99 protein-coding genes, 3 pseudogenes and 1 riboswitch (2 of these 103 running past the window's edge) are annotated in these 113540 nt (G+C 73.7%); of the genes and pseudogenes, 52 read left to right on the top strand and 50 right to left on the bottom strand.

Features of this window, described 5'->3' with window-relative positions; genetic code table 11:
* Positions 1-680, top strand: partial view of an enoyl-CoA hydratase-related protein gene (locus DMB38_RS23200; RefSeq protein WP_125936786.1) — the 3' portion only. 100 nt of this gene lie to the left of the window's left edge; only the last 680 of its 780 coding nucleotides appear in the window; its start codon lies beyond the left edge, outside the window; the stop codon is at positions 678-680.
* 81 nt (positions 681-761) lie between these two features.
* Positions 762-1865, top strand: coding sequence for a GGDEF domain-containing protein (locus DMB38_RS23195; protein WP_125936785.1), 1104 nt, complete (start codon positions 762-764; stop codon positions 1863-1865).
* A 6-nt stretch (positions 1866-1871) separates the two neighbouring features.
* Here DMB38_RS23195 and DMB38_RS23190 read toward each other — a convergent pair whose 3' ends face one another.
* Together DMB38_RS23190 and DMB38_RS23185 are read right to left on the bottom strand one after the other, a co-directional pair.
* Positions 1872-3119 carry an adenylate/guanylate cyclase domain-containing protein gene (locus DMB38_RS23190; protein WP_125936784.1) on the bottom strand — a complete coding sequence of 416 codons (1248 nt, stop codon included), beginning with the start codon at positions 3117-3119 and terminating at the stop codon, positions 1872-1874.
* Positions 3120-3194: 75 nt separating this feature from the next.
* On the bottom strand, positions 3195-4061 hold the full coding sequence (locus DMB38_RS23185) for a biotin--[acetyl-CoA-carboxylase] ligase (protein WP_047017722.1): 867 nt from the start codon (positions 4059-4061) through the stop codon (positions 3195-3197).
* Positions 4062-4295: 234 nt separating this feature from the next.
* Here DMB38_RS23185 and DMB38_RS23180 point away from each other — a divergent pair, with 234 nt between their 5' ends.
* The 4 genes from DMB38_RS23180 (at position 4296) to DMB38_RS23170 (ending at position 7087) form a co-directional block, all read left to right on the top strand.
* Positions 4296-5897 carry an acyl-CoA carboxylase subunit beta gene (locus DMB38_RS23180; protein WP_125939211.1) on the top strand — a complete coding sequence of 534 codons (1602 nt, stop codon included), beginning with the start codon at positions 4296-4298 and terminating at the stop codon, positions 5895-5897.
* Positions 5898-5921: 24 nt separating this feature from the next.
* A complete protein-coding gene (locus DMB38_RS23175; RefSeq protein ID WP_125936783.1) occupies positions 5922-6134 on the top strand; it encodes an acyl-CoA carboxylase epsilon subunit in 213 nt (70 codons plus the stop codon).
* 72 nt (positions 6135-6206) lie between these two features.
* Entirely contained in the window at positions 6207-6353 is a 147-nt protein-coding gene (locus tag DMB38_RS36230) for a hypothetical protein (RefSeq protein WP_164492577.1), read from the top strand.
* Positions 6354-6478: 125 nt separating this feature from the next.
* Positions 6479-7087 carry a nucleoside triphosphate pyrophosphatase gene (locus DMB38_RS23170; protein ID WP_125936782.1) on the top strand — a complete coding sequence of 203 codons (609 nt, stop codon included), beginning with the start codon at positions 6479-6481 and terminating at the stop codon, positions 7085-7087.
* 43 nt (positions 7088-7130) lie between these two features.
* Here DMB38_RS23170 and DMB38_RS23165 read toward each other — a convergent pair whose 3' ends face one another.
* Complete coding sequence (locus DMB38_RS23165; RefSeq protein WP_240662426.1) at positions 7131-7562, bottom strand: hypothetical protein; 432 nt, start codon at positions 7560-7562, stop codon at positions 7131-7133.
* A gap of 408 nt (positions 7563-7970) precedes the next feature.
* Between DMB38_RS23165 and DMB38_RS23160 the strand changes: the two genes are divergently transcribed.
* Complete coding sequence (locus tag DMB38_RS23160; RefSeq protein ID WP_125936781.1) at positions 7971-9728, top strand: biotin carboxylase N-terminal domain-containing protein; 1758 nt, start codon at positions 7971-7973, stop codon at positions 9726-9728.
* Positions 9729-9790: 62 nt separating this feature from the next.
* Here DMB38_RS23160 and DMB38_RS23155 read toward each other — a convergent pair whose 3' ends face one another.
* A complete protein-coding gene (locus DMB38_RS23155) occupies positions 9791-11221 on the bottom strand; it encodes an MFS transporter (RefSeq protein WP_125936780.1) in 1431 nt (476 codons plus the stop codon).
* A gap of 117 nt (positions 11222-11338) precedes the next feature.
* Between DMB38_RS23155 and DMB38_RS23150 the strand changes: the two genes are divergently transcribed.
* Positions 11339-11917 carry a TetR/AcrR family transcriptional regulator gene (locus DMB38_RS23150; RefSeq protein WP_125936779.1) on the top strand — a complete coding sequence of 193 codons (579 nt, stop codon included), beginning with the start codon at positions 11339-11341 and terminating at the stop codon, positions 11915-11917.
* A 404-nt stretch (positions 11918-12321) separates the two neighbouring features.
* On the opposite strand, the gene DMB38_RS23145 is transcribed toward DMB38_RS23150, so the two are convergent.
* Together DMB38_RS23145 and DMB38_RS23140 are read right to left on the bottom strand one after the other, a co-directional pair.
* Positions 12322-13302 (bottom strand): DeoR family transcriptional regulator, encoded by a 981-nt coding sequence (locus DMB38_RS23145; protein WP_276314967.1) that lies wholly within the window; start codon positions 13300-13302, stop codon positions 12322-12324.
* Positions 13303-13475: 173 nt separating this feature from the next.
* The gene (locus tag DMB38_RS23140) at positions 13476-14927 is read right to left on the bottom strand and encodes an NAD(P)H-quinone dehydrogenase (protein WP_125936778.1); all 1452 of its coding nucleotides are present in this window, start codon (positions 14925-14927) and stop codon (positions 13476-13478) included.
* Positions 14928-15026: 99 nt separating this feature from the next.
* Here DMB38_RS23140 and DMB38_RS23135 point away from each other — a divergent pair, with 99 nt between their 5' ends.
* The 3 genes from DMB38_RS23135 to DMB38_RS23125 all read left to right on the top strand — a co-directional run bounded on the left by DMB38_RS23135 (position 15027) and on the right by DMB38_RS23125 (position 19052).
* The gene (locus tag DMB38_RS23135) at positions 15027-15833 is read left to right on the top strand and encodes a purine-nucleoside phosphorylase (protein WP_125936777.1); all 807 of its coding nucleotides are present in this window, start codon (positions 15027-15029) and stop codon (positions 15831-15833) included.
* 103 nt (positions 15834-15936) lie between these two features.
* Entirely contained in the window at positions 15937-17649 is a 1713-nt protein-coding gene (locus DMB38_RS23130; protein WP_125936776.1) for a phospho-sugar mutase, read from the top strand.
* A gap of 227 nt (positions 17650-17876) precedes the next feature.
* Complete coding sequence (locus DMB38_RS23125; protein WP_125936775.1) at positions 17877-19052, top strand: C40 family peptidase; 1176 nt, start codon at positions 17877-17879, stop codon at positions 19050-19052.
* Between the two features lie 35 nt (positions 19053-19087).
* On the opposite strand, the gene DMB38_RS23120 is transcribed toward DMB38_RS23125, so the two are convergent.
* The gene (locus DMB38_RS23120) at positions 19088-19771 is read right to left on the bottom strand and encodes a PH domain-containing protein (RefSeq protein WP_125936774.1); all 684 of its coding nucleotides are present in this window, start codon (positions 19769-19771) and stop codon (positions 19088-19090) included.
* Positions 19772-19900: 129 nt separating this feature from the next.
* Here DMB38_RS23120 and deoC point away from each other — a divergent pair, with 129 nt between their 5' ends.
* The 3 genes from deoC to DMB38_RS23105 are packed head-to-tail and all read left to right on the top strand — an operon-like array spanning position 19901 to position 23221.
* Positions 19901-20869 (top strand): deoxyribose-phosphate aldolase, encoded by a 969-nt coding sequence (gene deoC / locus DMB38_RS23115; RefSeq protein WP_047017708.1) that lies wholly within the window; start codon positions 19901-19903, stop codon positions 20867-20869.
* A 16-nt stretch (positions 20870-20885) separates the two neighbouring features.
* Positions 20886-22328: an aldehyde dehydrogenase family protein gene (locus DMB38_RS23110; RefSeq protein ID WP_125936773.1), complete on the top strand. Its 1443-nt coding sequence runs from the start codon at positions 20886-20888 to the stop codon at positions 22326-22328.
* Entirely contained in the window at positions 22325-23221 is an 897-nt protein-coding gene (locus DMB38_RS23105; RefSeq protein ID WP_101421997.1) for an aldehyde dehydrogenase family protein, read from the top strand. The genes DMB38_RS23110 and DMB38_RS23105 overlap by 4 nt, the downstream gene beginning before the upstream one ends.
* Positions 23222-23483: 262 nt before the next feature.
* Here DMB38_RS23105 and DMB38_RS23100 read toward each other — a convergent pair whose 3' ends face one another.
* Positions 23484-24056: a SigE family RNA polymerase sigma factor gene (locus DMB38_RS23100; RefSeq protein WP_240662425.1), complete on the bottom strand. Its 573-nt coding sequence runs from the start codon at positions 24054-24056 to the stop codon at positions 23484-23486.
* Positions 24057-24575: 519 nt separating this feature from the next.
* On the opposite strand from DMB38_RS23100, the gene DMB38_RS23095 reads away from it, so the two are divergent.
* From DMB38_RS23095 to DMB38_RS23070, 6 genes are all read left to right on the top strand, one after another.
* Positions 24576-25253, top strand: a complete 678-nt coding sequence (locus tag DMB38_RS23095) for a response regulator transcription factor (protein ID WP_027771656.1) — start codon at positions 24576-24578, stop codon at positions 25251-25253.
* The gene (locus tag DMB38_RS23090; RefSeq protein ID WP_125936772.1) at positions 25250-26797 is read left to right on the top strand and encodes a HAMP domain-containing sensor histidine kinase; all 1548 of its coding nucleotides are present in this window, start codon (positions 25250-25252) and stop codon (positions 26795-26797) included. The genes DMB38_RS23095 and DMB38_RS23090 overlap by 4 nt, the downstream gene beginning before the upstream one ends.
* Positions 26794-27387, top strand: a complete 594-nt coding sequence (locus DMB38_RS23085; protein ID WP_240662424.1) for a hypothetical protein — start codon at positions 26794-26796, stop codon at positions 27385-27387. The genes DMB38_RS23090 and DMB38_RS23085 overlap by 4 nt, the downstream gene beginning before the upstream one ends.
* A 49-nt stretch (positions 27388-27436) precedes the next feature.
* Positions 27437-28354, top strand: coding sequence for a hypothetical protein (locus DMB38_RS23080; protein ID WP_125936771.1), 918 nt, complete (start codon positions 27437-27439; stop codon positions 28352-28354).
* Positions 28355-28433: 79 nt separating this feature from the next.
* Positions 28434-29036 carry a VanZ family protein gene (locus tag DMB38_RS23075; RefSeq protein ID WP_125936770.1) on the top strand — a complete coding sequence of 201 codons (603 nt, stop codon included), beginning with the start codon at positions 28434-28436 and terminating at the stop codon, positions 29034-29036.
* Between the two features lie 91 nt (positions 29037-29127).
* Positions 29128-29331: a PspC domain-containing protein gene (locus tag DMB38_RS23070; protein ID WP_125936769.1), complete on the top strand. Its 204-nt coding sequence runs from the start codon at positions 29128-29130 to the stop codon at positions 29329-29331.
* A gap of 76 nt (positions 29332-29407) precedes the next feature.
* On the opposite strand, the gene DMB38_RS23065 is transcribed toward DMB38_RS23070, so the two are convergent.
* Positions 29408-29668, bottom strand: coding sequence for a hypothetical protein (locus DMB38_RS23065; RefSeq protein ID WP_125936768.1), 261 nt, complete (start codon positions 29666-29668; stop codon positions 29408-29410).
* A 180-nt stretch (positions 29669-29848) separates the two neighbouring features.
* Positions 29849-30979 (bottom strand): adenosine deaminase, encoded by a 1131-nt coding sequence (locus DMB38_RS23060; RefSeq protein WP_125936767.1) that lies wholly within the window; start codon positions 30977-30979, stop codon positions 29849-29851.
* 547 nt (positions 30980-31526) lie between these two features.
* On the opposite strand from DMB38_RS23060, the gene DMB38_RS23055 reads away from it, so the two are divergent.
* Complete coding sequence (locus DMB38_RS23055; protein ID WP_125936766.1) at positions 31527-32267, top strand: alpha/beta hydrolase; 741 nt, start codon at positions 31527-31529, stop codon at positions 32265-32267.
* A 21-nt stretch (positions 32268-32288) separates the two neighbouring features.
* On the opposite strand, the gene DMB38_RS23050 is transcribed toward DMB38_RS23055, so the two are convergent.
* Complete coding sequence (locus tag DMB38_RS23050) at positions 32289-33290, bottom strand: LysR family transcriptional regulator (RefSeq protein WP_240662423.1); 1002 nt, start codon at positions 33288-33290, stop codon at positions 32289-32291.
* Between the two features lie 62 nt (positions 33291-33352).
* Here DMB38_RS23050 and DMB38_RS23045 point away from each other — a divergent pair, with 62 nt between their 5' ends.
* From DMB38_RS23045 to DMB38_RS23015, 7 genes are all read left to right on the top strand, one after another.
* A complete protein-coding gene (locus tag DMB38_RS23045) occupies positions 33353-34753 on the top strand; it encodes an MFS transporter (RefSeq protein ID WP_125936765.1) in 1401 nt (466 codons plus the stop codon).
* Positions 34754-34853: 100 nt separating this feature from the next.
* Complete coding sequence (locus DMB38_RS23040; protein WP_125936764.1) at positions 34854-35873, top strand: BMP family ABC transporter substrate-binding protein; 1020 nt, start codon at positions 34854-34856, stop codon at positions 35871-35873.
* A 190-nt stretch (positions 35874-36063) separates the two neighbouring features.
* Entirely contained in the window at positions 36064-37722 is a 1659-nt protein-coding gene (locus DMB38_RS23035; RefSeq protein WP_206337835.1) for an ABC transporter ATP-binding protein, read from the top strand.
* Entirely contained in the window at positions 37719-38822 is a 1104-nt protein-coding gene (locus tag DMB38_RS23030; RefSeq protein WP_047017694.1) for an ABC transporter permease, read from the top strand. Before DMB38_RS23035 ends, DMB38_RS23030 begins: the two co-directional genes overlap by 4 nt.
* Positions 38819-40102 carry an ABC transporter permease gene (locus DMB38_RS23025; RefSeq protein ID WP_125936762.1) on the top strand — a complete coding sequence of 428 codons (1284 nt, stop codon included), beginning with the start codon at positions 38819-38821 and terminating at the stop codon, positions 40100-40102. Before DMB38_RS23030 ends, DMB38_RS23025 begins: the two co-directional genes overlap by 4 nt.
* Positions 40099-40539 carry a cytidine deaminase gene (locus tag DMB38_RS23020; protein WP_125936761.1) on the top strand — a complete coding sequence of 147 codons (441 nt, stop codon included), beginning with the start codon at positions 40099-40101 and terminating at the stop codon, positions 40537-40539. Before DMB38_RS23025 ends, DMB38_RS23020 begins: the two co-directional genes overlap by 4 nt.
* The gene (locus DMB38_RS23015; protein WP_125936760.1) at positions 40539-41816 is read left to right on the top strand and encodes a thymidine phosphorylase; all 1278 of its coding nucleotides are present in this window, start codon (positions 40539-40541) and stop codon (positions 41814-41816) included. The genes DMB38_RS23020 and DMB38_RS23015 overlap by 1 nt, the downstream gene beginning before the upstream one ends.
* A gap of 42 nt (positions 41817-41858) precedes the next feature.
* On the opposite strand, the gene DMB38_RS23010 is transcribed toward DMB38_RS23015, so the two are convergent.
* From DMB38_RS23010 to DMB38_RS22985, 6 genes are all read right to left on the bottom strand, one after another.
* Positions 41859-43031, bottom strand: a complete 1173-nt coding sequence (locus DMB38_RS23010) for an epoxide hydrolase (RefSeq protein WP_125936759.1) — start codon at positions 43029-43031, stop codon at positions 41859-41861.
* 94 nt (positions 43032-43125) lie between these two features.
* A complete protein-coding gene (locus DMB38_RS23005) occupies positions 43126-43893 on the bottom strand; it encodes a succinate dehydrogenase iron-sulfur subunit (RefSeq protein ID WP_125936758.1) in 768 nt (255 codons plus the stop codon).
* The gene (gene sdhA, locus DMB38_RS23000) at positions 43893-45653 is read right to left on the bottom strand and encodes a succinate dehydrogenase flavoprotein subunit (protein WP_125936757.1); all 1761 of its coding nucleotides are present in this window, start codon (positions 45651-45653) and stop codon (positions 43893-43895) included. Before sdhA ends, DMB38_RS23005 begins: the two co-directional genes overlap by 1 nt.
* 21 nt (positions 45654-45674) lie before the next feature.
* Positions 45675-46157, bottom strand: coding sequence for a succinate dehydrogenase hydrophobic membrane anchor subunit (locus DMB38_RS22995; protein WP_125936756.1), 483 nt, complete (start codon positions 46155-46157; stop codon positions 45675-45677).
* On the bottom strand, positions 46157-46537 hold the full coding sequence (gene sdhC / locus DMB38_RS22990) for a succinate dehydrogenase, cytochrome b556 subunit (protein ID WP_078898415.1): 381 nt from the start codon (positions 46535-46537) through the stop codon (positions 46157-46159). Before sdhC ends, DMB38_RS22995 begins: the two co-directional genes overlap by 1 nt.
* Positions 46538-46795: 258 nt before the next feature.
* Entirely contained in the window at positions 46796-47323 is a 528-nt protein-coding gene (locus tag DMB38_RS22985) for a 2-oxo-4-hydroxy-4-carboxy-5-ureidoimidazoline decarboxylase (protein WP_125939206.1), read from the bottom strand.
* Positions 47324-47533: 210 nt separating this feature from the next.
* Here DMB38_RS22985 and DMB38_RS22980 point away from each other — a divergent pair, with 210 nt between their 5' ends.
* Positions 47534-49303 (top strand): glycoside hydrolase family 20 protein, encoded by a 1770-nt coding sequence (locus tag DMB38_RS22980; protein WP_125936755.1) that lies wholly within the window; start codon positions 47534-47536, stop codon positions 49301-49303.
* Between the two features lie 101 nt (positions 49304-49404).
* Here DMB38_RS22980 and DMB38_RS22975 read toward each other — a convergent pair whose 3' ends face one another.
* Positions 49405-52110: an N-acetylmuramoyl-L-alanine amidase gene (locus DMB38_RS22975; RefSeq protein WP_125936754.1), complete on the bottom strand. Its 2706-nt coding sequence runs from the start codon at positions 52108-52110 to the stop codon at positions 49405-49407.
* A 573-nt stretch (positions 52111-52683) separates the two neighbouring features.
* Here DMB38_RS22975 and DMB38_RS22970 point away from each other — a divergent pair.
* From DMB38_RS22970 to DMB38_RS22960, 3 genes are all read left to right on the top strand, one after another.
* The gene (locus DMB38_RS22970; RefSeq protein ID WP_047017683.1) at positions 52684-53328 is read left to right on the top strand and encodes an RNA polymerase sigma factor; all 645 of its coding nucleotides are present in this window, start codon (positions 52684-52686) and stop codon (positions 53326-53328) included.
* Entirely contained in the window at positions 53328-54617 is a 1290-nt protein-coding gene (locus DMB38_RS22965) for a hypothetical protein (protein WP_240662422.1), read from the top strand. The genes DMB38_RS22970 and DMB38_RS22965 overlap by 1 nt, the downstream gene beginning before the upstream one ends.
* Positions 54618-54773: 156 nt before the next feature.
* Positions 54774-55481 (top strand): sigma-70 family RNA polymerase sigma factor, encoded by a 708-nt coding sequence (locus DMB38_RS22960; protein ID WP_240662421.1) that lies wholly within the window; start codon positions 54774-54776, stop codon positions 55479-55481.
* Between the two features lie 276 nt (positions 55482-55757).
* Here the strand turns inward: DMB38_RS22960 and DMB38_RS22955 are convergent, their stop codons facing one another.
* Positions 55758-56636 carry a L,D-transpeptidase family protein gene (locus DMB38_RS22955; RefSeq protein ID WP_346429516.1) on the bottom strand — a complete coding sequence of 293 codons (879 nt, stop codon included), beginning with the start codon at positions 56634-56636 and terminating at the stop codon, positions 55758-55760.
* Between the two features lie 241 nt (positions 56637-56877).
* Here DMB38_RS22955 and DMB38_RS22945 point away from each other — a divergent pair, with 241 nt between their 5' ends.
* The gene (locus tag DMB38_RS22945) at positions 56878-57750 is read left to right on the top strand and encodes a sulfotransferase (protein WP_125939205.1); all 873 of its coding nucleotides are present in this window, start codon (positions 56878-56880) and stop codon (positions 57748-57750) included.
* 111 nt (positions 57751-57861) lie between these two features.
* Positions 57862-59441 (top strand): annotated as a pseudogene (locus tag DMB38_RS22940) (methylmalonyl-CoA mutase family protein).
* 43 nt (positions 59442-59484) lie between these two features.
* Here DMB38_RS22940 and DMB38_RS22935 read toward each other — a convergent pair.
* Positions 59485-59937 carry a MarR family transcriptional regulator gene (locus DMB38_RS22935; protein ID WP_125936751.1) on the bottom strand — a complete coding sequence of 151 codons (453 nt, stop codon included), beginning with the start codon at positions 59935-59937 and terminating at the stop codon, positions 59485-59487.
* Positions 59934-60428: a MarR family transcriptional regulator gene (locus DMB38_RS22930; protein WP_125936750.1), complete on the bottom strand. Its 495-nt coding sequence runs from the start codon at positions 60426-60428 to the stop codon at positions 59934-59936. Before DMB38_RS22930 ends, DMB38_RS22935 begins: the two co-directional genes overlap by 4 nt.
* 124 nt (positions 60429-60552) lie before the next feature.
* Between DMB38_RS22930 and DMB38_RS22925 the strand changes: the two genes are divergently transcribed.
* Positions 60553-61233, top strand: coding sequence for an HAD-IA family hydrolase (locus DMB38_RS22925; RefSeq protein ID WP_125936749.1), 681 nt, complete (start codon positions 60553-60555; stop codon positions 61231-61233).
* A gap of 18 nt (positions 61234-61251) precedes the next feature.
* On the opposite strand, the gene DMB38_RS22920 is transcribed toward DMB38_RS22925, so the two are convergent.
* The gene (locus DMB38_RS22920) at positions 61252-61890 is read right to left on the bottom strand and encodes a CatB-related O-acetyltransferase (protein WP_125936748.1); all 639 of its coding nucleotides are present in this window, start codon (positions 61888-61890) and stop codon (positions 61252-61254) included.
* Between the two features lie 108 nt (positions 61891-61998).
* On the opposite strand from DMB38_RS22920, the gene DMB38_RS22915 reads away from it, so the two are divergent.
* On the top strand, positions 61999-62619 hold the full coding sequence (locus tag DMB38_RS22915; protein ID WP_125936747.1) for a TetR/AcrR family transcriptional regulator: 621 nt from the start codon (positions 61999-62001) through the stop codon (positions 62617-62619).
* A gap of 1292 nt (positions 62620-63911) precedes the next feature.
* On the opposite strand, the gene DMB38_RS22910 is transcribed toward DMB38_RS22915, so the two are convergent.
* The 5 genes from DMB38_RS22910 to DMB38_RS22890 all read right to left on the bottom strand — a co-directional run bounded on the left by DMB38_RS22910 (position 63912) and on the right by DMB38_RS22890 (position 70338).
* Positions 63912-65147 (bottom strand): amidohydrolase, encoded by a 1236-nt coding sequence (locus DMB38_RS22910; RefSeq protein WP_125936746.1) that lies wholly within the window; start codon positions 65145-65147, stop codon positions 63912-63914.
* 268 nt (positions 65148-65415) lie between these two features.
* The gene (locus DMB38_RS22905; RefSeq protein WP_125936745.1) at positions 65416-66537 is read right to left on the bottom strand and encodes a hypothetical protein; all 1122 of its coding nucleotides are present in this window, start codon (positions 66535-66537) and stop codon (positions 65416-65418) included.
* Positions 66534-67484: an N-acetylneuraminate synthase family protein gene (locus tag DMB38_RS22900; RefSeq protein WP_125936744.1), complete on the bottom strand. Its 951-nt coding sequence runs from the start codon at positions 67482-67484 to the stop codon at positions 66534-66536. The genes DMB38_RS22905 and DMB38_RS22900 overlap by 4 nt, the downstream gene beginning before the upstream one ends.
* Before the next feature lie 47 nt (positions 67485-67531).
* Complete coding sequence (locus DMB38_RS22895) at positions 67532-68875, bottom strand: acylneuraminate cytidylyltransferase (protein ID WP_125936743.1); 1344 nt, start codon at positions 68873-68875, stop codon at positions 67532-67534.
* Positions 68876-69000: 125 nt separating this feature from the next.
* On the bottom strand, positions 69001-70338 hold the full coding sequence (locus tag DMB38_RS22890; protein WP_346429515.1) for a DUF6716 putative glycosyltransferase: 1338 nt from the start codon (positions 70336-70338) through the stop codon (positions 69001-69003).
* Positions 70339-70525: 187 nt separating this feature from the next.
* Between DMB38_RS22890 and DMB38_RS22885 the strand changes: the two genes are divergently transcribed.
* On the top strand, positions 70526-71506 hold the full coding sequence (locus DMB38_RS22885) for a glycosyltransferase family 2 protein (RefSeq protein WP_125936742.1): 981 nt from the start codon (positions 70526-70528) through the stop codon (positions 71504-71506).
* Positions 71503-72948 (top strand): polysialyltransferase family glycosyltransferase, encoded by a 1446-nt coding sequence (locus DMB38_RS22880; RefSeq protein ID WP_125936741.1) that lies wholly within the window; start codon positions 71503-71505, stop codon positions 72946-72948. Before DMB38_RS22885 ends, DMB38_RS22880 begins: the two co-directional genes overlap by 4 nt.
* A 61-nt stretch (positions 72949-73009) precedes the next feature.
* On the opposite strand, the gene DMB38_RS22875 is transcribed toward DMB38_RS22880, so the two are convergent.
* Positions 73010-73993: a YafY family protein gene (locus DMB38_RS22875; RefSeq protein ID WP_125936740.1), complete on the bottom strand. Its 984-nt coding sequence runs from the start codon at positions 73991-73993 to the stop codon at positions 73010-73012.
* A gap of 62 nt (positions 73994-74055) precedes the next feature.
* Between DMB38_RS22875 and DMB38_RS22870 the strand changes: the two genes are divergently transcribed.
* Together DMB38_RS22870 and DMB38_RS37070 are read left to right on the top strand one after the other, a co-directional pair.
* Entirely contained in the window at positions 74056-75558 is a 1503-nt protein-coding gene (locus DMB38_RS22870) for an MFS transporter (protein ID WP_125936739.1), read from the top strand.
* A 135-nt stretch (positions 75559-75693) separates the two neighbouring features.
* Positions 75694-76161, top strand: coding sequence for a formyltransferase family protein (locus tag DMB38_RS37070; RefSeq protein WP_240662419.1), 468 nt, complete (start codon positions 75694-75696; stop codon positions 76159-76161).
* A 401-nt stretch (positions 76162-76562) separates the two neighbouring features.
* Here DMB38_RS37070 and DMB38_RS22860 read toward each other — a convergent pair whose 3' ends face one another.
* The 8 genes and pseudogenes from DMB38_RS22860 to rocD all read right to left on the bottom strand — a co-directional run bounded on the left by DMB38_RS22860 (position 76563) and on the right by rocD (position 87663).
* Entirely contained in the window at positions 76563-78962 is a 2400-nt protein-coding gene (locus DMB38_RS22860; RefSeq protein ID WP_125936738.1) for a tetratricopeptide repeat protein, read from the bottom strand.
* 2 nt (positions 78963-78964) lie between these two features.
* A complete protein-coding gene (locus DMB38_RS22855; RefSeq protein ID WP_125936737.1) occupies positions 78965-79579 on the bottom strand; it encodes a DUF6879 family protein in 615 nt (204 codons plus the stop codon).
* Entirely contained in the window at positions 79572-79841 is a 270-nt protein-coding gene (locus tag DMB38_RS22850) for a hypothetical protein (protein ID WP_125936736.1), read from the bottom strand. The genes DMB38_RS22855 and DMB38_RS22850 overlap by 8 nt, the downstream gene beginning before the upstream one ends.
* A 91-nt stretch (positions 79842-79932) precedes the next feature.
* A pseudogene (locus DMB38_RS22845) lies at positions 79933-82202 on the bottom strand (MMPL family transporter).
* A gap of 96 nt (positions 82203-82298) precedes the next feature.
* Positions 82299-83759, bottom strand: coding sequence for a HAMP domain-containing sensor histidine kinase (locus tag DMB38_RS22840; protein ID WP_125936735.1), 1461 nt, complete (start codon positions 83757-83759; stop codon positions 82299-82301).
* On the bottom strand, positions 83756-84574 hold the full coding sequence (locus DMB38_RS22835) for a response regulator (protein WP_346429514.1): 819 nt from the start codon (positions 84572-84574) through the stop codon (positions 83756-83758). The genes DMB38_RS22840 and DMB38_RS22835 overlap by 4 nt, the downstream gene beginning before the upstream one ends.
* A 464-nt stretch (positions 84575-85038) precedes the next feature.
* Positions 85039-86301, bottom strand: coding sequence for an FUSC family protein (locus tag DMB38_RS22830; protein ID WP_240662418.1), 1263 nt, complete (start codon positions 86299-86301; stop codon positions 85039-85041).
* 156 nt (positions 86302-86457) lie between these two features.
* Positions 86458-87663: an ornithine--oxo-acid transaminase gene (rocD, locus tag DMB38_RS22825; RefSeq protein WP_125936734.1), complete on the bottom strand. Its 1206-nt coding sequence runs from the start codon at positions 87661-87663 to the stop codon at positions 86458-86460.
* A gap of 126 nt (positions 87664-87789) precedes the next feature.
* Positions 87790-87880: riboswitch (ZMP/ZTP riboswitch) on the top strand.
* A 33-nt stretch (positions 87881-87913) separates the two neighbouring features.
* Here rocD and glyA point away from each other — a divergent pair.
* On the top strand, positions 87914-89188 hold the full coding sequence (glyA, locus tag DMB38_RS22820) for a serine hydroxymethyltransferase (RefSeq protein WP_125936733.1): 1275 nt from the start codon (positions 87914-87916) through the stop codon (positions 89186-89188).
* Positions 89189-89243: 55 nt separating this feature from the next.
* Here the strand turns inward: glyA and DMB38_RS22815 are convergent, their stop codons facing one another.
* The 3 genes from DMB38_RS22815 to DMB38_RS22805 all read right to left on the bottom strand — a co-directional run bounded on the left by DMB38_RS22815 (position 89244) and on the right by DMB38_RS22805 (position 91819).
* Complete coding sequence (locus DMB38_RS22815) at positions 89244-90044, bottom strand: hypothetical protein (RefSeq protein ID WP_125936732.1); 801 nt, start codon at positions 90042-90044, stop codon at positions 89244-89246.
* 130 nt (positions 90045-90174) lie between these two features.
* Positions 90175-91026: a hypothetical protein gene (locus DMB38_RS22810; RefSeq protein WP_240662417.1), complete on the bottom strand. Its 852-nt coding sequence runs from the start codon at positions 91024-91026 to the stop codon at positions 90175-90177.
* A complete protein-coding gene (locus DMB38_RS22805; RefSeq protein ID WP_125936731.1) occupies positions 91016-91819 on the bottom strand; it encodes a sigma-70 family RNA polymerase sigma factor in 804 nt (267 codons plus the stop codon). The genes DMB38_RS22810 and DMB38_RS22805 overlap by 11 nt, the downstream gene beginning before the upstream one ends.
* Between DMB38_RS22805 and trpS the strand changes: the two genes are divergently transcribed.
* The 3 genes and pseudogenes from trpS to DMB38_RS37060 form a co-directional block, all read left to right on the top strand.
* On the top strand, positions 91818-92837 hold the full coding sequence (gene trpS, locus DMB38_RS22800; RefSeq protein ID WP_125936730.1) for a tryptophan--tRNA ligase: 1020 nt from the start codon (positions 91818-91820) through the stop codon (positions 92835-92837). The genes DMB38_RS22805 and trpS overlap by 2 nt on opposite strands.
* 20 nt (positions 92838-92857) lie before the next feature.
* Positions 92858-93439, top strand: a complete 582-nt coding sequence (locus DMB38_RS22795; RefSeq protein WP_125936729.1) for a 2'-5' RNA ligase family protein — start codon at positions 92858-92860, stop codon at positions 93437-93439.
* A 194-nt stretch (positions 93440-93633) separates the two neighbouring features.
* Positions 93634-94359: pseudogene (locus DMB38_RS37060) on the top strand (YihY/virulence factor BrkB family protein); the annotation flags it as partial.
* Here DMB38_RS37060 and DMB38_RS22785 read toward each other — a convergent pair.
* Positions 94276-95655 carry a serine hydrolase gene (locus DMB38_RS22785; protein WP_125939201.1) on the bottom strand — a complete coding sequence of 460 codons (1380 nt, stop codon included), beginning with the start codon at positions 95653-95655 and terminating at the stop codon, positions 94276-94278. The pseudogene DMB38_RS37060 and the gene DMB38_RS22785 sit on opposite strands and share 84 nt — an antisense overlap.
* Before the next feature lie 173 nt (positions 95656-95828).
* On the opposite strand from DMB38_RS22785, the gene DMB38_RS22780 reads away from it, so the two are divergent.
* Both DMB38_RS22780 and DMB38_RS22775 read left to right on the top strand, forming a co-directional pair.
* Positions 95829-96617: a hypothetical protein gene (locus DMB38_RS22780; protein WP_125936727.1), complete on the top strand. Its 789-nt coding sequence runs from the start codon at positions 95829-95831 to the stop codon at positions 96615-96617.
* A gap of 14 nt (positions 96618-96631) precedes the next feature.
* The gene (locus tag DMB38_RS22775; RefSeq protein WP_125936726.1) at positions 96632-97408 is read left to right on the top strand and encodes a class I SAM-dependent methyltransferase; all 777 of its coding nucleotides are present in this window, start codon (positions 96632-96634) and stop codon (positions 97406-97408) included.
* Here the strand turns inward: DMB38_RS22775 and DMB38_RS22770 are convergent.
* Complete coding sequence (locus tag DMB38_RS22770; RefSeq protein ID WP_125936725.1) at positions 97353-97934, bottom strand: GNAT family N-acetyltransferase; 582 nt, start codon at positions 97932-97934, stop codon at positions 97353-97355. The two genes, DMB38_RS22775 and DMB38_RS22770, sit on opposite strands and share 56 nt — an antisense overlap.
* A gap of 138 nt (positions 97935-98072) precedes the next feature.
* Between DMB38_RS22770 and DMB38_RS22765 the strand changes: the two genes are divergently transcribed.
* The gene (locus DMB38_RS22765) at positions 98073-98948 is read left to right on the top strand and encodes a glycosyltransferase (RefSeq protein WP_125936724.1); all 876 of its coding nucleotides are present in this window, start codon (positions 98073-98075) and stop codon (positions 98946-98948) included.
* Positions 98949-99407: 459 nt separating this feature from the next.
* On the top strand, positions 99408-100868 hold the full coding sequence (locus DMB38_RS22755; protein ID WP_125936723.1) for a metallophosphoesterase: 1461 nt from the start codon (positions 99408-99410) through the stop codon (positions 100866-100868).
* A 58-nt stretch (positions 100869-100926) separates the two neighbouring features.
* Here DMB38_RS22755 and DMB38_RS22750 read toward each other — a convergent pair whose 3' ends face one another.
* Positions 100927-102435 carry a PLP-dependent aminotransferase family protein gene (locus DMB38_RS22750; RefSeq protein WP_125936722.1) on the bottom strand — a complete coding sequence of 503 codons (1509 nt, stop codon included), beginning with the start codon at positions 102433-102435 and terminating at the stop codon, positions 100927-100929.
* Positions 102436-102481: 46 nt separating this feature from the next.
* Here DMB38_RS22750 and DMB38_RS22745 point away from each other — a divergent pair, with 46 nt between their 5' ends.
* Positions 102482-102952, top strand: coding sequence for a carboxymuconolactone decarboxylase family protein (locus tag DMB38_RS22745; protein ID WP_125936721.1), 471 nt, complete (start codon positions 102482-102484; stop codon positions 102950-102952).
* Positions 102953-102957: 5 nt separating this feature from the next.
* Positions 102958-103695 (top strand): isocitrate lyase/phosphoenolpyruvate mutase family protein, encoded by a 738-nt coding sequence (locus DMB38_RS22740; protein WP_125936720.1) that lies wholly within the window; start codon positions 102958-102960, stop codon positions 103693-103695.
* A gap of 25 nt (positions 103696-103720) precedes the next feature.
* On the opposite strand, the gene DMB38_RS22735 is transcribed toward DMB38_RS22740, so the two are convergent.
* The 6 genes from DMB38_RS22735 to DMB38_RS22710 form a co-directional block, all read right to left on the bottom strand.
* Positions 103721-105157: a hypothetical protein gene (locus DMB38_RS22735; RefSeq protein WP_125936719.1), complete on the bottom strand. Its 1437-nt coding sequence runs from the start codon at positions 105155-105157 to the stop codon at positions 103721-103723.
* Positions 105158-105360: 203 nt separating this feature from the next.
* Positions 105361-105537 (bottom strand): 50S ribosomal protein L32, encoded by a 177-nt coding sequence (rpmF, locus tag DMB38_RS22730; protein WP_101426339.1) that lies wholly within the window; start codon positions 105535-105537, stop codon positions 105361-105363.
* 436 nt (positions 105538-105973) lie between these two features.
* Positions 105974-106972 (bottom strand): malate dehydrogenase, encoded by a 999-nt coding sequence (locus tag DMB38_RS22725; RefSeq protein ID WP_125936718.1) that lies wholly within the window; start codon positions 106970-106972, stop codon positions 105974-105976.
* A gap of 188 nt (positions 106973-107160) precedes the next feature.
* Positions 107161-108597 (bottom strand): DUF2690 domain-containing protein, encoded by a 1437-nt coding sequence (locus DMB38_RS37525; RefSeq protein ID WP_125936717.1) that lies wholly within the window; start codon positions 108595-108597, stop codon positions 107161-107163.
* A 195-nt stretch (positions 108598-108792) separates the two neighbouring features.
* Positions 108793-109176, bottom strand: a complete 384-nt coding sequence (locus DMB38_RS22715) for a DUF3017 domain-containing protein (RefSeq protein WP_047017646.1) — start codon at positions 109174-109176, stop codon at positions 108793-108795.
* Positions 109176-110120: a bifunctional methylenetetrahydrofolate dehydrogenase/methenyltetrahydrofolate cyclohydrolase gene (locus DMB38_RS22710; protein ID WP_125936716.1), complete on the bottom strand. Its 945-nt coding sequence runs from the start codon at positions 110118-110120 to the stop codon at positions 109176-109178. The genes DMB38_RS22715 and DMB38_RS22710 overlap by 1 nt, the downstream gene beginning before the upstream one ends.
* A gap of 111 nt (positions 110121-110231) precedes the next feature.
* On the opposite strand from DMB38_RS22710, the gene DMB38_RS22705 reads away from it, so the two are divergent.
* On the top strand, positions 110232-110819 hold the full coding sequence (locus DMB38_RS22705; RefSeq protein ID WP_125936715.1) for a hypothetical protein: 588 nt from the start codon (positions 110232-110234) through the stop codon (positions 110817-110819).
* 78 nt (positions 110820-110897) lie between these two features.
* On the opposite strand, the gene purH is transcribed toward DMB38_RS22705, so the two are convergent.
* Together purH and purN are read right to left on the bottom strand one after the other, a co-directional pair.
* Positions 110898-112508 (bottom strand): bifunctional phosphoribosylaminoimidazolecarboxamide formyltransferase/IMP cyclohydrolase, encoded by a 1611-nt coding sequence (gene purH / locus DMB38_RS22700; protein ID WP_125936714.1) that lies wholly within the window; start codon positions 112506-112508, stop codon positions 110898-110900.
* Complete coding sequence (gene purN / locus DMB38_RS22695; protein ID WP_125936713.1) at positions 112501-113148, bottom strand: phosphoribosylglycinamide formyltransferase; 648 nt, start codon at positions 113146-113148, stop codon at positions 112501-112503. The genes purH and purN overlap by 8 nt, the downstream gene beginning before the upstream one ends.
* Positions 113149-113475: 327 nt before the next feature.
* Here purN and DMB38_RS22690 point away from each other — a divergent pair, with 327 nt between their 5' ends.
* Positions 113476-113540, top strand: the start of a protein-coding gene (locus DMB38_RS22690) for a hypothetical protein (protein WP_240662416.1). It continues 961 nt past the right edge of the window; the window shows 65 of its 1026 coding nt (coding positions 1-65); its start codon is at positions 113476-113478; its stop codon lies off the right edge, out of view.

Here is a 113540-nt window from a genome sequence, read left to right as displayed (position 1 = left end):
CGCTCACCGAGACCACCGCGCGGCTGGCCGCCGACACCTCGGTGCGGGCCGTGGTCCTCACCTCCAGCCACGAGCGCGCGTTCTGCGTCGGCGCGGACCTCAAGGAGCGCAACGCCTTCACCGACGCCGACATGCACCGCCACCGCCCCACGTCGCGGGCCGCGTACACGGGGGTGCTGGAGCTGCCGATGCCGGCCATCGCGGCGGTGCACGGCTTCGCGCTCGGCGGGGGGTACGAGCTGGCGCTGTCCTGCGACTTCATCGTCGCCGACGAGACCGCGGTAGTCGGGCTGCCGGAGGTGTCGGTCGGGGTGGTGCCGGGCGGCGGCGGGACGCAGTTGCTCCCCCGCCGGGTGGGCTCCGCGCGCGCCGCCGAGCTGATCTTCACCGCACGCCGGGTGGAGGCGGCGGAGGCCCACGAGCTGGGCCTGGTCGACCGGCTGGTGCCGGCGGGCGAGGCGCGTACGACGGCGCTGGACCTGGCCCGGCGGATCGCGGGCAACTCGCCGGTGGGCGTACGGGCCGCGAAGCGGGCGCTGCGGCTGGGCTACGGGCGGGAGCTGCGGGCGGGGCTGGAGATCGAGGACGCGGCCTGGCACCGCACGGCACTGTCGGCGGACCGGAAGGAAGGCGTGGCCGCGTTCAACGAGAAGCGCAAGCCGGAGTGGCCGGGGGCATGAGGGGCGAAGGGGGTCGCTTCCCTCATAGTGGGCAATCGGCCTAAATCCTGCAAACGGGGATTGATTGCCTACTCTGGAGCCGTGACGGGCAACGACCGGCTCCCGGACCAACCGCTGCGCGCCGTGGTCGAGCTGGCCCTGGCGCTGGCGGAGGCGGTCACGCCCCGCGACACGATGCGTGCGGCGGCGGCGGGTGCCAGGCGCGCGCTGGCCGGATCGTTCGCTGCGGTCTCCGTCTGGGAGCGGGAGAGCGGGCGGCTGCGGGTGCTCGTGAACGACGGCGAGCGGACACCCGGCGAGGAGGAGTTCCCGCCGGACGAGTCGTACCCCCTGCGCGACTTCCCCGACCTGGCCGCGCGCGGCGGCCCCTGGAGGGCGACGTCCGGCTCTCCGGGACCGCGGGGGGAGATGCTGCGGCGGCGCGGGCGGGGCAGTGGCCTGTTCGTGCCGATCCTGGTGCACGGGCAGGCGTGGGGCGAGCTGTACGTGGCCCGCCCGCGCGGCGCGGCCGCCTTCAGCCCGTACGACGAGAGCGTCGCGGCGGCGCTGAGCGCGGTGGTGGCGGCAGGGCTGGCGCAGTCGGAACGGCTGGAGGAGGCGCGGCGGCTGGCGTTCACGGACCCGCTGACGGGGCTGGCCAACCGCCGGGCGCTGGACCTGCGGCTGGACGAGGCGGTGGAGCGGCACCGGGCGGAGGGCACGGTGGTCAGCCTGGTGGTCTGCGATGTCAACGGCCTCAAGGAGGTCAACGACTCCCTCGGCCACGCGGGCGGCGACCGTCTGCTGGAACGATTCGGCTCGCTGCTGTCGCGGCACGGGGCGGCGCTGCCGGGCACGCTGGCCGCCCGGCTGGGCGGCGACGAGTTCTGCCTGCTGTCGGCGGGCCCCCCGGCGGACGACGTGGTGCGGACGGCGACGGAGCTGTGCGCGCAGGCGGCGACCCTGGACCCGGGCCGGGGGGTCGCGTGCGGGGTGGCGTCGACGGGGGACCCGATCGGCCCGGTGCCGTCGGGGCGGCGGCTGCTGCGCCTGGCGGACGCGGCGCAGTACGCGGCGAAGGCGGCGGGCTCGGAGGGCCCGGTGGTGGCGGGCCGGGACCGGGAGGTGACGAGGCTGGCGGACGACCCACCGCGGGGGCGGAGCCGGAGGGCGTTCAGGGGAAGGCAGGCGGGGAGCCGGGGCTAGGGTCTGTCAGCCGCGGCGGCTCAGCAGCCAGGGCTCCACCACGCCGAGACCCCGCACCGGGCGCTGCCACATCGGCTGGAGTGCGAAGCGGTACGACGGGGCCTCCCCCGTGCCGCCCTCCGCCGCCGCCTTCTCCGCCGCCGTGGCCGCCGCCTCCGACTCCGGGGCGGCGCCGTCCCGTATCAGCTCCGCGGCGAAGTCGCCGTGGACCAGCACCGTGTCCTTCGGCGCGATCGACGTCAGCCGCGACGCCAGGTTGACCGTCGTGCCGAACACGTCGCCCATCCGCGTCGTCACCGTGCCGAACGCGATGCCCACCCGCAGCTCCGGCATCGTCTCGTCGTGGGCCAGGGTCTCGATCAGCCGGATGCCGATCTCCGCCGCCGTGCCCGCGTCGTCCGCGGAGAACAGCACCTCGTCGCCCAGGGTCTTGATGAGCCGGCCGCCGTGGGCGGCGACCAGGTCGGCGGCGGTGGTCTCGAACGCCTCGACCAGCTCGCCCAGCTCCTCCTCCTCCAGCCGCCGGGTCAGCCGGGTGAAGCCCACGAGGTCGGCGAAGCCGACCGCGAGGCGGCGGTCGACCATCTCGTCGTCGTCCTGCGCCTGGACCACCCGGCCGGTGGCCGCGGCGAGCTGGCGGCGCCAGACGTAGACGAGGAACTCCTCCAGCTCCGGGAGCAGCAGCTCGACCAGCGGGTAGGCGATCTCCGTACGGGACATGCCCTCCTGCGGCTCGGTGAGCCCTTCGAGGAAGGAGTCGATCTGCCAGTCCGCGAGCCGGGCCGTGGTCTGCCCGGTGGAGCGCGCCACCTGCACCGCCATGCCCTCGCTCAGCAGCCCGGCCTCCACCAGGCCGGCCAGCCGCCGCAGGGCCAGCACGTCGGCCTCGGTGAGCGCCTTGGCCTGGCCGATGTCGGCGAAGCCCATGGCGCGCCAGAAGCGGGCCGCCAGCTCCATCGGCACGCCCGCGGCACGGGCGGCCTGGAAGGGCGTGTAGCGGCGGTCGGAGCCCAGGATGAGCTGCTCGATGCGGATCGCGATCGGGTCGTCTTCGCTCTCCGGATCAACCGGTTCGTCCGGCTCTTCCGGGGCCGCGGAACCTTCCGGACCCTCGGCGTCCGCTACGCCCCCGGCGGCGCCCGCCGCGCCCGCCGGGCCGTCGGTGCCCGAAGCGCCCGAAGCGGCCTCCGAGCCGTCGGGACCCGCCGGGTCCCTCGGCTCCTCCGCCCCGGAGGAGCCCGCAACCTCACTCACCGGCTGCCCCCTCCCCCCGTCCGTTCCCTGGCCACCGCCCTTGCGGTCTCAACGATACGGGAATTGTGGCCCAGCTCACTCCGCTTCGTCCGCGGATCGCAGGTGCACCACGTCCCCCGCGCTGACCGGCTCCGCCAGCCCCGCGGCCGTCGCCAGCACCAGCCGGCCGTCCCCGTCCACCGCGACGGCCTCCCCCGTCACCGCCGTCCCGCCCGGCAGCTCCGCGCGGACCTGCCGGCCGAGCGTCGCGCAGCCCGCCGCGTACGTCTCCTGGAGCCGGGCGCCGGCCGGGTCGCCGCCGGCGGTACGCCAGCTTCCGTACCACCGCTCCAGCGACCGCAGCATCGCGCGCAGCAGCGGATCGCGGTCGGTGACCTTCGCCCCGGCCAGAGCCAGCGAGCCGGCCTGCGGGACGGGCAGTTCGTCCGCGCGCAGAGTGACGTTGATGCCGATGCCGAGGACCACGGACTCGCTCGCGGCGTCGGGGCGCTCCACGAGGATGCCGCCCGCCTTGCGCTCCTCGCCTTCGACGGTCACAAGCACGTCGTTCGGCCACTTCAGCGCCGTGTCCACGCCCGCGGCCCGCGGCAGCGCGGTCGCCACGGCGACGCCCGCGAGCAGCGGCAGCCAGCCCCACCGGCTGACGGGAACGCCCTCGGGGCGCAGCAGTACGGAGAAAAAGAGCCCGGATCGGGGCGGTGCCGACCACCGGCGGTCCAGCCGCCCGCGCCCCGCCGTCTGCTCCTCGGCGACGAGCACCGCGCCCTCGGCCGCACCCTCACGGGCACGCGCGGCGAGGTCGGCGTTCGTGGAGCCGGTGGCCTCGACGACGTCGAGCGACGTCCACAGCCCCCCGGCCCGTACGAGCGCCCGGCGCAGCGCGTCGGCGTTCAGCGGCGGACGGTCGAGGTCGGACCAGCGGCTTCCCCGATCTGCACTCATACGGCCACCCTACGGCCAGGCATCGGCCCCTCCCCCGCCGACGCCACGGGGCCCGTACGCCCGCCGCGCGCCGGCGTCAAGACCGCCCCGGCGGCGCCACGCCTGCGGATGTGGCCAACGCCGCACCCGTAGGGCGGCCGGGCGCCGATAGCCTACGTAGCGCTAAGTCCCGCACTCCCCCGGGTCCCCCGCCCGGAGGCGCCCCCGACGAGCAGGAGCTGCACCGCGATGGCCATGGCCCAGGAGCCCCCCGCCGAGATGGCGGACAGCCACACGACGGGCGGCCGGCTCGCCGATCTGAGCCGGCGGATCGAGGAGGCCACGCACGCCGGGTCGGCGCGCGCGGTGGAGAAGCAGCACGCGAAGGGCAAGCTGACCGCCCGCGAGCGGGTCGACCTGCTGCTGGACGACGGGTCGTTCACGGAGCTGGACGAGTTCGCCCGGCACCGCGCGACGAACTTCGGCATCGAGGCGAACCGCCCGTACGGCGACGGCGTGGTCACCGGCTACGGGACCGTCGACGGCCGCCCCGTCGTGGTGTATTCGCAGGATTTCACGGTCTTCGGCGGCTCCCTCGGCGAGGTCTACGGCGAGAAGATCGTCAAGGCGATGGACTTCGCCATGAAGACCGGCTGCCCGATCATCGGCATCAACGACGGCGGCGGCGCGCGCATCCAGGAGGGCGTCGTCGCGCTGGGGCTCTTCGCGGAGATCTTCCGCCGCAACGTGCACGGCTCGGGTGTCGTCCCGCAGATCAGCGTCATCGTCGGCCCGTGCGCGGGCGGGGCGGTGTACTCCCCGGCCATCACGGACTTCACCGTCATGGTGGACGGCATCTCGCACATGTTCATCACGGGCCCCGACGTCATCAAGACCGTCACCGGCGAGGACGTCGGCTTCGAGGAACTGGGCGGCGCCCGTACGCACAACACCACCTCCGGTGTCGCCCACCACATGGCGGGCGACGAGAAGGACGCCTTCGACTACGTCAAGGCGCTGCTGTCGTACCTGCCGTCGAACAACCTCAGCGATCCGCCCGCCTTCCCCGAGGAGGGCGAGGCGTCGGTCACGGACGAGGACCGGGAGCTGGACACCCTCATCCCGGACTCGGCGAGCCAGCCGTACGACATGCACGCCGCCATCGAACACGTGCTGGACGACCGCGAGTTCCTGGAGACCCAGGCGCTGTACGCGCCGAACATCATCACCGGCTTCGGCCGCGTCGAGGGCCACCCCGTCGGCGTCGTCGCCAACCAGCCGATGCAGTTCGCCGGCTGCCTGGACATCAAGGCCAGCGAGAAGGCCGCCCGCTTCGTGCGCACCTGCGACGCGTTCAACGTCCCCGTGCTCACCTTCGTCGACGTCCCCGGCTTCCTGCCGGGCACGGACCAGGAGTACGACGGCATCATCCGCCGAGGCGCCAAGCTCATCTACGCCTACGCCGAAGCCACCGTGCCGCTGATCACGGTGATCACCCGCAAAGCGTTCGGCGGCGCGTACGACGTCATGGGCTCCAAGCACCTCGGCGCGGACCTGAACCTGGCGTGGCCCACCGCGCGGATCGCCGTCATGGGCGCCCAGGGCGCGGTGAACATCCTCTACCGCCGCACGCTCGCCGCCATCGAGGACGAGCAGGAGCGGGAGACGCGGCGCGCGGAGCTGATCAGGGAGTACGAGGACGCGCTGCTGAACCCGTATGCGGCGGCGGAACGCGGGTATGTGGACGCCGTCATCATGCCGTCGGAGACGCGGCGGCAGGTGGCGAAGGGGCTGCGGGTGCTGCGCACCAAGCGCGAGACGCTGCCGCCGAAGAAGCACGGGAACATCCCGCTGTAGCGCGGCGGGAGCCGAGGAGGACAGATGTCCGACGAGATCAAGGTGGTCCGGGGCAACCCGACGGCGGAGGAACTGGCGGCGGCGCTGGCGGTGGTCCAGGCGCGGGCGGCGTCGTCCGCGCCGGGCGGGCGGGGCGGTCCCGCCGGCGAGTGGGCGGATCCGGCGCGGCGGGTGCTGGCCCGGCGGACGCCGCAGCCGGGGCCGAAGGCGTGGCGCACGACGTACTGGCCCTCGTAGGAGGTCCGCGCCGCGCGTAATTGAGTACCCGTACTCAGGCGCGCGGGGGTGCGGGACCGGCACGATCGGAAGATGCTCTGGTCCGACCCTCCAGACGAGCCCGACGCGGAGTTGCGTGCGGCGGAACGGCGGCTGCGCCGCGCCGGCTGGCTGCTTGCGCTGGCGGCGGTGGTGACGATGGCGCTGGGGGCGGCCGGACCCGACGTCCTGCCCACGTGAGCCGGCGGCGTACGTGGTGTCGCGGCCCCCCGGCACCCGCACAAGTCGCCCTGCCCGCACGACGACTTGTGCACCGGTGCCGGTGCCCGGCGGCGATGTCACCGCCGCCGCCTACGATGACGCCCATGACCCACCACCCCGCCCGCACGCTCGTGCTCGCGTCGCAGTCCCCCGCCCGGCTCGCCCTGCTCCGGCAGGCGGGGCTCGCGCCCGAGGTCGTCGTCAGCGGTGTCGACGAGGACGCCGTCACCGCCGCGACCCCGGCGGAGCTGGCGCTGGTGCTCGCCGAGGCGAAGGCGGGCGCCGTGGCCGCGCGTCCGGAGGCGGCGGGGGCCCTGGTCGTCGGCTGCGACTCGGTGCTGGAGCTGGACGGCAGGGCGCTGGGCAAGCCGGTCGACGCCGAGGACGCCACGGCGCGGTGGAAGGCGATGCGGGGCCGCTCGGGGGTGCTGCAGACGGGGCACTGCGTGATCGACACGGCGTCGGGGCGGCGGGCGAGCGCGACCGCGGGGACGGTGGTGCGGTTCGGCGAGCCGAGCGACGCGGAGATCGCGGCGTACGTGGCGACGGGCGAACCGCTCCACGTGGCCGGGGCGTTCACCATCGACGGCCGCTCGTCGGCGTTCATCGACGGCATCGACGGCGACCACGGGAACGTCGTGGGGATCTCGCTGCCGCTGCTGCGCCGCCTGCTCGCGGAGGTGGGAGTGCAGATCACGGACCTGTGGGCGTAGGGCGCCTTCAGGACCCGGCGGGTGCCCGTGGATACGAGGCGGCTCAGGCCGCCGGCGCCGGCTCCGCGCCGCCCTCCGGCCGCCGTACGGGGACGTCCTCGGCGGTCAACGTCAGCACGATCAGCCCGAAGAGCACCATCAGCCCCGCGAACGCCGCCCAGCCCACGAGCCCCACGGCCACCGCCGCCAGCACCGCGTGCAGCACCGCGCAGCTCACCAGCAGGATCCGTCCGGCGCGCCCGGGGGCCCGGTCCCGTATCGCGATGCGCGACGCGACCGCGCCACAGCAGAGCAGATAGAGCCCGATGACGACGCCCGCCGCGCGCGTGGAGGCGGACATGAGACCGGAGTCGAGGCCGGCGAGGGACATGTCCTGGCGGTCGACGACCGAACCCAGGACGAAGTGCACGACGGCCAGCGCGACCGCCTCGGCGAGCAGCGCGGCGCCCGCCACCGCGGCGACGGTTCTGCGCATGGCGCCACCCCCTGAGCCAGGTCCGTTCGGCCCTTTCACGCTACTGATGGGTAGTCCGGGGCGGCAAGGGTCCGCGCACGATGGACACGCGAGGGACACGCGACGGGCACACGACAGGCTTGCGCCATGGATCCGACCGGACGGGCGACCCGAAAAGATTCCGTCTCGCCTTCGTATGGTTCCCACAAAAAGATGCGCCGTCCATCTGCTCAATGTGCGCGAGACCTTGGCCACACGCCGGTTTCGCGCGCACGGCCCGGGATGCGGCGTACCTTGGGAACTCAGGGCTACGCGCCCGAGTGCGGCGGCGCGGATCACCCTCTGTGTGGGAAAGCTCACCTCCGGGATCCCGCAGCGGAGAGGTGTCGCCATTACCTAAAATCTCGGTGTTCCGAGAAGGGAGCCAACGTGCGCAAGGTGCTCATCGCCAACCGCGGCGAAATCGCCGTCCGGGTCGCCCGCGCCTGCCGGGACGCCGGTATCGCCAGCGTGGCCGTCTACGCCGCGCCGGACCGGGATGCACTCCACGTCCGCGTGGCCGACGAGGCATTCGCGCTCGGCGGTGACACCCCGGCCACGAGCTACCTCGACATCGGCAAGGTCCTCCGGGCCGCCGAGGACTCCGGCGCGGACGCCGTCCACCCGGGGTACGGGTTCCTGTCGGAGAACGCCGAGTTCGCCCAGGCCGTCCTCGACGCGGGGCTGACGTGGATCGGCCCGCCGCCGCAGGCGATCCGCGACCTCGGCGACAAGGTGTCCGCCCGGCACATCGCCCAGCGCGCCGGTGCGCCGCTGGTGGCCGGGACGAAGGACCCGGTCGCGGGCGTCGAGGAGGTCACGGCCTTCGCGGAGGAGCACGGGCTGCCGATCGCCATCAAGGCCGCCTTCGGCGGCGGCGGTCGCGGGCTGAAGGTCGCCCGCACCCTCGAAGAGGTGCCCGAGCTGTACGAGTCGGCGGTGCGCGAGGCCATCGCCGCGTTCGGCCGCGGCGAGTGCTTCGTCGAGCGCTATCTCGACCGCCCGCGGCACGTGGAGACGCAGTGCCTCGCGGACAAGCACGGGAACGTGGTCGTGGTCTCCACCCGGGACTGCTCGCTGCAGCGCCGCCACCAGAAGCTGGTGGAGGAGGCGCCGGCGCCGTTCCTGTCGCCGAAGCAGAACGCCGAGCTGTACCGGGCGTCGAAGGCGATCCTCCGGGAGGCGCGCTACGAGGGCGCGGGCACCTGCGAGTTCCTCGTCGGCCAGGACGGCACGATCTCCTTCCTGGAGGTCAACACCCGGCTCCAGGTGGAGCACCCGGTGACCGAGGAGGTCTCGGGCATCGACCTGGTGCGGGAGATGTTCCGTATCGCCGACGGCGAGGAACTGGGGTACGACGACCCGCCGGTGCGCGGTCACTCCTTCGAGTTCCGTATCAACGGCGAGGACCCGGGGCGCAACTTCCTGCCCGCGCCCGGCACCGTGACGGCCTTCGAGCCGCCGGCCGGGCCCGGCGTGCGGCTGGACGCGGGCGTGGAGGCCGGCAGCGTGATCGGCCCGGCGTGGGACTCGCTGCTGGCCAAGCTCATCGTCACGGGCGCGACCCGGCAGCAGGCGCTGCAGCGCGCGGCGCGCGCGCTGGACGAGTTCACGGTCTCCGGGATGGCGACGGCGCTGCCGTTCCACCGCGCGGTGGTACGGGATCCGGCGTTCGCGCCGGCCTCGGCGATCGAGCCGTTCAGCGTCCACACCCGGTGGATCGAGACGGAGTTCGCGGGCGGCATCCCCCCGTTCGCCGGCGGCGCGGACGCCGAGGAGGCGGAGGAGAGCCGCGAGACGCTGGTCGTCGAGGTCGGCGGCAAGCGGCTGGAGGTGTCGCTGCCGTCGTCGCTCGGCGCGGTCGCCTCGGCGGCGGCCGGGCGGTCGAAGCCGAAGCGGCGGGCGGCGAAGAAGTCCGGCTCCGCGGTCTCGGGCGACGCGCTGGCCTCGCCCATGCAGGGCACGATCGTGAAGGTGGCGGTCGAGGAGGGGCAGCAGGTCGCGGAGGGCGATCTGGTGATCGTGCTGGAGGCGATGAAGATGGAGCAGCCCATCAACGCCCATCGCGCGGGCACGGTCAAGGACCTCGCGGCGGAGATGGGCGCGACGCTCACGTCCGGCGCCGTCATCTGCGAGATCAAGGACTGACGCGCATCCGACGCCGCTGACGCGGTCGGGGGCGGGCCCGCGGGCCCGCCCCCGACGCGTTTTCACGGCGTACGGGTCGTGTTCCTGGCCCCCGCCATCAGCAGCAGCGCGACCGCGGAGAACGCCGCCGCGGCGGTGAACGCGGCGCCCGTGCCGTCGAAGAACGTGTGCCCGCCGGAGTGCCGCAGGCCCAGGTCGAAGACGGAGACCAGGACGGACAGGCCCAGACTGCCGCCGACGTACTGCATCGTCTGCAGCAGCCCGGAGGCGGAGCCCGCGTCCTCGGGCTCGACGCCGCTGAGGATGAGGGTGGTGAGCTGCATCATCGTCAGCCCGACCCCGACGCCCATGAGCAGCATCGGGCCCAGCAGCCCGTCGGCGTAGCCGGAGGAGGCGTCGAGGCGGGTGAGCCAGAGGATGCCGGCGGTGTTGAGGGTGAGCCCCGCCAGCGCGGTGCGCTTCGGCCCGAACCTGGCCTGGGCGCGCGGCGCGAACCGCGAGGCGGCGAAGAGCGGCAGGGTGAGCGCGAGGAACGCCAGGCCGGCGCGGAACGGGCTGTAGTCGAGGAACCGCTGCAGGTACTGGGTGGTGAAGTAGAAGACGCCGAACATCCCGGCGGGGACCATCAGCATCGTCCCGTACGAGACCGAGCGGTTGCGGTCGGCGAAGAGCGACAGGACCACCAGCGGGCGGCGGACGCGGAGTTCGACGGCGAGGAAGGTGCCGAGGAGCGCGGCGGCGGCGGCGAAGGCGCCGAGGGCGAGGCTGTCGCTCCAGCCCTGCTCGGCGGTGCGGATGAAGGCGTAGACGAGCGAGGTCATGCCCAGGGTGCCGAGCAGGGCGCCGAGGGCGTCGAACGGGCCGCGCTGGCGCGGGGTTTCTTCGAGGTGGCGGGGGGCGAGCCAGGCGATGGCGAGCCCGACGGGCAGGTTGATCAGGAAGACCCAGTGCCAGGACGCGAGGTCGGTGAGCGCGCCGCCGAGGACCAGGCCGAGCGCGGAGCCGGCGCCGCTGATGGAGGCGAAGACGGCGAGCGCGCGGGCGCGTTGGCGGCCTTCGGGGAAGGTGGTGGCGATGAGGGCGAGGGTGCTGGGGGCGGCGAGGGCGGCGGCGGCGCCCTGGGCGGTACGGGCGAAGAGGAGCAGGCCGCCGCTGGGCGCGAGGCCGGCGAGGAGGGAGGCGGCGGTGAAGGCGAGCACGCCGGTGACGAGCGCGCGGCGGCGGCCCATGCGGTCGCCTATGCGGCTGCCGAGGAGCAGCAGGCCGCCGAAGGCGAGGGTGTAGAGGTTGAGGATCCAGGACATGCGGGTCGGCGAGAAGCCGAGGTCGAGAGCGATGTCGGGGAGTGCGACGTTCACCACCGTGGCGTCGACCAGGAACATGAGCTGGGTGGCGACGATCGCGGTAAGGGCGAGCCCCGGGCGGGCGCCGCGGGCCTTTCGGCCTTGACCGCGGATGCCGTGGCCGGCGGGCGTGCGCAGGGATGTGGACACAGATGTGCCTCCGGCAGAGAATGAAGTGGAGGGTAGCTCCGCTTGACTATACGGAGGCTGCCTCCGTTTTCGCAATGGCATTCTGGGCGGCAGCGGGGACGACGAAGGGTGATGCCCATGGGAACGGTGCAGGGCCGGCCGATGCGCGCGGACGCGCGCCGCAACTACGAGCGGTTGCTCGGCGAGGCCGCGGTGGCCTTCGCGGAGCACGGCGCGGACGCCTCGCTGGAGGAGATCGCGCGCCGCGCGGGCGTCGGCATCGGCACGCTGTACCGGCACTTCCCGGACCGCTTCGCGCTCATGGGCGAGGTGTTCCAGACGCAGGTGGACGAGCTGGACGCGGCGGCGCGGGCCCTGGCGGCGGAGGCCGGGACGCCGATGGGGGCGCTGGCGGCGTGGATGCGGCGGTACGTGGACGTGTCGTCGACGATCCGCGGGGTCGCGGCGACGCTGATGGATGAAGGTCTGATGGTCAACTGCAAGGAGCAGTTGCGGGAGACGGTCGAACTGCTGGCGTCGCGCGCGCGCCGGTCCGGCGAACTGCGGGCGGACGTCGCACCGGACGACCTGCTGCGGCTGACGAGCGCGATCGCGTACGCGGCGGAGAAGGCGTCGGCGAAGAACCCGGAGGACACGGAGATCGCGGACCGCCTCCTGGGCCTGGCCCTGGACGGCCTGCGCACACGGAGCGCCTGACGGCGGGTACGGCGGCCGCGGGCGCGCGGGCGGCGGCGCGGCGCCGGGGGCGCGGCACGTCGCCGACGCCCTGCGGCGCGCGCCCCGGGGCCCGAGAGGAGGGCCACGCGCCATGCGTGGGGCCGCGACGGGCAGGACCGCCGCCGGCGCTCCGCGCCGTGGGGCGCGAGGGCGCGGGGCGCGAGGGCGCCCAGCCCCGCGGGACTCCGCGAGGGCTTCGCCCCGCGGGCCGACCGCGGCGGCGGGCTGCCGGGCCGCAGACCCACGGGCTACCCGTGGGGGCGCCGGGCGGGAGGCGTCGAGCGACCGCCTCCCGACCGGGACCGGGCGGAAGGGCACGCATCGGGGCCTGACGGGCGGCCGTACGGGGCGGTAGGGCGCGGAATGTGGGCCGCCGCCGGAGGCTACCGGCGGCGGGGGGCCAGGTCGGCGACTCTGTTCTGGTCGGGGAGCGGGGCGGCCGGGCGCATGGTGGTGGGGGCGGGCTGGGGCGTGCGGCGCTGGCCCGGGAGGGGCACGCTGTCCTCGGTGCGGCGCCGCTCACCCCCGTGCCGGGGGTGCCGGCGGGGTGCCGGGGGGCCGCTGTCACCGCCCGCGGACTGCTCCGGGCCCGCCACCGCGATCTGCACCCCCTGGTCCGCCAGGGCCTGCAGCTCCGTCGCCGCCCGTTCGTCGCCCGGCGGCGGCTCGTCCGTGACCAGCCGCGTGATCACGTCGGTGGGCACCGTCTGGAACATCGTGTCGGTGCCCAGCTTGGAGTGGTCCGCGAGCACCACGACCTCCGCCGCCGCCTGCACCAGCGCCCGGTCGACGCTCGCCGACAGCATGTTGGACGTCGACAGCCCCCGCTCCGCGGTCAGCCCGCTGCCGGAGAGGAACGCGCGCGAGACGCGCAGCCCCTGGAGGGACTGCTCGGCACCGCTGCCCACCAGCGCGTAGTTGCTGCCGCGCAGCGTGCCGCCGGTCATGACGACTTCGACCCGGTTCGCGTGCGCCAGCGCCTGGGCGACGAGCAGGGAGTTGGTGACGACCGTCAGGCCGGGGATGCGCGCGAGCCGGCGGGCCAGCTCCTGCGTGGTCGTACCGGCACCGACGACGACGGCCTCGCCCTCCTCGACGAATCCGGCGGCCAGATCGGCGATCGCGGTCTTCTCCGCGGTCGCGAGATGTGATTTCTGCGGGAAGCCGGACTCACGGGTGAAACCACCCGGAAGGACCGCACCTCCGTGCCTTCGGTCCAGCAACCCTTCTGCTTCCAGGGCGCGTACGTCTCGGCGTACGGTCACCTCGGAGGTCTGTACGACTCGGGCAAGCTCTCGGAGGGATACGGCCCCATTGGCCCGTACCATTTCCAGGATCAACTGACGACGTTCTGCAGCGAACACGAAACCGACAGTAACGCCAAAGACCGTGTTCTTTCAGCCGCTTGCGTCGATGAGAAGAAAATGCCCCTTGGCGACATCCGAAGGTGGTATAGGCGCCCGGTTCCCCCACGGGCCCGCCCGTGATCCGGGCCGGGTGAGGACCGGGAACGGACCGGGCAGGACCTGGTACGTGCCTAGTCGTCGCCGCCCGGCTTACTGGCCTGGAGCTGCCGCGCGACCTCGGCGATCGACCCCGACAGCGAGGGATAGACGGTAAACGCCTTCGCGATCTGCTCGACGGTCAGATTGTTGTCGACGGCGATCGAGATGGGGTGGATCAGCTCGCTCGCCCGCGGCGCGACCACCACACCCCCTACCACGATCCCGGTGCCGGGGCGGCAGATCAGCTTCACGAATCCGTCGCGCACCCCCTGCATCTTGGCCCGCGGGTTGCGCAGCAGCGGCAGTTTCATCACCCGCGCATCAATGCGCCCCTCATCCACATCCGACTGCTGGTAACCCACCGTGGCAATCTCGGGGTCCGTGAAGACATTCGCGGAGACCGTCTTCAGCCGCAGCGGCGCGACGGTCTCGCCGAGGAAGTGGTACATCGCGATCCGGCCCTGCATCGCCGCCACCGAGGCGAGCGCGAAGATGCCCGTGCAGTCACCCGCCGCGTAGATGCCCGGCGCGCTCGTGCGCGACACCTTGTCGGTCCAGATGTGCCCGGAATCCGTCAGCCGCACCCCGGCCTCCTCCAGGCCGATGCCGCGGGTGTTGGGCACCGCGCCGACCGCCATCAGGCAGTGCGAACCGGTGATCACCCGGCCGTCGTTGAGCGTCACCTCGACCCGGTCGCCGACGCGCTTGGCGCCCTGCGCACGGGAGCGGCTCATCACGTTCATGCCGCGGCGCCGGAAGACGTCCTCCAGCACCGCCGCCGCGTCCGGGTCCTCGCCCGGCAGCACCCGGTCCCGGCTGGAGACAAGCGTGACCCGCGAGCCGAGCGCCTGGTACGCGCCCGCGAACTCCGCGCCGGTGACGCCGGAGCCGACGACGATCAGCTCCGCGGGCAGCTCGTCGAGGTCGTAGACCTGCTTCCAGTTGAGGATCCGCTCGCCGTCGGGCTGCGCGTCGGGCAGCTCGCGCGGGCTGCCGCCGGTGGCGACGAGCACCGCGTCCGCGACCAGCTCCGCGGGCTCCCCCGCGGCCGCCCCGGTCACCCGGACCGTGCGCGAGCCGTCCGGTGCCTGCTGCGGCGAGACGCTCGCCCGGCCCCGTACGACCCGGCCGCCGGCGCGGGTCACGCTCGTGGTGATGTCCTCGGACTGGGCCAGCGCGAGCCGCTTCACCCGGGCGTTGACCTTGCCCAGGTCCACGCCGACGACGCGGGCGGCCTCCTTCTCCGGAGGCGTGTCGTCCGCGACGATGATGCCCAGCTCCTCGTACGAGGAGTCGAACGTCGTCATCACCTCCGCGGTGGCGATCAGCGTCTTCGACGGCACGCAGTCGGTGAGCACCGACGCACCGCCCAGGCCGTCGCTGTCGACGACCGTCACCTCCGCGCCGAGCTGCGCGGCGACGAGCGCCGCCTCGTACCCGCCGGGGCCTCCACCGATGATCACGATCCGAGTCACGTACCCCATTGTCCCCCGCCGCGGCCGGCGGCTCCCGCGCGGGGCTGCGGGCGCCCAGTGGGGGGCCGCTTCTACGCGCGTAGGGGGTGACGGGCTAGGCTCGTCGGCGTGAACGCATCCACTCCGCACGCCGCCCCCGACGCGGCGGCCGCCGCCGACCGCCTCCGCGAGCTCACCGGGGCCGAAACCCACGACGTCGCCCTCGTGATGGGCTCCGGCTGGGTACCGGCGGCGGAAGCGCTGGGCGCGCCCGAGCACGAGCTGCGCGTCACCGAGCTGCCCGGCTTCCCGCTGCCCGCGGTGGAGGGCCACTCCGGGCGGATCCGCTCGTACCGGCTGGGCGACAAACGGGCGCTGGTCTTCCTCGGCCGCACGCACTTCTACGAGGGTCACGGCGTCGCCGCCGTGGCACACGGCGTGCGCACGGCCGCGGCGGCGGGCTGCAAGACGGTGGTGCTCACCAACGGCTGCGGCGGGCTGCGCGAGGGCATGCGGCCCGGGCAGCCGGTGCTGATCGGGGACCACATCAACCTCACCGCGGCCTCGCCGATCGAGGGCGCGCACTTCGTCGACCTGACGGATCTGTACTCGCCGCGGCTGCGGGCGCTCTGCAAGCAGGTGGACCCCAGCCTGGAGGAGGGCGTCTACGCCCAGTTGCCGGGACCGCACTACGAGACGCCGGCCGAGATCGAGATGCTCCGCCGCCTCGGCGCCGACCTGGTGGGCATGTCGACGGTCCTGGAGGCCATCGCCGCCCGCGAGGCGGGCGCCGAGGTGCTGGGGATCTCGCTGGTGACGAATCTGGCGGCGGGCATGACCGGCGAGCCGCTGAGCCACGAGGAGGTCCTTCAGGCGGGGCGCGACTCGGCGGCGCGGATGGGCGGGCTGCTGGCCGAGGTGCTGCGCCGGGTGTGAAGCTGGCGCCGGGCGTGCGGCTTCAGACGGTACGCGCCGGGGCGTACGCCGCGACGGGCCGGGGACGGACGGAGAGGACGACTGTGACGGAGGACGGCAACCGGTGACGACGAATCCGACCGCGGGCGCCGCCGGCGACGCCGCGCTCACCGCCCGTGCCGGGGCCTGGCTCGCCGAGGACCCCGACCCCGACACCCGGGCGGAGCTGGCGGCCCTGCTGCAGGACGGAGACACCGCCGCCCTCGCGGACCGCTTCGCCGGCACGCTGCAGTTCGGCACCGCCGGGCTCCGCGGTGAGCTGGGCGCGGGGCCGATGCGGATGAACCGGGCGGTCGTCATCCGTGCCGCCGCGGGGCTGGCCGCGTACCTGGACGGGCAGGGCGCGGGCGGCGGCCTGGTGGTCGTCGGCTACGACGCCCGGCACAAGAGCCACGCCTTCGCCGAGGACACGGCGGCCGTCATGACCGGCGCCGGCTTCCGGGCCGCGGTCCTGCCCCGCCCGCTGCCGACGCCGGTGCTGGCCTTCGCGATCCGGCACCTCGGCGCGGTCGCCGGGGTCACCGTCACCGCCAGCCACAACCCGCCGCGGGACAACGGCTACAAGGTCTACCTCGGCGGCGGCTCGCAGATCGTCCCGCCCGCCGACGCCGGGATCGCCGAGGCCATCGCCGCGGTGGGCCCGCTCGCGGACGTGCCCCGTCCGGCGGGCGGCTGGGAGGTGCTGGGCGAGGAGGTCGTGGAGGCGTACCTCGACCGGGCCGCCGCGGTCGTCACCCCGGGCGGCCCCCGTGCCGTACGGACCGTGCACACCGCGCTGCACGGCGTCGGCGGCGCCACCCTCGCCGCCGCCTTCACCCGCGCCGGCTTCCCGGCCCCGGTGCCGGTCGCGGCGCAGGCGGAGCCGGACCCGGACTTCCCGACCGTCGCGTTCCCCAATCCGGAGGAGCCGGGGGCGATGGACCTGGCGTTCGCCACGGCCCGCGCGGCGGCGGACGGGGACGTGGACGTGATCATCGCCAACGACCCGGACGCGGACCGCTGCGCGGTGGCGGTACCGGACGCGGCGGCGGAGGGCGGCGCGGGCTGGCGGATGCTGCGCGGCGACGAGGTCGGCGCCCTGCTGGCCACGCACCTCGTCCGGAAGGGGGCCGCGGGGACCTTCGCCGCGTCCATCGTCTCCTCGTCGCTCATGGGCCGGATCGCGCGGGCGGCGGGCCTGCCGTACGAGGAGACGCTGACCGGCTTCAAGTGGCTGGCCCGGGTCGACGGCCTGCGCTACGCCTACGAGGAGGCCCTCGGCTACTGCGTCGACCCGGCGGGCGTCCGCGACAAGGACGGCATCACCGCGGCCCTGCTCGTCGCGGAGCTGACGGCGGAGCTGAAGGCGGCGGGCCGTACGCTCCAGGACCTGCTGGACGACATCGCCGTGGAGCACGGGCTGCACGCCACGGACCAGCTCTCCGTCCGCGTGGACGACCTGGACGTGATCGCGACGGCGATGCGGCGCCTCCGCACGGCCCCGCCCCGGTCGGCGGCGGGCCTGCCGGTGACGCGGGCCGAGGACCTGTCGAAGGGCACCCCGGCCCTGCCCCCGACGGACGGCCTCCGCTACACCCTGGGGGGCGACGAGGCCCGGGGCGTGGCGGCGGCCAGGGTGATCGTCCGCCCGAGCGGCACGGAGCCGAAGCTGAAGTGCTACCTGGAGGCCGTGATCCCGGTCCCGGCCGGGCTCCCCGGCCTCCCGGCGGCACGGGCGACGGCGGCGGCGGTCCTGGCGGACCTGAAAACGGACCTGTCCACGGCGGCGGGCCTCTGACCCCCGGCCGCACGGCGGCGCGCCGCCGCGGCCCGAGCCGAAGTCGCCGGAGTGGTCGCGGGTCTCCCGGGGGCCCGTGCCGGGCGGGGACCGGTGGGGGCGTGGGGCCCGGACGACGTGGGTAGCGGGTCGGGGTGGCGTTTTTCTCTTGGGTACGGGGTGGCTCCGGGGCGGGCAGGTCCCCGGCGCACGCTCGGCCGGTCCGCCCGCGGAAGGAGACCTCCGTCATGGTCGACCCCGTCCGCCGGCGGCGGTCAGGTGCCGTCGTCGCGGCCGCCCTTGCCTCGGCCGTCCTGCTGGCGCAGGCCGCCGTCGCGGACGAGCCCGGCGGCCCCGGTGCCGTCGAGGAGCAGCGCGAGCGGGCCGAGGATGCCGCGCGGCGGGCCGCCGAGGTACGGGACCGGGTGGGCGAGCTGAATCGGCAGGCCGGTGCCGCCGGAGGGCGGGTGAACGAGGCGGAGGCCGCGGTCGACGAGCAGCAGCGGGTTGCCGACCGGCTGCTGGCGCGGGCCGCGCAGGCCACCGCGCGGGTCAACGACGCGCGGCGGACGCTGACCGGGTACGTCACCACCCAGTACCGCACCGGGGCAACCGGCCTGTCGGAGGCCGCCGTTCTGCTGCTCGCCGAGGACCCGCAGCGGTACGCCGACACCCGGCACCTGCTGAGCCGGCTCTCCGCGCGGCAGCAGCACGCGCTGGACCGGTTCACCGCGCGGCAGCAGGAGGCCCGTAAGCGCAGCAAGGCGGCCGGCGCGGCCGTGGACGAGCTGAAGGACCGCGAGGCGTCGCTGCGCGAGCAGGAGAAGGAGTTGCGGGCCAAGCTCGCCGAGGCCCGGCAATTGAAGGCGGAGCTGAACGACCGGGAGCGCGAGGAGTTCGACAAGCTGGAGCGCGCGGAGCGCGCCGAGGCCGAGCGGCGGGCGCGTGAGCACGCCCGGCGGGAGGCCGCCGAGCAGCGCAGGTTGCAGGAGCGGCAGGAGGAGACGCGGCAGGAGCTGGCGGAGGGGACCATCACCGGGGAGGCCACCGCGCCCGCCGGGGACGGGCCCGTATCCGAGGGGGCGGAGGCCGCCATCGCCTTCGCCGAGGCGCAGGTGGGCGAGCCGTACGTGTGGGGCGCCACCGGGCCCGGCACCTGGGACTGCTCAGGGCTCACGCAGGCCGCGTGGCGGGCGGCCGGGGTGGAGATCCCCCGCGTGACGTGGGACCAGGTCACCGCCGGCACCTCCGTGCCCGTGGACGAACTGCGCCCGGGCGACCTGGTCTTCTTCTTCGACGACATCAGCCACGTCGGCCTCTACACCGGCGGCGGCCACATGATCCACGCCCCGCGCCCCGGCGCCTTCGTCCGGTCCGAGTCGATCTACACCATGCCGATCCACAGCGCGATCCGCCCCGGCTAGGCGAGGCGTCACGCGCGAGATGCGCGGCGCGGGGTTCAGCCCACCGCGATGGCGATGATCAGGGCCAGGCCGCCCGCGATGGCGGGGCCCAGGATCTCGTACGCCCAGCGCACCGTGACGGGCCCCTGCGCGCCCTCGCGGTCGGCGTACGTGTGCGCCAGCTCGCGCAGCTCGCGGATCGACTTGTCCGCCGTCGGCGTCAGGTCGCCGTCCGAGGGGTCCAGGTCCGCGGCGCCCGTGCCGCCGGGGCGGCGCATCGCCGGGTCCGACAGCGCCGGGCGGCTGGACGGGCTGAAGAGCCCGCCGCCGCCGGCCGCGCGGTCCCGGCGGCGGTTGGCCTTCTTGCGGGCGCGCAGCGAGACGGGGATGGCCCACATCTGGTACTTGGCGTCCTCGGTGACGACCTCGCTGGAGTAGCCCGCCCTGATCTCCTCGACCCGGGCCCACGGCACCACGATCGTGCGGAACGGATTACGCACCCGCAGCCGCTCCTCGCCCGCGTACACCACGGGGCGCAGCGTCAGCGACACCACCATCGGCACCCCGGCGACCAGCGCGGCCACCGCGATCGCCCGCGCCTGCCCGCTGCCGCGGACCAGCGCGTCCACGCCGAGCCAGCCGCCGAGGACGAGCAGCAGCACGCCGGCGGCGATGCCGGAGACGGAGCGATAGGCGCGGTCGGCGTATTTCGGCCGGGTGTCCGGGGTGTCCTTGCTCATGCCGCCGATTGTGCCCGACGGCTCCGGAATCCGGACATCGCGCCGGGATTGCGGTCCCGCATCGATCCGCCGGGACCGCGGTGCCCACTCCCGGGACGCTACGCGGGTAGATATGCTCGGGTGGTGACCATGCCCCGCATACCCACCGCAGCCGCGGGCCCGCCGGCGTCCCTCGCGGACGTGACGGCCTCCGACGGCGCGCTCCGCCGCTTCCTGCACGGTCTGCCAGGCGTCGACCCGGTCGGCCTGGAGGCCCGCGCCGCCGCCCTGGGCACCCGCTCCATCAAGACCACCGCCAAGGCGTACGCCCTGGACCTGGCCGTCTCGATGATCGACCTGACCACGCTGGAGGGCTCCGACACCCCCGGCAAGGTGCGCGCCCTGTGCGCCAAGGCCCGTACCCCCGACCCCACGGACCGGACGACGCCCGAGGTCGCGGCCGTCTGCGTCTACCCGGACCTGGCCGCCGTCGCCGCCGAGGCGCTGGAAGGCTCCGGCGTCAAGGTCGCCTCGGTGGCCACCGCCTTCCCCTCCGGGCGGGCGGCGCTGGAGGTGAAGCTCGCCGACACCCGGGCGGCGCTGGCCGCGGGCGCCGACGAGATCGACATGGTCATCGACCGCGGCGCGTTCCTCGCCGGCCGCTATCTGGAGGTCTACGAGCAGATCCGCGCGGTGCGGCAGGCCGCCGCCGGCGCCCGGCTGAAGGTGATCTTCGAGACCGGCGAGCTGTCCACGTACGACAACATCCGCCGGGCGAGCTGGCTCGGCATGCTGGCGGGCGCCGACTTCATCAAGACCTCGACCGGCAAGGTCGGCGTGAACGCCACCCCCGCCAACACCCTGGTCCTGCTCGAAGCCGTCCGGGACTACCGCGCGGCCACCGGCGTGCAGGTCGGCGTGAAGCCCGCGGGCGGCATCCGCACGGCCAAGGACGCGGTGAAGTTCCTCGTGCTGGTGAACGAGACCGCAGGGGACGACTGGCTGGACAACCGCTGGTTCCGCTTCGGCGCCTCCAGCCTTCTCAACGACCTGCTCATGCAGCGGCAGAAGCTGCGCACCGGCCGCTACTCCGGCCCCGACTACGTGACCGTGGACTAGAGGGGGTCCGAGCCGCATGACCGCTGAACACAAGCTCTTCGCCTACGCACCCGCGCCCGAGTCCCGCTCGGTCGTCGACATCGCGCCCAGCTACGGCCTGTTCGTCGACGGCGAGTTCGCCGAGGCCGCCGACGGCAAGGTCTTCAAGTCCGTCGCCCCGGCGACCGAGGAGGTGCTCTCCGAGGTCGCGCGGGCCGGCGAGGCGGACGTCGAGCGGGCGGTCGCCGCCGCCCGGCGGGCGTTCACCTCCTGGTCGGCGCTGCCGGGCGCGGAGCGCGGCAAGTACCTGTTCCGTATCGCCCGCATCATCCAGGAGCGCTCGCGCGAGCTGGCGGTGCTGGAGACGCTGGACAACGGCAAGCCGATCCGCGAGACCCGCGACGCCGACCTGCCGCTGGTCGCCGCGCACTTCTTCTACTACGCCGGCTGGGCGGACAAGCTCGGCTACGCCGGCTTCGGCCCCGAGCCGAAGCCGCTGGGCGTCGCGGGCCAGGTCATCCCGTGGAACTTCCCGCTGCTGATGCTCGCGTGGAAGATCGCCCCGGCGCTCGCCTGCGGCAACACCGTGGTGCTCAAGCCCGCCGAGACCACACCGCTGTCCGCGCTCTTCTTCGCCGACATCTGCCGCCAGGCGGGACTTCCCCGCGGGGTGGTGAACATCCTGCCGGGCTACGGGGACGCGGGCGCCGCGCTCGTCGCGCACCCGGACGTCGACAAGGTCGCGTTCACCGGCTCCACGGCCGTCGGCAAGGAGATCGCCAGGTCGGTCGCCGGCACGGACAAGCGGCTCACGCTGGAGCTGGGCGGCAAGGGCGCCAACATCGTCTTCGACGACGCGCCCGTCGACCAGGCCGTCGAGGGCATCGTCGGCGGCATCTTCTTCAACCAGGGCCAGGTCTGCTGCGCCGGCTCCCGGCTGCTGGTGCAGGAGTCGGTCGCCGACGAGCTGCTGGAGTCGCTGAAGCGGCGGCTCTCCACGCTGCGGCTAGGCGACCCGCTGGACAAGAACACCGACATCGGCGCCATCAACTCCCCCGAGCAGCTCGCCCGGATCACGGAGCTGGCGGACGCCGGCGACGCGGAGGGCGCGCAGCGCTGGACGGCACCGTGCGAACTGCCCGGCAGCGGCTACTGGTTCGCGCCGACGCTCTTCACCGGCGTGACGCAGGTGCACCGCATCGCGCGCGAGGAGATCTTCGGCCCGGTGCTGTCGGTGCTGACGTTCCGTACCCCCGCGGAGGCGGTCGCGAAGGCCAACAACACGCCCTACGGGCTGTCCGCGGGGGTGTGGACGGAGAAGGGCTCGCGGATCCTGGCGGTGGCCGACCGGCTGCGGGCGGGCGTCGTGTGGGCGAACACGTTCAACAAGTTCGATCCGACCTCGCCGTTCGGCGGCTACAAGGAGTCGGGCTTCGGCCGCGAGGGCGGCCGCCACGGGCTGGAGGCGTACCTGCGATGACACAGGCGGATGCGAGGCTGTCGGTCCTCAAGACCTACAAGCTGTACGTGGGCGGGAAGTTCCCCCGCTCGGAGAGCGGGCGGGTGTACGAGGTGACCGACGCGAAGGGCCGCTGGCTCGCCAACGCGCCCCGCGCCTCCCGCAAGGACGCCCGCGACGCGGTGGTCGCCGCCCGCAAGGCCGTCGCCGGCTGGTCGGGCGCCACGGCGTACAACCGCGGCCAGGTGCTCTACCGGGTGGCGGAGATGCTCCAGGGGCGGCGCGAGCAGTACGTCGCGGAGGTCGCCGACGCCGAGGGCCTGTCGAAGGCCAAGTCGGCGGCGCAGGTGGACGCGGCGATCGACCGCTGGGTCTGGTACGCGGGCTGGACCGACAAGATCGCCCAGGTCGCCGGCGGCGGAAACCCGGTCGCCGGGCCGTACTTCAACCTCTCCGCGCCGGAGCCGACGGGCGTCGTCGCCGTCGTGGCGCCGCAGGAGTCGGCGCTGCTGGGGCTGGTGTCGGTGCTCGCCCCGGTGATCGCCACGGGCAACGCGGCGGTGGTCGTCGCCGCGGAGGAGCGGCCGCTGCCGGCGCTGTCGCTGGCGGAGGTGCTGGCCACGTCGGACGTGCCGGGGGGTGTCGTCAACGTGCTCTCGGGGCGTACCGCGGAGATCGCGCCGACGCTGGCCGCGCACCAGGACGTCAACGCCATCGACCTGACGGGCGCGGACGCGGAGCTGGCGCGGGAGCTGGAGGTCGCGGCGGCGGACAACCTGAAGCGGGTGCTGCGCCCGCGGCCGCCGTACGACTGGACGGCGGACCCGGGGACGGGCCGGCTGACGGCGTTCCTGGAGACGAAGACGGTCTGGCACCCGACGGGCAGCCTGGGCGTGAGCGGCTCGGCGTACTGACGGCCTCCGGGCCGGGCGCCGCGGCCGTCCCGCCCGACGCGCGGCACTCCGCGTACCGCGCACGAGCCGGGGCCGGACGCACCCCCCGCGCGCCCGGCCCCGGCTCGTTTCCCCCGTTCCCCCGTTCCCCCCGAGTCCTGACGGGCCCCCCGGCCCCGTACGGTCTCGCGGTTCCTCCCCCGATCCCCCCGTTATCCCCCGATTTCCCCCGTTTTCCCCCTCCCGTGGCCCGGGATCCCCCCATCCCCGGTCATCGCCCCCCTCAGGCCACGAGCTCCTCGAACGACTCCTCCCGGTCCCGCCCGAAGCTCAGCGCCTCGTCGTCGCGGAGCCGGCGCAGCGAGCGCCAGATGCTGCTCTTGACGGTCCCCACGCTGATCCCCAGTACGTCGGCGATCTCCGGGTCGGTCCTGCCCTCGTAGTAGCGCAGCACGAGCATCGTGCGCTGCATCTCGGGCAGCCGCGCCAGCGCCTGCCAGAGCACCGTGCGCAGCTCCGTGCCGCGCATGGCGTCCGACTCCCCCGGCGCCTCGGGGAGTTCCTCGGTCGGGTACTCCGCGAGCTTGCGCCGGCGCCAGGCGCTGATGTGCAGGTTCGTCATGGTGCGACGGAGGTAGCCCCCCACCGCGGCCTTGTCGCTGATCCGGTCCCAGGCCCGGTAGGTGGAGAACAGCGCGCTCTGCAGCAGGTCCTCCGCCTCGAACCGGTCACCGGTCAGGTGGTAGGCGGTGGCGTACAGAGAGGCGCGCCGCTCGGCCACGTAGGCGGTGAACGCCGCGGTGCTGTCAGCCTCCGCGGCGGTCCCGGCCTGCGTGCCGACCGTTTCCCCCGGCACCTCTCCGTACGCCTTCTTCCCCCCGTCGTCCCCCCTGGTGTCCCCCCCGGCGTTCCCCCCGGGTCCGCGGCCGGTCCGGTCCCCGCCGGCATGACGCCGGTCCCCCCGGGGCCCGTGTTGCCCGCGATCGCGACCATGTAAGGAGGACGACGCCCGGCGCCGCGACCGCACCCCCGCGCGGTTGCGGCACCGGACTCCCCCGCACCGCGCGAGGCGCGGGCGGGAGCCATCCCCTCAGCACTCCCCCCCTTGGCGTGCAGGCGTGTGTGAACCGCTGCGCTGGTGGTGCTGTCGTGCAGTGCGTTCATCTCACGCCCCCCGCCGGTGGAGTCTGCTTCGGTCGGTCCTGTCCTGCCGGGCTTGCCCGACGTCCAGAATCCTGTCGTCCCGACTTCATCGCGCTGTCCGCCGACTGTCACAGGCGTGCAACAGGGGCCGGTGCCCCTTACACGGGCCCTTCCGGAGGCCGTGATGACGGCGAACTCGCCCCTTCCGGCGCGCCCTGCCAGAATGACCCGCGTGCCTTCTCTGTTGCTGATCGAGGACGACGACGCCATCCGCACCGCGCTGGAGATGTCCCTCTCCCGCCAGGGCCACCGCGTGACCACCGCGGCGACCGGTGAGGACGGGCTCAAGCTGCTGCGCGAGCAGCGGCCCGACCTGATCGTGCTGGATGTGATGCTGCCGGGCATCGACGGCTTCGAGGTGTGCCGGCGCATCCGCCGCACCGACCAGTTGCCGATCATCCTGCTGACCGCGCGCAGCGACGACATCGACGTGGTGGTCGGGCTGGAGTCGGGCGCCGACGACTACGTCGTCAAGCCCGTGCAGGGCCGGGTGCTGGACGCCCGGATCCGCGCGGTGCTGCGCCGCGGCGAGCGGGAGACCACCGATTCGGCCACCTTCGGCAACGTCGTCATCGACCGCTCCGCGATGACCGTCACCAAGGACGGCGAGCATCTGCAACTGACGCCGACGGAGCTGCGGTTGCTGCTGGAGCTGAGCCGCAGGCCCGGCCAGGCGCTGTCGCGCCAGCAGTTGCTGCAGTTGGTCTGGGAGCACGACTACCTGGGCGACTCCCGGCTGGTCGACGCCTGCGTACAGCGGCTGCGCGCGAAGGTCGAGGACGTGCCGTCCGCGCCGACACTGATCAAAACCGTACGCGGCGTGGGCTACCGGCTGGATCCGCCCTCGTGAGTCCGGGCCCCGCCGACGCGGAGGGGCGGCAGGGGCTCGTACGCGGCTGGGCGGCGGGGCTGCTGCGCTGGATCAGCCTGCGACTGCGTCTGGTCATCGTGTTCGCGCTGGTGGCCCTCGTCTCGGCGGTGTCGGTCGCCGGCATCGCGTACTGGCTCAACCGGGACTCGGTGCTCACCCGCACCCAGGACGCCTCGCTCAAGGACTTCCGGGAGTCGCTGCAGGACGAGAGCGGCGAGCTGGACCTGCGGTCCGGCTGTACGGACCTCGCCAAGGCCGCGCGGCGGCTGTCGAGCACCACCCAGAACTTCGACGTCATACTCATCTCCGGCGGCGGGGGCAGCGGCGGCGATCCCGGCTGCGTGGAGCGCTCCGACCCGTCGTTCACCCTGCACGACGTGCCGGAGACGCTGAAGACGGCGGTCGACCAGCGGCGCGACGACGGCAAGTGGCCGTACCACCTGTACTGGCAGCGGGTGACGATGGACGGCACGCCGTATCTCGTCGGCGGCGCCCGGGTGATCGGCACCGACTGGACCGGCTACATGTTCAAGTCCCTGGACTCCGAGCGCCGGGACCTCAACTCGCTGGCCTGGTCGCTGGGCATCGCCACCGGGCTGTCCCTCATCGGCTCCGCGCTGCTCGCGCAGGGCGCCGCGTCCACCGTGCTGCGGCCGGTGCAGCGGCTCGGCGACGCGGCCCGGCGGCTCGGCGAGGGCAAGCTCGACACCCGGCTGCGGGTGACCGGCACCGACGAACTGGCCGACCTCTCGCGGACGTTCAACCAGACCGCGGAGCGGCTCCAGCAGCGGGTGGAGGAGCTGAGCGAGCGGGAGAAGTCCAGCCGGCGGTTCGTGGCGGACATGTCGCACGAGCTGCGCACCCCGCTGACCGCGATGACCGCGGTCTCCGAGGTGCTGGAGGAGGAGCAGGAGAACCTGGACCCGATGATCGCGCCCGCGGTGCAGCTCGTGGTGCAGGAGACCCGGCGCCTCAACGACCTGGTGGAGAACCTGATGGAGGTGACCCGCTTCGACGCGGGCACCGCCCGGCTCGTACTCGACGACGTGGACGTCGCCGACCAGGTCACCGCCTGCATCGACGCCCGCGCCTGGCTGGACGCGGTGGAGCTGGACGCCGACCGCGGCATCGTCGCGCGCCTCGACCCGCGGCGCCTGGACGTGATCCTCGCCAACCTCATCGGCAACGCGCTCAAGCACGGCGGCTCCCCCGTGCGGGTGTCGGTGCGCACCACGGCGGACGCGCCCGGCGCCGGCGATCTGGTCATCGAGGTGAAGGACAACGGGCCCGGCATCCCCGCCGAGGTGCTGCCGCACGTCTTCGACCGGTTCTACAAGGCGGACACCGCGCGCCCGCGCTCCGACGGCAGCGGCCTCGGGCTGTCCATCGCGGTGGAGAGCGCCCGGATCCACGGCGGTACGATCACCGCGGCCAACGACCCGGCGGGCGGAGCGGTGTTCACGCTGCGGCTGCCGCGGGACTCGTCTGCGGCGGCGGAGGCCCTGGAGCAGGAGGACGAGTGAGGGCGGCAGCCTCGAACCGGCGGGTCCCCGCGGCCCTGGCGGCGGTCGCCGCGGTCGCCGTCGCGGTGCTGGCCACCGGGTGCGGGATCCGGCCCACGTCCGTGCCGGTGGACGCCGGCAGCGCGCCGTCGCGGGCGGAGTGCGCGCCGGGCGGTCCTTCGCCGGCGGCGAGGTCGGCGGACGGCGAGACGGTGCGGGCGGTGTATCTCGTGTGCGGTACGCGGCTGGCGCCGGTGCCCAGGAGCATCCCGGACGACCTGACGGGTACGGAGCTGGCGGCGCGGCTGCTCGCGGAGCTGGAGCGGGCGCCGGACGAGGACGAGGAGGATGCCGGCTACTCGACCGCGGTCTCCGGGCTGCGGGTGGTGGACGGGCAGTCCGGTGATCCGGCGGGCACGGTGCGGCTGAGCCGGGATCCGCAGGGGCTGGGGTCGCCGATGCTGGCGCAGCTCGTGTGCACGTACGCGGCGGGCGAGGAGCGTTCGGCGGTGCTGGCGGGCCCGGACGCGGGGGACCCGCCGTACACGTTCCGCTGCACCGACGACGCGCTGCGGGCGCCGGAGAACACCGTGGGCGAGCCCGCGGCCTGAGCGTTTCCGGCGCGGGGCCGGTGTCAGTGGCGTGTGCCACAGTGTCCGCATGCTCGGGATCGTGGTGAAGACGGAGCGCGGGGAGCGGCATGTGCGCGTGTCCGCGGCGGAGTTGGCGGGGCTGGTCGGCCGGATCGGCGGCGCCGGCGACCACTTCCTGGTGCTCCAGCGGATCCCCGACCTGCCCGACGTCTTCGCCCAGGTCTGGCACGACGCCGGCGGGGGCTACGAGGTGGAGCATCGCGACGGCGGCGCCGACCGGCACTTCGCCGCGACGGCCGAAGGACCCGGGGCCGTGATCGCGGCGCTGACCGGCTGGGCCCGCGAGGAGGGCGGCTGGGCGGCCGGGCTGTCCTGGTCCCGCGCGGACATCACGCCCGCGCCCGAGGTGCCGCCGCTCGACCTCGGCGAGGAGGAGCGTCAGGAGCTGGAGCGGCGGGTCCGGGAGGTGCTGGCCGCAGGGTACGCGACCCGTGCGGAACTGGCCGAGTGCGCCGAGGAGTTCCTCGTCACCGGGGACCGCAGGCCGGTCTCCGCCCCGCAGGCCAGGGCGCTGGCCGACCGGCTGTGGCTGGAGCGGGTCGCCGAGCAGTCCGGCTGGCGGGGCGAGACGGACCCCGAGCGGCTCACCCGCGCCTTCGCGGCCTTGCGGGAGGCGGGTATCACCGCCCGTGAGCACTTCGCCTGCTGCCGCAGTTGCGGAAACGCCGAGATAGGCGGGGCGGGCGAGCCGGACGCGCGCGGCTTCGTCTACTCCAGCCACCAGTCGTCGGAGTCCGCGGCGGCGGACGGCGGGCTGACGCTCTACTACGGCGGCTTCGACGGCTCGTCGGGGACGACCACGGCCATCGGGCACGAGGTGGTCGCCGCCCTCGGGGACGCCGGTCTGCGGACGGAGTGGGACGGCGATCCGGGCCGGTCGATAGCCGTCACGGGGCTCGACTGGCGCCGCCGGCTGGTCGGCTGAGGAGGCTCCGCGCCGAAGAGCCTCATCCGGCCGGCGGAGCGCGGGAACCGTACGGGTCGGTAGCGGCGTCCTTGCCTGCGTGCAGCGCCATGCGACGGGCGGAACGGCCGCCCTGAGATTCCGGGTGGCCGGCGTTGTCCTCCTAGTCCTGCATCTGACCGCAGTCTGGTGGTTTACGCTCCGCCCCAACGCCGTGCCGTGGGTTGACGCGGCGAATCTGCGACCGCTCACGACGATCCGGGCGGAGTTCGGCGACGACCCGTGGGCGGCGCTCCGGTACGCCGTCGAGTCGCTGTTCGTGCTCGCCCCTGCGGGGGTGCTGCTGCCGCTGATCGGCGGCCGGGTCGACGCGTCGCCGGTGGGGTCTTTCGTGCGCACCGTCTTCGCGGGCTCGATGCTGGCGCTGGTCGTCGAGTTGCTGAAGACCACGGTGCCCGGGCAGGTCGCGAACGTGGACACGATGCTTCTCTACATCCTGGGGGTCGCGCTGGCGCATCTGGCGGTGGTCCCGGCCGTGCGGGCGCGGCTGCGCCGGCACCCCGCGGGCCGCGCGGCCGGGGCGGCGCACGCGGAGAAGGCGGCCGGGACGGAAGCGGCGGGGACGGAAGCGGCGGAGCGTACGGCGGACGGGAAGGCTCAGGGCACGACCCCGAGAATCACCAGGGTCGAGATCGCCCCGTAGGGCGACGTTTCGTCCGGCTTGTGTGCCTACGGTGGAGTCACCGGCCCCCACACGGCGGGCCGCGAACGCCGACCCGAGGAGTGACGCAGCCATGGCCATGCCGATGAGACCGCGCGACGGCCGGGTGATCGCCGGAGTGTGCGCGGGACTGGCCCGGCGCTTCGACACCACCCCCACGACGGTGCGGGTCGTCTTCCTGGTGTCGTGCCTGCTGCCCGGCCCGCAGTTCCTGCTCTACCTGGCGCTCTGGATAGTGATGCCCAGCGAGGAGAAGGTGCAGCACCCGGCCTGGTGAGAACGGACTCCGACGACACGGAGCCGGGGCCGGCATCCACGAGGGATGCCGGCCCCGGCTTCGCTGCGTACGGGCCTCAGAGCGGCAGCGACCCCAGGGGGAGCGCGCTGGTCAGGACGCCGAGCTGACCGAGGCCCGGCGGCTGGGCGTTGGCGGCGCCGTTCGGGGTGCCGTTCTCGCTCCCCGCCTTGGAGCCGGTGACCGACTCCAGCGGGGAGGTCACCTGGCCGACCGGGTCGGGCAGGCCGGGGACGACGGCGGCGGAGGCGGTGCCCGCCGCGGCGGCGGCGAAGGCGGCGCCGAGCAGTGCGGTACCGACGATCTTGCGGGTCTTCATGGAATTCAGGTCCTCGTCCTTGCGGATATCCAGCGGCAATGAGAAACGTAGCCAGCCGGATATCGCAGCCGCAAAGACCGCCTCGCCGGTGCCGAAATTGGTCCGTACGGCCCCATCCGCGGATCGTAGGACCATCGCCCCGCGCACCGGAGAGCGCACGGACTCGCAGGTCAGAACCGGTCAGCGAAAGAGCCACTCCGACTTCAGGCCGGCGTATCCGGGCTTGATGACGTCGTTGATCATCGCCAGCCTTTCATCGAAAGGAATGAACGCCGACTTCATCGCATTGACGGTGAACCACTGCATGTCGTCCAGCGTGTAGTGGAACGTGCGCACCAGCTCCTCGAACTCGCGGCTCATGCTCGTGCCGCTCATGAGCCGGTTGTCGGTGTTGACCGTGGCGCGGAAGTAGAGCCGGCGCAGCAGCCCGATGGGGTGCTCGGCGTAGGAGGCGGCGGCGCCGGTCTGGAGGTTGGAGGTCGGGCACAGCTCCAGCGGGATCCGCTTGTCACGCACGTACGCGGCCAGCCGGCCGAGCTTGACGGTGCCGTCGTCGGCGACGTGGATGTCGTCGATGATCCGTACGCCGTGGCCGAGCCGGTCGGCGCCGCACCACTGCAGCGCCTGCCAGATCGACGGCAGGCCGAACGCCTCGCCGGCGTGGATGGTGAAGTGGTTGTTCTCGCGCTTCAGATACTCGAAGGCGTCGAGGTGGCGGGTGGGCGGGAAGCCGGCCTCGGCGCCGGCGATGTCGAAGCCGACGACGCCGAGATCGCGGTAGCGGTTGGCGAGTTCGGCGATCTCCAGCGAGCGGGCGGCGTGCCGCATGGCGGTGAGGAGGGCGCCGACGCGGATGCGGTGCCCCGCGGCGTGCGCGCGCCGCTCGCCCTCGCGGAAGCCCTCGTTGACCGCCTCGACCACCTGCTCCAGGCTCAGCCCGCCCTGGAGGTGCTGCTCGGGGGCGTAGCGCACCTCGGCGTATACGACGCCGTCGGCGGCGAGGTCCTCGGCGCACTCGGCGGCGACCCGCACGAGCGCGTCGCGGGTCTGCATCACGGCGCAGGTGTGGGCGAAGGTCTCCAGGTACCGCTCCAGCGACCCGGAGTCGGCGGCCTCCCGGAACCAGAGGCCGAGCCGCTCGGGGTCGGTCTCGGGCAGCCCGTCGTAGCCGGTCTCGCGGGCGATGTCGACGATGGTGGCGGGACGGAGACCACCGTCGAGGTGGTCGTGGAGCAGCACTTTGGGCGCCCGCCGAATCCGCTCCGGGCCGGGCACCGCCCGGGCCGGTCCACCTCTGTTGTCATCCGCCATGCGGCACCTCTCTCTCGTCACGATTTGCGCCATCCTACGCGCGTAGAGCCATGCCCGGCGGCGGGCGCCGACAGCGGGTGCGGCTGCGCGGACTCGGGGGCGTGCGGGTCGGGGTGCCGGCGCTCCGGCGGAGAGGCACTGGAGCGCAACCACCGGCCGAGCGCCGGGACGCGGAGGTGGCAACAGGATTCCGGATCCGCGGTGTGGCGGCCGGGAGGCGGCCCGCCGGGCGGACGCCCGGCCGCGCCGGCATCGCTGCCGCGGCATCGCGCCGGCTCCGCCGGGCCGGGGTCGTGCGGTTCTCGCGGAACCGCACGACCCCCGACCCTGCCCGGGGTCCGGGACGTCGCGGAGGCGACCACGTCCGACCACCGTGTGCGTTCAGCGCCCGGGTACGGGAGCCCCTCGCCCCCGGGCCCTCCCGGGGGCGACGCGACCGGCGCACGCGTGTGCGCGACCCGGTTCGCCGCAACTGCCTTGCGGACGGGGCCGGTCGGGGTGGTGCAGACCACTGGGCATGGGGGGACGGATCTGCCATCGTGCTGCCATGCCACAGGAGATCAGCGCGAGCCGCCCCGCCCGGCTCGGACGTGCCACCGGGGCGGCCTCCGCGCAGGCGGTGGCGTTGCTGCTGCCCGCCGGGGAGGGTGTCAGCAGCCGGCGGCCCTCGCGGCTCGCCGCCGCCTCCGTGTGGTCGCTGGCCCGCCGGCTCGGGCGGGCCGGGCGCGGTGACGGGCTCGTCGCGCACACCGTGCACTACCGCTACCGGGGCTGGAACGGCGCCGCCGCGGACGCCGCGCAGGACTCGGAGTGGGCGCTGGAGGAGATCGTACGGCGGTACGGGGACGTGCCCGTGGCGCTGGTCGGCACCGACGTCGGCGGCCGGGCCGCGCTGCGCGCCGCCGGGCACGAGGCGGTCGTCTCGGTGCTCGCGATCGCGCCGTGGCTGCCCGACGCGCAGGCGGCGGACGCCGAGCCCGTACGGCAGTTGAGCGGGCGCACCGTGCTCCTCGTGCACGGCACCGACGACGCCCGCACCGACCCCGACCTGTCGTACCGGCTGGCGGTACGGGCGAAGAAGGCCAACCGCGACGTCTGCCGCTTCGAGGTGCACTCCGACGGGCACGGGCTGCACCAGCACCGCCCCGAAGTCCTCGCCCTCAGCGCCGACTTCGTCATGGGCTCGCTCTTCGGCCGGCCGTACAGCAGACCCCTCGCCGACGCGCTGGCGGCGCCCCCGCCGATCGGCCTGCGCATGCCGCTGGCCGCCGGCTTCGCCCCGGCCTGACGCGCCCGGGCGAACGGGCCCCTACCCCGCCAGCAACTGCCCCCGCCGTCCCAGCAGAAACCGCCGGAACGCCCCCACCGGCGCCGTCTCCTGCTGGCCCGCCACCCACGCCACCCCGATCTCCCGCACCGCCCGCGGCGCCGTGACGTCCACCTCCACCACCCCCGGCCGCGGGACCGCGGGCGGCGGCAGCAGCGCCACGCCCAGACCCGCCGCCACCAGCCCGCGGATCGTCTCCGCCTCCTCCCCCTCGAACGCGACCCGGGGCACGAACCCCGCCTCCGCGCACAGCTCCTCCAGCATCCGCCGCATCCCGTAGCCCGGTTCGAGCGTGACGAACGGGTCCTCCGCCACCTCCGCGAGCCGGATCCGCCGCCGCCCGGCGAGCCGGTGGTCGTCCGGCACCACGATCCGCAGGCGCTGGTCGTCGAGCCGCCGCGCCTCCAGGTCCGGCGCGTCCGGCACCGGCGAGGTCAGGCAGAGGTCCAACTCGCCCGCCCGCAGCCGCTGCAGCATCCACTCCCCGTAGTTCTGCACCAGCGCGAAGCGCACCCGCGGGTGGTCCTTGCGGAACTCCCGCAGCAGCCCCGGCACGGTCTCCGAGCCGAGCGTGTGCAGGAAGCCGAAGGCGACCTTGCCGGTCTCGGGGTGCGCGTCGGCGCGTACGGCCTCGGCGCCGCGGGCCACCTCCGCCAGCGCGCGCTCCGCGTACGCGAGGAAGTCGCGGCCCGCGGTCGTCAGCGACAGGGTGCGGCCGCGGCGGGCGAAGAGCGCGACGCCCAGGTCGGCTTCGAGCCGTACCATCGCGCGGCTCAGCGTCGGCTGCGGGACGCCGAGCGCCCGGGCGGCGCGCGTGACGTGCTCCTCGCGCGCGACCGCCGCGAACTGCGCGAGCCGGGGCGCGAGCACCGCGCCCCACTCCCCCGGCTCCCCCGGCGCGCCGGGGGCTGCGGCCGTGGCGGAGATGTCTTTCTGATGACGGGACCGTGACAACGACGCCCGCGACCTCTGCTCATTCACCATGGCATCGATTATCGCCGTTTTCCGCATTGGACGCATGAGTGAGCACGCCGTACGTTCGACGCATGCCCTCCGATACCGGGGCGCTTACGCCCCATGTGAGCGCCCCCACCCATGTGCCCGCCAAGCACGCCCCCGGCGAGCCCGGCTACCGCCGCGCGCTCCTCGCCCTGTTCGCCGCCGGCGTCGCCACCTTCACCCTTCTCTTCTCCACCCAGGCCCTGCTGCCCGCCATCTCCGCCGACCTCGGCGTCAGCCCGGGCGCGGCCAGTTGGACCGTCTCCGCCACCACCGCCGCCCTGGCGCTCGCCGTACTGCCGCTGAGCGCCGTCTCCGAGCGGTTCGGCCGGCAGCGGACGATGACGTGGTCGCTGGCGGCGGCCGTGCTGCTGGGCCTGGCGATGCCGTTCGCGCCCGACCTCGGTTCGCTCGTCGCGCTCCGTACGCTCCAGGGCGTGGCGATCGCCGGGATCCCGGCGTCGGCCATCGCCTTCATCGCCGACGAGGTACGCGCCCGGGCGGTGATCGGCGCCGTGGGGCTCTTCGTCGCGGGCAACAGCATCGGCGGCATGGCCGGACGCATCCTCACCGGCTGGACCGCGAACGCCTGGGGCTGGCGCGCGGCGCTGGCCGCCGTCGCCGCGCTCTCGCTGCTCTGCGCGGTCGCGTTCCGCGTACTCCTGCCGCGCGCCCGGCACTTCACCGCCGCGCCGCTGGCGCCACGGGCGCTCGCGCGGACCGTACGCGGCCATCTCTCCGACGGGCTGATGCGCCGGCTGTACGCGATCGGGCTGCTCTTCATGACCGTCTTCGGCTCGGTCTACACGATGATCGGCTACCGGCTGGCCGGCGAGCCCTTCGGCCTGTCCGCGGGCCTCATCGGGTCGGTCTTCGTCATCTACCTCGTCGGCACCGGCTCCTCGGCCGCCGCGGGGCGGCTCGTCGCCCGCCTCGGCCGCCGCGGCACCCTCTACGCGGCCGCGGGCACCACCGCCGCGGGGCTGCTGCTGACGATCGGCGACTCCCTGGCCGCCGTGCTGACCGGTCTCGTACTGCTCACGGCGGGCTTCTTCGCCGGGCACGCGGTCGCCTCCGCGTCCGTGAGCCACGCGGCGAAGACCGGCAAGGCGCAGGCGTCGGCGCTCTACCAGGTCGCGTACTACGTCGGGAACAGCGCGGGTGCCACCGCCGGCGCGATCGCCTTCCACGCGGTCGGCTGGCGCGGGGTCGTCGTCCTCGGTCTCGTGGCCCTCACCGGCGTCACGGGCATCACTATTCGCGCCACCCTGCTGGCCACCGCGGCGACCCGCACGGCAGCGCGCGAGCAGGCCCGGCGGGAGCCCCGCGCAAGCGGGCGCGCACCGGTCCCCGCGACCCGCCCCGTACGCCGCGAACCGACAGGTCAGCCGATACCTGCCGGGCTCGCGCGCAGCGCCGAAAGCACCGGCGCGGAGACGATCCGGTAACGGGTTCGTTGCCGGAGGTTCAGCTTGTTCTACGCGCGTTACGATGCCCCCGAAGCAGCGCCGGAAAGAGGCGCTTCGCCAAGACGAAGGGGAAGTCCTCTTGCGCCGGGTAACCAAGATCGCCGCCGCGGGCGTGGCAACCGCGGCCCTCGCTTTCACCAGTGCTGCGTGCAGCAGCGACAGCGGCAGCAGCGACAAGGGCGTCGGTCTCGCCTTCGACGTCGGCGGCCGCAGCGACGCCTCCTTCAACGAGTCGGCGGCCCGCGGGTACGACAAGGCCAAGAAGGAGTTCGACCTCGGCGGCAAGGAGCTGACCGCCCGCGACGGCGAGACCGAGGCCGACCGCGAGCAGCGGCTCACCTCCCTCGCCGAGGCGGGCTACAACCCGGTGATCGGGGTCGGCTTCGCCTACGGCAAGTCGGTGAACAAGGTCGCCAAGGACTTCCCCGACACGACCTTCGCGGTGATCGACGAGGCGTCCCAGGGCAAGAACGTGGCCGGCGTCACCTTCGCCGAGCACGAGGGCTCGTACCTGGCGGGCGTGGCCGCCGCCACCAAGAGCAAGACCGGCAAGGTCGGCTTCATAGGCGGCGTGCACAACAACCTGATCAAGAAGTTCGAGGCCGGCTTCGTCCAGGGCGTCAAGGACACCAAGCCCGACGTCGAGGTCGACGTGAAGTACCTCTACGAGAGCGACCTCAAGGGCTTCCAGGACCCGCTGCGCGCCAAGGGCATCGCCGAGGGCATGCTCGACTCCGACACGGACATCATCTACAGCGCCGCGGGCCTGTCGGGTACGGGCTCGATCGAGGCCGTGGCCGCGCAGGAAGGCGCGTGGGCGATAGGCGTCGACTCCGACCAGTACCGCGACAAGGCGCTGGCGGACTACAAGGACTCGATCATGACGTCCGTGGTGAAGAACGTCGACGTGGCCGTCTACGACGTGATCAAGAGCGTCCAGGACGAGAAGCCGCTCACCGGCGACCAGACCTTCGCGCTCAAGGACGACGGCGTGAGCCTCGCCACCTCCGGCGGGTTCATCGACGACATCCAGGGCGAGATCGACGCGGCCAAGCAGAAGATCGCCGACGGCGAGATCACGGTCAGCGACACTCCCTGAGCACGGTACGTGTGACGGGGTCCGGAGGACGGTGCGCGTCGGCCGTCCACCGGACCCCGCGCATCTGCCTCCGGACTACGCGCGTAGCGTGATATGCCGTAACTCGCGTCACGTAACTCGCGCCGTCCGCACGGCGCTTCGGTACGTCCGCCGCCCCGCATCCACCGCCCCTCGACGAGGAGTGTGCGCCATCACAGCCCCCAGCAGCAGCTCCACGGCAGCGGACCCACCCGCCGGCGCCGCCGCCGTCGAACTCCACGGCATCACGAAACGCTTTCCCGGCGTCGTCGCCAACCACGACATCGACATCACCGTGCGCCGCGGCACCGTGCACGCCCTCGTCGGCGAGAACGGCGCGGGCAAGTCGACGCTGATGAAGATCCTCTACGGCATGCAGAAGCCGGACGAGGGCACCATCACGCTCGACGGCGCGGAGGTCGCGTTCGCCAGCCCCGCCGACGCCATCGCGCGCGGCATCGGCATGGTGCACCAGCACTTCATGCTCGCCGACAACCTCACCGTCCTGGAGAACACCGTCCTGGGCAGCGAGAAGCTGCACGGCATCGGCGACCGGGCCAGGGCGAGGATCAAGGAGCTGTCGGACGCGTACGGCCTCGGCATCCGCCCCGACGTGCTGGTCGAGGACCTCGGCGTCGCCGACCGGCAGCGGGTCGAGATCCTCAAGGTCCTCTACCGCGGCGCCCGTACGCTCATCCTCGACGAGCCCACCGCGGTCCTCGTCCCGCAGGAGGTCGACGCGCTCTTCGACAACCTGCGCGGGCTGAAGGCCGAGGGCCTGACCGTGCTCTTCATCTCGCACAAGCTCGGCGAAGTCCTCGCCGTCGCCGACGACATCACCGTCATCCGGCGCGGCACGACGGTCGCCTCCGTGAAGCCCGCGGACGTCACGTCCAAGCAGCTCGCGGAGCTGATGGTCGGCAGCGAGCTGCCGACCCCCGAGACCCGCGAGTCGACGGTCACGGACATACCCATGCTGCGCGTCAGCGACCTGCACCTGTGCGCCGTGGACCCCGACGGCGTCTCGCGCGAGGTGCTGGACCGCATCTCCTTCACCATCCACAAGGGCGAGGTGCTGGGCATCGCCGGCGTGGAGGGCAACGGCCAGTCCGAGCTGGTCGAGGCCATCATGGGGCTGCGCCACCCGGACACCGGCAGCATCGTCCTGGACGGCGCGGACATCAGCCACGCCGCCACCCGCAAGCGCCGCGAGGGCGGCATCGGCTACATCCCCGAGGACCGCCAGCGGCACGGCCTGCTGCTGGAGGCCCCGCTGTGGGAGAACCGCATCCTGGGCCACACCACGGAATCCCCCAACAGCCGCGGCGTGCTCATCGACGCCGCCGCGGCCCGCAAGGACACCAGGCGGATCGTCGAGGAGTACGACGTCCGCACCCCCGGCATCGACGTGACCGCCGCCTCGCTCTCCGGCGGCAACCAGCAGAAGCTGATCGTCGGCCGGGAGATGAGCCACTCGCCCAAGCTGCTCATCGCCGCCCACCCCACGCGCGGCGTGGACGTGGGCGCGCAGGCGGACATCTGGGAGCAGATCCGCGCGGCCCGCCGCGAGGGGCTCGCGGTGCTGCTGATCTCCGCGGACCTGGACGAGTTGATCGGCCTGTCGGACACGCTGCGGGTGATGTACCGCGGGCGGCTGGTGGCCGACGCGGACCCGGCGGCGATCACGCCGGAGGAGCTGGGCAGTGCGATGACGGGCGCGGCGAGCGGGCATCTGGAGGACGGCCCGGCGCCGCGGGACGCGGCCGTGCCGAACCCCCGGTCCGCGGCCGGCGGCAGCGACGACGGGCAGGACGGAGGCCGTACGCGATGAAACGCCTCGACAGGGACAAGCTGATCACGGCGGTCGGCGCCCCGGTGCTCGCGGTCTTCGCCGCGCTGGTGCTCACCTCGCTGATCATCCTCATCTCCGGTAAGGACCCGTTCCGGGCCTACCAGGTCATGATCGAGTTCGGCACGACCGACCGGAGCGCCATCTACATCGTCAACAAGTCGACGATGTTCTTCCTCTCCGCGCTGGCCGTGGCCATCGGCTTCCGGATGAACCTCTTCAACATCGGCGTCGACGGCCAGTACCGCATCGCGGCCTTCTTCGCCGCGGCCGTCGGCGGCGCGCTGTCGCTGCCCGGCATCATCCAGATCCCGCTGATCATTCTGGTCGCCATGGGCGTCGGCGCGATCTGGGCGGGCATCGCGGGCGTGCTGCGCACCACCCGCGGCGTCAGCGAGGTCATCACGACGATCATGCTCAACTCGATCGCCGGCGCCGTCATCGGCTACTACCTCACCGCGGGCCGCCTCGGCGAGAAGGACGGGAACCTCACCCACACCCCGAACATCCCGTCCTCCAGCCACATCTTCATGATCGAGACCTCGGTCGGGGACATCAACGGCTTCGTCGTCTTCGCCGTGCTCGCCGGCTTCCTGTACTGGTTCGTCCTCAACCGCACCCGCTTCGGCTTCGACCTGCGCAGCGTCGGCCAGTCGGAGACGGCCGCCGCGGCGAGCGGCGTGGACGTCAAGCGCATGATCGTCACGAGCATGGTGCTCTCCGGCGCCGTCGCGGGGCTCGTCGGGATGCCGACGCTCCTCGGCGAGTCGTACAACTACGGCACCGACTTCCCGCTGGGCGTCGGCTTCACCGGCATCGCCATCGCCCTCCTCGGCCGCAACCACCCCGTCGGCATCGCGCTCGGCGCGCTGCTCTGGGCCTTCCTGGAGCGCACCGGCACGCAGCTCGAATTCGAGGGCTACGACCAGAAGATCGTCGAGGTCATCAAGGGCATCATCGTGCTCTGCGTCGTCATCGCCTACGAGGTGGTCCGCCGCTGGGCGCTGCGGGATCAGCAGCGCCGCGTCGGCGAGGAGCTGGCCCAGGCACGTAAGACCGAGAAGGCGGAGGTGGGCGCGTGAGTACGGCGACCAGGACGGGCGCCGCCGCGCCCGCGACGCGCCCTCGGAACGACGGCGGCAGGCGGCGGCTCGGCATGCCGCAGGTGCTCCTGCTCATCGCCGCGGGACTGCTGCTGCTCTCCGCGGTACGGGCCCTCACGGACACGACCAACCTCACCGCCTCCGCGCAGATTGGCGGCGCGCTCGCGCTGGCCGTGCCGATCGGGCTGGCCGGCCTCGGCGGGCTGTGGGCGGAGCGGTCCGGTGTGATCAACATCGGCCTCGAAGGCATGATGATCCTCGGCACGTTCTTCGCCGGCTGGATCGGCTGGCAGCACGGCCCGTGGGCGGGCGCGCTGGCCGGGATCATCGGCGGGGCGCTGGGCGGCCTGGTGCACGCGATGGCGACGGTCACGTTCGGCGTCGACCACATCGTGTCGGGTGTGGCGATCAACATCCTCGCGCTGGGCGCCACCCAGTACATGGCGAAGATCTTCTTCGCCGACGGGGACGCGCTGGCCGCGGGCGGCACGGACAAGCAGTCGCCGCAAGTCGACGACATGCACACGTTCTCGGTCCCGGGACTCTCCGACTGGCTCGGGGACCTGGAGGACAAACACTGGTTCTTCCTCTCCGACACCGCCGGCATCCTGCGCGGGCTCACGCACGACGTGTCGTACCTGATCCTCATCGCGGCCGCGCTCTTCGTGCTCACGTACTACGTGCTGTGGCGCTCGGCGTTCGGGCTGCGGCTGCGGTCCTGCGGCGAGAACCCGGTGGCCGCCGAGTCGCTGGGCGTGAACGTCTACCTGTACAAGTACGCGGCGCTGGCCGTCTCCGGCGCGCTCGCCGGGCTCGGCGGGGCGTTCCTGGTCACGTTCACGCACATCTATCTGGAGGGCCAGACCGGCGGCCGCGGCTACATCGGCCTGGCGTCGATGATCTTCGGCAACTGGCGTCCGGGCGGCACGGCGATGGCGGCCGGGCTCTTCGGCTTCACCGACAGCCTGCAGTTGCGCGGCGGCGGCGAGGCGGTGCACGCGCTGTTCCTGCTGCTGGCGGTGCTGCTCGCGGCGTACGCGGTCTGGAAGCACGTGCGCGGCGGGGTCCGGGCCGCCATAGCCGCCGGGGTCGCGGCGGTGCTCCTCGGGGTGCTGTACGCGACGACCGACACGGTGCCGCGCGAGGTTGTGGAAGCCACGCCGTACGTGACCACACTGGTGGTGCTCGCGGTGTTCGCGCAGCGGCTGCGGGTGCCGAAGTGGATCGGCAAGCGCTACCGAAGGGGAGAGAGCACGTGACGTCGCAGGACGAGCGGTGGGAGGCGCTGCGGCGGGCGGCGCGGGACGCCATGTCCCGGGCGTACGCCCCGTACTCGCGGTACCCCGTGGGCGCCGCGGCGCTCGTGGACGACGGCCGTACGGTCGTCGGCTGCAACGTGGAGAACGCCTCGTACGGCGTCGGGCTCTGCGCCGAGTGCGGCCTGGTCTCCGCGCTGCACGCCACCGGCGGCGGCCGGCTCACCCACTTCACCTGCGTCAACGGTGAGGGGCAGCTCATCCTGCCGTGCGGCCGCTGCCGCCAGTTGCTCAGCGAGCACGGCGGGCCCGACCTGCTGCTCGACACCCCGGCGGGCATCCGGCCGCTGGCCGAGCTGCTGCCGGACGCCTTCGGCCCGTTCGAGCTGAGCAGATTGCACAGTTCCCAGCACTCCGAGAGCGGAGGATCGCAGAACTGATGGACGCCATCTCCGTCATCCGCGCCAAGCGCGACCGCGAACGGCTCTCCGACGAGCAGATCGACTGGGTCGTGGCGGCGTACACCCGTGGCGAGGTCGCCGACGAGCAGATGTCCGCGCTGGCCATGGCGATACTGCTCAACGGCATGGACCGGGACGAGATCGCCCGCTGGACCGCGGCGATGATCGCCTCCGGCGAGCGGATGGACTTCACCGCGCTGCCGCGCCCGACCGCGGACAAGCACTCGACGGGCGGCATCGGCGACAAGATCACACTGCCGCTGGCCCCGCTGGTCGCCGCCTGCGGGGCGGCGGTGCCGCAGTTGTCGGGGCGGGGCCTCGGGCACACCGGCGGCACGCTCGACAAGCTGGAGTCCGTCCCGGGCTGGCGGGCCTCGCTCTCGAACGACGAGATGATGGCGATCCTGCGCGACGTCGGCGCGGTGATCTGCGCCCCGGGCACGGGCCTGGCGCCGGCGGACCGCAAGCTGTACGCGCTGCGGGACGTGACCGGGACGGTGGAGTCGATCCCGCTCATCGCGTCCTCGATCATGTCGAAGAAGATCGCCGAGGGTACGGGCGCGCTGGTGCTGGACGTGAAGGTCGGCTCGGGCGCGTTCATGAAGGACCTGGACCGGGCGCGCGAACTGGCCGCGACGATGGTCGGCCTGGGCAACGACCACGGGCTGCGCACCGTGGCGCTGCTCACCGACATGTCGACGCCGCTGGGCCTGACGGCCGGCAACGCGCTGGAGGTCCGCGAGTCGCTGGAGGTGCTGGCGGGCGGCGGCCCCGCGGACGTGGTGGAGCTGACGCTGGCGCTGGCCAGGGAGATGGTGACGGCGGCGGGCCTGCCGGACGCGGACCCCGCGGCGGCGCTGGCGGACGGCTCGGCGATGGACGTGTGGCGCCGCATGATCTCCGCCCAGGGCGGCGACCCGTCGGCGCCGCTGCCCACGGCCCGCGAGACCCACCCGGTGCCGGCCCCGTCGACGGGGGTCCTCACGCGCCTCGACGCCTACGCGGTGGGCCTGGCGGCCTGGCGCCTGGGCGCGGGCCGCGCCCGCAAGGAGGACCCGGTGCAGGCGGCGGCGGGCGTGGAACTCCACGCGAAGCCGGGCACGGTGGTGACGGCGGGCCAGCCGCTGCTGACCCTGCACACCGACACCCCGGAACGCATCCCGGACGCCCTGGCGGCCCTGGAGTCCGCGTACGACGTGGCCCCTCCGGGAGCCACGGTGGAACGCAGCCCCCTCATCCTGGACCGGCTGGACTGAGAGGTCTCACACCCGGATCACGGAGAAGGCGACCGGCCGCGGCTACCGCTGCGCGGCCAGCACGGCCGCGAGACCTTCCTGCAGATCCCTGACGAAGAACTCGGGCACCTCGAGCGACGGGAAGTGTCCCCCGGTCTCGGGGGACCCCCATCGGACGATCCGCCGGAACCGCTCCTGCGCCCAGACGCGCGGGCACTTCTCGATGTCGCGGGGATACACGCTGATCGCCGCCGGAACGTCGACCCGGAGTCCCGGGTCGAGCGAGTCGTGGCTCTCGTAGTAGATGCGGGCCGCCGACGCGCCGGTCCGCGTCAGCCAGTAGAGGGTGATGTCGTCGAGGACGCGGTCCCGGGACACCGTCTCGAACGGGCTGTCCTCGGTGTCCGTCCACTCCGCGAACTTGTCCAGGATCCAGGCGAGCAGCCCCACCGGTGAGTCGACGAGCGAGTACCCGATGGTCTGCGGCCGGGTCGACTGCTGCTTCGCGTACGCCGCGCGATAGCGCCAGAAGTCGCGGGTCTCCTCGGTCCACCTGCGCTCGGCCGCCGTCAGCCCGTCCGTCGTCAGCCCGGGCGGCGCCTGCGCGGTCGGCGTGTGGATGCCGAGGACCTGCGCCGGGTACCTGCCGCCGAGGACCGTGGTGATCACGCCGCCCCAGTCGCCGCCGTGGGCGGCGAACCGGTCGTAGCCGAGCCTGGCCATCAGCTCCACCCAGGCGGCCGCGATCTTTTCGATGCCCCACCCGGTGGTGGCCGGCTTGTCGCTGTAACCGAAGCCCGGCAGCGACGGGGCCACGACGTGGAACGCCGGTGCGTCCGGGTTCTCCGGATCCGCCAGTTCGTCCACGACGTGGGCGAACTCGGCGATGCTGCCCGGCCAGCCGTGCGTGAGGATCAGCGGGGTGGCGTCCGCGCGGGTGGACCGGCGGTGCAGGAAGTGGATTCCCAGACCGTCGATGGTCGTACGGAACTGGCCGATCCGGTTCAGCCGCGCCTCGAACGCCCGCCAGTCGTAGCCGGTGCGCCAGTAGTCCACGACCGCCACGAGATCGGCGAGCGGAACGCCCTGGTCCCATCGGCGCGGGTCGGGGGCGGGGCGGTGGACCGTCTCGGTCTCGGGCAGCCGTGCCGCGGCCAGTCGCGCGCGCAGGTCGTCGAGGTCCTCGTCGCTCGCGTGGGCCTCGAACGCCTCCACCTCGCCGCTCCGGCGGCTCATGAGACGCCTCCGCCGGCCGCCGCGGCGCCGGTGACGCACCCGTGCGTGGACATGGAGACCTCCTTGCCGCCGGCGGAACCGGCCGGGGGCATTGCTAGAACCGTCGCGTGATCAGGGCCCGCTTGACCTCCGCGATCGCCTTCGTCACCTCGATGCCGCGGGGGCATGCGTCCGTGCAGTTGAACGTCGTGCGGCAGCGCCACACCCCGTCCTTGTCGTTCAGGATCTCCAGGCGCTGTTCGCCCGCCTCGTCCCGGCTGTCGAAGATGAAGCGGTGGGCGTTCACGATCGCCGCCGGGCCGAAGTACTGGCCGTCGTTCCAGAACACCGGGCACGAGCTGGTGCAGGCCGCGCAGAGGATGCACTTCGTGGTGTCGTCGAAGCGCTCGCGGTCCGCCGCCGACTGGAGGCGCTCGCGGGTGGGTTCGTTGCCGTGGGTGACCAGGAAGGGCATCACGTCGCGGTACGCCTGGAAGAAGGGCTCCATGTCGACGATCAGGTCCTTCTGGACCGTCAGGCCCTTTATCGGCTCGACCAGGATCGGCTTCTCGGGTGCGAGGTCCTTGATCAGGGTCTTGCACGCCAGCCTGTTGCGGCCGTTGATGCGCATCGCGTCGGAGCCGCAGATGCCGTGGGCGCAGGAGCGGCGGAAGGTCAGGGTGCCGTCCATGTCCCACTTGATCTTGTGCAGCGCGTCGAGCACCCGTTCCTTCGGGTCGATCTCGACGGTGAAGTCCTCCCAGTACGACTCCGCCGCCGTCTCCGGGTTGAACCTGCGGATGCGGAACGTCGCGGTGATGTACGGAGAGTCTGCCGGCTGGGGGGACTCCCCTTCGACCTTGTCCAACACGGGTGTTGCCATCAGTACTTACGCTCCATGGGCTGGTAGCGGGTCTGCACGACCGGCTTGTAGTCGAGCCGGACGGTCTCGGCGCCGTCGTCGCCGACCTCGCGGTACGCCATGGTGTGGCGCATGAAGTTGACGTCGTCGCGGTTCGGGTAGTCCTCGCGGTAGTGGCCGCCGCGGGACTCCTTGCGGGCGAGCGCGGAGATCGCCATGACCTCGGCCAGGTCGAGCAGGTTGCCCAGCTCGATCGCCTCCAGCAGATCGGTGTTGAACCGCCGGCCCTTGTCCTGGATGCTCACGTTCTTGTACCGCGCCCGCAGCTCCGCGAGCTTCTCGACCGCCTCCTTGATGGTCTGCTCCGTGCGGAAGACCATCACGTTCTTGTCCATCGTCTCCTGCAGCTCGCGCCGCAGCTCCGCCACCCGCTCCTTGCCCGCCGCGTCGCGCAGCCGCTCCACCTCGCCGACCACGAACGCCGCCGGATCCTCCGGGAGTTCGACGTGATCCGCCGTCGCCGCGTACTCCGCCGCGGCGATGCCCGCGCGGCGGCCGAAGACGTTGATGTCGAGCAGCGAGTTGGTGCCCAGCCGGTTGGCGCCGTGGACGGAGACGCAGGCGACCTCCCCGGCCGCGTACAGCCCGGGGACGACCGTGGTGTTGTCGGCGAGCACCTCGCCGCGGACGTTGGTGGGGATGCCGCCCATCGCGTAGTGCGCGGTCGGCTGGATCGGGATGGGGTCGGTGTACGGCTCGATCCCCAGGTACGTGCGCGCGAACTCCGTGATGTCCGGGAGCTTCGCGTCCAGTTGCTCCGGCGGCAGGTGGGTGAGGTCCAGGTAGACGTGGTCGCCCTCAGGGCCGCAGCCGCGGCCCTCGCGGATCTCGGTGTAGATCGCGCGGGAGACGACGTCGCGCGAGGCGAGGTCCTTCATGACGGGCGCGTACTTCTCCATGAAGCGCTCGCCGTCCTTGTTGCGCAGGATGCCGCCCTCACCGCGCGCGCCCTCGGTGAGCAGGATGCCCATGCGCCAGATGCCCGTCGGGTGGAACTGGAAGAACTCCATGTCCTCCAGCGGCAGCCCGCGCCGGAACACCGACGCCTGGCCGTCGCCGGTCAGGGTGTGGGCGTTGGAGGTCACCTTGAAGAACTTGCCGTTGCCGCCCGAGGCGTAGACGACCGCCTTCGCCTGGAAGACGTGGATCTCGCCGGTCGCCAGCTCGTACGCGACCACCCCCGCCGACCGCTTCAGCCCGGTCTCGGGGTCCTCGACGATGAGCTGGTCGAGGACGTAGAACTCGTTGAAGAACTCCACGCCCTCCTTCACGCAGTTCTGGTAGAGCGTCTGGAGGATCATGTGGCCGGTACGGTCCGCCGCGTAGCACGCGCGCCGCACCGGCGCCTCACCGTGGTTGCGCGAGTGGCCCCCGAAGCGCCGCTGGTCGATGCGGCCCTGCGGGGTGCGGTTGAAGGGCAGGCCCATCTTCTCCAGGTCGAGGACCGCGTCGATGGCCTCCTTCGCCAGGATCTCGGCGGCGTCCTGGTCGACCAGGTAGTCGCCGCCCTTGATGGTGTCGAAGGTGTGCCACTCCCAGTTGTCCTCCTCGACGTTCGCGAGGGCCGCGGCCATGCCGCCCTGCGCGGCGCCGGTGTGGGAGCGCGTCGGGTACAGCTTGGTGAGCACGGCGGTGCGGCTGCGCTTCGTCGCCTCGATGGCGGCGCGCATGCCGGCGCCGCCCGCGCCGACGATCACGGTGTCGTACTTGTGGATCTGCATGAGGGGAACCTCTTCGCCGCGTCAGCGGATGTTCGGGTCGAAGGTGAAGATCACCAACGTGCCCAGGAGGATGGTGAAGACCGTGGCGGCGTACAGCAGCATCTTGAGCCAGAAGCGGGTGCCGTCGCGCTCGGCGTAGTCGTTGATGACCGTGCGCAGTCCGTTGCCGCCGTGCAGCATCGCGAGCCAGAGCATGACCAGGTCCCAGCCCATCCAGAAGGGGGACGCCCAGCGGCCGGCGACGAAGGCGAAGCTGACCTTGCTGACACCGCCGTCGAGCACCAACTGGATCAGCAGGTGGCCGACGACCAGGACCGCGAGCACGACCCCCGACACCCGCATGAACACCCAGCCGTACAGCTCGAAGTTGGTGCGGGTACGGGAGGTGGAGCGGGCGCTGCGCGGGGTGCGGGCGCGGGGGGCCTCGATGAGCGGGGCGGGGTTGTCCGCGGAGTACGCGGCGGAGGAGCCGGTCAGTTCGACGTCGGAGGTGGCCATGGTCATCAGCTCCCGAACAGCTCGCGCGCGGTGTGGCCCAGCACCGGGTAGATCGCCCCGGCCATCAGCACCGCCCAGATCCCGACCACGATCCACAGCATCGGCTTCTGCAGCCGGGGGCCCTTCGACCAGAAGTCGACGGCGATGACGCGCAGCCCGTTGAGCGCGTGGAAGAGGACGGCGGCGACCAGCCCGTACTCCAGCAGCGACACGATCGGTGTCTTGTACGTGGCCACCACGTCGTCGTACGCCTCGGGCGACACCCGCACCAGCGAGGTGTCGAGGACGTGGACGAACAGGAAGAAGAAGATGAGGACGCCGGTGACGCGGTGCGCCACCCAGGACCACATGCCTTCCCGGCCGCGGTAGAGCGTTCCAGCCGGCACGGAAAAAACCCTCCGGAAACTGATCGGGGGCCGGCCGTCAGGGCTGGGTACTGCACTGTCGGTCATGACCCGGCCGGGTACGGTCCACCGGCCTTCGCCATCGTAGCGACGGTGCGTCGGCACATCGGCCATGGGGGTGCAGGTGTGATCAATCAGGCACGCGCGTGGCCTAACCGCGCTGGCAGGCGTGGGGATCCGGGTGGTTGCGTCCCCCTTTGGCGCCGGTGCCCGTGGCGGGTTTTCGCCGTCGGACAGCCGTCAGACGGCAGCCGGGCCGGCCCCCGGGGCAACGAGCCGGGCGAGGCGGCCGCGGGCCCGGCGGCGGAGTTCGTCGGCGGCCACGAGGCGTTCCTCGTCGGGCTCGTTGCCGAGGCGGGTGCGGATGGCGGCCAGGGTGTGGTCCAGGCGTTCGTCCTCGGGGCAGCCGTCGAGGCAGAGGACGAAGGAGTGGCCGAAGCGGCTCTCGTACGCGGCGTGCGCGGCCCGCAGCGCCGTGCGCTCGGCGGGGCCCGCGGCCGCGGGCGGTGCGGTCGCCTCGCCGGCCAGCGCGCCCGCGACGGCGCCGGGGGCGAGGTCGTAGCTGGCCTCGTCGGCGGCGGCGAGCAGGGCACCGAGGTCGGGGTACGGGCGGTGGGCGGTGAGGCGGCGGGCCCAGTCCCGGTCGTGGAGGCAGCCGAGGAGGGCGCGCTCGGCGTCGGCGGCGGGCGCCGCGTTGAAGGCCGCCAGCCGCGCGGGATCGGCCGCGGGGGCTGCGGCGCGCGTCGCTCGGGGGGTGGGTGTGGGCAGGGTGGCTCCCTGGGGCGTGCCGGGTTCGTGGGGGCGTACCGGGGGCGGTTACGGTCGAACAGCGATGCGCCACGCTAGCGGCCGGAACCGAACGTTCCGGTGGTACCGGCCGACGGTTCACCCGGAAGAGGAGGTTTGTCGCACTGAATCGACAGGAGTGCTGCTTCGCGTCCCCACGCTCTGCCGTGGCCCTCCGGAAGGTCCCCACCCATGCGATTCCCCCCGCGTCCGTCCCGCCCACCGCGCCGGTCCCCCGCCGGCCGGCACGCCCACCGCCCCGGCGGCCCGCTCCGCGCCCTCCGGGGCCCCCGGCGCGCGCTGTACTGGGCGCTGGCCACCGTCCTGGCCACCGCCGCCGTCCTCCTCGCCCTCCGCCCCGTACTCGACGGCGGTGACGGCGACGAGACCCCCCGCTCCGGCGTCGGCGCCGCCGCCCACCGCTCCGGGCAGGGCCAGGCGCCCGCCACGCCCACGCCCGGCGGCGAGGACTTCCCCGCCCCGCCCCGCGGCGACCGCGGCACACCGCTGCCCGACCCCCGCACCGTCCCCGCCGTCCGCTCCTACGAGCGCGCCGACGGCACCGGCTGGCGGCCCGCAGACCGCGCCGTCGTCATCGCCGAGGACGACGCGCTCACCGACGAGTCCATGCGCCTCGCCGCGGAACTCGGCATGCTCTACGCGAAGGCCACCGGCGGCGACGGGTCGGCGGACCCCGGGCAGCGCGGCGGCGACATCCGCCTCCGGCTCGACCCCGGCCGCGCCGGCGGCCCCGAGGCGTACCGCATCGACGTCGCCGACGGCCGCGCGACCGTCACCGCCGCCACCGACACCGGCGTCTTCTACGGCACCCGCACCCTCCTCCAGGCCGCCCGCGCCGGCGGCGGCGTGCCGCCGGGCCGCATCGACGACCGGCCCGACCGCCGGCAGCGCGGGTTCATGGTCGACATCGCCCGCAAGCACTTCAGCGCCGCGTGGCTCTCCGACCGCCTCCGGGAGATGGCCGACCTCAAGCTCAACCAGCTCCACCTCCACCTCTCCGACGACCAGGCGTTCCGGATCGAGAGCGAGAGCCACCCCGAGGTGGTCTCCGACCCGCATCTCACCAAGGCCCAGGTCAGGGACATCCTCGATCTCGCCGCCGACCTGCACATCACCGTCATCCCCGAGATCGACTCCCCCGGCCACCTCGGCGCGGTCCTCGACGCCCACCCGGACCTGCAACTGAAGACGCCGGAGGGCAGCCCGGTGGAGGGCGCGATCGACATCTCCAAGCCGCGCGCCGCCCGGATCGTGGACGACCTGCTGACGGAGTACGCGCGGCTCTTCCCCGGCCCGTACGTGCACATCGGCGGCGACGAGTACGTCGCGCTGATGGCGAGCGACCCCGAGGCCCGCTACCCGGATCTGGCCGCCGCGGCCCGCGAGCGCTTCGGCGCCGGCGCGGCCGTCGCCGACCTCAACGCCGCCTGGCTCAACGAGCGGGCGGACACGGTCAGGAAGCGCGGCAAGAAGGTCAAGGCGTGGAACGACGGCTTCATCCCGGGCGCGAAGGTCAGCCCCGACCGGGACCGGGAGGTCGAGTACTGGACGGGCAAGGAGGCGTTCGCGCGCGACCCGCAGGCGTTCCTGGAGGACGGGTGGCGGCTGGTCAACCTCAACGACGAGTACCTGTACTACGTCCTCGGCGAGCCCAACGACTTCACGTACCCCACGGGCAAGCGGATCTACGAGGAGTGGACGCCCGCGGTGCTGCGCGGCACCCGGCCGGTGCCGGAGCGGCTGGCGGGCCCGGGGAAGGTCCTGGGCGCCCGCTTCGCGGTCTGGGGGGACCGCGCCGGGGCCCAGACACCGGAGCAGGTGGCCGAGGGCGTCAGGCTGCCGCTGGCGGCGCTGGCGCAGAAGGTGTGGGACCCGCGCGAGCCCCGGCTGGGATGGGCGGAGTTCGCGGACCTGGCGGGGACGGTGCGGGGCAGGGGCTGAGCGGCGTACGGGCCGCCGCCGGCGCGCTGCCGCCGCACGCACGCCGAAGAGGCCGCCCCCACCGGGAGCGGCCCCTCGTCGTGGTGCCGGGAGTCAGCGCCTCACGGCGCCAGTTCCACGCCCAGCCGGCCGCCCGCCGGCGTACCGAGCGCGGACTTGCCGTAGTACACGGCCCCCGACGCCGACACGCCCTGGCTGCCGCTGTCGAGCTGCAGCAGGGTGCCGTCGTAGGCGTCCTCGCCGATCACGCCGATGACGAGGTCCGCCCGCCCGTATCCGGACAGGTCGGCCAGGAGCACCGAGGAGCCGAGCCGGTCGCCCTTCTCGCTGACCCCGCTGATCCCCGCGGTGTCCTGGTGGTACGCCGCCGGCGAACCGGACGCCGTCGACAGGCCCGTGGAGCCGCCGCGCAGCAGCAGGGAGGTGCCGGCGTCGGCGCGGTTGGCGCCGTCGCGGGTCATGTCCTCGCGGTAGACGCCGGTGAGCACGTCCGCGTAACCGTTGGCGTCCACGTCGCCGACCGAGACCGAGAAGCCCATCGCGTCGCCGGCCTCGGACGCGCCGGGCACGGAGCCCGTGCCCTGGTGGACGATCTGCTTGCCGGTCGTCGTCAGCCCGCTCGCGGAGCCCTTCAGCAGCGTGATCTGGCCGCCGGTGTTGGCCGCCGACTCGCTCGCGAAGGGCTGGCCGACGACGAGGTCGGCGTAGCCGTCGCCGGTGACGTCCCCGGTGGCCACGGAACGGCCGCCCGGGACCCCGAGGTTCGCGGTGACGTCCAGCCCGACCGCCGAGCCGCGCAGCACGTCGAGGCGCGCCTTGCCGCTCGGGTCGCGGTAGGTGATCGCGGCGTCGTCGTAGCCGTCGCGGTTGAAGTCGCCCACGGCGGCGTCCTGGTACGCGACCGTCTCGTACGGGAACGAGCCCTCGCGGCCGTTGCCGTTCAGGTCGTGCGTGGCCCACGCCTCGGCGCCGACGCCGAGCACCTCGTCGCGGCCGTCGCCGTCGAAGTCGCCGGCGGCGACCGCGGAGCCGTACTTGGCGCCGGTGGGCGCGAAGCCGTCGCCGAGGACGAGGTTGCGGCCGGAGTCCAGCCCGGGACCGTACAGGACGGTGATCACGCCGGCGTCGGCGTGGCCGGTGGCGTCGTCCTTGTTCGGGGCGCCGACGAGGAGGTCGGCGATGCCGTCGTTGTTGACGTCGCCCCACTCGGTGTCGGTGCCCCAGGCGTCGCCCGCCGCGGCCGTGCCTGGCACGCCGGTGCTGTTCTGGGTGATGCTGCGCTTGGCGCTCGCCACCGGGCCGTTCTCGCCGCCGGGGACGACGAACACCGCGCCGGAGCCGGTCTTGCCGCCGCCGTTGGCCCGCGGCGTACCGGCGACGAGGTCGCCGCGGCCGTCGCCGTTGAAGTCCCGGGTGGGCAGGGCGTGCGAGGCGCCGGGGGCGGCGGCCATGGCGCGGATCTGGCCCAGCTTGGCGTAGAGCCGGTCGCCGGGGCAGGCGGTGACGTTGACGTCCGCGTCCGCGCCGTCCGGGCGGAACTGGGCGTCCTTGTGACCGGAGATGTTCTTCATGGTCTTCGGGGGACCGGCGGGGATGAAGTTGTCGTCCGCGTCGAGCTTCATCGGCGTCAGCGACGTGCTGCCGGTGGGGCTCACGCCGTACTGGCCGAGCTTCCAGGCGGCGATGCGCGAGACGGCTTCCAGCGACGCCCGGGAGGGGTGGCTGAACGTGTGGTAGTCGCCGAGGATGGAGATGCCGGTGGAGTGGCTGTTGAAGTTGACCGTGTGCGCGCCCAGCACCGGCTGGTCGATGCCGCCGGCGCGGCCCTCGAAGATGCGGCCGCACTTGTCGACGAGGAAGTTGTAGCCGACGTCGTTCCAGCCGTTCCCGTTCACGTGCATGAGGAAGATGGAGCGGACGATGGCGGCGGACTCGGCGCACGAGTAGTTCACGGCCTGCGCGGTGTGGTGCACCAGCGCGGCCTTGATGCCGTCGGGGTTGTACGTCGGCGGGTTCTTGACCAGCGACTCGTCGGCGCCCCAGCCGGCCCGGCGGATCACCGGCGGCGGGGTGACGGGCGAGTCGGGCGCCGGGCCCGGGTCCGCCTGGGTCACGGCGGCGGCGGGGGCCATGTCGGTGCCGTACGCGGACGAAGGGTACGAAGAGGCCGAGGACGCGCCGGACTCCGGCGCGGTCACCGCGGCCGCCTGCGCGACCGGTGCCGTCTCCGTGCCCGCGTCCGTGCCGACGCCGGCGGCCCGCGCCTCCTCGGCCTCCTCCTGCGTGACTCCGGGGTCGACGAGGGCGACCTCCATGCCGGCGGGCAGCGGCGTGCTCGTCCCGTCCGCGCGTACGACCCGGGCCTCGACGCCGTCCGACGGGCCGACCCACAGCGGCTCGGTGCTGCCGCGCATGGCGGGGGTCAGGTCGTCGGCGGACGGGCCGCCGTCCGTGTCGAGGGCGCGCCAGTCGCTCCAGGTGCCGGTCTCGGCCGAGCGGGTGCGCACCTCGGCGGCCCCGCCGAGGTCGCGGCGTTCGTTGCTCCAGGAGATGCCGACCATCGAGAACTGCTCGGTCCCGGTACGGTCCACCTCCTGCCGGGCGCCGTCCCCGGTCAGGTCGACGCCGTGCACCGCCGGCTTGCGCGGCTCCAGCCCGGCCGCCGCCGGGTCGCCGGAGCCGGAGCCGGGGTCCGCCACGGCGACGGTGATCACGCCGGCACCGCCGAGCACGACCGCGCCCAGCGTCAGCCAGGCACGTCTGCGCAGGCTCAACGGCCGGTACGCATGGGATCTACGCGGACTCACATTCCGCCCCTTCGGTTCGCTCACGTCTGACGTTCGCTCACGCTTGACACACGTACAGCGCCGCCGGGGTCGAAAACGTGTCACTCCCACCCTGACCGGTACAAAGAAGACGGCCGGAGCCGCTACCCCCCACAGGAGCTGCTCCGGCCGTCGGCCTCAGTCGCGGGTGCCCGTTCGGGCCCGCTGTATTACTCAGCGCCAGAGGGCCCGGAAATGTCACAGCCCCCGCCGGCGGGTGCCGCGGGACCTCCGCGCACCGCTTCTCCCGGGCCCGTCCTGCCCCCGCCCCGCGGGCCGCCGGGCTCCTCCGCCGCGGGCCGGCGGACCCTCTCCGGCAGGCCGCCGGGCCGCCGCGGGGGCCGTGGCCGGACCCGTCCGTTCCTCATGCGGTCGGGTGGGGAGGCCCCCGGTGTGTTGCGAAGGGACCGCCACCGCCGTAGCGTGCAGTGCGCGCCGACTCGGCGCACAGACATTCGTTCGACTATCGCTCGACGGTCCGCCCAGATCCGGGGGTGCTCCGCAGATGAGTCCGCGTGAACAGCGTCTCCCGGCGCCACGGACCGACTGACCACCGTGCAGGGGGAATACGCGGAAGACGCCGCGCTGTCCGGCGCGGTGCACGCTGCCCAGCGTGGTGACGAGGCAGCGTTCCGCATCGTGTTCCGGACGGTGCACCCTCGCCTGCTCGGATACGTGCGCAGCCTCGTCGGCGACGGCGACGCGGAGGACGTGACCTCGGAGGCGTGGCTGCAGATCGCCCGCGACCTCGGCTCGTTCAGCGGCGACGCCGACCGCTTCCGCGGCTGGGCCGCGCGCATAGCGCGCAACCGCGCACTCGACCACGTGCGGATGCGCTCCCGCAGGCCCGTCTCCGGCGGCGACGAGACCCAGCTCGCCGACCGGCCCGCGGACTCGGACACCGCGGAGGAGGCGATCGAGGCGCTGGGTACGGGCCGCACGATGGCCTTCATCGCACGACTGCCCCGCGACTACGCCGAAGTCGTGGTGCTGCGCGTGATCATGGGACTGGACGCCAAGCGCACCGCCGAAGTCCTGGGCAAGAGCCCGGGCGCGGTGCGGACGGCGGCGCATCGCGGCCTCAAGCAGTTGACCGCGCTCATAGAGCGGCCGCAGGAAGAGGGGGACGTTCCGCCCGGGGAAGGGCAGCAGCCTGGCGGTGTGACGCAATCAGCCGCGCGGACGCTTAAGGAAATGTGATGGTGGACGACCGGTACGGCTGGCTCGACGAGGACGTCGCGGAGCGACTGCTTCGCGGAGAGCCGCTCGACTTCGCGGACGGCAACGGCCGGCGAGGGCGTAAGCGCTGGTCGCCCGAGGACCGGGCCGCCGCCGAGCGGCTGGCCGCCGTGCTGGCGCGGGTGGCGGAGTCGGGCCGTCCGGACGCGAACGGCCGGGTGCCGGGCGAACAGGCCGCGCTGGCGGCGTTCCGGGCGGCGCGGGAGAGCCCCAGCCCGGCGTCGGCCGCGGAGTTCGCCGCCGAGTCGCCGTTCGACGGGCGGCACGGGCGGCACCGTCATGGCGTCGTGGCGCGGCTGCGGTCGCTGCGGCTGAGCGTCGTGGGCGCGGTGGCGGCGTGTGCGCTGGGCGGGGTCGCGGTGGCCTCCAGCGCGGGTGTGCTGCCGTCGCCGTCGTTCATCCAGGACACCGGGGGCAACCGGTCGCCGAGCGTGGGCGTCACGTCGTCGGCGGGGACGCCCGGCGGCGAGGAGGAGAACGGCTCCGCCCCGGAGGACGGCAAGGGGTCGGACAAGGACGGCAAGGACAAGGACTCAGGCAAGGACGGCAAGGACTCCCAGGACCAGGGCCGCGGTACGGACACGGATCTGCCGGGCCGCGGCGTCATCGGCGACGTACGCGGCAACGAGCCGCCGAACATGGCGGACGCGGACGCCGTCCTCGACGAGCTGTGCCGCGACTACCTCGCCGCGCAGGCCGGTACGGGAACGATGCCGGGCCAGGGGCGGCTGCGCGTCCTGGAGGAGGCGGCCGGTTCGCCGGAGGCGATGTCGTCGTACTGCGCCGGCCGGCTGGGCACGAGCGTGGGCACCCCCGGCGGCGTGACCGGCGGCGGCACCGGCGGCTCCTCGGGGGCAGCACGGGCGGCGACTCGGAGGAGCCGACCAGCCCGAGCCCGTCGCCGACCGACCCGGGCACGGACCCGGGCGGGAGCACGGGCGGTTCGAGCGGATCCAGCGGCTCCGGCGGCGAGACCGGCGGCGGTGACCCCGACGGCGGCAGCGAGAACGGCGGCAGTGAAGGGCCGCCGCAGGAGGGCCCGTCGCCGAATCCGAGCGCCAACATCTCGGAGTCCCCGACCCCCGAGCCCTCGGCCACCGCGACCGTCGCGGAGCCCGAGGAGACCGCCGTCGGCTGACGCCGCGGCACCCCCGCCCCACGGCAAGTCGCCCACCGGGGCGCCCTTTTATCCCGTTTCATCCGGAGCAGGCCGAGAATATTTGTGGCGGTCACCTGCCCGTACGGGATAAATGTGGGGGTGCTCACGTCAAACGTCCATGATGTCTGGCATTGTTGCAGTGATCTGTTCGATTCCGGGAGTGGCTGGGGCAGCGGCCTGACGGAGAGCGCGCGGGGGCGCGGGCACGGTGCACAGTGCCGCAGGCCGATCTCACGAGGCTCACAAGGTGGGGGATTACGACAGACCGGCTGCCGCACGGGCGGCGCCGGGACACAAGGGTGCGGACGAGGACCTCCAGCCACTGGTCCACCGGGCGCAGAACGGCGACGAGACGGCGTTCACCGCGCTCTACCGGCGGCTGCAGCCGGTGCTGCTCGCGTATCTGCGCGGCGTGGTGGGCGACGACGCGGAGGACGTGGCCGCGGACGCCTGGCTGGTGATCGCGCGCGACCTCGGCAAGTTCCGCGGCGACGGCCCGTCGTTCCGCGGCTGGACGGTGACCGTGGCCCGGCGCCGGGCGCTCGACCTGCTGCGCCGCGAACGCCGCCGCCCGCAGGGCGTGCTGCTCGACGAGGGCGTCCACGACCTGCCCGCGGAGCGCGCGGCCGAGGAGCACGCGCTGGAGTCGCTGGGCACCCGGCAGGTCCTCCGGCTCATCTCCACGCTCCCCCGCGACCAGGCGGAGGCGGTGCTGCTGCGCACGGTGGCGGGTATGCGGGCCACCGACGCCGGTGAGGTGCTGGGCAAGCGGCCGGGCGCGGTGCGCACCGCGGCCCACCGCGGGCTGCGGCAGCTCGCCGAGCTGGTGACGCCCGCGGCCCGGCGCGAACGGAGCCTGGAGCGCGCGGCCTTCGCGGCGGGCGAGAGCGGCCCGCCGGCGGCGGAGCGGGAAGAGGGCACGGAAGAGCAGTTGAAGCTGGGCCTGGGCGCCTGAGAGGCGGCGTACGCCCGCTGCCGTACGCGTTCCGGCGTACGGAATCCGTAGGCGGCGTCAGAAGGAGGGAGTGGCGCGGGCGGTGCTGGGGGAACGCAACCCGCCCGCGCCATATGCGCTGAGCCGCAGGTACGGGGGGAACCCCGGCCGAGCGCTGGGCCGATGACCAGTCGGCACATCACTTACAGCGTCGCCGGCGGAGAAAGTGTCACAGCCACAGCTCAGCCCCTGCGTACGGCGCGTACGGCACCGCCGGTGCCGTACCGCCGCGCGCGCTCAGCCGTAGACGACGACCTTGTCCCCGACCCGGACGTCCCCGAAGAGCTTCGCGATCTTCGCCTCGTCGCGCACGTTCACACAGCCGTGCGAGGCGCCGGCGTAGCCGTTGGCGGCGAAGTCGGCGGAGTAGTGGACGGCCTGGCCGCCGCTGAAGAACATCGCGTACGGCATGGGGGTGTCGTAGAGCGTCGAGACGTGGTGCCGGCTCTTGAGAAAGACCTCGAACACGCCCTCGCGGGTCGGGGTGTACTGCGACCCGAAGCGCACGTCCATCGCCGCCAGCACCTCGCCGTCCTTCATCCACCGCAGGGTGTCGCTGCGCTTGCTCACGCACAGCACCCGCCCCTCGTTGCAGCGGGGGTCGGGCTTCTCCATGGCCTGCGAGGTCGGCGGATAGAGCTCGTCGTGCGTGGGCTCGTCGGTACGGGCCAGCAGCCGCTCCCAGGTGACGACGTCGGTCTCGCCGGTGCGCGGCAGGCCACGGTCCTCCTGGAACGCCGAGACGGCGTCGGCGGTGACCGGACCGTAGTACGCGGTGGGGCTCCGGTCGAAGACGCCCTCCGCGCGCAGCCGCGCCTGCAGCTCGCGTACTTGCCCGGTCTCGTCGCCCACGGTCATCAGCACCTCGGGGCCCTCGGGCGTCGGCTCGGCGGTGGGCGTCCTGGTCGCGGACGCCTGTGCCCCGGGCTCCCCGGCCGGCTTCGCCGGCTTCTTCCGGGACGGCGTGGCAGAGGGCTCCGCGGGCTTCCCGGACGGCGTGGGCGCGGCGCTCGACGTCGGCGGCGACGCGGAACGGCCTCCGCCGCCGGCCGCGTCCGCCGAGGCGGAACACCCCGCCGCGAGCGCCGCACCCGCGGCCGCGAGCGCGACGGCCACGCGGATCGAACGGAGTTTCCTGTCAACGCTCACACGTGCTGGACGCAATTCGCCCATCCCCCCGGTTCCCTCCTGTAAGACGTCGAACGATTCTCTCCCCCGCCACGGCCGGTCCGGAACCCCGTAGCGCGCCGTTGCCTGCCGGACACCTCGCGTTTGCCACGATCCCCTGGAATGGCCCGTCGGCCCGGCGTGCGCCGCCGGACCGCCGTGATGGCCGCTAGGAGGGTTGGGTGTGCGCATGAACGCCGTCGGCAAGGGGCTCAAGCGGCGCGGCAGGCTGATGGCACAGGCGCTCGGCCCGCCCCGGCGCGCCCCCCGGTCCGCCCACACACCCGCGCGCACCGCCGCCCCGCCGGGGTACACGGCCCCGCGCGCCCCGCGTCTCGTCGGGTCCCCGGTCTTCGTCCTGTCGTCCGTACGCTCCGGCTCCACCCTGCTGCGCGTACTCCTCAACAGTCACCCCGAGATCCGCGCCCCGCACGAGATGCACCTGCGCACGCTGCGCGTCGACCTCACCCGCCCGTACAGCGCCAGGGCGATGGAGGGTCTGGAACTGGACCGCCGCGAGCTGGAACACCTGCTGTGGGACCGGGTGCTGCACGTGGAGCTGGAGCGCAGCGGCAAGCGGATCATCGTCGACAAGACCCCCGCCAACGCGCTCATCCGCGAGCGGCTCGGCGACTGCTGGCCCGACGCCCGCTTCCTCGTCCTGCTGCGCCACCCCGGCGCCGTCGTCTCCTCCCTCGTCAACCGGCGCAAGGAGCCGGACCTCGACGCCATCCACGCCGAGGTCCTCGACTACGGCGAGGCGCTGGAGGCCGCCCGCACGGAACTGGGCGCGGCGGGGCACGTACTGCGCTACGAGGAGCTGACCGCGGAGCCGGCCGCGACCACCCGCGGCATCTGCGACTTCCTCGGCGTCGAGTGGGACCCGGGAATGCTCGACTACGGCGCGCACGACCACGGCACCTTCCGGCCGCACATGGGCGACTGGAGCAGCAACATCAAGTCGGGCCGCATCCAGCCCGCGCGCACGGGCGACCACGACGCCGGGCTGAGCGGGCGGCTCGCGGAGCTGGCGGAGCTGTGGGGCTACCGGCACGGCGGGTAGGCGGCGCGGTGGGTAGGCGGCGCGAGGTCCCGGCCCGTTGTCACCGGCGGAGCGTACGCTCATGACTACGGTCCGTGCAGGGCAGGGAAGGCCGGGAAAGGCTGGGATCACATGGTGCGCCACTCGGAGTCCGGGCTGCCCATCGAGCCGGTGTACGGGCCGGGGGCCCTGGCCGGCTGGCACCCCGACGTCCGGCTCGGGGAGCCGGGGGCGTACCCGTACACGCGCGGCGTCTATCCCACGATGTACACCGGCCGGCCGTGGACGATGCGCCAGTACGCGGGCTTCGGCACCGCCGCCGAGTCCAACGCCCGCTACCGCGACCTGATCGCCCACGGGACGACGGGCCTCTCCGTCGCCTTCGACCTGCCGACGCAGATGGGGCACGACTCCGACGCGGTCCTCGCGCACGGCGAGGTCGGGAAGGTCGGCGTCGCGATCGACTCGCTGGACGACATGCGGGTGCTCTTCGACGGCATCCCGCTGGACCGGGTGTCCACGTCGATGACGATCAACGCCCCGGCCGCGCTGCTCCTCCTCCTCTACCAGCTCGTCGCCGAGGAACAGGGAGTCGACGCGGCGCAGCTCACGGGCACGATCCAGAACGACGTGCTGAAGGAGTACATCGCGCGCGGCACGTACATCTTCCCGCCGAAGCCCTCGCTGCGGCTGACCGCCGACATCTTCCGGTACTGCCGCGCCGAGATCCCGAAGTGGAACACCATCTCGATCTCCGGCTACCACATGGCGGAGGCGGGCGCCTCGCCCGCGCAGGAGGTCGCGTTCACGCTCGCCGACGGCATCGAGTACGTGCGCACCGCCGTCGCCGCCGGCATGGACGTGGACGACTTCGCGCCCCGGCTGTCGTTCTTCTTCGTCTCCCGCACCACGATCCTGGAGGAGGTCGCCAAGTTCCGCGCCGCGCGCCGCATCTGGGCGCGGGTGATGCGCGAGGAGTTCGGCGCACGTAACCCCAAGTCGCAGATGCTGCGCTTCCACACCCAGACCGCGGGCGTCCAGCTCACCGCCCAGCAGCCCGAGGTGAACCTCGCCCGCGTGACCATCCAGGCCCTGGCGGCGGTCCTCGGCGGCACGCAGTCGCTGCACACCAACTCCTTCGACGAGGCCATCGCGCTCCCCACCGACAAGGCGGCGCGGCTCGCGCTGCGCACCCAGCAGGTGCTGGCGTACGAGACGGACGTGACCGCGACGGTCGACCCCTTCGCCGGGTCGTACGTGGTGGAGACGATGACCGACGACCTGGAGGCGGCGGCGGTGGACCTCATGCGGCGGGTGGAGGACCAGGGCGGCGCGGTCAGCGCGATCGAGAACGGCTTCCAGAAGGGCGAGATCGAGCGGAGCGCGTACCGGATCGCGCAGGAGACGGAGGCGGGCGAACGGGTCGTGGTGGGCGTCAACCGCTATCAGTTGGCGGAGGAGGAGCCGTACGAGCCGCTGCGCGTCGACCCGGCGATCGAGGCCCGGCAGGTGGAGCGGCTGGCCCGGCTGCGAGCCGCCCGCGACGGGGGCGCGGTGGCGGCGGCGCTGGCGGAGTTGCGGACGGCGGCGGGGGGACGGGGAACGTGCTGTATCCGATGAAGACGGCGCTGGCGGCGCGGGCGACGGTGGGAGAGGTGTGCGAGGCGCTGCGGGAGGTGTGGGGGACGTACGAGCCGGTGAACGCGTTCTAGGAGGCGGACGGGGGCCGGGCAGGGGCCCGCGGTGGGCCGGCGATCAGCGGTGCGCGTCGGTGAGGGCCGCAAGCTCGGCGTTGGCGCGCTCGTTGACGAGGGCGAGGACCCGGCCGGCGGCGGCAAGGTCCTCGGCGGCGATCCCGCCCCAGATGCGCGCGGAGAAGGGGGCGGTCTCCGCGCCCACGGCGGCGAGCAACTCCCGCCCCGCGTCGGTGGGGCGGAGGTGCGCGGCATCGGCGACGAGCAGTTCCCTGGCCAGCAGTTCGTCGAGCGTGGCGCGGATGTCGGCGGGGTCGGCCTTGAGGGAGCCCCGGACCTGGGCGACGAGGTCGTCCGCGGTCTGCGGGGCGTCGGCGGTGACGGCGGCACGCAGCGCGATCTGCTGCTGGAAAGTGACGCCGTGGCGGGCGAGGACGTGCTCCAGGACCCCGCGGGCGGCGTAGTGGGCCAGGGCGAGAGCACGGGCATTGGCGGCGGGTGCGGTGGTGGTCATGGTGATGTCCCCTGGGTCGTCGGGTCGTTCGGCAGGAGCGGGGCGAGAGGTACGTCGAGGAGGGCCAGCAGCTCGTCGGTGAACGCGCGGGTCCGTGAGGCGCCGAGGCCGCCCAGCGGCTCCAGCAACTGATGGACCAGCTCCCGGACCACCAGGACGGCCTCCCGCGTCACGGCGAGACCGGACTCGGTGAGGGCGAGCCGCATGGCACGGGGATCGCGGGGATCACGGGTGCGCTCGATCACCCCGTCGGCTTCGAGGGCGCGGGCCAGCTTGGAGACGTACAGCGCCTCCATGCCGGTGTGGTCGGCGAGTTGCCGCTGACTGGGCCGCTCGCCGGCGTGCTGCATGCCGTAGAGGGAGCCGACGAGGGCGTACTTCGCGTGGGTGAGGTCCAGCGGAGCCAGCGCGCGGTCGACGGCGACGCGCCACTTGTTGGCGAGCCGCCAGACCAGGAAACCGGGCGTGGGACCGGGTGGATCTTCGCTCATGATAGATAGATTACATGGCAACTATAGCCATGGCTACTATTTCGGGGATCGGAAGCCGGCGCGGGGGCGTGAGGGCTGATGCCGGGTGGTGGTCTTCTTCGGGCGGGGCCGCCAGACTGGGCGGGTGACGTCCGGACCGGCCTCTCCCCCGGCGCTCCGTGCCGTGCTCTTCGACTCGGGCGGTGTCCTGATGCGGCCGATCGGCGGGCGGTGGAACCCCCGCGCCGACTTCGAGCAGACCGTCCTCGCCCATGCCCCTTCGCTCACGGAGCAGCAGTTCGCCGCGGCCATCGCCGCGGGCGACCGCTTCTTCGCCGCCTCGCCCTCGACGCCCGACCCCGACGACTACCACCGGGCGATGCTCCGCCACCTCGGCGTCGACCCGACCGCGCGACTCCTCGCCGACCTCCGCCGCGACGTGCACCCGTCGGCGTTCCTGGAGACCTACCCGGACGTCGAGGACACCCTGGCCGAACTGAGCCGGCGGGGCGTACGGATGGCGGTGGTGTCGGACGCCTGGCCCGACCTGCCCGAGGTGCACGCCGGACTCGGCATCGGCCGGTTCTTCGAGGCGTACGCCATCTCGGCCGTCCTGGGCTGCACCAAGCCCGACCCGCGCATGTACCACCACGCCAGCACCGCGCTGGGCCTGGTGCCCGGGGAGTGCCTGTTCGTGGACGACGACCCGGAGCTGGTCGCCGCGGCGATCGGGCTCGGGTACGCGGGACGTGCGCTGCGCCGGGACGGGACCGTCTCGGCCGTGCCGTCCGTCAGCTCCCTGACGCAACTGCTGGACTTCTTCTGACACCCGCGGGGGGCTGGACTACGGGGCTGCCGCTTCCAGGGCGTCGAGCGTTCCCGACATGATCGTCCGTACGTGCTCGGTGACGTGCTCCACGGGCCAGTCCCACCACGCGACCGCGAGGAGCCGGGCGACGTCCGCCGCCTCGTAGCGCGTACGGATGAGACGGGCCGGGTTGCCGCCGACGATGCCGTAGTCGGGAACGTCGCCGGTGACGACGGCACCGGCGGCGACGATCGCCCCGTGGCCGATCCGTACGCCGGGTATGACCGTGGCGCCGTGGCCGAACCACACGTCGTTGCCGACGACGGTGTCGCCCCGGCCCGGGAGGCCGGTGATCAGGTCGAAGTGCTCGGCCCAGGAGCCGCCCATGGTGGGGAAGGGGAAGGTGGACGGGCCGTCCATGCGGTGGTTGGCGCCGTTCATGAGGAACCGGGTGCCGGTCCCCAGCGCGCAGTACTTGCCGATGACCAGCCGCTCGGGCCCGTAGTGGTACAGCACGTTGCGCGTCTCGAACGCGGTCGGATCGTCGGGGTCGTCGTAGTACGAGAAGTCGCCGGCCTCGATCAGGGGCGAGGTCAGCAGGGGTTTGAGGAGCACGACGCGCGGATGCCCGGGCATGGGGTGCAGGACGGTGGGGTCGGCGGGGAGGAGCGGCATGGGGAGTGGGGTTCCTCTCGGGGTGGAGCCGGTCACTAGTGCGACAACTGTAGCTTTAGGATGGTCACGCATCCCCGGCACGTCGATCAACCGGATTCTGGACTCCTGATGACAGACCCCACGACCACGACGCCGGACCGCCGCCCCGGCGGTCGCACGGCCCGCATCCGCGCCGAGGTCCTCGCGGCGGTACGGGCCGAACTCGCAGAGAGCGGCCACGAAGGACTCACGATGGAGGGCGTCGCCACGCGCGCGGGCGTCCACCGCGCGACGGTCTACCGCCGCTGGCGCGATGTGGGCGGCCTGCTGGTCGACGTCATCGAGGCGGCCGGGGAGATGGACTGGCACCCACCGGACACCGGTTCGCTGCGCGGCGACCTGACGGAGCTGAACGAGGAGATCCAGGAGTCGCTGGTCGAGCGGCCGTCGTTCGCCGTCGCCCTGATGGCGGCGTCGTTCCACTCCGAACGGGCCGCGCGGGCGCAGTCGCGGTTGTGGGAGGAGCGGTACGCGCAGTGCGAGATCGTGGTGACGCGGGCGGGGGATCGGGGGGAACTCCCCCCGGGACGCACGGATGCCAGGGCGGTGCTGATGTCCGCGACGGCGCCGGTGTACCACCACGTGGTGCTGCTACGGGCCGCCCCGGACCCGCGACTCCCGGAACGGGCGGCAACGGCGGCGGTGGCGGCAGCGGCCGCGGGGGCGTTCTTGGTACGGGCGGGCGGGTGATCAGGGGGCCGGGGGCCGGGGTCCGGGGCGGAGTCTGGACGGGTTCTGGGGCGGGGGCTTCCCCGATCGCCGGTGCCCACGGTCGGCGTGGGCCGAGGGCGGAGGCGGGGCTTGCTGCGTCGCGGAGGAGCCGCGTGCGGGCGCCAGGTGCGGCGCCGGAGTGGGCGTTGTTCCGACTCGACCTGGGCGCGGGGCGCGTGCCGCGGGGCGAAACTCGGGTTCCGGGGCCCGATTCGGCCCGGATTCGGGGGCGTTACCGCGAGTTACAGCCCAATTCCTCCGTCCGGGCGTCCCGAACGGCGGTGGCCGGTCCCGGTATCGGCCGTGTGCACGTCGATGGGCGAAAGTCGGGCAGCGAGGGCGAGTTGCCCCGATTTGCGGTCGAGGTTGCCGCGAGTTTGGCGTCAGTTCCTGCATGGAAAGTCGCCTGCGGCGGGGCCGACCTGTCCGCGCCCTTTGAGTGCGCGCGAGTGAGCAAAAGTCTAGCCAGGTGGGCGATTTGAGACGGTTTTAGAGGTGGGCTGTCGCGAGTTCCTCCCGGTTGCGTTCATTCGGGGCGGCCAGGGCGGTCATTGGCGTGTCCAGGTGCACGAAACTCGGCCTCGGTGGGCGTTTTGGGCAGGTTTGGAGGATGGTTACCGCGAGTTCGTCTCCGCGGCACGCATTCCGAGCGGCCCGGACGGCCAGGGCGTCCGCGATCCGGGCAGACTCACCCCCGGCGGCCCGGCCCCCGTCTGCCGTGCCGTCCGCGATCGGGGCCGGCTCAGATCCCTGCGTCCCGGCCCCCGTCCACCGCTGGCACCCGCGAACAGGGCAGCCCGGCCCCGGCCGCCGCCTCACGTCGGCCGCAGACGTCGGCGCTCGGAACAGATCCGGCGCCGGTGACCTCGGCACCCCGTCCGCGGGGTTCCGCCTCCGTAGCGGCGGTCGAGGGCGCCCGCTCCCTCCGGGCCACCCATAGCCGCCGGTCGTTACGGGCCGGAGTCCGGTGTCAAGGGTGGGGCGAAGCCCCATCGCGTAGCGACGTTCCCGCAGCGAAGCGGAGGGAACGCCCTTGACACCGGACGGAGGCCCGCATCATCAGGAGTGGGGTGGCCCGGGGGAGCCTTCACGGCACGGCTTATCCCTTCGCCGCCGCCCCGTCGCCGTTGGCGAACGGTGCGGGCGGCGTCGGAACCGCATCAGGTCAGGCGGAGAGTTCGCCCGACTTCACGGAGGTGAGGAACCAACTGATCACTCACGTGACGAGCGCGACGAGCGCGACGAGCGTGACGAGCGTGACGCGGGTGGCGCTACTCCGCCGCCCCCGCGCCGAGCAGGGCCGCCGCCGTGAAGAGTTCCACCCCCACCCGGATCGCCCCCTCGTCCACGTCGAAGTCCCCCTGGTGCAGGTCCCGCGGCAGCCCCGTCTCCCCCACCGACCGCACGCCCAGCCGCGCCAGCGCGCCCGGGACGTGCTCCAGGTACCAGGAGAAGTCCTCCCCGCCCAGGCTCTGTTCCGTCGTCTCCACCGACTCCGCTCCCCGCCGCGACGTCATCGCGTCGGCCAGCAGCGCCGTCGTGGCCGGTTCGTTGACCACCGGCGGGACCCCGCGGACGTACGTGATCGCCGACTTCGCCCGGTGCATCGACGCGACCTCGTCGACCGCGGCGTGCACCAGGTCCGGCGCGCGGCGCCACGTGTCCAGGTCCAGGCACCGCACCGTGCCCGACAGCTCCGCGTGCTGCGGCACCACGTTGCAGGCGTGGCCCACGTGGAGGCGGCCGAACGTGACCGCCAGGCCCGCGCGCGCGTCCACCCGGCGGCCGAGCAGGGCCGGGACGTCGGTGGCGACCCGGGCGGCCGCCGTGACCAGGTCCGTGGTCAGGTGCGGGCGCGCGGTGTGGCCGCCGGGGCCGTCGAGCGAGATCTCCAGCCGGTCGCACGCGGACGTGATGGCCCCCTGGCGCAGGCCGATCCTGCCCACGTCCACCCGCGGGTCGCAGTGCACCCCGATGATCCGGCCCACCCCGTCGAGCACCCCGGCCTCGATCGCGTCGGTCGCGCCGCCGGGCAGCACTTCCTCCGCCGGCTGGAAGATCAGCCGTACGGGATGCGGCAGCATCCCCTCGCGGGCCAGCGCGGCGAGGACGATGCCCGCGCCGAGGACGACCACCGTGTGCACGTCGTGGCCGCAGGCGTGGGCGCGGTCCGGGACCGCCGAGCGGTACGGGACCGTCTTGGTGTCCGGGATCGGCAGCGCGTCGATGTCCGCGCGCAGCGCCAGCATCGGGCCGGGCGGCGTCCCGCCCTCCTCGACGCCGATGTCGCAGATCAGCCCGGTCCCCGCGGGGAGTACGCGCGGGGCGAGGCCCTCCGCCTCCAGCCGCTCCTTGATCGCGGCGGTGGTACGGAACTCCTGGTTGCCCAGCTCCGGGTGCATGTGCAAGTCCCGCCGGAACGCGATGAGTTCGGCGTTCAGCGCCGCCGGGAGCACCCCGGGCAGCAGCGCGTCGGGACCGGACTCGGGCTCTGCGTCACGGGACATCAGTCGGTTCACACTCTGCAGGGTACGGGGATCACCGGGGCCACCGAGAAGGATCAACAAAATTTCAGCCCCGCGGGTGCATGACCGGCGTGCGCGGTGGGTACACTCCGGCGCTCGGCCCGCACGCTCCCCCGTGTACCCCGTATCCGGCTCCCCGTTCCCCCGTATCCGGCTCCCCGTTCCCCCGTATCCGGCTCCCCGTTCCCCCGTGGCCGGCTCCCCCGTCCCAAGGAGATCAGGCACCTCTACGCCGGCGTGGAACGCCGCCTCACACCGACGCCGCCGGCGCCCCCGACCACCCCGTCGCCGTCGCAGGGCCCACCGGCAGCCCGTCGACCCCGCGCCGCTCCCGGGCCGCCCCCGCCACCGACGACAGGAAGCCCTGCGCCCGCGGCGACGCCGTCTCCGTCAGCCAGCTCGGGTCGACCTCGCAGACCGCCACCTTCACGCCCGTACCGGCCAGCGCCAGCGGCAGCGTGTGCACCACCGTCGACGGGAAGCTGACGATCGTGCGGCCTATCGGGCCGCGGCGGGCGACGATCTCCAGCGGCAGGTCCGGGCGGACGATCTCCAGACCGGTGTGCAGGTGGAGCCGGTGCAGCTTGTCGGCCCGCTCCCTGCGGTGCGCGAAGTAGCGCGTGGCGCCGTACGCCTTGGAAAGCGACGCCACCGCCTCCAGATACCGGTCGTGGTCGACGACGCCGGTCTCCACCAGGGACGTACCGACGAGGTCCGTCGCCGTACCGACGCTCGGCGGCCCGAAGCGGGAGCGGGTCCAGGCGAACTCGTTCGCCGTCACCTTCAGCCCCGGGGGCGGGTCCACCACCGGCATGGAGGTGAACACCTCCACCCGCGTGCCCGAAGCGCCCGGGGCGCCGCTGCCCGCCGGCGTCAGCCGCCGCCGCGCCGCGCTCGCGACCGGCGCGAAGAGCATCCCCCGCGCCCCGCCGCTGCGCCCGCTGCGGTGCCAGCGGACGAACCGCTCCCCCCGCGACAGTTGCGCCGTGAACTCCATCGTCGCCGTGCCGTCGTCCACGACGACGACCTCCCGCGCCTTGACGACGGTCAGCAGCGTCTGCACGTACCGCGAGAACGGGTCGCCCAGCACCACCCGGCGCGCCCGCCGCAGCGGGCGGGCCAGGCTCGTCATGGTGCGCAGCGGGCCCGCACCGCCGCGCGCCTCCTGCCAGCGGACGTCCAGCCCGTCGTCCATCGCCAGCTCCGCCATCCGGCGCAACTGACCGCGCGAAAGCGGCTCGGTGGGGGGCAGCACGACCACCGTCAACGGTATGACGGTGCCGCCCTGGTACGCCCACTCCAGCACGTTCAGCAACTGGACCGGGCTCTCCACCAGGGCGACGGTCGTGCCGCCGGCGCCGTCTCCGGTCATACGCCGACAGGCTCCTTCTCGACTCCCGCCCCGTCGGCCGACTCGGCGGCCTCCGCGACGACTCCCTTGACCCGGCGCAGCTTCTTCATCGGCGCCAGCTCGCTGTCGTAGACCCTCTTCACGCCGTCGCCCAGCGACTCCTCGACCACGCGGATGTCGCGCACGAGCCGCGCCAGGCCCTGCGGCTCGACCGAGGCGGCCTGGTCGGAGCCCCACATCGCGCGGTCCAGCGTGATGTGCCGCTCGACGAAGACGGCGCCCAGGGCGACCGCGGCGAGCGAGGTCTGCAGGCCCGTCTCGTGGCCGGAGTAGCCGATCGGCACGTTCGGGAACTCGGCCTGCAGCGTGTGGATCATGCGCAGGTTCAGCTCCTCGGCCTTCGCCGGGTACGTGCTGGTGGCGTGGCAGAGCAGGATGTTGTCACTGCCCAGCACCTCGACCGCGTGCCGGATCTGCTTCGGGGTCGACATGCCGGTGGAGAGGACCACGGTGCGGCCGGTGGCGCGCATGGCGCGCAGCAGCTCGTCGTCGGTGAGCGAGGCGGAGGCGACCTTGTGGGCCGGCACGTCGAACTTCTCCAGGAAGGCGACGGCCTCGGGGTCCCAGGGGGAGGCGAACCAGTGGATGCCGCGCTCCTTGCAGTGCGCGTCGATCGCCCGGTACTCCTCCTCGCCGAACTCGACCCGGTGCCGGTAGTCGATGTACGTCATCCGGCCCCAGGGGGTGTCGCGCTCGACGTCCCACTGGTCGCGGGGGGTGCAGATCTCGGGCGTGCGCTTCTGGAACTTCACCGCGTCGCAGCCCGCCTCGACGGCGGCGTCGACGAGCGCGAGCGCGTTGTCGAGGTCGCCGTTGTGGTTGATGCCGATCTCACCCGTGATGTACACCGGCCGGCCGGGGCCGACGACGCGGTCGCCGAAGGTGCGGAAACGCTGGGTGGAGCTCATGCAGATCTGTTCCTTACTCTCCAGACCCTCGCCAGGGAGGGATCGGGCTACAGGGAGGGACCGAGGATCCACGAGGCGATCTCGCGGATCGCTCCGTCGCCTCCGGGGGTGGACGTCACCGCACGCGCCGCGTCCCGCACGATCGCGTGGGCGCCGGCGACCGCGACGGGCCAGCCGACGAGGCCGAAGCACGGCAGGTCGTTCACGTCGTTGCCGACGTAGAGCACGCGCTCGGGCGCGATGCCCTCGTCCTCGCACCACTGCTTCAGTGCGATGTCCTTACGGTCGACCCCGTGCAGAACGGGGAGGTGAAGTTTGCGTGCCCGCGCGGCGACGACCGGGTTCTTTTCCGAGGACAGGATGAGCAGCTTCAGCTCGGCGCGGCGGAGCGCGGCGATGCCGAGGCCGTCGCCGCGGTGGACGGCGACGAGTTCGCGGCCTTCGGCGTCGATGTAGACGCGGTCGTCGGTCTGGGTGCCGTCGAAGTCGAGGACGACGGCGTCGACGTCGCGGCGGGTGGGCAGCGAGCCGGGTCCCGGCACGTCGAGCAGGGGGGCCAGGGCGCGGGCGCGGGTCAGGTCGTCGGGCTCGTCGACCTCCAGCACGCGGGCGGCGTCGGTACGCACCGGGGCGGTGCGGCCGAAGAAGCGGTGGCGGTGCTCGCGGAACCCGGGCGTGCGCATGGCGTACGCGGCACCGGTCTCCAGCAGGTCCTGCGGCCGGTCCTGGCGCCGGGGCCGGTACGACTTGTCGTGGTTGACCCCGTACCCCTGAGCCGGAGCGGCCTCCACGGCCGGGGCGACCTTCGTCGGGGCGGCACCCGTCGCGGCACCCGTCGCCGCCGCCTTGGCGACCGCGGTGGCCTCCGCGACAGCCGGGGTCTTCGCCGCCGCGGGGGTCCCGGCAACGGCAGCGGCCTCCGCCTCGTCCGCTTCGTCCCGCCAGAGGAACCCGTGGAAGGGGGCCACCGTCAGCGCGCTGTCCGCGCCCTCGTCGAGCACCGCGCTCGTGACGCCGTCGATGTCCTCGCCGGTGAGGAACGGGCTCGTGCACTGCACCAGGAGCACCGCGGCCATCGTCGCGCCGCAGCGCTCCTCGTGGCTGTCCAGCGCGTGCAGCACCGCCGCCTCGCTGGAGGCGGTGTCGCCGGCGATCTCCGCGGGGCGGCGGACGACCTCGGCGCCGGCCTCGCGGGCGACGGAGGCGATGGTGTCGTCGTCGGTGGAGACCACGACGTCGGTCACGAGCCGGGCCGCGAGGCACTGCCGTACCGCGCGGGCCACCAGGGGCACGCCGCCGACACGGGCGAGGTTCTTGCCGGGGACGCCCTTGGACCCCCCGCGGGCCGGAATGACCGCGAGCACGCGGGGTGCGGACTCGGGCTGGGACATGGAGGCTCCTTGCTGATGCGGGCGGCCGCGGGACGTCGCGGCGTCGTCTGGTTCGCTTCTCCGCCCGCGCGGCGCACGTGCGGGTGCGCTGTCGGCCTGCGGGGTCGCGGCCGCGCGTGCGTCGCTCACAGCGCCCCCATGCGGCGGATGAGGGGCGCGATGCGCTGCACTCCGCCCCGGTACGCGGCGCGCGCCGCCTTGCGCAGCAGCGTGCGCGCCCACCGGCGCAGCGGGCCGGGCTCGGCGGCGGCCGCGGCCTGCGGCAGCGGCTCGCCGGTGGGCGCCAGGCCGTGCCGGGCGAGGATCCGCGGCAGGTAGCCGCCGGCGGTCTCGGGGGTGTAGTACGGCGCCAGTGGCGGCAACTGCGGGTCGGCGACCAGGGTGGTCAGCCGGGCCCTGGCGCGGTCGAAGGCGGCGTCGTACGGCTCGGCGGAGGCCGCGCCGGGGACGCCCTGGCGGGACAGCCACACGGGGTCGGGCTTGGGGAGGTGGCCGGCGTCCAGTTCGTCCCAGGAGGCGAGGCAGCCGGAGCCGAGGAAGTGGTGGTTGCCCAGCGGCTCGCGTACGCCCAGGTCGGTGAGGACGGCGGTCGGGATGCCGCGGTGCAGGGACTCCAGCGCGGCGGTGGAGGAGACGGTGACGAGCAGGTCGGTGCGGTCCAGGACCTCGCCCATGTTCCCGTAGACCAGGCTGCAGTTCGCGGGCAGGCCGCCGGGCAGCTTCCGGGCGAGCTTCTGGTACGGGGCCTCTTCGATGTGCGTCGTGTGCTCGCCCGGCCGGCTGCGCAGCTTGACCAGCACCTCCCGCTCCGGGTGCCGCTCGGCGTGCCGGACGGCGCGGCGCAGCAGGTACAGCCGGTCCTCGCGGGTGTCGGGCACGGAGGGCTGGACGGCGAAGACGACGGTGTACGGGCGGTCGCCGCCGGGCGCCGCCGGGTCGTAGGCCGCGCCGTCGAGGAAGGGCAGCGCGCACTCCACGATGCTGTTCGGCGAGGCGCCGACGCCCTCGTACACCGCGCGGAAGCGCTCGGCGTCCTGCCGGCTGTTGGCCAGCACGATGTCGGCGCCGTTGCGCAGGAGGAGGCCGTCGGAGAGCTTCTCGTACACGACGCCGACGTAGCCGGTGACGACCGCCGGGCGGCGCCTGGCGCCCTGCCAGGCGCGGGCGAGGCCGTGGAGCATCGCCTGCACGGTGCCGCCGACGCAGGAGAGGAGCACGACGTCGTAGCGGTCGGGGTCGGCGGCGGCCAGGAACTCGACGGCCGTGACCTCCCTCATCGCGTCCGCGGGTACGCCCACCTCGGCGAGCTGGCGGGCCGTGGGGGTCGCCCTGCCGTGCAGCAGGTACCCGTCGAGCACCGCCTCCGGGGCCATGCGGCGAGCGGTGAGCGCGCCCCATTTCCAGCGGGTGTCCGAGTCGGCGAGAACAGCGGTGCGAAGCTGTGACGGGGGGTCGTTGAGCACGCCGCCGACGGTAGGGAGGCATTCCGCTCGGTGGCCCAACACCGGCCGTACAAATGGTTAACAACACGCCGCCGAACGGCGAACCCGTCCGTAGAGGGACGGCGTTCACCATTCCGCCGCCCGGCGTTCATGCGGGCGTCGGAGCAGGGCAAGCCCCGGGCGCGGGGCGGCCCCTAGCATCGCCTGGATGCTTCAACTCTCCGTGATCGTTCCCTTCTACAACGTGCAGGACTACGCACCCGAGACGCTGGCCTGCCTGCGCGCCAACGCGGCACCCGACACCGAGTTCATCCTGGTGGACGACTGCTCGACGGACCGCACCGGCGAGCTGCTGGCGCGGGCCGCGCGCGACCTGCCGGGCGCCGTGCACGTACGCCACGAGCACAACGGCGGCCTGGCCACCGCCCGCAACACCGGTCTCGACCGGGTCCGCGGCCGGTACGTGACCTTCCTCGACGGCGACGACTGGCTCGCCCCCGGCCACTGCCGCCGGCTGCTGGCGGCCATCACCGAGCTGGACTGCGACTTCGTCCGCACCGACCACGTGCAGTGCGCCGCCCGCGCCCGCACCCTCCACCGCGTGCCGCACGGCCGCCGCGGCGTCGTCCAGGACCCGCGCTCCGCGATCCTGCCGGCGACGCGCACCACGTCCGTCGACTACGCGTACGCCTGGGCCGGCATCTACCACCGCCGGCTGCTCGACGAGGGCCTGCTGCACTTCCCCGACGGGCTGCGGACCGCCGAGGACCGGCCGTGGATCTGGCGGCTGCACCGCGAGGCCCGGACGTTCGCCGTCGTCGGGCTGCTCGGCGTCTTCTACCGCCGCGGCGTCGCGAACTCCCTCACCCAGATCGGCGACGTCCGCCAGCTCGACTTCCTGCGCGCCTTCGACCAGGTGGTCGAGGAGACGGCGGCGGACCGGGACGCGGAGCTGCTGCTGCCCAAGGCGGTGCGGAACTACTGCGCGATCATCGCGCACCATCTGAAGCACATCGAGCGGTTCGAGAAGCCGGTGGCCCGCAGACTGCGCGAGATGAGCGCCGACGCGCTGCGGCGCATGCCCCCGCACGTACTGACGGAGGTGCTGGACGCCATGGACACCGACCGCTCCGAACTGCTGCGCCGGCTCCACCGCCGGGGCGTACCGGCGGAGGTGGCCGTCCGATGACCTCCCCGTCCCCCGGCCCCGCGGCCGGCTCCACCGCCCCCGCGTCCGCGCATCCGCCGCTGCAGATCCGCTACGCGCCGGGCCGGCACACCCAGGTCTTCGTGGCCTCCACCCTCTACGGCACCGCGACCCTCGCCGCCGCCCTGGACGCCGGGCTCTTCCCCGCCGCCGACCGCCGCGTCCTGCTGATCACCAACAACGCCGCCAACCCCGAGACCACCCCCGCCGTCGACGCCATGGCCGGCTTCGCGCAGCTCCGCTCCCGCTTCGACGACGTACGCGACTGGAACCACGCCATCCGCCCGCTGCACCCCGCCGCGTGGGAGCCGCGCGCCGAGGACGTGCCGCTGTGGGAGCGGCACCTGCGGCTGCTGTGGGGCCTGGGCGACGACCGGCTCACGCTGGTCGTGGAGTCGATCCAGGTCAACCCGGCGCGGGCGCTCGTCCAGCTCTTCCCCGACGCGGCCCTGCACGTCTACGCCGACGGCCTGATGAGCTACGGCCCCACGCGCAACAAGCTCTCCTCCTTCGTCGGCAGCCGCGTCGAGCGGCTGCTCCACCCCGACCTGCTGCCGGGCGTACGGCCCATGCTGCTCACGGAGTTCGGGGTGCCGCCGGAGATCGTGCCGGCCGAGGAGCTGAAGAAGGTGCTGGCCGAACTCGCGGCCGCCGCCGACCTCGACCTGCCCGCCGCCGGGCTCGCCGAAGGGTCCTCGCCCGCACTCCTCCTGGGCCAGTACCTCTCGGCGCTGAAGATCCTCACCGCGGCGGAGGAAGAGGAGCTGCACGTGCGGATGGTGCGCGGGGCGGCACGACTGGGCCACCGCAGCGTGGTGTTCAAGCCCCACCCGATGGCACCGGCGCGCATCTCGCGGCTGCTGGAGCAGGAGGCGGACGGCCTCGGCGTGACGCTGACGGTGCTCGACTCCCCGGTGCTGGCGGAGGTGCTGTACGAACGCCTCCGACCGGCGCTCGTGGCGGGCGCGTTCTCCACGGCGCTGCTGACCGCCTCGACGCTGTACGGGCTGCCGGTGGCGAGGGCCGGCACGGACACGCTGCTGGAGCGGCTGACCCCGTACGAGAACAGCAACCGCGTCCCGGTCACGATCGCCGACGCGCTGCTGCCGTCGCTGGACGACCCGGCGGCGGTGCGCGACTGGCGGGCGCCGACCGCCCAGGAGGCGCAGGCGGCGCTGGGAGGGCTGCTGACGGCGGTCGGGTTCACGATGCAGCCGCGGATCTACGCGCGGCGGCGGCCCGAGGCCGAGGCGTGGCTGGCGGCGGAGCTGGACGCGGACACGTGGCGGTACTTCAAGCGGCGCCGGCTGACGGTGGAGGGGCTGCCGGGCGGGGTGCCGAAGCGGCTGGCGTTCGTGCCGCGGAGTCCGGCGGTACGGCGGGTGGCGCGCCGGGCACGGGCGCTGCGGCGACGGCTGGGGTGAGAGGGCGGCGGGGCCGGGGCCCGCTTCGGGGCCGCCGGCTCGTACGCGTACCGGATCCCGCTCACTCCTCCCCCGTCCCCTCCCCCATGCCGCCCGCCGCTCGGGACGCGCGGCCCGCGAGGTCCCGTAGGTACTCCGCCAGCTCCCGCGGCTCGTGCACCTCGAACTCGCAGCCCAGCGCGGTCAGCCGGAGCGCCAGCCAGTCCAGCGCGTCCGCCTCCGTCACGAACGCGCAGCGCCCCTCGTCCAGCCGGGTCAGCCCCTCCGTGCCGGCGAGGCGGCGCGCCAGTTCCTTGTACGGCGCGTGCAGCGTCACGCGGGCGCGGTAGCGGGGCCGGTCCCCGCCCATCCGGTCCTCGACGAACGCCGCCGCGTCCGCCGCCGGCAGCTCGCGGCGGGGCGGGCGGACGCCGGTGGCGAAGGGGCGGGTGATGCGGTCGACGCGGAACATCCGCCAGTCGTCACGGTCGTTGTCGTACGCGACGAAGTACCACCGCCGGCCCGCCGCGACCAGCCCGGCCGGCTCCACCAGCCGCTTGGTCTCGGTGCCGTCCACCGCGCGGTAGCCGAAGCGCAGCCGCTCGCCGCCCGCCGCCCCCGCGGCCAGCACCGTCAGCACCTCGGCGTCGACCTGCGGGCCCTGCCAGCGGGTGAGCGGCGTGGTGGCGGTGCCGAGGGACGTGACGCGGCGGCGCAGCCGCGACGGCAGCACCTGCTCCAGCTTCGCCAGCGCCCGTACGGACGCCTCCGCGAGCCCCGCGACCGTATGGCCCGCGGAGCTGCGCAGACCGACGGCGATGGCGACGGCCTCGTCGTCCTCAAGGAGCAGCGGGGGCATGGCCTTTCCCGCCACCAGGCGGTAGCCGCCGGCGGTGCCCCTGGTGGACTCGACCGGGTAGCCGAGGTCGCGCAGCCGCTCGATGTCGCGGCGGATGGTGCGGTCGGTGACGCCGAGGCGGCCGGCCAGCTCGCTGCCGGGCCATTCGCGGGGCGTCTGGAGGAGGGAGAGCAGGTGCAGAAGCCGCTTGGGAGTGTCGGTCGTCATGTTTTCCAGACTGCCTTCCCTTTAGGACATGACCTGTCCTATACCGATCCTAGATTACCGCCATGACCTTCCAGAACGCCTCTGTCGCAGGACCGGACCGCCGCCGGTGGATCGCGCTCGCCGTCGTGCTGACGGCCTCCTTCATGGACCTCGTCGACGCGACGATCGTCAACATCGCCATCCCGAGCATCCGGGAGGACACCGGCGCCTCCTTCGGCGCGATCCAGTGGATCACCGCCGGGTACGCGCTCGCCTTCGCCATCGGCCTCATCACGGGCGGCAGGCTCGGCGACATCTACGGCCGCAAGCGGGTCTTCCTGCTCGGCATGGGCGGCTTCACCGCCGCCTCGCTGCTGTGCGGCATCGCCGCCGACCCGGCGATGCTCGTGGGCTCGCGGGTCCTTCAGGGCGCGATGGCGGCGCTGATGGTGCCGCAGGTACTCAGCATCATCCACGTCACGTTCCCCGCGGAGGAACGGGGCAAGGTCTTCGGGATGTTCGGCGCGGTCGCCGGCCTCGGCGCGGTGTCCGGCCCGATGATCGGCGCGCTGCTCACCGAGTGGGACCTGTTCGGGCTGGCCTGGCGGCCGATCTTCCTCATCAACCTGCCCGTCGGCATCGCCGGCCTGATCCTCGGCCGCCGCTTCATCAGCGAGTCGACGGCGCCCGACGCGCTCCGCCTGGACCTGCGCGGGGTGCTGCTGGCCACCGCGGGGCTGCTGATGCTGCTGTACCCGATCACCATGGGCCACGAGAACGACTGGCCGGCGTGGGGCTTCGTCTCGATGGCCGCGAGCCTGCCGGTGTTCGCCGCCTTCGTCGCGTACCAGAAGCGCAAGCAGCGCGCGGACGGCTCGCCGCTGGTCGAGCTGACGCTGTTCCGGGTGAAGAGCTTCGCCGCGGGCATCGGGGTGCAGCTCGCCTTCAGCACCGCGCTGGGGATCTTCTTCCTGGTGTGGACGCTGTACATGCAGCTCGGCCTCGGCTGGAGCGCCCTGCACGCGGGCCTGACGGGGCTGCCGTTCTCGCTCGGCTGCTCGGTGGCGGCGGGGATGTCGGTGCAGAAGCTGACGCCGCTCTTCGGGCGGAAGGTGCTGCACGGGGGCGCGGTGATGATGGTGTCCGGAGCCCTGCTGTACCTGGCGGCGTCCGACCGCTACGGCACGGAGATCTCCACCTGGCAGATGGTGCTGCCGCTGACCCTCCTGGGCGCGGGCATGGGCCTGGTCTTCGCCCCCCTGACGGACGCGGTCCTCTCCGGCGTCCCGCGCCGCCACGCGGGCTCGGCGTCGGGCCTGATCAACACGGTGAACCAGTTGGGGATGGCGCTGGGTCTCGGCCTGGTGTCGGTGGTGTTCTTCGGCGCGATGGACGAGCCGACGGCCCCGCGGGAGGCGGGCCCGGCGTTCGCGGGGGCGTTCGAGAACGCGATGTGGTGGGTGATCGCGATCCTGGGAGTGGTGTACGCCCTGCTCTTCGCCCTCCCGAAGCGCAACCCGGCGGAGGAGCCGGAGCCGACCGCGGAGGCGGAGGCGGAGCAGAAGGCAGACCTGGTAACCGTCTGACCACGCCGCCACCACGGACCGGGGTGCAGCCCAACAGGGGCAGCACCCCGCTCCGTTGCGCGGGAGCGGTTTTCCCGGCTCCGGCCGCCGTCGAAGTCGCCTTCCGGGGCTCTGGTGCCTCGCTATGCTGCCTCGGTGAGCGTTGCCATGCGTGTCGGCTTGATCTCATTCGGTGCCCGGGAGTTCGCCACCCTGCGCGAGGTCTGCGTGGAAGGCGGCCACACCCCCGTCGTCTACGCCTACTCCCGTTCCATGCGCCCCAGATCGGCGACCGATCCAGCCGCCGCCGATACCGCGGGGCGCATCACCGCCGCGCTGCCCGCGGGGATCGACCTGCTCTTACCCGGAAGCTCCGAAGGGCTCGGGACAGCCCTCGGCGGATACGGTCTCGATCTCCTGGTCTGCTTCGGCTTCTCGTGGCGCCTGCCTCCGGCCGTCCTCTCGGTCCCCCGCTACGGCGTCATCAACGTCCACTGCTCGATGCTGCCCGAGTACCGCGGGCCCGCCCCCGTGCTGTGGGCGATCCGGAACGGCGATCCGAAGCTCGGTGTCACGGCCCACCGCATGGACGAGGAGTTCGATGCCGGCCCCGTCCTCGCCTAGGAGCGCACGGTCCCCATCCCGGACGATGCGACGCCCGACGCGCTGTGGCCCCGGCTCGCGGAGTCGCTCCGACGGGTGCTCGCCGTCGCGCTGGAGCGTGCGGCGGACCCGTCCGCCGGTGAGCCGCAGTCAGATCGTGGGGCGACCTACGCGGGGCTCATGGAAGAGGAGTTCGCCATTGTGGACACCGCGCGAAGTGCTCACGAAGTGCACAACCAGGTACGGACGCACCGGTACATCGGCCCCGGCCGGGGGCCAGTCGCGGTCTTGGAGGGACGCCGCGTGAAGGTGTTGCGGACCAGTCTCACGCCCACCGACGGGCCTCGCCTGGACTGCGCGGACGGACCCGTGTGGATCGCCGAATCCGCACCCGTGGAGTAGCTCCGCGCGACGCGACGCCCTCAGAGGTCTTCGAGCCGCGCGGCCACCCGCTCCGCCAGCGCGTTCGCCCCCGGGTCGTCGAAACGGCCCAGTTCGCCCGCCGCCTCCTCCCAGACCGTACGGGCCGGCTCCCCCGCCTGTCCCAGCACCTCCGCCAGGTGCACCAGCGCAAGCGCAAGCTGCCAGTGGGCGTCGGCCTCGCGGAACCGCTCGACGGCCTCGCGATGGAGGCCGGCCGCCTCGTCCGGCCGGCCGAGCGCACCGCACGCCTGGCCGGCGATGTCCAGCGCGGCGGCCTCACGGGCGGTGTCGCCGAGTCGTTGCTGCACTGCCGCCGACTCGCGGGCCAGTCGCAGGGCTTCCGTCGCGCGACCACGCGCAAGTTCGACGCGGGCCGACTCGGCGAGCCAGTGCCCCTGCCAGAGTCGGTTGTCCTCCGCCGCGGCCAGGGAGAGCGCTTCGGTGATCGCCAGCGCGGCGGCCCCGGGGTCTCCGGATTCGCGTCGGGCCCGGCTGAGCAGCCACAGCGCGTTGCCCACCCCGAAGTGGTCGTCGAGGTCCCGGAAGTCCGCGAGCACCCGTTCCACGACATCGCACGCCTCGCCCGGACGGCCGGCGTCGCACAGCGTCTCCGCCAGGTTGGTACGCATCAGGGCCGTCCAGCGGCGTTCGCCGAGGGTGCGGAACATCTCCGCGGCTTCGGTGAAGCGGCGTTCTGCTTCGTCCAGACGGCGGCGCCGGAGCCCGAGGAGACCGAGGGCGTTGGTGGACACCGCCATGCCGTGGACGTCCCCGAGTCGCCGCCGGATGGCCAGCGCGCCCCGGTGGCACTCCTCGGCCTCCGCCAGCCGCAGTCTCTGGAACTCGGCCTTGCCCAGGTTCTCCAGCGCCTCTGCCTCGCCGACGTCCTCGCCCGACGCGCGCGCGGCCTCGACGGCGATCCGGGCGGTGGTACTCCACTCGTCGAAGGCGTTCTGGTGCATGTAGATCGCCCGCAGCACCACGGCCAGCCGCCAGGCGATCCCGAAGGCACCGGCGTCGGCGGCGGAGCGGACGGCGGTGACGAGGTTGACGGACTCCTTCTCGTACCAGCGGAAGGCGGACTCGTAGCCGTCGAAGGCGGGCGGGTGATCGGGAGCCGGGACGTGGTCGTCGAGGGGCCAGCGGTCGTAGGGCGCGATGGCCCGCTGTGCCGCGTCCGCGGCGTGGAGGTACCAGGCAAGGCAGCGCGACAGGACCGCCGCCCGGTCGTTCTCGATCTCCTCCCTGCGCACCAGTTCGGCCGCGTAGGCGCGCACCAGGTCGTGGAACTCGTAGCGTCCGCCCGGGCGTCGCTGCAGCAGGTGGGCGCGCGTCAGGGTTTCCAGCATCGGTTGGACGCGCGCGGGTTCCAGGCCCGCCAGAGCGGCCGCGGCCGGCAGCCCGAACTCGTTGCCCGGGTGCAGGCCGAGCAGCCGGAACAGCCGGGCGGCGGACGGAGGCAGCGCCCGGTAGGACCACTCGAACACGCTGCGCATGGCGTCCGTTCCCTCCTCGTTCCCTTCCCCGGTGTCGGCGGTGAGCACGGTCCACCGCGCCGATTCGTCGCGTAACTCGTCGATCAGTTCGCGTAAGGGGATCGCCGGCCGGCCCGCCGCTCGTTCCGCGGCGATACGGAGCGCAAGCGGAAGCCCGCCGCACATCCCGGCCAGTTCTGAGAGGTCGGCGCCCGGGTCGCCGGTCCGTTCGTCGGCGGTGGTGGCGCGCAGCAGGGTGACGGCGTCGTCGGCCGGGAACGTCGGGACCCGTATGCGCACGGCATCACTGTGGGTCACCAGGCCGGTGAGGTCGTCCCGGCTGGTGACGAGCACGAGCGACGCTGCGGTGCCCGGCAGCAGCGGCCGCACCTGGGCGCTGTGGGCGGCGTTGTCGAGGAAGATGAGCATGCGGCGTCCCGCCACCAGCGAGCGGAACAGGGTCTCGCGCCGCTCGCGTACCGCCGGCACCTGCGCGGCCGGGACGCCCAGGTCCTCGAGGAAGTGACCGAGCACCTGCTCCGGGGCCGCCGGGGCCTCGGCGGCATAGCCGCACAGGTTGGCGTACAGCTCGCCACCGGGGAAGTGCTCCTGCGCGGCATGCGCCCAGTGCAGGGCGAGCGAGGTCTTGCCGACCCCGCCGGTACCGGTGAGCGCCGCCACGCGCGACGTACGCGACCGGGCCGTGTCCTCCGCGAGGAGGGAGTCCAGCCGGGCCAGCTCCCGGGACCGGTTGACGAAGTGCCCGACGCCGCCGCGCAGTTGATGCGGGACGATGGCCGGCGTCTCCTGCCCGTGCTGGTGCAGGTGCAGGCCGCCGCTGATGTCCCGGGCCTGGACGACGGCGTGGGCGACGGTCTCGCCCCCGACCCGGTTGACGTGCCCCGGCGTACCGTCACCGCCCATCGCTACGTCTGGGCGGGTGGGGGCGGCAGGTGCGCAACGTGTCCGTCGAACCAGTCGAGCAGGGGCTCCCCGGCTTGATAGAGCTCCTGGATGAAGCTCTGGCAGCGCAGGATGAGGTCACGATCGACAAACTTCCGCGCGGCTTCCAGCACGCCCCGTTCGTCGTACACGGCCTCGTACATCACGTGTTCACCGAGGGTGTAGATCTCGGGGAGCGGGCCGTCGGACTCGTACTGGACGACCTTGTCCGCGTCGATGACGTGGATCCGCCCCCCGGTTTCACTACGGACCCGCAGGGCGTGCAACTCCCACTGCATGTACGGGCTCAGTGGCTCCTCCACCACCCGGATCCGCCGGGAAACGAAGCCGTGCCGCTGCCCCTTCTGGTGATACCGCGTCAGTTTCTCCCTGCCCGCTTCGAGTAAGCGCAGGGATTCCGCCCAGTCACCGCGGGCGAACGCCTCCCAACTGTCGTAGCCCGGCTCCTGGAACGTCTGCTGCCGCTCCAGCTTCCAGAATCCCAGGTCGGCGCTGCGCCAGTAGTGCGTCTCGAAGTCGGCGTAGTACGGGGCGAGAGACATGCGCTCGCCCTCCACGCCGTTGAGCAAGCTACTCATCCGGGATATCCGTCTTCGCCGCGATGACCGTCGCCCGCGGGATGACCACCAGACGCTCGCCGGGGTCGACGCTCACCCCTTCGGGTAACCGTCCCTGATAGTCGGCCGTCAGATCGCTGCCGATGACCGCGACATCCCCGTTGTCCAACTCCCACACGTCCGGGCAACTGGCGTCGCCCGAGGTCTGCCCGAGCTCATGCGACGACTTCCCTAACCGCCGGGCGAACGCCGCCGCCGGGTCGGCTTCCCACTTCGTGTCCATGTCCCCTCCAAGGGAGAACTCTCGCCGCGAGAGTACCACCGGACGAGCCCAATCGACTACTCTCCGTGACATTCCGGAGGGGTTGGCGGAATCACGCCGGGACCCCGCCCGTCTTCGCGAGTTCCTGAGGGCCGCCCGGCTCGTCTTCCACTCCACCCGGGTTGTCGTGGGGTTCTACTGCCAGGTGGGGGAGGTGGCGGTCCAGCCAGGTGGGGAGCCACCAGTTGGCGGGGCCTATCAGGTGCATCAGGGCGGGGACCAGCATCGTGCGGATCACGAAGGCGTCCAGGGCCACCGCGCCGGCCAGGCCGATGCCCGCCATCACGCCCTCCAGGTCGCCGCTGAGGACGAACGCGCTGAAGACGCAGATCATGATGAGCGCCGCCGCGTTGATGACCCGGCTGGACTCCGCGAGGCCGACGCGGACCGCGCGGGCGTTGTCGCCGTGGTGGACCCACTCCTCGTGCATGCGGCTGACCAGGAAGACCTGGTAGTCCATCGACAGGCCGAAGAGCATCGCCAGCATGATGACCGGGAGGAACGCCGTGATCGGCACCTCGCGGCCCAGGCCGAAGAGGTCGCTGCCCCAGCCCCATTGGAAGATCGCGACCAGGGCGCCGAACGCCGCCGCCGCGGCGAGCAGGTTCATCACCGCCGCCGTCAGCGGTACCACCACCGAGCGGAAGGCGACCAGCAGCAGGACGAAGCCCAGCGCGACGATGATGCCGACGAAGAGGGGCAGCTTGGCGGTGATGACGGAGGCGAAGTCCTTGTTGATCGCGGTGACTCCGCCGACACGGACGTCGAGCGAGGTGCCCTCCTCGGCCGCCGGGACGACCTCGTCCCGTAGCCGGTCGATGAGCTGGTCGGTCGCCTCGTCCTGGGGGCGCTGTCCGGGATGACCTGGACGACCGTGATCCTGCCGTCCGGGGCGGGGGCGGGGGTGCCCACCTCCGCCACGCCTTCGGTTCGTTCCAGTCGAGTGATCAGGCGGCTGAGGGCGGGAGCGTCCGCCTTTTCGGGGGTTTCCGCCACCAGTTGGAGCGGGCCGTTGAAGCCCGGGCCGAAGCCCTCGGCGAGGAGGTCGTACGCCTTGCGCGTGGTCTTGGACTCCTGGTGGTTGCCCTGGTCGGTGGTGCCGAGGCGGAGGGAGAGCAGCGGGAGGGAGACGATCGCGATGACGACGACCGCGAGCGACGCCAGCAGCCGCGGCCTGCGCTGCACCAGCAGCGCCCAGCGGGCGGCCCGCCCGGGGGCCCGGCCCGCGGCCTCTCCGGTCTCCCCCGCCGCCGCGTCGCCCGGCTCCGGGGTGTGCTCCGGGCCGTGCTCCGCGAGCCTGCGGCGCTGGCGGCGGCTGAGTACCCGCGTCTGCAGGATGCCCAGCAGCGCCGGGAGCAGCGTCACCGACGCCGCGACGCCCAGCAGCACCGTGAGCGACGCCGCGATCGCCACCCCGTTGAGGAAGCCGATGCCCAGCGCGATCATGCCGAGCAGCGCCACGCACACCGTCCCGCCCGCGAACAGCACCGCGCGCCCGGCGGTGTCCAGGGCCCGTACCGCGGAGTCCTCCACCCTCATGCCGCGGTGCAGCCCCGTGCGGTGCCGGGTGACGATGAAGAGCGCGTAGTCGATCGAGACGCCGAGGCCGATGAGGCTGCCGAGGAGGGTGGTGGCTTCGGCGAAGTCCGTCGTGTGGCTGAGCAGCGTGACCGTCATCAGGCCCGTGCCGATGCCGAAGACGGCGCAGACGATCGGCAGCAGCATCGCGAAGAGCGAGCCGAACGCGATCGACAGGATGACCGCCGCCGCGACGATGCCCGTCACCTCCGCGAGCCCGCCCGGCGCGCCCTGCACCGCCTGGATCGCCTCGCCGCCCAGCTCGACCTGGAGTCCGTCGACGTCACCGGCCGCGGCCTGCGCGGTGTCGATCACCTCCTCGACGTTCTCCTTCTCCAGGTTCATGGCCTGCTCGGTGAACGTCACCTGCGCGTACGCGATCCGCCCGTCCTCGCTGATCTGCCCGCCGCCTTCGGGCGCGTACGGACCGGCGACCCGGCCGACCTGCGGAACGTCGGCGATGCCGGCGAGCGCCTCCGTCATCCGCGCGCGAATCTGCGGGTCGCGTACCGAGGCGCCCTCCGGTGCCCGCCAGACGACGCTGTCGGTGTCCCCGGAGGTCTGCGGGAAGGACGCGCGCAGAAGGTCGACCGCCTCGGCGGACTCGGTGCCGGGCAGTTCGAAGTCGTTGGCCCAGCGGCTGCCCGCGGCCTGTGCGGCGACGGCCGTGCCGAACAGGGCGCAGACCCAGAGCAGCAGGACGACGTAGCGGTGGCGGAAACAGAATCTGGCCAGTGCGGCCACGGCGGGGCTCCTCGGCTCGGCGACACGGAGTGGGGGCTTCAGCGTCACCGCGGCGGCCGGGGCGTACCCAGGGCCCTCAGGGATCCCGCAGGGGCTTCACACCGAACTCTCAACCCGCGCGTCCGCCAGCGGCAGCCGGATGGTGACGGCCATGCCCGCGCCGGGCGCGGTGTCGAGCGCGACCTCGCCGTCGTGCGCCTCGACCACCGCCCGCACGATCGACATGCCCAGGCCGCTGCCGCCCGCGACCCGCGCGCGACCCGGGTCGGCGCGGAAGAACCGGTCGAAGATGCGCGCCGCGTCCTCCGGGCGCATGCCGGGCCCGGTGTCGGCGATGCGCAGGACGGCGGCGCCGTCGCCGGTGGCGGCGGAGAGGGTGCAGGCGGCGTCTTCGGGGGTGTGGGTGCGTACGTTGGCGAGGAGGTTGCCGAGGACCTGGCGCAACTGGGCCTCGTCGCCGACGACCACCGCGGGCGCCGCGGCCTCGGCCGTCACGGGGCGGTGCGGCTGCTGCGCGCGCAGGTCGGCGGCGGCGTCGCGGACGAGGGCGGCGAGGTCGACGGGGGCGCGGTCGCGGGCGGGGTGCTGGTCGAGGCGGGCGAGGGCGAGGAGTTCGTCGACGAGGCGGCTCATGCGCTCGGCCTCGGCGCCGACGCGGGTGAGGGCGCGTTCGGCCTCGTCGTCGTCGAGGATGCCCTTGTCGTAGAGCTGGAGGTAGCCGAGCACGGTCGCCAGCGGGGTGCGCAGCTCGTGCGAGGCGTCGGCGAGGAACTGCCGCTGCCGCGCGGCGGCTTCCTCCCGGCTGGCCATGGCGCCCTCGACCTGCTGGAGCATGGCGTTGAGCGCGTCGCGCAACTGCTCGACCTCGCTGCCGCCGGGCGGCGAGGTGTCGACGCGGCGCGACAGGTCGCCCTCGGATATCGCGGACGCGGTCTCGACCATGTCCTCCAGGGGGCGCAGCCGGCGGCGGGCGGCGTGCGAGGAGACGACGGCGAGGAGCAGCAGGAGCAGGGCGCCGAAGACGGCTTCCATGACGAGGAGTTTCCGTACGGCGTTGCGCACCCCGTCGTAGCGGGTGGTGCTGATGGCGTACGAACCGTCGTCGAGGCGGGCGACGGCGGCGCGGTAGTGGTGGCCGCCGGCCGCGATGCTGGTGAGGTCGCCGGAGTCGGCAAGGGCGCCGGGATCGTCGACGGAGCCGGCTATCTCGCGGGAGAGCCGCTGGTCGTCACCGCCGATGAGCGGGCAGGTGGGCCGGAGTTCGCCGCGGGAGTCGAGGAGGACGAAGGGGTCCTCCTTGCCGGAGGAGCCGAAGCCTTTGTCGTCGGACGCGCCGAAGGCGTCGGCGAACCGGCACACCTGCTCCAGTGCGGTGACGCTGAGCGGTCCCGAGACGAGGGTCTCGCGGTCCTGGCGCACGGTGGCGTCGACCTCGCCGACGAGGATGGTGTACGTACCGAAGAGGCTGCCGCAGGCGGCGGCGAGGAGACCGACGGCGAGGATGACGACGTTGGTGACGGAGAGCCGGTTGCTGAGGGAACGGGGGAACCGCTTCACGGCGGCGGCCCGGCGGGCGCTGCGGAATCCCTGGCTCCTGCCGGACCGGCCGGTCCGGCCTGTCCCTCGGACCCGTCGGGCCCATGCGGCTCATGCGGCCCATGCGGTCCTACGGGGCGCAGCCCGTAGCCGACGCCGCGGCGGGTCTCGATGAGCGGCGGGCCGAGGGGGTCGAGCTTGCGCCGCAGATAACTGATGTACGTCTCCACGACCGTCGACTCCACCGCGGTGTCGAACTGCCAGACGTTGCGCAGCAACTGCTCCTTGGTGAGGATGCGGCCGGCGTTGCGCATGAGGTGGCGCAGCAGGTTGTACTCGGTCGGCGTCAGCTCCACGGGCGCACCCCCGCGCCGTACGGTGAACGTCGCCTCGTCCAGCTCCACGTCCCCGTGGCGCAGCACCCCGCCCGCGGGCGCCCGCCCCCGGGTCCTGCGCAGCACGGCACGCACCCGGGCGACGACCTCGTCGACGTTGAACGGCTTGGTGATGTAGTCGTCCCCGCCGAGCGCGAGCCCGCCGAGCACGTCGGCGGGCGCGTCCCGGGCGGTGAGGAAGATCACGGCGGGCTCGTCCCCGCCCGCCCGCAGCTCCCGGCAGACCTGCCAGCCGCTGCCGTCGGGGAGCATGACGTCGAGGAGGACGAGGTCGGGGGCGTGGCTGCGGGCGAGTTCGAGCGCGCGCCCGGCGGTGGGCGCGGCGCGCACGGCGAAGCCGTGGAAGCGGAGGGTGATCTGCAGGATGTCGGCGATCCCGGGATCGTCCTCGACCACGAGAACGGACTGCCCCACCGCACTACGCTCTATCGCGCCGCTCATGGCCCCAGTATCGGGGCGGCGGTCCGGTTCACGGCCGGGCACGATTCTGCGAGTTCCCTGTGAGAAACAGAGGCGTGCACAACCCGTATGCGTACCCGTGCAGAGAGTGGACGGAGATGGTCGCGGGTACGGGTGGCGCGGGCCCCAAGCGCTGCGAGAACAAAGGGGCGCCCGGCTCTGGTGATTCACCTCTCCGACGACGCCCTTCTTCGAGCGGCTACGCCAACTCGCGGCGTACGGCGCTGAGGCACGTCACTGGTGGGGGATCACCGGGCCGTCCTGCGTGCCGCGGACCCGGGTGAGCAGGCGGTCGAGGACGGGGCGCAGCGCGGCCGGTTGGTCGGGGGACGGCCAGGTTGCGACGGCCCGGGCCCCCGATCGGTCCGGTGTTTCCCGTCCCCACCGGATCCCGCGGGACATGGCCCGTGCGGGCGTTCCAGACGACCGGCCGCCGTGGGCGGTGGTCAGGGTTCCTCGTCCTCGCGGGCGGCCAGTCTGCCTGCCAGCAGCATGAGGCCCAGGCCGATCGCCACGCCGCATGCCGTCCACAGCACGCGGTAGCCCTCGACGGTGTAGTTCGTGGGCTGCGGGAGGCTGACCAGGATGAGCACTCCCGCGGCGACTGCGGCGCAGTAGAGCGCGTGGTTCCAGTAGCGGACCGCCGCCGCGTGCATCAGCAGGACGAGCGCCACCACTTCGAGCACCCGCGTCACGGCGAACAGCTTGGTCCCCGTCTCGCCCGCGGGCAGCAGGATGAGCAGCGAGGCCGCGGCGGCGCCGAGCAGTGCGCCGACGAGGCGCTGCGCGGTGAAGAGCGTGGTCTGCTCCAGCGCCGGCTTCATCGCGATGACGGTCGCGACCGGGATCCAGTAGCCGTACGAGAGGTCGAGGCCGAAGCCGAGCGCGCAGGCCGCGGCGACGGCTCCGGCGCGGATCACCGCGAACGTGAGCACCGGCCAGGGGGGAAGCCGGCGCCGGATCCCGGCGAGCGGGTTCTCGGCAGGCCCGTTCCCCGCGGGCGCCTCCCCGCCGGGCGCCTCCCCGGCAGGTGCGTCACCGGCGGGCCCGTCCTCGCCGGGTGCGTCCGGCGTCGGGCGGGGGCCGTTCCGCCGTCCGCGGGCCAGCCACCCCACCGTCGTCACCGCGAGCCACAGTGCCGCCCCTCCCGCCCACGCGACCACCTGGGCCCACGTGTGGCTGGTGGGGCCGGAGTGGTGGTCGAGCTGGAACGCGAGGGCGAGCGCGGCGATGAACCAGATGTTGAGCAGCAGGGCGGTGGCGAACCTGCGCGTTCCGTACGCGACCGCCAGTCCGGCCACGAGCGTGACCGCGAAGCCCGAGAGGACCAGCCAGCCCCAGCCCGCTCCCCCGAGGGCGAAGCCCCACGCGGTCAGTCCCGCGCCGATCAGGGCGTAGACGGAGACCCGCGCCGCGCGGTGCTCGAAGCTGCCGCCGCGGTCGTCCAGCACCGCGAGCAGCAGGCCGAAGAGCGCGCTGAGGAGGTACTGCTCGTGCCCGATCGCCCAGAAGACCACCAGCGGCACCAGCGCGAGGTCCAGGAAGAGGATCGCCCGCGGCAGGTCGAGTCCCCGGGCGTCGACCCCGAACACCTTGGACAGCTCACTCACGGCCTCCTTCCGGATGACCGAGGTCTCCTTCGGAGTGCTGGAACCCGCCATGACCGCCTCGCTCGTCTGGTCGCCGGAGAAGCCGCTGCGGTCCCGCATTCTCCGTTCCCGCGGTGATCGTCACGAACGGACGCGCAGGCCACGGCCACATGAGGCTCGGTTACCAGTCGTACGGCGGATGCCGGGCGGTCCACGGACACCGCCGGGGCAGGGGTACGTGCTACGCCCCCTGCCCCGCGCGGCGAGGCGACGCGGTCAGGCGGTCAGCGTCTCGCGGAGCTGCGCCAGGCCCCAGTCGAGGTCTTCCTTGGAGATGACCAGGGGCGGTGCGATACGGATCGTGGAGCCGTGGGTGTCCTTGACCAGGACGCCGCGGGCCATCAGCTTCTCCGAGAGCTGCCGGCCCGTGCCGTGCGCCGGGTCGATGTCGACGCCCGCCCACAGGCCCCGGCCGCGTACCTCCCGCACCGCGCCCGTGCCCGTCAGCAGGCCCAGTTCGCGGTGGAGGTGGTCGCCGAGTTCCGTGGCGCGCTGCTGGTACTCGCCGGTGCGGAGCATCGCGATGACCTCCAGGCCCACTGCGCACGCCAGCGGGTTGCCGCCGAAGGTGGAGCCGTGCTCGCCGGGGTGGAAGACGCCCAGGACCTCGCGGCTCGCGACGACCGCCGAGACGGGGACCACGCCGCCGCCCAGGGCCTTGCCGAGGATGTAGACGTCCGGCACCACGCCCTCGTGCTCGCACGCGAACGTACGGCCCGTGCGGCCCAGGCCCGACTGGATCTCGTCGGCCATGAAGAGCACGTTCCGGGCCGCGGTCAGCTCCCGTACGCCCGCCAGATAGCCCGGCGGCGGCACCAGCACGCCCGCCTCGCCCTGGATCGGCTCCAGCAGCACGGCGACCGTGTCCTCGTCGACGGCCGCGTCCAGGGCGGCCAGGTCGCCGTACGGGACGATGGCGAAGCCCGGCGTGTACGGGCCGTAGTCGGCGCGGGCCTCGGGGTCGGTGGAGAAGCTGACGATGGTGGTCGTACGGCCGTGGAAGTTGTTCTCCGCCACGACGATCTTCGCGCGCCCCTCGGGCACGCCCTTGACGCGGTAGCCCCACTTCCGGGCGGTCTTCACCGCGGTCTCGACGGCCTCGGCGCCCGTGTTCATCGGCAGCACCATGTCCTTGCCGCACAGCTCGGCGAGCTGCGCGCAGAACTCCGCGAAGCGGTCGTGGTGGAACGCGCGCGACGTCAGCGTCACCCGGTCCAACTGGGCGCGGGCGGCGTCGAGGAGGCGGGGGTTGCCGTGGCCGAAGTTGAGGGCCGAATAGCCGGCGAGCATGTCCAGGTAGCGGTTGCCCCCGACGTCGGTCATCCACGCGCCTTCGGCGGTGGCGACGACCACGGGCAGGGGGTGGTAGTTGTGCGCGCTGTGGGCGTCGGCCGCGGCGATGGCTGCGTCGGTTCGCGTCACGGGATCTCCGTTCCGTTGCGCCGTGAAGGGCGGTGCGGGCGGGGCAGGGGTGGTGCCCCACTTTCTATCTTCGCTCGGATGATGGACGAAGGATCCATCACCGGCGGGCGTGCCCGCTAGGGTGGAACCGCGTGCGGCGACTGGCGAACGTGGAACGGACCACGGGGAAGCCGCGCGGCGCAGCAGCCGAGTGGTGCCGCCCGCCTGGGTGCCCCGGGTCCGACGCAGACTCGACCCGGAGGGACACACCATGGCTCCCGCCCATCCCGCCCTTGCGCAGACCGACCCCGAGCTGGCCGCCCTCGTCGCCGCCGAGGAGCAGCTCCAGACCGACACGCTGCGGCTCATCCCCAGCGAGAACTACGTCTCCGCCGCCGTGCTCGAAGCCACCGGCACCGTGCTCACCAACAAGTACAGCGAGGGCTACCCCGGCAAGCGCTACTACGAGGGCCAGCAGAACATCGACCCCATCGAGACCCTCGCCGCGGACCGGGCCAACGCCCTCTTCGGCTCCGAGCACGCCAACGTGCAGCCGTACTCCGGCTCCCCCGCGAACCTCGCCGCCTACCTCGCCTTCGCCGAGCCCGGCGACACCGTGATGGGCATGTCCCTGCCGCACGGCGGGCACCTCACCCACGGGTGGAGCGTGTCGGTGACCGGCAAGTGGTTCCGCGGCGTGCAGTACACGGTGGGGCGCGAGGACGGGCGCATCGACTTCGACGAGGTACGGGACCTGGCGCGCGCCGAGCGCCCGAAGATCATCCTGTGCGGCGGCACCGCCATCCCGCGGACCATCGACTTCGCCGCCTTCGGCGAGATCGCCCGCGAGGTCGGTGCCGTGCTCGTCGCCGACGTGGCGCACATCGCCGGGCTCATCGCCGGCGGCGCGCACCCCTCGCCCGTACCGCACGCGGACGTCGTCACGACGACCACGCACAAGACGCTCCGCGGCCCGCGCGGGGCGATGATCCTGACCCGCGCGGAGCACGCGCGCGCGATCGACCGCGCCGTCTTCCCCGGCCTCCAGGGCGGGCCGCACAACCACACCACGGCCGCCATCGCGGTCGCGCTGCACGAGGCGGCGCAGCCGTCGTTCCGGGAGTACGCGGCGGCCGTGGTCGCCAACGCGAAGGAACTGGCCGCGCGGCTCGCGGAGCGCGGCTTCTCGCTGGTCTCCGGCGGCACGGACAACCACCTGATCCTCATCGACCTCACCGGCAAGGAGGTCCCGGGGAAGGTGGCGGCGAAGGCCCTGGACCGGGCGGGCCTGGTGGTCAACTACAACACCGTCCCGTACGACCCGCGCAAGCCGTTCGACCCCTCGGGCGTCCGGCTCGGCACGCCGTCGCTGACGTCCCGGGGGCTGGGGACGGCGGAGATGGCGCAGGTGGCGGAGTGGATCGACCGAGGGGTGGCGGCGGCGCGGACCGGCGGCGCGGAGGCGGATGTGGCGCTGAAGGGGATCAGGGGCGAGGTGGCGGAGCTGATGGGGGCGTTCCCGGCACCGGGGCTGGCGGTGGGCTGAGCCCGGGACGCCGGTGGCCGGTCCGTGGCGGCCGGCCTTCCCGTTCCGGCCGGCCTCAGCCGTCGAGGTCCAGGAGTACGCCGCGGGCGCCTGCCCGTCCGTCCTGTGGTGTCCGGTGGCGGCGGTACAGGCGGGGCGCTGCGGTGGCCAGGAGGGCACCGGCGGCCAGGCCCGGCAGGGTCCACCACCAGTTGGTGCCGGGCCCCGCGTCCGGGCCGGCGGCGGTCGCCTCGCGGCGGGCGGCGCGGTCCGTATCCGCGGCCGCCTGCCCCTCCCCCGGCTCCGCCCCCGCGTCGGCGGCCGGCTCCGGCAGGCCCCCGGCCTCCGGTGCGGCGGCGTCGGTGCCGAACTGCGGCGGCATGTACCACCCGCTCTGCTCCTCCGGCCGCTCCGCGACCCCCAGCCGGCCGAGCAGCGAACCGAGCCGTCCCGGATGCTCCACCCGCCGCCAGGTCTGCGAGGTCGCCGCGTCTCCGCCGGTGCCCCTGCTGACCACCGCGCCGCCGCGGGCGTCCGGGTAGAGGGTGTCGACGCGCCATACGTGGACGTCGTGCTGGAGCCACGTCACCGTGATCCGCCGCGCGTCCGCGCCGCCGAGGCCGGCTTCGGTGAGCACCGGGCCGACCCGTTCGCCGGCGTCGCCGATGGCCTTGTCGAGTGCGGCATAGTCGGGGTGGGTGGCGTACAGGGCGGCGGCGTCGCCGCTGCCGCCGTTGACGAGCAGGACGCTCGTCGGACCGCCCGCGGCGGCCGGTGGGGCGAGGCCGAGGACGAGCCCGAGGGCGGCGAGGGCCGCGGCGGCGGCCGCGGCGAGGCGGTGGGTGCGGCGGGTGTGCCGGCGTGTGGGTCTGCGCATGGCGTCGCTCCGTTGTCCGGTCGGTGTCCGGCCGCGGCCGGTGGCGTACGAACCGGGCCCCGCTCGCCGTACGAACTGGGCTCCGCCCTCCGTACACCGCCCCCGGCGCCCCGGTTCCGCACGCGCCGCCTCACGACACGGACTCCGCGAGGCGCAGGGCCTCCTGCTTGGCCGGGACGCCTTCGAGGCGGAGGGTCAGCCCGTCCGGGCCCTGCCAGAGGAGGGTGGGGCCCGCGGTGCGGACGGTACGGGTGTACGTGCTGCCGCCCGGGTCGCGCAGGAGCAGTTCCAGGCGGTGCCCCTCGGGGAACCAGAGCGCCGTGCCGGTGCCGGCCTGCTCCCACTCCGGCGGCACCGGCGACGTCTTGCCGACGAGCGGGTCGAGCGTCCCCCGGAACGCGTCCAGCCGCACCGCGTCGCCGCCCCCCGCCCCGCGCCCGGCCGCCCAGCACAGCGACACCATCCGTCCGTCCGCCGAGACGTCCGCCGCGTCCGGCGCCCCCAGCCCGGGCGGCACCGGCGGCCGGAAACCCGCGCGGCGGGCGGCGGCGTCGAGGCTCAGCGCGCCGCAGCCCGGGACGGCACCGGGGGGCGGGGCGCCGGGGCCGGACGGCGCCGAGGACGGCGCGGTCCGTACCGCGACGCCGCCGAACTCGAAGAGCGACGCCACCCCCGCCCGTACGGGCGCCGCCAGCACCAGCCCCACCAGCATCGCCGCGAACCCGGCGAGCAGCACCCGCCACCGCCCCCGCACCCGGCGCCGTACCCGCACCCGCCACCCCGCGACGGGCACGGGCTCCCCCGCCACCCGCCCCATCACCCCCGCGACGACCCCCTCGACGTCCACCCCGGTCCCGCCGGCCGTCTCCGCCCGAGCCACCGCACCGCCGACCGGCACCCCCGCGCCGTCCCCGGCCGGCGACCGCCCCAGAGCGCGCAGTTCCTCCTCCAGCCCCTCAAGCCCTTCCGGCTCACGCCCCACCGGCCCCGCCCCCTTCCGGCTCCCCCGCGGCCGCGCCCCCGCGACCCCGTCGCCCACGGCCCCGTACCCCGCCGGCCGCCCCGTCGCGCGCCCCGCCGTCCTCCCCCAGCAGCCGCGCCAGCTCCCGCAGCGCCCTGCTCAGCCGGGACTTCACCGTCCCCCGCGGCACCCCCAGCGCCGCCGCCGTCTCCGCCTCGTCCAGGTCCAGCAGGTACCGGTGGATCACCACCTCCCGGTGCCGCTCCCGCAGCGCCCGCAGCGCCGTCACCAGCTCCTCCCGCCGCTCCGCCGCCAGCGCCCGCCCCGCCAGATCCTCCGCGGCCACCCCCGCACCGCCCGCCCCCGCCGCGCCCGCCAGCGCGCCCGCGCGCTCGGTCGCCGCCCGGCGCCTGGCCGCCGCGCGCACTGTGTTCTTGGTCTCATTGGCGACGATCCGCAGCAGCCACGGGCGGAAGGCGGCCCCGTCCCGGAAGCCGCCAAGCGCCCGGTATGCCTTGATGAAGGCGTTCTGCACCACGTCTTCCGCCTCCGCGCCGGCGCCCAGCAGCAGCGCGAGCCGGTGCGCGGTCTCCGCGTGGGCGCGCACCAGTTCCGCGTACGCCTCGGTCTCCCCGTTCCGTACGCGCGCCACCAGCCGCGCCTCGCCCGCACCGTCCCCGCTGATCGCCGCCCCTCCCCCCGCCGCCCACCGGCCCGGCGCACGGACCGCCCGCGGGCCGCCGCCGGCGGCCCCCGCACCCTCCCTACACCGCCGGGCCGCAACACGTTCCGCACCTGAGAGAATGAGCCCCATGGCAGCCCCGACCCGTCGCCCCCGCGTGCTCTCCGGCATCCAGCCCACCGCCGGCTCGTTCCACCTCGGCAACTACCTCGGCGCCGTCCGCCAGTGGGTGGCCCTCCAGGAGACGCACGACGCGTTCTACATGGTGGTGGACCTGCACGCGATCACGGTCCCCCAGGACCCCCGGGAGCTGCGCGCCAGCACGCGCCTGGCCGCCGCGCAGCTCCTCGCCGCCGGTCTCGACCCGGAGCGCTGCACGCTGTTCGTGCAGAGCCACGTGCCCGAGCACGCGCAGCTCGGCTGGGTGATGAACTGCCTCACCGGCTTCGGCGAGGCGTCCCGCATGACGCAGTTCAAGGACAAGGCCGCCAAGCAGGGCACGGCCAACACGACCGTCGGCCTCTTCACGTATCCGGTCCTGCAGATCGCCGACATCCTGCTCTACCAGGCCGACGCCGTCCCGGTCGGCGAGGACCAGCGCCAGCACATCGAGCTCACCCGCGACCTCGCCGAGCGCTTCAACACCCGCTACGGCCGCACGTTCACCGTCCCCGCGCCGTACATCCTCAAGGAGACGGCCCGGATCTACGACCTCCAGGACCCGACGGTGAAGATGAGCAAGTCCGCGTCCTCGCCCAAGGGCCTGCTCAACCTCCTCGACGAGCCGAAGTCCTCCGCGAAGAAGATCAAGAGCGCGGTGACGGACACGGACACCGAGATCCGCTACGACCCGGAGGCCAAGCCCGGCGTCAGCAACCTCCTCACCATCTACTCGACGCTCACCGGCGCCACCGTCGCCGAACTGGAGCAGAAGTACACGGGCAAGGGCTACGGTGCGCTCAAGACCGACCTCGCCGAGGTGGTGACCGAGTGGGTGACGCCCTTCCGCTCCCGTACCCAGGAGTATCTGGACGACCCGGAGACCCTGGACTCGCTGCTGGCCAAGGGCGCGGAGAAGGCGCGTACGGTCGCGGCGGAGACACTTGCCGAGGCATATGACAAGGTGGGCTTCCTGCCCGCCAAGCACTGAGGGCCGTGAAGGAGACGCTTGTGGGGACCGTGACGGTCGGTGTATCGATCGCCGTCCCGGAGCCGTACGGCAGCCTGCTGCAGCAGCGCCGGATCAGCTTCGGCGACACCGCGGCCCACGGCATTCCCACGCACATCACGCTGCTGCCGCCGACCGCCGTCGACGCCGCGGCGCTGCCGCGGATCGAGCGGCACCTGGCGCAGATCGCCGAGTGCGGGGTGCCCTTCCCGATGCGGCTGAGCGGTACGGACACGTTCCGGCCGCTGACACCGGTGGTCTTCGTGCAGGTCGTGGAGGGCGCGGCGGCCTGCTCCTGGCTGCAGAAGATGGTCCGGGACGCCTCCGGGCCGCTGGCAAGGGAACTGCAGTTCCCGTACCACCCGCATGTGACGATCGCCCACGACATAGACGAGGCGTCGATGGACCGGGCGGCGGCGGAGCTGGCGGACTTCGAGGCGGCGTGGTCGGTGACCGGGTTCTCGCTCTACGAGCAGGACGCGGAGGGCGTGTGGCGGCTGGAGCGGGAGTTCCGCTTCGGCGGCGATTCGGCGCTCGAGGTGCCGGCGCAGACGCGCTCCGAGCCGGCACCGTCGCCGGGCTGAGGCGGAGCGCCGCGCCCAGCGTGCCGCGTCGTTTTTCCCACCCTCCCCACAGATAACCTGGCGTTTCCGGGGCATACGCCGGTTCGTACGGCCGACCGCGCACCCGGCGGCGGCTTCGGGGGACGCGACGGCAGGAGTGCAGCGTGGAGTGGCTGACCAGGTTGCCCGTCGTCGGCCCGTACCTCGCGCGCCTCATGCGCACCCGCCCCTACCGGGCCTTCGAGTACGTCCAGGACCGGCACTGGAGCCGGCTCGCCGGGGCCGTGACGTTCAGCAGCTTCGTCGCCCTCTTCCCGCTGCTCACCAGCGCCGCCGCGATCTCCGCCGCCGTCCTCAGCGACAGCCGGCGCAAGGACGTCGAGAAATGGATCACCGAGCAGGTGCCCGGCATCTCCGACCGGCTCGACCTCGGCGGCCTCTTCGCCAACGCCGGCACGGTGGGCCTGATCTCGCTGGCCGCGCTCCTGTTCACCGGGGTCAACTGGATCAGCACCCTGCGCGACGCCCTGCGCGCGGTGTGGGACCGGGCCGACGCCTCCGAGAACCTCTTCCTCGGCAAGGGCAAGGACGCCCTCATCCTCTTCGGGCTCGGCGGCACGGTGCTCGTCTCGCTCACCGTCTCGATCACGGCCACGACCGCCGCCGGCGCCGTGCTCGGCGCGATCGGCATCAAGGAGGGCGGCTGGGGCAGCGCGGTGCTGGAGGCGGCCGCGTTCGCCGCCGCCGTGACCGCGGGGTTCCTGCTGCTGGTCTACGTCCTGACCCGGCTGCCCGGCGTCCACCCACCGCGGCGGCGGGTGGTGGAGGCGGCGCTCGCCGGGGCGGTGGGCTTCGAGCTACTCAAGCTTCTTCTCAGCGGCTACTTCAGCGGCGTCGCCGGACGGAGCGTCTACGGCGCCTTCGGCGTTCCCGTCGCGCTCGTCATCTGGATCAACTTCATGGCCCGCCTCCTGCTCTATTGCGCCGCCTGGACGGCCACGCCCGACGAGGTCGGGAAGCGGCCAGCGGCGGTGGATGACGTAGGCGACGATGGCGAGCAGCGCGACTGAGCCGATCGTGATGGCGAGCGCCGTGCCGACGCCGCCCTCCTCCTCGCCGTCCGCGGCGGTGGGCCTGGCGCCGTCGGAGGCGGACGCCTCGTCGCCGGAGCCCTGGGTGCCGCCGGTGTTCTCGCCGGCGCCCTGAGCGGTGTCCTTGCCGGCGGCGTCCTCGTTCCGCATGCCCTCGGGCGGGACCAGCTCGCCGACCGGCTGCACGGCGGGCGCCGCCTTGAAGCCCCAGTCCAGCAGCTTGCCGGCCTCCTTGTAGACGGCGTTCGACTCGTCCTCGTCGGGGTGCATGACGGTGACGAGCAGCACCCGTCCGTCGCGCTCGGCGACGCCGGTGAAGGTGGCGCCGGCGTTGGTGGTGTTGCCGTTCTTGATGCCGGCGATGCCCTTGTAGACGTCCACGTCGACGTCGCCGGTGAGCAGCCGGTTGGTGTTCTGGATCTCGAAGTACTCGCGCTTCTTGCCCTTCTTCCCGCCCGGGAACTTCGCCCGGGGGGTGGCGGCGTACGCGCGGAAGTCCGGGTTCTGCATGCCGGCGCGGGCGAAGAGCGTCAGGTCGTACGCGCTGGACGTCTGCCCCTTCGCGTCGTACCCGTCGGGGCTGACCACGTGCGTGTCCTCGGCGCCCAGCTCGCGCGCCCGCTCGTTCATGGCCTGCACCGTGGCGTCGACGCCGCCGTTCATGGCCGACAGCACGTGCACGGCGTCGTTGCCTGACCGCAGGAAGACCCCGAGCCACAGCTCGCGGACGGTGTAGGTGAGGTTCTCCTTGATGCCGACGAGGCTGCTGCCCGCGCCCATGCCCTCCAGCTCCTCGGCGGCGACCTTGTGCTTCTCCTCCTTGTTGAAGAGGGGGAGCAGGGTGTCGGCGAAGAGCATCTTCAGCGTGCTGGCCGGGGGCAGCTTCCAGTGCGCGTTGTGCGCGGCGAGCACCGCGCCGCTCTCGGCGTCGGCGACGACCCAGGACCTGCCGGTGAGCTTCTTCGGCAGCTCGGGAGCGCCGCTGCCGAGATCGACGTGGGTGCCCGGCTGGCCGAGGAGGGTGCCGCCGACGTTCGACATCTGATCGGGCGGCCGCGGCTTGTCGTCCTGGGCCGCGGCGGGCGCGACGCCCCCGAGCGACAGGAGCGTGGCGGCGGCGGCGAGCGCGGCGCCGCGGATAGTCACATGAGATGTCGGCACGTCGCGAACCTACCTGGAGTCGCCCTCGATGTGGACACCGAGGTGCGCTAGTTGGCCGAGGAGCGCCCCCGGATGGGGGCGGGTGGGACACGGGAGGGGTCCCCGGGCCCCGGTTCTACGCTGAGCGTACGACCGTCGCCGGTGGAGGAGCGGTGGGCATGGGCTGGATCAGGGACAGGCTGTTCGGCGGGCGCGCGGGCCGGGGGCGGGGCGGCACGGCGGCACCGCGGGTGGACGGCGACGGCGACGGGAGCGGCGGTGGTGGCGGCGGGGGCGCCGGCCGCGGTGGTGACGACCTGGTGTGCGACTGCTGCAACGCCGCTCTGGCCCGCGCGGACGCGTACTACCTCCCCACCAGGACGGTGATGATCTCCGAGGCCCACTGGGCGGACTGCTTCGCGACGAACAAAGCGGTGTGGGAGGTGTTCCTTCCGGAGGACCGGCTGCCGTCCGTGTTCGACGACTTCCTCCGGCAGCACGTCTCCAGCAACACCCCGTGGGCGGTCTGCGAGCGGTGCAGCGAGTTCTTCATCTTCGACCGGGCGGCGGCACGCGCGGACGCGCTGAACGACCGCGTCTCCGACGACAACGGTGCGGTGGACCCGGCGGGTTGCGTGCTCTTCGCGGCCCTGGGGTGGGAGCGGGTCCACGGCTCGTGGCCGGAGTCGGTGAAGAAGCCGGAGGTCGCCGACGTGTGCGACTTCTGCGAGAAGAAGATGTACGTGGGCGAGATGTGGGGTTTCGTCGCCGAGGAGACGCTGGCGCGGTACGAGGCCAGCGGGTTCACCGACCACGACCGCCCGGCCCGCGTGGCCCGTACCAACGAGAAGGGGGAGACCGGCTGGGTCGAGTGCCAGGTTTGCCTGGCCCGGAACCTCAACCGGGGCCAGCGGGCGGACTACCGCCCCGAAGGCCGGGATCGGCACGACGCGCCCGGGACTCCGTGATCTAGGCTGCGCCGATGGCACGTATCGACGATGACGCGGACGAGGCCGGTGCGCGGGCCGGGGTGAACGACTACGACGCCTTCGCCGAGGCGTACGCGGCGGAGAACGAGACCAGCCTCGTCAACGCCTACTACGAGCGGCCCGCGATGCTGGCCCTCGCCGGCGACGTGTCCGGCCGGCGCATACTCGACGCCGGCTGCGGCGCGGGCCCGCTGACGGCCGCGCTCCGCGACCGCGGCGCCGTCGTCACCGGTGTCGACGCGAGCGCGGGGATGCTGGCGCTGGCCGCCGGGCGGCTCGGCGACGACGCGGACCTGCACCGGGCCGACCTCCGCGAGCGCCTGCCGTTCGGCGACGGGACATTCGACGACGTGGTCGCGTCGCTGGTCCTGCACTATCTGGAGGACTGGGGTCCTACGCTCGCGGAGATGCGGCGCGTGCTCAGGCCCGGCGGGCGGCTGATCGCCTCCGTGGACCACCCCTTCGTCGCGTACACGCACCGGGAGCCGCGGCCCGACTACTTCGCGACCACCAGCTACACCTTCGACTGGTGCTTCGGCGGGCGGACCGTCCCGATGAAGTTCTGGCGCAAGCCGCTGCACGCGATGACCGACGCCTTTCCCGCGGCCGGCTTCCTCCCCGCGGTCCTCAGCGAGCCGCGGCCGGATCCGGCAGGGCGTGCGCTCTTTCCCGATGACTTCGACGACCTGGCGACGAAGACGTGCTTCCTCTTCTTCACGGCCGAGGCGCCGCCGGCGGCTGCCGGGTCCGTTCCCACCGGCTCCGTGTGAGTGCGTACTCGACCTCGCCGTGCTCCGAGCCCTCGATCCGCTCCGGCCAGTCGCCCGTGAAGTGCCGTACGAGGGTCAGGCCCGACTTCTCCATCACGCGGCGGGAACCGGTGTTGACGGCCATGGTGTTGGCGGTGACCCGCTCGACGCCGAGGTCCGTGAACCCCTTGTGGATGAGCGCGCGTGAGCCCTCGGTGGCGTAGCCGCGCCCCCAGGCCGAGCGGTTGAGCCGGTACCCCAACTCGACCACGGCGGGGTTCTCCGCCTCCACCGGCCGGAACTCGAACCAGCCGAGAAACCCGCCGCCGCCCTTCTCCTCCGCGGCCCAGTACCCGCGGGTCCCCCACGGGTAGTCGCGGAGCAGCCGCGGCAGCACCCGCGCCTCGACCGCCTCGCGGCTGGTGGGACGGCCGCCGTTGATGAACCGCATGACGGCGGGATCGCCGTCCAGGGCGACGAGAAGATCGACATCGCCGGCGCCGAACGGCCGCAACACGAGCCGCGAGGTCTCCAGAAACACACCCACCCCCCGATCCTCACCCGCCCCCACCACCCCCGCCAGCGGATTACCCCCGGGTTCAGGGCCACCGGCGGCGCTACACAGGGTGGCCGGGTGGTGAACGGTTAGCATCGCGGCACCGCAGTCGAGGTCTGGAGTGCCGTCGTGTCCGTACCGCGCCTCGGGGTCGCCGTCCTGACCATGGGTACGCGCCCCGCCGAACTCGCCGCCCTGCTGGAGTCGGTGGCCGCGCAGAGCGTGCCGGCCGCGCGGGTGGTGGTCGTCGGCAACGGATGCCGGCTGCCGGATCTCGGCGACGGCGTGACCGCCGTCGAGCTGAGCGACAACCTGGGCGTCGCGGGCGGGCGCAACGTCGCGATCAAGGAACTCCGCGCCTTCGGGGACGTCGACGTGGTCGTCGACCTGGACGACGACGGGCTGCTGGTCGACGACGAGGTCTTCGCCCGGCTCCGCGACCACTATGCCGCCGACGAACGGCTGGGCGTCGTCAGCTTCCGTATCGCCGACGCCTCCGGCGCCACCCAGCGCCGGCACGTACCCCGGCTGCGGTCCGGCGACCCGATGCGCGGCGGAGAGGTGACCACCTTCCTCGGCGGCGGGCACGCACTGTCGATGCGCATGCTGGACGAGGTCGGCACCTGGCCCGGCCACTTCTTCTTCGCGCACGAGGAGACGGACCTCGCCTGGCGGGCGCTGGACGCCGGCTGGAAGGTCGTCTACGACCCCGAGCTGCTGCTCCAGCATCCGAAGACCTCCCCCGCCCGGCACGCGGTCTACTACCGCATGACGGCCCGCAACCGCGTATGGCTGGCGCGCCGGCACCTTCCGCTCCCGCTGGTCCCGGTCTATCTCGGCACCTGGCTGGCGCTGACCCTGGCCCGGGTGCGGTCGGCGGCGGGGCTGCGGGCGTGGTTCGGCGGGTTCACCGAAGGGATGCGGACCGACTGCGGCGGGCGGCGGCCCATGCGGTGGCGGACGGTGTGGCGCATGTCCAGGCTGGGGCGGCCGCCGATCGTCTAGCCCTCCGGGGGCGGCGTGCGGCCCGGGGACTGGGGGATGAGAGTGCCCCGGGCGTGGGTTCGGGGGGCGGGGTGCGAGGCTTGTCGCATGTACCTCTCACGCCGTGTCTCCTGGTTTCTGCTCGCCTTCGGCGGGTGGTCCTGGTTCATCTGGATCACGTTCGTCCGGAATCTGTGGAAGGACTCCAGCGGGCTGGCCTTCGAGGACGGCGACCCCACCGGGTACTTCTGGGTGCACCTCACGCTGGCCGTGACCTCCTTCGCGCTGGGGACCGCCATCGGGTGGCTGGGCCTGCGCGGCGTGCGGGCGGGGCGGCGCGCCGGGCAGGGGCCTGCGGGCGGCGATCCCGGCGGCGGGCGCGGCCGGGGGACGGCGCGGAAGGCGCGGGCGGCTCTGACGGTGCCGGGGGCGCCGGCGGAGACGTGCGCGGCGCGGCGGCCGGGGCCGGGAGGTAGGGCCGTGGTCTTCGTGCCGATTGCGATCGGGATGCTGCTCCTCGTCGCCGGGGCGCACTGGTACGTGTGGCGGCGGCTGGTCCGGGACACCATGCGGCGCGGCGGCTGGCCGCGGCGGCTGGCGACGCCGGTCGTGGTGCTGCTGCCGCTGATGGCGTTCGCGGCGGTGGCCTCGGAGCGGGCCGGGGCGCCGATGCCGGTGCAGCAGGCGCTGGGGTGGCCGGGGCTGATGTGGCTGGCGTTGCTGCTGTATCTGCTGCTGGCGCTGGCGGTGGGCGAGTTGGTACGGCCGGTGCTGCTGCGGGTGCTGGAGCGGCGGGCGCGGCGGGCCGGCGGTGGTACGGGGGCCGCGGCGCCGGTCGACGAGGCGGAGCGCGAGGCGGCCGTCGCGGCCCTGGCGCAGCAGGTCGCGACGGCGGAGGCGGCGGACGAGGAGGCCGCGGAGGCCGCCGGCGCGAGCGGCGGTAGCGGCGGAGGCGGTACGGGGACGAAGGCGCCGCTGCGCCTCGGACCGGCCACCGTGGCCGGGGAGGGGGGCGCGGCGGGTAACCAGGGTTCCGCGGACGGCCGCGCCGACGACGCCGACCCCGCCTCCGCAGACCCCGCCTCCGCACCGGTGGGCGGTGACGTGTCGCGGCGGCTCTTCGTCGCCCGTACCGTCGCGATCGGCGCCACCGCCGTCGCCGCGGGGACCGTCGCGTACGGGGCGTACGGCGTGCTCGGCCGCGCGCCCAGGGTCAAGAACGTCACCGTCCCCCTCACCAAGCTGCCCGCGTCCGCCCACGGCTACCGCATCGCCGTCGTCAGCGACATCCACCTCGGTCCCGTCCTCGGCCGCGGTCACACCCAGCGGATCGTCGACACCATCAACGCCCAGCGCCCCGACCTCGTCGCCATCGTCGGCGACCTCGTCGACGGCTCCGTCGACCACCTGGGGACGGCCGCGGAGCCGCTGGGGCAGTTGGCGGCGCCGGACGGCACGTTCTTCGTCACCGGCAACCACGAGTACTTCACCGGCGCCGACGGCGCCGGTGAGTGGCTCGACCACCTCCGCGAACTCGGCCTGCATCCGCTGGAGAACGCCCGCACGGAACTGGCCGGCTTCGACCTCGCCGGCGTCAACGACGTCTCCGGCGAGGACGTCGGCAGGGCCCCGGACTTCGCGCGCGCCCTCGGCGACCGCGACACCTCCCGCGCCTCGGTGCTGCTCGCGCACCAGCCGGTCGTGATCCACGACGCGGTGGACCACGGCGTCGACCTGCAGTTGTCAGGGCACACGCACGGCGGGCAGATGTGGCCGGTGACGTACATCGCGGAGGCGGCGAACCCGACGCTGGCGGGTCTTGAGCGGTACGGGGACACGCAGTTGTACGTCACGCGCGGCGCGGGCGCGTGGGGGCCGCCGGTGCGGGTGGGGGCGCCGTCGGACATCACGATGGTGCGGCTGGCGTCGCCGGGGGCCTGAGGGGCGCCCGTACGCGTACGGCCCGCGCCCGCCCCCGCGCGGGACGGGTCCGTACCGGCTACGTCTCCGCCTCCAGCACCCGGCACAGCGCCTCCAGCGCCCCCGGGTACAGGTGGTCGGGCGGCGTCCCGTACCCCACCACCAGCGCCTCCCCCTGCGCCCCCGGCGCCTCCCCCGCCGGGGGCGGCGCCGTGAAGTCGCCGCCCTCCTCCCACGCCGCGTTGCCGTACTCGTACGCCCCCAGCCTGGCCACCGCCAGCCCCTCCCGCGCCGCCCGCGCCAGCACCCGCCGCTCGGTTCCCGGCGGGAGCCGTACGACGGCGTGCAGGCCCGCCGCGATCCCGGTGACCCGCACCCGGGGCGCCCGCCGGGCGAGTTCGGCGACGAGGCGGTCCCGGCGCCGGCGGTAGCGCTGGCGGGCGGCGCGTACGTGGCGGTCGTAGCCGCCGGAGTCGAGGAACTCGGCGAGGGTGAGCTGATCGACCACCCCCGGCGGTGTCCGGCTCAGCGACTGCACCGCGTGCACCCCGCGCAACAGCCGCTCCGGCAGCACCATCCAGCCCAGCCGCAGCGCGGGCGACAGGCTCTTGCTGGCCGTGCCCAGGTGCGCGACGTGCTCCGGATCGAGGGACTGGAGCGCCCCCACCGGCTGCCGGTCGTAGCGGAACTCGCCGTCGTAGTCGTCGTCCAGCACCACCCCGCCCGTCGCCCGCGCCCAGTCGACGGCCGCCGCGCGCCGGTCGGGGGCGAGGGGGACGCCGGTGGGGAACTGGTGCGCCGGGGTGAGGAGGACGGCGCCGGCGCCGGTCGCGGGCAGGGCGGCGGTGGCGATGCCCTCCTCGTCGTACGGCAGCGGCACCGTCCGCAGCCCGGCGTCGGTGAGGAGGCGGCGGTGCAGCCCGAGCCCGTACGGCTCGACGGCGACGCGGCGGGCGCCCTCGGCCCTCAGCACCTCCGCCAGCAGCCGCAGCCCGCCGGTGAACCCGGCGCAGACCACGATCCGCTCCGGCTCCGCGTACACCCCGCGCGCCCGCGCCAGATACCCGGCGAGCGCCCGCCGCAGCTCCACCCGCCCGCCGGGGCCCTGGTGGCCGAAGGCCGCCGAGGGCGCCGCGGTGAGCGCCCGCCGCGCGGCGGCGGCCCAGGCGGCGCGGGGGAAGCGGGCGGCGTCGGGGGCGCCGGGGAGGAGGTTGTAGGCGGCCCGCCGGTCGAGGGGGTGGAGCGGCGGCTCGTGCGCGGGGGCGTGCGCCCGGGTGGCGACCCGGCGCGGCTCGCTGCGGGCGGCGACGCGGGTGCCGGAGCCCTGCCGGGCGGTGAGCCAGCCCTCCGCGACGAGTTCGGCGTACGCGTCAGCCACCGTGTTGCGCGCCACGCCGAGGTCGGCGGCGAGCGCCCGGGACGACGGCAGCCGGGTGCCGGGCGCGAGCCGCCCGGTGCGTACCGCGTCGCGCAGCGACCTGATGAGCGCGGCACCGGCGCCGCGGGTGCCGGCGCGTACGTCGACGTGCAGGTCGAGGGAGCGGTGGAAGTCGCGTAGCTCCGCTGAAGTGGCCCAGGAATCCGGCATGGAAATGGACCATACATCTGGGATATGAAGATCTAGCGTGGGAGGCATGACACAGCGTCTCGACCTCTTCGCACTCGCCCCCGACGTCCACCGCGCCCTGGTCAGGGTCGAGCAAGCGGCCAAGAAGGGCCTCGATCCGGTCGTCTACGAACTGGTGAAGCTCCGCGCCTCCCAGATCAACCACTGCGCGTACTGCATCGACATGCACACCAAGGACGCGCGCGCGGCCGGCGAGACGGAGCAGCGGCTGTATCTGCTGAACGCCTGGGAGGAGGTGCCGCACCTGTACACGGAGAAGGAGCGGGCGGCGCTGGCGCTGGCCGAGGCGGTGACCGTGCTGACGGACGGGTTCGTACCGGACGAGGTGTACGAACGGGCGGCGAAGCACTTCGGCGAGCAGGAACTGGCGCGGCTGATCGGGGTGCTGACGGTGATCAACGCGTGGAACCGGTGGTGCGTGACGAGCAGGGCGAAGGCGGGGGACTACCGGCCGGGTCAGTACGAGCAGGGGGCGTGAGGGGCGTGGCGGGGAGAGCCGGGGAGTTCCGGGCGCTGCACCACGGCAGGGAGGCGGGGTACCCGCTGGTGCTGCCGGGCCCGTGGGACGCGGCGAGCGCCCGCGTCTTCGCGGACGCGGGCTTCGCGGCGCTGGCCACGCCGAGCGCGGGCATCGCGCGGGCCCTGGGCTACGGAGACGGGGAGGCGACGCCCGTAGCGGAGATGTTCGCGGCGATCACGCGGATCACGCGCGCCGTGGACGTCCCGGTGACGGCGGACGTGGAGGCGGGCTACGGCCTGCCGCCGCGGGAGCTGGTCGAACGGCTGCTGGAGGCGGGGGCGGTGGGGTGCAACCTGGAGGACACGGTGCACCCGGGCAGGACCCTGAGGGACGCGGCGGAACAGGCGGAGTTCCTGGCGGAGGTGAGGGCGGAGGCGGGGGACGGGCTGTTCATCAACGCCCGCGTGGACACGTTCGTACGCGGAGTGGAGGACCCGGGGGCGGCGGTGGAACGGGGCAGGCTTTACGCGGCGGCGGGGGCGGACGGGGTGTACCCGATCGGGGCCCCGCCGAGGCACCTGGGCCTGCTGGCGCAGGAGACGGGCCTGCCGGTCAACGCCCTGGCGGCGACGGGGGGCCGGGGCCCGGGTCCGGCGGAGCTGGGGAGGCTGGGGGCGAGCAGGATCACGTTCGGGGGCGGGTTGCTGGAGAGGACGCTGAGAGGGGTGGAGGAGCTGGCGAGGGAGTTGGGGAGGGGGTGAGGCCGGCGGGGGCCGGGGCCCCGGCTCACGCCCCTCCCGTTGCCTCTGCCTCGCATTCCGTCCCCGCGCAGAACGACACCGCCATCTCGTCCACGACCTCCCGCTGTTGGGGCCAGGCCGTCTCCGGGCCCGAGGCCAGCAGCGCGTACATCTTTCCGTCCTCGGTCTCCCGGTCGTGCAGCAGGACGCGTCGCGGGCCCAGTTCCTCGTCGATGTACGAGTAGTCGTACTCCGCGGAGTGGCCCAGATCCGCCAGTTCGTTGAGACGGTAGCCTTCCGCGTTCTCCTTCGTGGCCTCGATGATCTGCACCGCCTCGTACGGACTGACCTCTTCGGTCACCTCGTAGACCTGGAGGAACGCGCCCCCCGCGACCGGCTCTTCGTAGAACACCGACACCCCGTCGACGCGCCGCTCCCAGTCCTCCGGCACGGCCAGCGAGTAGCCGTTCTCGCTCGCGAGGACGTAACCGGGCGGCACCTCGGGCTCCGACGACGAAGGCGACGGCGCCGAGGGCTCGGACGACGGGGAAGGCTCCTCCTTCGGGGACTTGGGGTCCGCCGCGGCGCTGCGCCGCGGTTCCGCCGCCTGCTCGCCGTCGTCGTCGCCGCCGAGCAGCAGCCAGCCGCCGGCGATGAGACCGCCGGCCACGATCACGACGAGACCCACCACCGCCGCGATGACCCCGCCGCGTCGCCGCGGGCGCTCGGGCTCGACGCCGAGTTCGTAGCCGGGGTACGGGGCGTAGGCGGCGTAGGGGTCGTACGAGGCGTCCTGCCCGTAGCCGTACGGCTGCTCCTGCCCCTGCGCCGCCGGGTACCCCGGCGCGGGATGCGTCGGCACGTCCCGCGGCGGAGGGAGTACCCCCGGGGCCGGTTCCGGGCCCCAGCCCGGTGCGGTGGGGGGCGGCGGCTGGGCGGACTGCGTCGGCAACTCCGCGGGCGGGGGCGGGGCCTGCGCGCCGGGGCCGCCCGGCGCACCCCAGTCTGGTGCGGTGGCCGGTGGCGGTGGGAGGAGTCCGGGGGCTTCGGACACGTCGGGCACGGTCGGCGGTGCCACGGCCGGCCGCGGCGGTACGCCGTCCTTCCCGTCCACCGCCCAGTCCGGCCCCGCCGACGGCGCGTCCGCAGCCCGGTCCTCCCACCACGCCCGCCCCGTACCGGAGTTGGCCGGCCCTTCGTCCGCGTCGTCCGCCTCGTCCCCGTCTTCCGCGGCCTGGCCGGGGACCCTGTCCTCCGGCGCCGTGTCCTCGGGCTCCCGCTCCTCAGGGACCCCGTCCTCCGGGATCCGGTCCTCCGGCGGCGACGACGCTGACTCCTCGTCACCCGCACGCGCCTCAGAGCCCTCCGCCCCCGCCGGCGCCTCCGCCGGGCGCGGCGGGATCGCCGGTGGCGGCGGCACCTCCGGTCCCTGCCGCCGCTGCTGCTGTGCGTCCTCGTCCCCGTACGACCCGCCGCTGCTCATGTCAGTCTCCTGTCCCCCAGGTCTCCGAGAGCCGCGCACCGGCCACACAGCACGCCCGCCCGGACTCGCCCACGGCACCGCACGCTCCGCCGGCACACCGAACCGTACCGAGGACTCGGCCCCTCGCGCCCCCACTCGGCCTCCCCCGCACGAACCGGCACCCCCGCCCGGGCCGGGAAGCCCGGGCGGGGTGTCCTCACGTACTACGGGCGGTAGACCTGACGCCCCTTGTACTGCCCGCAGTTCGGGCACGCGGTGTGCAGCGGCTTGGGCTCGCCGCACGCCGCGTTCGGGCACGTCATCAGCGCGGGCACGGAGACCCGGCCGCGCCACTGCGCGCGGTGGTGGCGGACCCGGGCCCGCGACTTCTTCCTGAACATGGAGCTGGACACGCTGGTTTCCTTCCTCCGGTGGACGTTCGCTGCGGTGCGGCGAACGCGGGCGGGGGATCCCGCCCGACCAGGGGCCGGAGAACCAGGGCTGTGTCCGGATGCACGTACGGACACGCACGCGCGAATGCGCGGAGCAAAGGCGGCTGAGGAAGCACGGGGAAACGTCCCGGAGACGAGATGGTCGAGCAGGGCAAGCCGAAGCAGCCCCGCTACCCGCGGGGCCGGCGCGAGGGCGCTAGTGCGCCTCGGGTGTGTCGACCGGCTCGGAGACCATGCGCCCGACCGTAGAGACCACCACCGGCAGGCCGCAACCGAATATCCCCGCCACGCCCCCACCACGCACGAAAGCCGCGGCGGGCCCTCCCGAAGAGGACCCGCCGCGGCAACGCGGCAAGCGGCGAGCCGCAGAAGAGCGGCGCCGGGCTCAGACCAGCCCGAGGGCCCGTACCGCCTCGCGCTCCTCCGCGAGCTCCTTCACCGAGGCGTCGATGCGGGCCCGCGAGAACTCGTTGATCTCCAGCCCCTGCACGATCTCGTACGCACCGTCCGCGCACGTCACCGGGTACGACGAGATCAGCCCCTCGGGCACGCCGTACGAGCCGTCCGACGGGATGCCCATCGAGACCCAGTCGCCCTGGGGCGTGCCGTTGACCCACGAGTACACGTGGTCCACCGCCGCGTTGGCCGCCGACGCCGCCGACGAGGCGCCGCGCGCCTCGATGATGGCCGCGCCGCGCTTGGCGACGGTCGGGATGAACTCGTCGGCCAGCCACTTCTCGTCGTTGACGACCTCGGCGGCGTTCTTCCCGGCGATCTCGGCGTGGAAGACGTCCGGGTACTGGGTCGCCGAGTGGTTGCCCCAGATCGTCAGCTTCTTGATGTCGCCGACCGCCGCGCCCGTCTTCTTCGCGAGCTGCGACAGCGCCCGGTTGTGGTCGAGGCGGGTCATCGCCGTGAAGCGCTCGGCCGGCACGTCCGGGGCGGCGGCGCGGGCGATGAGCGCGTTGGTGTTGGCGGGGTTGCCGACGACGAGGACCTTGATGTCGTCCGCGGCGTGGTCGTTGATGGCCTTGCCCTGCGGCTTGAAGATGCCGCCGTTGGCCTCCAGCAGGTCGCCGCGCTCCATGCCCTTCGTGCGCGGGCGGGCGCCGACGAGCAGCGCGACGTTGGCGCCGGCGAAGGCGACGTTCGGGTCGTCGGTGATGTCGATGCCGCGCAGCAGCGGGAACGCGCAGTCGTCGAGCTCCATCGCCGTGCCCTCGGCGGCGCCGAGGGCCGGGGTGATCTCCAGCAGCCGCAGCTTGACCGGTACGTCCGGGCCGAGGAGCTGGCCGGAGGCGATACGGAAGAGCAGCGCGTAGCCGATCTGCCCGGCCGCGCCGGTGACGGTGACGGTGACGGGGCTGTCGGGAGTGCGGGTCATGGTGATCTCTCCGATGAGGGGGCGCGACGTACGGGCTGGGCGGGGCCCGGGCGGCCAAGGGCAGCCGTGCCCCCGGGGGTCAATCTATCCGACTGGCACGGAGTGCCGGAGGGCGGCCGGTGTGGGCCCGGTCACGAGGGCCGCGGCGGCCACGGTCACCACCCCGGCCACCACCGCGGCCACGGCGCCTACGACGGCAGCGTGCCCTTCGTGCAGGCCGCGGTCCCGTCCGGCAGCTCCGCACACGCCCGTACGGTGTCCAGCTCCTCCGCCACGACCATCGCCGTGTAGCCCTCGCTCGTCCCGGCCGACGAGTCCTCGCGGACCGGCTCCTCGCCCGGTACCTCGGCCAGCGCGGTGACCGTCGAGCCCGGCTCCGCCGCGGTGATCCTGGCCCACGCCGCCTGGCAGGGTTCGCTGTAGCGGATCTCCAGGACCATGTCGCCGATGGTCGTCTCCGTGGTCGTACGGGCGAACTCGCCGCCGCAGCCCATCTCGTCGGCGTCCTTGCCCGTGCAGTCGTCGCCGCGGCACTCCACGCCCTCGGGCAACTCCGCGGACCCGGACGGCGAACCGGAGCCGGACCCCGGGCCCGAGGTCTTCCCGGTCGGGCCGGAGTCGGGCGGCGGAGCGCCGCGGGGCTTCTGCTGCTCCTCGACACCGGGGTCGGAGATCAGGCCGTGGCCGACGTAGACGACGCCGGCGCCGCCGCCGGTGAGCAGCAGGGTGACGAGGCCGGCGAGGAGCACACGGCGCAGGGGCCAGTTCTTCGGTGGGGGCGCCGCGGCGGGTGGGGCCGGGGCGGGGGCGGTGGATATCGGGCGGGTACGGGCCGTCTCGCCGGCCGGCTCCGGCGCGGGCGGCGGGGTGGGGCGGGAGAGGGCGCGGAGTTTGGCGGTCTCGTCTCCGTCCCGGGTGGCGGGGTCGACGGCGCCGCTTCCGGCCTCGCCCCCGGCGTCGCTCCCGGTATCGGCACCGGTGTCGGTCCCCGCCTCCGAACCGCGTCCGGCTCCCGCCGCCGCGGCGGCTCCGGTCCCGGCCCCCCTCCCGGCCGCGGTCCCCGCGTCGCCCTCCCCGGCAGCCCCCGTCGCCCGCCTCTCCGGCGGCGGCGGAGGTCCGGGACGTACCGCCGAGCGCTCCGTCGCGTCGGGGTGTACGGGCCTCTCCGCACCCCGCACCGCACCCCCGGAGCGCGCCGTCTCCCCCGCGCCGGGTGTCTCCTCGCCGCGTCCCCTGCCCCGGCCCAGGACTCCGCGGAGTCCGCGCCCCTGGCGGCCGGGCTCCGGGTCCTGCGGGTCGTCAGGGCCGGGCTCCGCCGCCCGGAGGGCGCGCAGCGCGGACCGGTTCCGCAGCTCCGCCCGGCTCCAGGCGCGGTCCGCCGCGCTCCACTCGGTCATGAGCTGGTCGTCCCGCGCGCCCGTCACCTCCGCGAACGCGACGACCGACTCGCGCGACGGCATCAGCCGCCCGTTGAGGTAGCGCTCCCACGACGACCTGCTGTACCCGGTGCGGTCCGCGACCTCCGACACGGTCAGGCCGCTGCGGTCGACCAGCCGGCGCATGTGCGCGGCGAAGTCCCGTATCTGCGGGTCGAGCTCCTCGGGCAGCTCCTTCCAGCGAGCCATCGCTACTCCCTTGTTCCCCCTCGGTCCCCCTGCCGCGCTCCCGCTCCAGCATCGCATCTGCCAGCGCGGACGTGGAGATCCCGGGTACGATCCCGCCCCTCGCCGGCCCCCTTCGCCGACCCGGCCCCCGCCCTCTCGCAGACCCTCGCCGGTCCCCCTCGCCGGCTCACGGTGCCTCGCGCGGGCGACCGCCCGTCAGCGTACGGAGAAGTGGACCGCGTCCTCCAGGAACGGCACCTCAAGCCACGGATCCGGCATCGCGACCAGCGCCAGCAGCACGATCGCCAGGCCCAGCACCCCGAACGTCACGATGTCGGTGAACCGGGACCGCACCGCCAGCATGCCCACCTCAGGCACCGTCCCGCGCAGCACGCCGCCGACGAGCAGTGACCCGCCGAGGATCAGCGTGCCCTCGCGGAACGGGCCCGCGGCCACCGTGATCAGTCCGGCCGCCGCTATCGCGAGCACCAGGAGTATCGGCCACTGCCGCACGGGCGGCGGGGCCTTGCCGGACGCCGCCCGGCCGCCGCCCTCGGGGCGGACCGTGCCGCGGGTGGGGAATGCCGTGCGGCGGGCCATCACGGCGCCGCCGACGCGGCCGTGCCCATCCCGGACGTACCGGCGGCACCCGCCGCGCCGGAGATCCCGGACGCGCCACCCGCCCCGTTCACCCCCGCCGCGGCCTCCGCCGCCTCCACGACGTTGACCAGCAGCATCGCCCGCGTCATCGGCCCCACCCCGCCCGGGTTCGGCGACAGCCAGCCCGCGACGTCCGCGACGCCCGGGTGCACGTCCCCGACGATCTTGCCGTGCTCGTCGCGGCTCACGCCGACGTCGAGGACGGCCGCGCCCGGGCGGATGTCCGCCGGCTTGATCAGGTGCGGCGAGCCGGCCGCGGCCACGACGATGTCGGCCTGCCGGAGATGCCCGGCGAGGTCGCGGGTGCCGGTGTGGCACTGGGTGACCGTGGCGTTCTCGGACTTGCGGGTGAGCAGCAGCGGCAGCGACCGGCCGATGGTCACGCCGCGCCCGACGACCACGACGTGCGCCCCGTTCAGCTCGACGCCGAACTGCCGCAGCAGCCGGATGACGCCGTTGGGGGTACAGGGCAGCGGCGCGGGCTCGTTGAGCACGAGCCGGCCGAGGTTCGTGGGGTGCAGCCCGTCGGCGTCCTTGGCCGGGTCGATCAGCTCCAGCACCCGGTTCTCGTCGATGTCCCGCGGCAGCGGTAGCTGCACGATGTAGCCGGTGCAGTCCGGGTCCTCGTTCAGCTCGCGGACGACCGCCTCGATCCGCTCCTGCGTGGCCGTCGCGGGCAGCTCGCGCTGGATGGAGGCGATGCCGATTTCGGCGCAGTCGCGGTGCTTGCCCGCGACGTACTTCTGGCTGCCCGGGTCGTCGCCGACCAGGAGGGTGCCGAGGCCGGGCGTGACACCCCGGCCCTTGAGCGCCTGCACGCGCGTGGCAAGCTCGGACTTGATCGCGGCCGCGGTGGCCCTGCCGTCGAGAATCTGGGCGGTCATGGCCCCATCCTCCCCGATGCTGCGGGTAACAGACCAATCAGCCGGTCTGGACAGCCGTCCTCGGGCCAGGTCAGTGTGTCAGTACGTCCATAACCGCGGAAGAAGGGCACCGTGAGCCTCCCCGACCAGAACAACCCCTACGGCGGGCCCCAGGGCCAGCAACAGCAGGCGCAGCAGCAGCCTGCCCAGCAGCAGCAACAGCCCTACGGCTACCCGCAGTACCCCGGCGGCGGCCAGCCGTATCCGGTGTACCCGGGCGGCGCAGGACCGTACGGCGACGGCGGCGGCTACCCCACGAGCATCCCGGGCAAGGCGACCGCCGCCCGCATCATGATGTTCATCTCGGCCGGGCTGCAGTCCCTGCTCTCGCTCCTGCTGCTCATCGGCATCGCGGTGGCGAAGGACGATTTCGAGGACGGCTTCCAGGAAGGCTCGGGCGTCGAGGTCCCGGCCGAGGCGGTGGCCGTGGTCGCCGGCATCTACCTGGTGCACGCGATCCTGGGCATCGTCCTCGCCTCGCTCTTCGGCAGGGGCGCGGGCGGCGTGCGCGTCGGCAGCATCGTCTGGCTGAGCTTCCTCATCCTCTTCGGCGTGCTGGCGCTCCCGCTCGGCATCATCTGGATCGCGCTCGGCATCATCTCGATCGTGATGGTCGCGAACCGCGACTCCGGACGCTGGTTCGCACGCCCCAGGCCGTGATCTTCGTGACGCATACGGACGGAGCCCCGCCGGCGAAGGCGGGGCTCCGTTCGTCCGGGGCCGATGGGCCCGCGGTCCTCAGTGGTAGAAGTGCCGGGCCCCGGTGAGGTACATGGTCACGCCCGCCTTCTGTGCGGCCTCGATCACCTGCTCGTCGCGGATCGAGCCGCCCGGCTGCACCACGGCCCGTACCCCCGCGTCGAGCAGCACCTCAAGGCCGTCGGGGAACGGGAAGAAGGCGTCCGAGGCGGCGTACGCCCCGGCCGCGCGCTCCGCGCCCGCGCGCTGCACGGCGAGCTTCGCCGAGTCGACGCGGTTGACCTGACCCATGCCGACGCCGACGGTGGCGCCGTCCCTCGCCAGCAGGATCGCGTTGGACTTCACCGCGCGGCACGCCCGCCAGGCGAAGGCCAGGTCCGCGAGGCCCGCCGCGTCGAGGCCGGTGCCCGCGGCGAGCCGCCAGCCCGCCGGGTCGTCGCCCGCGGCCTGGAAGACGTCCCGCTCCTGGACCAGCAGCCCGCCGTCGACGGGCCGGAACTCCTGTCCGCGCCGCGGCGTCCCGGTGGCGCGCAGGATGCGGATGTTCTTCTTCCGCGTCAGCGCCTCCAGCGCCCCGTCCTCGTACTCCGGCGCGACGATGACCTCGGTGAAGATCTCCGCGACCTGCTCGGCCATGGCCTTCGACACCGGCCGGTTGACGGCGATCACGCCGCCGTACGCGGACACGGGGTCGCAGGCGTGCGCCTTGCGGTGGGCCTCGGCGACATCGTCGGCGACGGCGATGCCGCATGGGTTCGCGTGCTTGATGATCGCGACGCAGGGGCGCTCGTGGTCGTACGCGGCGCGGCGGGCGGCCTCGGTGTCGACGTAGTTGTTGTACGACATCTCCTTGCCGTGCACCTGCTCGGCGCCGGGCAGGCCCGCGCCGGAGCCGTCGGTGTAGAGGGCGGCGGCCTGGTGCGGGTTCTCGCCGTAGCGCAGGGAGTTGAGCCGGGTGTAGGCGGCGCCGACGAAGTCCTGCGGCCCCTCGTCCGCGGGGGCGTAGTCCGCGGCGAACCAGTTGGCCACGGCCACGTCGTACGCCGCCGTGTGCTGGAACGCCTCCGCCGCGAGCCGCTTGCGCTGCGCCAGGTCGAAGCCGCCGTCCCCGACGGCCTTGAGCACCTCGTCGTAGCGCGCGGGGTTGACGACGACGGCGACCGACGGGTGGTTCTTCGCCGCGCCCCTGACCATCGACGGGCCGCCGATGTCGATCTGCTCCACGCACTCGTCGGGCGAGGCGCCGGAGGCGACGGTCTCGGCGAACGGGTAGAGGTTGCTCACCAGCAGCTCGAACGGCTCGACGCCCAACTCCGCGAGCTGCCGCCGGTGGTCGTCGAGGCGCAAGTCGGCGAGGAGCCCCGCGTGCACCCGCGGGTGCAGGGTCTTCACCCGGCCGTCCAGGCACTCGGGGAAGCCGGTCAGCTCCTCGACCTTCGTCACCGGCACCCCGGCGGCGGCGATGCGCGCGGCCGTCGAGCCGGTGGAGACGAGCGCGACCCCGGCCCCGTGCAGGCCGCGGGCCAGCTCCTCCAGGCCGGTCTTGTCGTAGACGCTGATCAGCGCGCGGCGTACCGGCCGCCGGGAGTCAGCCCCGGCAGCCTCGTCCGACGCGGAACCTGCCTTGCCCGGGGACCCAGAATTACTCACCGAACCGAACCTTTCGATCCTCGACGCGGTACCCGTCCCGGGCCAGCCGGCCCACGACGTCGACGAGCAGCCGCCGTTCGACTGCCTTGATGCGCTCGTGCAGCGCCTCGCCCCCGTCCCGGTGGTCCTCCTCGCGGACCTCGACCGCGCCCTGCGCGATGATCGGGCCGGTGTCGACGCCTTCGTCGACGAAGTGGACGGTGCACCCGGTGACCTTCACGCCGTGCGCGAGCGCGTCGCGTACGGCGTGGGCGCCGGGGAAGCTGGGGAGCAGCGCGGGGTGGGTGTTGACGAACCGGCCGCCGAAGCGGGCCAGGAACTCCTTCCCCACGATCTTCATGAACCCGGCCGAGACCACGAGGTCCGGCTCATAGGCGGCCGTGGCCTCGGCCAGCGCCCGGTCCCACTCGGCGCGGGTGGCGAAGTCCCGGACCCGGCAGACGAACGTCGGCAGCCCGGCGCGCTCCGCGCGCAGCAGCCCGGCGGCGCCGGCCTCGGCGGAGCGGTCGGCGCCGACCGCGACGACCTCGGCGCCGTAGGCGTCCGCCCCCTGCTCGTCGACGGCGTCGAGCAGGGCCTGCAAGTTCGTACCGGAGCCGGAGACGAGCACGACGAGGCGGGCGGGCGCATGCGGAACCACGGGGGGATCTCTCTTCGGCGGGCGATTGTGTGTCCGTACGAGCCGCGAGACCCTGGGGTGCCAGGGGTCCCGGGGAGGGGCGGCGGACGTCTGCCACCATACCGGGCGTCCCCTGGCGGGGCCGCGCCAGGCCGGGCGGGGTAGCGTCTCCGGTAGCAGTTACGCGCGCCCGCGCACGCGCCCCGGCCGCGCGGGCAGACGACCTGAGGAGACGACGCCGTCCAGATGCAGCAGGACCGACGCCGCAGCGCGGCCCTCCGACGCCCCGTCCCCGCAGCGGCCGGGGGCCCTTCGCAGTCCCCCGGCTGGTCCGGCACGCCCCGGGGCGTGCTCGTGCCCGGACAAGGCGGCGTCGTCTACCGCGACTCCAGGCCGCCGTCGGAACCCGAGGC

This window comes from Streptomyces sp. WAC 06738, from assembly GCF_003945505.1.
GTDB lineage: Bacteria > Actinomycetota > Actinomycetes > Streptomycetales > Streptomycetaceae > Streptomyces.
Note: the sequence above shows the minus strand (reverse complement) of the source record. Positions and strands in the feature narration are given on the sequence as shown.

What these genes read in the sequence shown, in the direction of transcription:
- DMB38_RS23175 (WP_125936783.1), top strand. Translation starts at nt 5,922, where the DNA reads ATGTCCGACGAGATCAAGGTGGTCCGGGGCAACCCGACGGCGGAGGAA.
- DMB38_RS23110 (WP_125936773.1), top strand. Translation starts at nt 20,886, where the DNA reads ATGACCGCTGAACACAAGCTCTTCGCCTACGCACCCGCGCCCGAGTCC.
- DMB38_RS23070 (WP_125936769.1), top strand. Translation starts at nt 29,128, where the DNA reads ATGGCCATGCCGATGAGACCGCGCGACGGCCGGGTGATCGCCGGAGTG.
- DMB38_RS22920 (WP_125936748.1), bottom strand. Translation starts at nt 61,890, where the DNA reads ATGCCGCTCCTCCCCGCCGACCCCACCGTCCTGCACCCCATGCCCGGG.
- DMB38_RS23180 (WP_125939211.1), top strand. Translation starts at nt 4,296, where the DNA reads ATGGCCCAGGAGCCCCCCGCCGAGATGGCGGACAGCCACACGACGGGC.
- DMB38_RS22995 (WP_125936756.1), bottom strand. Translation starts at nt 46,157, where the DNA reads ATGACCATGGCCACCTCCGACGTCGAACTGACCGGCTCCTCCGCCGCG.
- DMB38_RS23120 (WP_125936774.1), bottom strand. Translation starts at nt 19,771, where the DNA reads ATGAGCAAGGACACCCCGGACACCCGGCCGAAATACGCCGACCGCGCC.
- DMB38_RS22735 (WP_125936719.1), bottom strand. Translation starts at nt 105,157, where the DNA reads ATGAGCAGCGGCGGGTCGTACGGGGACGAGGACGCACAGCAGCAGCGG.
- DMB38_RS23140 (WP_125936778.1), bottom strand. Translation starts at nt 14,927, where the DNA reads ATGGGGTACGTGACTCGGATCGTGATCATCGGTGGAGGCCCCGGCGGG.
- DMB38_RS22855 (WP_125936737.1), bottom strand. Translation starts at nt 79,579, where the DNA reads ATGAGTAGCTTGCTCAACGGCGTGGAGGGCGAGCGCATGTCTCTCGCC.
- DMB38_RS23045 (WP_125936765.1), top strand. Translation starts at nt 33,353, where the DNA reads ATGCCCTCCGATACCGGGGCGCTTACGCCCCATGTGAGCGCCCCCACC.
- DMB38_RS36230 (WP_164492577.1), top strand. Translation starts at nt 6,207, where the DNA reads ATGCTCTGGTCCGACCCTCCAGACGAGCCCGACGCGGAGTTGCGTGCG.
- trpS (WP_125936730.1), top strand. Translation starts at nt 91,818, where the DNA reads ATGGCAGCCCCGACCCGTCGCCCCCGCGTGCTCTCCGGCATCCAGCCC.
- DMB38_RS22895 (WP_125936743.1), bottom strand. Translation starts at nt 68,875, where the DNA reads ATGTCCCAGCCCGAGTCCGCACCCCGCGTGCTCGCGGTCATTCCGGCC.
- DMB38_RS22850 (WP_125936736.1), bottom strand. Translation starts at nt 79,841, where the DNA reads ATGGACACGAAGTGGGAAGCCGACCCGGCGGCGGCGTTCGCCCGGCGG.
- DMB38_RS22835 (WP_346429514.1), bottom strand. Translation starts at nt 84,574, where the DNA reads ATGAGCGGCGCGATAGAGCGTAGTGCGGTGGGGCAGTCCGTTCTCGTG.
- DMB38_RS23065 (WP_125936768.1), bottom strand. Translation starts at nt 29,668, where the DNA reads ATGAAGACCCGCAAGATCGTCGGTACCGCACTGCTCGGCGCCGCCTTC.
- DMB38_RS22935 (WP_125936751.1), bottom strand. Translation starts at nt 59,937, where the DNA reads ATGACCACCACCGCACCCGCCGCCAATGCCCGTGCTCTCGCCCTGGCC.
- DMB38_RS23080 (WP_125936771.1), top strand. Translation starts at nt 27,437, where the DNA reads ATGCTCGGGATCGTGGTGAAGACGGAGCGCGGGGAGCGGCATGTGCGC.
- glyA (WP_125936733.1), top strand. Translation starts at nt 87,914, where the DNA reads ATGGCTCCCGCCCATCCCGCCCTTGCGCAGACCGACCCCGAGCTGGCC.
- DMB38_RS22885 (WP_125936742.1), top strand. Translation starts at nt 70,526, where the DNA reads ATGCTTCAACTCTCCGTGATCGTTCCCTTCTACAACGTGCAGGACTAC.
- DMB38_RS22715 (WP_047017646.1), bottom strand. Translation starts at nt 109,176, where the DNA reads ATGGCCCGCCGCACGGCATTCCCCACCCGCGGCACGGTCCGCCCCGAG.
- DMB38_RS22880 (WP_125936741.1), top strand. Translation starts at nt 71,503, where the DNA reads ATGACCTCCCCGTCCCCCGGCCCCGCGGCCGGCTCCACCGCCCCCGCG.
- DMB38_RS23015 (WP_125936760.1), top strand. Translation starts at nt 40,539, where the DNA reads ATGGACGCCATCTCCGTCATCCGCGCCAAGCGCGACCGCGAACGGCTC.
- DMB38_RS23165 (WP_240662426.1), bottom strand. Translation starts at nt 7,562, where the DNA reads ATGCGCAGAACCGTCGCCGCGGTGGCGGGCGCCGCGCTGCTCGCCGAG.
- DMB38_RS22725 (WP_125936718.1), bottom strand. Translation starts at nt 106,972, where the DNA reads ATGACCCGCACTCCCGACAGCCCCGTCACCGTCACCGTCACCGGCGCG.
- deoC (WP_047017708.1), top strand. Translation starts at nt 19,901, where the DNA reads ATGCCCCGCATACCCACCGCAGCCGCGGGCCCGCCGGCGTCCCTCGCG.
- DMB38_RS22805 (WP_125936731.1), bottom strand. Translation starts at nt 91,819, where the DNA reads ATGGGGCTCATTCTCTCAGGTGCGGAACGTGTTGCGGCCCGGCGGTGT.
- DMB38_RS22930 (WP_125936750.1), bottom strand. Translation starts at nt 60,428, where the DNA reads ATGAGCGAAGATCCACCCGGTCCCACGCCCGGTTTCCTGGTCTGGCGG.
- DMB38_RS22775 (WP_125936726.1), top strand. Translation starts at nt 96,632, where the DNA reads ATGGCACGTATCGACGATGACGCGGACGAGGCCGGTGCGCGGGCCGGG.
- DMB38_RS22815 (WP_125936732.1), bottom strand. Translation starts at nt 90,044, where the DNA reads ATGCGCAGACCCACACGCCGGCACACCCGCCGCACCCACCGCCTCGCC.
- DMB38_RS22710 (WP_125936716.1), bottom strand. Translation starts at nt 110,120, where the DNA reads ATGACCGCCCAGATTCTCGACGGCAGGGCCACCGCGGCCGCGATCAAG.
- DMB38_RS22915 (WP_125936747.1), top strand. Translation starts at nt 61,999, where the DNA reads ATGACAGACCCCACGACCACGACGCCGGACCGCCGCCCCGGCGGTCGC.
- DMB38_RS22965 (WP_240662422.1), top strand. Translation starts at nt 53,328, where the DNA reads ATGGTGGACGACCGGTACGGCTGGCTCGACGAGGACGTCGCGGAGCGA.
- DMB38_RS22945 (WP_125939205.1), top strand. Translation starts at nt 56,878, where the DNA reads ATGAACGCCGTCGGCAAGGGGCTCAAGCGGCGCGGCAGGCTGATGGCA.
- DMB38_RS22900 (WP_125936744.1), bottom strand. Translation starts at nt 67,484, where the DNA reads ATGAGCTCCACCCAGCGTTTCCGCACCTTCGGCGACCGCGTCGTCGGC.
- DMB38_RS22745 (WP_125936721.1), top strand. Translation starts at nt 102,482, where the DNA reads ATGACACAGCGTCTCGACCTCTTCGCACTCGCCCCCGACGTCCACCGC.
- DMB38_RS23125 (WP_125936775.1), top strand. Translation starts at nt 17,877, where the DNA reads ATGGTCGACCCCGTCCGCCGGCGGCGGTCAGGTGCCGTCGTCGCGGCC.
- DMB38_RS23030 (WP_047017694.1), top strand. Translation starts at nt 37,719, where the DNA reads ATGAAACGCCTCGACAGGGACAAGCTGATCACGGCGGTCGGCGCCCCG.
- DMB38_RS23170 (WP_125936782.1), top strand. Translation starts at nt 6,479, where the DNA reads ATGACCCACCACCCCGCCCGCACGCTCGTGCTCGCGTCGCAGTCCCCC.
- DMB38_RS23060 (WP_125936767.1), bottom strand. Translation starts at nt 30,979, where the DNA reads ATGGCGGATGACAACAGAGGTGGACCGGCCCGGGCGGTGCCCGGCCCG.
- DMB38_RS22860 (WP_125936738.1), bottom strand. Translation starts at nt 78,962, where the DNA reads ATGGGCGGTGACGGTACGCCGGGGCACGTCAACCGGGTCGGGGGCGAG.
- DMB38_RS22910 (WP_125936746.1), bottom strand. Translation starts at nt 65,147, where the DNA reads ATGTCCCGTGACGCAGAGCCCGAGTCCGGTCCCGACGCGCTGCTGCCC.
- DMB38_RS22980 (WP_125936755.1), top strand. Translation starts at nt 47,534, where the DNA reads ATGCGATTCCCCCCGCGTCCGTCCCGCCCACCGCGCCGGTCCCCCGCC.
- DMB38_RS23105 (WP_101421997.1), top strand. Translation starts at nt 22,325, where the DNA reads ATGACACAGGCGGATGCGAGGCTGTCGGTCCTCAAGACCTACAAGCTG.
- DMB38_RS37525 (WP_125936717.1), bottom strand. Translation starts at nt 108,597, where the DNA reads ATGGCTCGCTGGAAGGAGCTGCCCGAGGAGCTCGACCCGCAGATACGG.
- DMB38_RS23150 (WP_125936779.1), top strand. Translation starts at nt 11,339, where the DNA reads ATGGGAACGGTGCAGGGCCGGCCGATGCGCGCGGACGCGCGCCGCAAC.
- DMB38_RS22780 (WP_125936727.1), top strand. Translation starts at nt 95,829, where the DNA reads ATGGGCTGGATCAGGGACAGGCTGTTCGGCGGGCGCGCGGGCCGGGGG.
- DMB38_RS23050 (WP_240662423.1), bottom strand. Translation starts at nt 33,290, where the DNA reads ATGGTGAATGAGCAGAGGTCGCGGGCGTCGTTGTCACGGTCCCGTCAT.
- DMB38_RS22870 (WP_125936739.1), top strand. Translation starts at nt 74,056, where the DNA reads ATGACCTTCCAGAACGCCTCTGTCGCAGGACCGGACCGCCGCCGGTGG.
- DMB38_RS22905 (WP_125936745.1), bottom strand. Translation starts at nt 66,537, where the DNA reads ATGACCGGAGACGGCGCCGGCGGCACGACCGTCGCCCTGGTGGAGAGC.
- DMB38_RS22875 (WP_125936740.1), bottom strand. Translation starts at nt 73,993, where the DNA reads ATGACGACCGACACTCCCAAGCGGCTTCTGCACCTGCTCTCCCTCCTC.
- DMB38_RS23005 (WP_125936758.1), bottom strand. Translation starts at nt 43,893, where the DNA reads ATGGCAACACCCGTGTTGGACAAGGTCGAAGGGGAGTCCCCCCAGCCG.
- DMB38_RS23055 (WP_125936766.1), top strand. Translation starts at nt 31,527, where the DNA reads ATGCCACAGGAGATCAGCGCGAGCCGCCCCGCCCGGCTCGGACGTGCC.
- DMB38_RS22830 (WP_240662418.1), bottom strand. Translation starts at nt 86,301, where the DNA reads ATGCGGGACCGCAGCGGCTTCTCCGGCGACCAGACGAGCGAGGCGGTC.
- DMB38_RS22750 (WP_125936722.1), bottom strand. Translation starts at nt 102,435, where the DNA reads ATGCCGGATTCCTGGGCCACTTCAGCGGAGCTACGCGACTTCCACCGC.
- DMB38_RS23010 (WP_125936759.1), bottom strand. Translation starts at nt 43,031, where the DNA reads ATGAGCCGCCGGAGCGGCGAGGTGGAGGCGTTCGAGGCCCACGCGAGC.
- DMB38_RS23185 (WP_047017722.1), bottom strand. Translation starts at nt 4,061, where the DNA reads ATGAGTGCAGATCGGGGAAGCCGCTGGTCCGACCTCGACCGTCCGCCG.
- rpmF (WP_101426339.1), bottom strand. Translation starts at nt 105,537, where the DNA reads ATGTTCAGGAAGAAGTCGCGGGCCCGGGTCCGCCACCACCGCGCGCAG.
- sdhA (WP_125936757.1), bottom strand. Translation starts at nt 45,653, where the DNA reads ATGCAGATCCACAAGTACGACACCGTGATCGTCGGCGCGGGCGGCGCC.